Source organism: Roseomonas sp. AR75, assembly GCF_005222815.1.
In the GTDB taxonomy this organism is placed as follows: domain Bacteria; phylum Pseudomonadota; class Alphaproteobacteria; order Acetobacterales; family Acetobacteraceae; genus Falsiroseomonas.
Map to the genome: position 1 here is coordinate 606,977 of NZ_STGB01000002.1, position 114,329 is coordinate 721,305.

A 114,329-nucleotide genomic window follows, 5' to 3' on the forward strand; every position below is an offset into this window, starting at 1 on the left:
GCGATGGCCGCGCGCTCGCCGCGACCTTCGTCATTCCCGCCATCGTTGCGCCGGTCATCGTGCCGATGGCGGCGCTGCTGCCGGAATACGGCCGCTTCGTCGCCCCGATCGGGCTGCCACTGATCCTGGGCGCCATGATCTTCGGCATCGGCATGCAGATCGCCAATGGCTGCGGCTCCGGTGTGCTGGTCGCGGCCGGCCAGGGCTCGCGTCGGATGTGGGTGGCGCTGCCCTTCTTCTGCCTCGGCGGCGTGATCGGCAGCCTGCTGCTGCCGATGGGCCTCGCCTTGCCCGATCTCGGCACGGTGGATCTGGTCGAGGAGTTCGGCCCCTGGCGTGCGCTGCTGCTGACCGAGGCGCTGCTCGCCGCCGGCGCGCTGCTGATCCTGCGCGGCGCGCGGCCGGAGATGCAACGGCTTCGCGCTGCCGCAGCGATCGGGTTTCTGGCGGCGCTGCTGTTCCTCGCCTCTGGCCTGCCCTGGGGCATCACCACGGGACTGACGCTCTGGGGCGCCAAGACCGTGCAGGCGGTCGGGATCGATCTCACCCGCTTCGCCTTCTGGGCGGAGGGCTGGAGCCGCGCGGCGCTGCACGGGCCGGCGCTCGCCTCGCATTCCTCGCTGGCCGATCTCGGCCTGCTGCTGGGCGCGCTTGTCGCGGCGGCGGCGGCGGGCGGGCTGCGGCATGGCGTGCCGCTCGGCCGGCGCGGCACGGCGGGTGCGGTGCTGGGCGGGTTGCTGATGGGGATCGGCGCGCGGCTGTCCTTCGGCTGCAATGTCGGCGCCTTCATCGGCGGCGCCGGCTCGGCCAGCCTGCACGGCTTCGTATGGCTGCTGGCGGTGCTGCCGGGCTGCTGGATCGGCATCCGTCTGCGTCCGTTGTTCGGCCTCCCCCGCCGCTGAGTCTTGCCAGCCGCGCCGCGTGGCGCGAGACCTTCAGGGGTGATCGAGTCCATCGCCGGCTATGCCTTGCCCGCCATCCTCGCGCTTGGCGCTGCCGGGGCGGCAATCGGCGCCGTCGGCGGATTGCTCGGCATCGGCGGCGGCGTCATCGCGGTACCGGTGCTGCTGGATGTCTTCGCCGCGATCGGGGTGCCGCCGATGACGCGCCTGCCCGTCTCGGTCGGCACCGCTCACCTTGTGGTCGCACTCGCCGCGGCGCCCGCGGTTTGGGGGCATGCGCGCGCGGGCACGCTGGACAGGACGATCCTGCGCGCCTGGACGCCCGCGCTGGCGGTCGGCGGCCTGCTCGGTCTCGGCGCCGCACATGTCGTGCCGCAGGCACTTGCGCTGATCACGTTCGCGGCGCTGATGCTGCTGCTGTCGGCGCAGATGCTCGCAGGGCGCCGCCTGCGTGTGAGCAGCGACCTGCCGCGAGGCGCGGCGGGTCTGCTGGCACCGGGGCTGGTGGGGTTCCTGGCGGCGGGGCTCGGCATCGGCGCGGGCACGCTCAGCGGGCCGGTGCTGGGGCTGTTCGGCGTGCCGCTGTTGCGGGCCGTGGGCGCCGGCGCCAGCTTCAACCTGGTGATCGCCCTGCCCTCCGCGCTGCTCTTCGCGCTGGAGAAGGCACCGCCCGGTGCACCGGGCGATGCGATCGGGCAGGTGGCGTTGGCCGCGGCGGCACTGCTCGCCCTGCCGGCCATGCTCGTCGCGCCAAGCGCCGCGCGGCTGTCGCGGCGCATGCCCGACCGCGCCTTGCGCGCGCTGTTCATCGCCACGCTCCTGCTGATCGCCACCCGGGTGCTGTCCAACCTGGGCGGCTGAGCCGTTTCCACACTGTCTTGAATTGGATGATTTGTTGCGCCGCCGATGTGGCCCGCCGTGCCCGTCGCGGTTGCGGAGGGTGTGGCTGGACGTTGCGTCTGCACATCGTACGGCTTTCCCGCAAGGCGCGGAAAACTGCGGCGGTTACGCGAGGAGGTCCTGCCCGCTGCGCCAGAAAGCCCAGGCAGAAGCGCAGAAAACCGCATTGTAGGGTTGTCACCCTGGTGGTGTGCAGACCCGCGTTGGCGCAATTGCCGGTTGCTGGCCGTTTCCGCGTCATGCGGTGAATAGAACGTCCGCCCGGCGATCCAACGCCGCGGCCAGGGACGATGATCATGGCGATCGAGCAGATCTGGTTTGGCATCCGCGCAGTGCGGTTCGAGAGCGCCGGCACCTCCGGCCCGCAGTTCGAGCTGCTGGAATCCGCAACGGATTTCGCCATCCGCGACTTCGGCACCAAGGTGGTGGACTACACCGGCAGCGAGTGGCAGCAGCTTCTCGCCTTCACCGGCAGCGCGGCGGCGCAGCAGGCGCTGGGCATCGACCTGTCGGACGGCGTGAACGTCGCCGCTTCGGGCCAGGTCTCCAGCAGCGGCGACCTGCGCGTCGGCCAGGGTGTGACCGCGCAGAACATCGCCGACGTCGCCGGCGGTGGTCGCGTCTTCGACGTGACAGGAACGCTCGACGAGAGCGACGACGCGGTGGCGATCACAGGGCTCGGCAAGGCCAATGCCGGGCGCCTGTCCGGCGCGAGTCTGGAAGGCAGCGAGACCGGCAACCGCGTGATGTTCTCCAACGACACCGGCTTCGGCTTCCTCAACGGCAGCGGCTTCGACCCGAATGGCGGCGCGACGCGGCTGAACGAAGGCGACGCGATCAACTTCGAGATCAAGCAGGGCAAGGTGCTGGTCGCCGCCAGCTTCACCGTGCGCGTCGCCAATGGCGGCAGCGCCGGCGTGGTGATCGACAGCGACGGCAAGACCATCGCCGACACCAATGGCGACAAGCAGGGCGGCTGGATCCAGGACGCCTCGGCCGGCGAGCTGATGCTCGGCATGCTGACCGATGGCGCCAAGGTGAAGATCGACTATGTCGGGCGCAGCATCAGCATCGACGACGTCGCCTTCGCCGGCGACGCCGCGGCCTTCTTCGATGCCTTCAGCGATGGTGGCGCGAAGGACCTGACCCTCGGCTCGCTGGTGAGCGGCGCGATCGGCTGGTCGGCCGACGACCTGGTGCTCTCCACCGACGACCCCGCCGAGGCGAATGCCGTGCCGCTCGCCGAAGGCTTCACCGGCGGCGTCGGCGAGGAGGATAGCGGCATCGCTGGCGCCGTGCAGGCGAGCGACGGCGACGGCGACCTGCTGAGCTTCAGCGTCGAGGCCGGCGACGGCCCTGCGCATGGCAGCGTCGAGATCGAGGCCGGCACGGGCGCCTTCCTCTACACCCCCGACCCGGATTTCCACGGCGCCGACAGCTTCACGGTGACGATCAGAGACGGTCGCGGCGGCACCGCGCTGCAGCTTGTCGAGATCGCCGTCGCCGCGGTGAACGACGCGCCGGAGGCTGCGGCGGAGATCGCGATCGGCACGAACGAGGACGCGGCGGTCTCCTTCGACATCGCCGCCTCCGACCCCGATGGCGATCCGCTGACCTTTACCATCGCGGTCGGCGATGGCCCCGCGCATGGCGTGGTGGACCTGGATGCGGGCAGCGGCGCGGTGACCTACACCCCCGATGCCGATTTCTCCGGCGCCGACGGCTTCACCGTCACGATCAGCGACGGGCAGGGCGGCGTCACCGCGCAATTCGTCGGCATCACCGTCGCGCCGATGAACGACGCGCCGGTGGCGCAGGGCTTCACCGGCGGCACGGGGGCGGAGGACGCGCCGATCCTCGGCAGCGTCCAGGCCTCCGACCCCGATGCCGACGACCTGGTCTTCACTGTCGAGGCGGGTGACGGTCCCTTCAACGGCGGCGTGCTGCTCGATGGCGACAGCGGCGCCTTCACCTACACGCCCGACCCCGACTTCTTCGGCAGCGACAGCTTCACCGTGACGATCCGCGACGGCCATGGCGGCGTGACGCTGCAGGTGGTGGAGATCGTGGTCGAGCCGACCGGCGATGCGCCGGTGGCGCAGGGCTACACCGGTGGCGTGGGCGAGGAGGACAGCTCCATCGCCGGTGACGTGAACGCCAGCGACGCCGACAACGACGCGCTGACCTACAGCATCCAGGCGGGCGACGAGCCGGCGCATGGCAGCGTGCTGCTGCTCGGCTCCACCGGCGAGTTCTGGTACTCGCCCGACACCAACTTCTCCGGCACCGACAGCTTCACCGTCACGATCAGCGACGGCAAGGGCGGCACCGCGACGCAGCTGGTGGACATCACCGTGGCCCCCGTCGCCGATCCGGCCAGCTTCACCGGCACCACCGGTGGCGATGTGATGGAAGACGGGGCGTTGATGGACGGCGGCACGCTGACCGTGATCGACCCCGATCCCGGCGAGGCCGGCTTCCTGACGCATGGCAGCCTGGCAGGTGCCTATGGCGACTTCACCTTCCTGCTCGCCACGGGGGAATGGACCTATACGCTGCGCAACGCGGATCCCGCGGTGCAGGCGCTGAACACCGGCGACAGCCTGCAGGACAGCCTGCAGGTCACCGCGCTCGACGGCACGACGACCACCATCACGGTGGACATCGCCGGCCGCGACGAGGCGTTCCTGCCGAGCCCCTTCACCGGCGCCGGCGATCCGAACGACAACCCGCCGACGCCACCGGCACCAGGCGGCAGCTATGTGGTCTATGGCGACGGTGCGAACAACATCGCCGGCACGTCGGGCGCCGACCGGATCGATGGCGGCGGCGGCAACGACACCATCACCGGCGGCTCCAATGCCGACGGGCTGGTCGGCGGCAACGGTGACGACAACGTCACCGGAAACACCGGGAATGACTGGATCGATGGCGGGCCGGGCAATGACGTGCTCTCCGGCGGCGGCAACGACGACGTGGTGATCGGCGGTGGCGGCAACGACACGCTGAATGGCGGCGCCGGCGGCTCCACCATGTATGGCGGCGACGACCACGACTCGCTGAACGGCAACCCGCTGCTCTATGGCGGTGCCGGCAACGACACGCTGACCGGCTCCACCAGCCTGGGCGATACGCTGTATGGCGGCTCCGGCAACGACACGATCCGAGGCCGCGGCGGCGACGACACCCTCATCGGCGGCTACGGCGCGGACACGCTGGCCGGTGGCGCGGGCGGCGACCATTTCGTGTTCCTCTCCGTGCACGACACCAACGACGTGATCACCGATTTCGGCAACACGGGCGACCAGCTCGACTTCAGCGCCTTCGGCGGGCTGACGCTCAAGGACGATCCCGGCGCCAGCTTCACGGCGAACAACCAGATCGCCTGGTACCTCTCGGGCAGTGCCACGGTGGTGATCGTCAACACGGACGGCAACGCCGCGAATGCCGAGTTCATGGTGACGCTGAACAACCTGCCCGCGGGCATCACCGCCGCCGACCTGATCCTCTGACGGCCGGCAGGCCGCCGCGGGGCGTAACCTCCGCGGCGGCCGGGCGAAGCAGCTTCGGGCCGCATGGCGCGCGCAGGGTGCGCGCATCCTTCGGCACGAGGAGCACACCCATGAATGCAGGCCTGATGTCCGTCGCGGCGGACGCTGCGTCATCCCCGCGCAAAGCGCCGATCGGCGCGGCGGGCCTGGCCGCGATGCCGCGCGCGGCGCGCATCGCCTCCTGGCTCGCCGCCGGCTGGATCGCCTGGGAGTTCGGCTACTACGAGCAGTACAAGCTGACCGGCAACGAAGGATCGGTGCATCTCTTCACCATCCTGTCGGACTGGCTCGGCACGCCGGGCGGCGAGAAGCCCTTCCGCCTCTTCGTCGCCACGCAGGAGATCATCGCCGCGGTGCTGGTGCTGCTGCCCTGGACGCGCGTGCCCGGCGCGGCGCTGTCCTTCGCGACGATGGCCGGCGCGATCTTCTTCCATGTGGTCAGCCCGCTGGGCATCGACCCGTATGGCGATGGCGGCGTGCTGTTCAAGGAAGCAGTGTTCACGCTGGCGATGGCCGCGCTGATCCTGGTGCTGCACCGGCACGAGATCCCGGGCTGGCTGTGGCGCCTGCCGCTGATCGGCCGGCGCTTCGCCTGAACCGCGGGCCGCGCCCCGGCGCGGCCCTTTCCGTCGCCCAGTCGTCCATGCCGAAAAGCCGCGCTGCCCTCAGGGGTAGCGCGGCTCTCCTGTTTGTCGGCGGAGCCGGCCTGCACCGGCCCCGCCATCCCATGCTCAGCGCTGGCGCGCGCGCGCCTGGCGAAGCTGGTCCATCGTCGCCTGCGGCACGTAGATCGTCGTCTGGTTCTCGCCCTGGCCGACCACCATCGGCACATAGCCGGGCCGCGGCTGCTGCACGAAGACGCTGTCGAGATGCACGATCTCGAAATCCATCCCGTTGGGCTGCGTCACCATCACGCGGCCGCCACCGACCAGTGTGCCCTGGCCCATCGGACCGTAGTCCACCATCAGGTTCTCGCCCTGGCCGACGACGCGCGGATAGCTCTGCGCCATGGCCGGTGTGGCCGCGCAAGCCATGGCGCCACCGGCAAGCGTGGCGGCGACGACGAGGCGGCGGAGTGAGAGAGGCATCGACTTGCTCCTGTTCTTCGATCGTTTGACGTGGCCGGTCCCATCCGCCGTACGCGCCGGCGGCAACGGCCCTCAGGTCGGGCAGGATCGGCGCGATTCTTCTTCCGTTGTCCGCTCGATGCGGCAGCGAAGGACGCGCGCGAGGCCGCGGCGCCGGGCGCGGCGATTCACGGCTCGTGAAGTATCGGGACGCACCGGACGGGCGGCCACGTCTGGGCACGCATCGATTCGATGCGCCCGGCGTATCGAGGCGATCAGCCGGCCTGCCAGGACTCGCGACGCGTCGCCGCGATGAAGCAGCCGAGCGCGGAGGACCACCGCCGGCCCGCGACGGTCACCAGGCAGACGGTGCGCGCCGGCGGCGCATCCTCGATCTGGCGCAGCAGCAGCCCAGGCTGCGCCGCGCTGTATTCCGGCAGGAAGCAGACGCCCATGCCGGCCGCGACCAGGCTCTGGATCCAGTCCTCCCGCTCGCTGCGGCAGGCATGCACCAGCGTCGCGCCCAAGGCGCGCAGCGCGTCGCCCAGCACCTCGCGATGCTCGCAATTGATGCGGGACAGATACACCTGCCCATCCATGTCGCGCATGCGGATCACGGGGCGCGTGGCGAAGGGGTGCGTGGGTGCGCAGGCAACGCGGAAGTTCTCGGTATAGAGCGTCTGCGCACGCAGCCGCTCTGCCTGCCCCGCCGGCAGCGCGGTCAGTGCCGCATCCAGCTCGCCGCGCAGCAGGCGCTCGCATAGCCTCTCCGGCGTGGCGTCCGCCAGCGTGATGGCGATGCCGGGCCGGCGCGCGCGGAAGCGGCTGAGGAAGCTGCCGAAGCGCGCCGGCCCGATCGAGCACATCACGCCGAGCTGCAGATCCGCCTCATCCAGCCGGGCGTGCAAGGTCGCCTGCTCGCGCAGCGCGCGGCTGCGCGCGACGATTTCCTCCAGCCGCGGATGCACCAGGCGCCCGAGTGCGGTGAGATGCGTGTTGCCGCGCTCGCGCGCCAGCAGCGGGCCGCCGAACTCGCGTTCCAGCCGCTGGATCGCGCGCGTCAGCGTCGGCTGCGTGACGCCGCACAGCTCGGCCGCGCGCGTGAAGTTCATGGTGCGCGCCACGGCCAGGAAGTAGTCGATCTCACGCAGATCCATGGGTTGCGTCCCGTTGCGGCGCCGGTAGGCGCCGCTTGCGGATCAGCTTCGCACGGGGCGGGACAAAGGTTTCACGGTCAGTCGAGCCGCGCGCCCGCGGGCACCTGCATGCCGCGCCGGACCGCCGGCCGCGCGCCGATGCTGTTGAACCAGCGGGCGAGCGCGGGATGGTCTTCCAGCCGCTGCTCCGCCCAGCCATGCCGCGCGATCCAGGGGAAGGCGGCGATGTCGGCCAGCCCGTACTCCTCGCCCGCGATGAAGGGCGATGCGGCAAGGCGCTGCTCCAGCACGCCATAGACCCGCGCGACGAGCGCCACCGTATGAAGCCGCGCGACCTCCGGCTTCTCCGGCGCAAGTTCGGTCCAGTGATGCGCCTGGCCGGTGAAGGGGCCGACCGAGGTCAGCACCACCATCAGCCAGGCCAGCGCCGTCGCGCGCTGCGGCCCGGCGGCGGGCAGGAAGCGGCCATGCGTCTCCGCGAGATGCAGCAGGATGGCGCCGCTCTCGAACAGCGGCGGCGCGCCCTCCTCGACCAGGATCGGGATCTTGCCATAGGGGTTGAGCGCCAGGATTTCCGGCGCGAATTGCGCGCGCGCGCGGATATTCACCGGCGTCACAGCATAGTCCAGGCCAAGCTCCTCCAGCAGGATGGATACGCGCTGCGAGTTCGGCGTGGCCCAGCCGTAGAACCGGCGCATGCCGCGCGTCAGGCCGCGCGCGCGCGCAGCCCCGCGCGCATCAGCCAGGGACCGATGAGCGAGGCGATCAGCATCGTCAGCAGGATCGCGATGCCGTGCCACACCAGCACCATCGCCGCCGCATCCAGGTGATGCACCAGGCTGAGGCCCACGCTGGCCAGCGCGGCGGCCGAAAGCCCGCCGAGCATGGCCACCGGCACCGGACGGATCGGTGCCGCATGACGCGTCAGCCAGATCATGCAGAGCGTCAGCGGCACCCCGAAGCCGACGATGAACCGCAGGCAGGGGAAGCTGGTGGTGAGCGTCAACGCTTCCGGCCCCATCCGGAACAGGTCGGCGACGCAGCCCCACCCCATCGTCGCCAACCAGCCCAGCGCCGCGGGCACCGGCAGCAGTGCCCAGCGCCGGTCGCGATCAGGCAGCGCGAGCTGGAAGGCGGCGAAGCCTGCCAGCACGCCGGTGAGGCCCGACAGGGCGAGCTGCGGCATGTCGAAGCCGCCGGCCAGCCGCTGCGCCAGGTCGTGGCGGAAGCCGAAGATCGCCACGGCGCCAGCGATCACCGCCACCGCGAAACCGAGCCATGCGGCCGCCGCCACGGCCGGGTTCCAGACGCGCCTGACCGGCTTCAGGCCGGTCGCAAGCTGGTCGATGAGGTCCTCGGTCCGCATGGCCACGCTATTCCTCCACGCCAAACCGTCGCCGTAGCGACCGGAGCGCGCGGTGCGTCGCCACCTTCAGGGCGCCGACGCTCATGCCCGACCGGCCGCTGGCCTCCGCCAGGGACAGGTCCTCGATCTTGGTCAGCCCGAGCGCCGTGCGCTGCGCCTGCGGCAATTCGCCCACGGCCTGGCGCAGCGCCACCGCCTCCATGCGCAACGCGAGCTCGGCTTCTGCGTCGCGACCGGGGGCGGCGACGTCGTTGGCCGCCTCGATATCCACCTCCCGCGCGCTGGACCGGCCCCGGCTGCGGCCGCGATCCAGCGCCCGGCGCTCGGCGATGGCAGCCAGCCAGGGTCGGAAGGGCCGCGACGGGTCGTAGGTGTTGCGCACGCGATGGATAGTCAGCAGCGCATCCTGCACCGCATCCTCCACATCCGCCGCATTCCGCAGCCGGGCGCGGCAGATGGCGCGCAGCAACGGCAGGCATTCGCGCAGCAACGCGTCATAGGCGCGGCTGTCGCCCGCCTGGGCAGCCGCCATCAGCCCGGACCAGCGCGCATCGCGCGCGTCGCGGTCGGCGGCATCGGCGGGGCGCCCCGCCCTCATGAGCAGGACGCCGGCCGCATGGGTGCAGAACACGGCATCGGACATGCTGACACTACTCCGATCTCCGGCCGCCGCGCGAGACGGCCCCGCGACGCCCGGTCATCGCCTTCACTTCGCTGCCCTGCGCAGGAAGGTTACACTGGCGCGAGGAACGGCATGCCGCCGCTGCTTTTCCTGGCCTCTCGCATGCGCGGAAGAGTAGGCTTGCCCAATGTTCGCGCCCCCTGCCCCCCGCCGGGCGGAACCCGCCCCCAGAAGCCGCAGCCTTCCCGTGCGGCCGGTGCACGATGTGCATGAGCACACTGCCCACCGCGCGGCCGCACAGGCGCTGTCCGGGCCTGGGCTCGCGGATGCGGCTTTCTGGCCGGTCGGTGACGGCCCTCGGCTGCTCGGCGGGGCGCTGGGCAGCGCCGGCCAGGCGCTTCCCGCCCCGACGCGCAGCTATTTCGAACGCCGGCTCGGCCGCGATTTCGGCGGGGTGCGGGTGCATACGGGCGCGTTGGCCGGGGCGACGGCGCGGGCGATGCATGCCTCGGCCTACACACTCGGCAGCGACATCGCCTTCGCCTCCGGCCGCTATGCGCCGGAGAGCGAGGCCGGTCGCCGCCTGCTGGGGCATGAACTGGCGCATGTCGCGCAGCAGGCCGGCGGCTCCCCTGCGGCGGGGCTCGGTGCCGCGCCGCTCGGCGTGCAGCGGGCGGTGGAGACGCTCGGAGGAAACTGGGACACGGGGACCTACCGTCTCGTCTATGGCGCGGACGGGTCGCATCATGGCTGCGAGATCGACCGGCTGGTGTTCACGCCAAACGAGCAGGTGGACGCGACCAAGATCGGCCTGACGCAATCCCTCGTCGCGATGGATGAGGGCGCGCCCAACCCGGTGAATGCCACCGCCGCGGCCCGCACGGTGCCGATCGACCAGCCCGGCGGCGGCACCTACATCGACCGGCTGGCCGAGCGGCGGAACCCGATCTACGGCATGGACGACCCGACCGGCACGGATCAGTCGCTCGGCGGCTCGGCGGCCGCGGGCAATGCGCAATGGGGCTATCGCTACAGCCCGAGCTTCCTGGGCTTCGGCCTCGGCGTGACCATCCAGCAGGACGCCTCGCTGTACGACCGGCCGCGGCGGCCGGGGCATGGCGCCAATGCGCGGCAGGTGTTCGAGACGACCGCCCTGGCGGTGGAGGGCGCGCAGGCCGGCACCTTCTACGGCTCGGTGCGCTGGGGCTGGGAATCGGACGCATCCAACACGCCCACCCTGGTGCCGCTCGGCGTCGTTGCCGTCGGCGTGCCGAGTGCCAGCTTCCGCCTCGCCTCCGATCTGTGGAATCGGAACCCGACCTCGACCGGCGCCGACACCATCGACCTGCCCATCGCCGCCGGCACCGCCGGCGCGAAGATGCCAAGCGAGATGACGACGGGCGAGATCATGAACCGGCTTGAGCAGATCCGCACCGAGCGGCAGCAGGCGGTCATCGGCAACGTCCTCGCCCCCTTCGGCCTCGGCGAGACGCGCACGACGGAATCGCTGGATTTCGAGGAAGCCGCGCTGCGGCGGGAACTCACCAGTCGCGCCGGCGACTTCCCGATGCCCACGGGCGACACGCGCTACGCATGAGGCGGCCATCATGGAGCGTTTGGCGGAGCGGCTGATCAGGCTGGGCTACAGCGGCCTTTTCCTGAGACCGCCGCCGGCGGTGCGTGCGCTCTGGCAGGAGAAGGGCATGCCGGAGGCGCTGGCGGCGCTGGCCGCCGATGCCGCGCAGCCCGCCGCGGGGCGCTTCCTGGCGGCAGAGGCGGTGGCGGACCGCAGCGGCGCGCTGCCGGCCGTGCCGCCGGCAGACCTTGCCGAAGCCTATGCGACGGTGCTGCACCAATCGGTGGTGGCGGACATGTGGGGCCTGCCGGGCGCGCCGCATACGCCGCCGGCGCGGCATCTGCTGGCACTCGGCGAGGCCGCCGCGGCGGCGATGCGGCCGTTGCTGCAGGACGATTCCGCCATCGACTATGGCGGCAGCGAGGAGGCGACGCTGGCCTACCAGGCGCGCTGGCGGGTGAAGGACCTCGCGGCGTCCTTCCTGGCCGCGATCCGCGGCGAGGCCTTCGATGCGGGCGCGCCGGCGCCGGCGCGCGACACGGCAATCGCGCGGATGATCGCGGCGCCGTGATCGCGCGGCGCGTCGCGCGCCGCTGAATCCAGGCTTTCTCCAGGACTCCTCAAGGGTGCCTCCAAGCGGGCGGATGCGCGCATCGCCAGGATGCCGCCACGTCCCGCCCGGGGCCGGTGCGCGGCACCGGATGACGCGGCGGGGCGCAGCAACGCGCAACCCGAGGAGACCCGTCATGTCCGCCACCGCCGAAGCCGTCGCCCCCGCCCCAACCAAGGCCCCGCCGCCGCCGAGCCACGGCGTGAACACCCCCGCCCTGTTCGCCACGATCAACGTGGTGAAGGGCCAGCCCGAGCTGGCGAAATTCCAGTTCCGCGCGAAGAGCGCCTGGCTCGCCGGCACGCACATGCAGACGACGATGGAGAGCTTCTCCGGCGCCGGCGGCGAGCACGTGCACAAGGCACCCACCGTCGCCAACAGCGACCATCCTGCGGTGCTCTGCGGCGAGGATTGCGGGCCGACGCCGGTGGAGTGGCTGCTGCATGCGCTGGCCGGCTGCCTGACCGCCGGCATCGCCAACATCGCCGCCGCGCGCGGCGTGACGCTGACCAGGGCGGATGCGGAGATCGAGGGCGACATCGACCTGCGCGGCATCCTCGGCCTGTCCGACGAGGTGCGGAACGGCTTCAAGGAGATCCGCGTCCGCTTCGACATCGCCGGCGACGCGCCGCCGGCCAAGCTGCAGGAGATCGTGCGCCAGTCCGTCGCGCGCTCCGCCCTGTTCGACATGCTCACCAACGGCCTGCCGGTCTCCGTCTCCGTCAAGGCCTGAGTGCGTCGCGCCGGCCGCCCCGCGCGGCCGGCGCCTTCCCTTCCAAGGACAGATCCCATGCGCAGCACCGACGCCATCGTCATCGGCGCCGGCCAGGCCGGCCTGGCCATCAGCCATGAGCTCACCCGCTTCGGCATCGCGCATGTCGTGCTGGAGCGCGGCCGCATCGGCGAGCGCTGGCGCAGCGAGCGCTGGGACAACCTGCGGCTGCTCACGCCGAACTGGATGACGCGCCTGCCGGGCAAGGCGTATGACGGCGACGATCCCGACGGCTTCATGCCGGCGCGCGCCGTGACCGACATCCTCGACGGCTACGCCGCCGGCTTCGCCGTGCCGGTCGAGACGGACTGCACGGTGCGCGCCCTGCGCCCGCTCGGCAGCGGCTGGATGCTGGAAACGAGCCGCGGCACCTGGCGCACGCGCGTGGTGGTGGTGGCGACGGGACAGTGCGGCATGCCCTCCGTCCCGCGCTTCGCGCCGGGCGTGACGCCGCGCGTGCGGCAGGTCACGACCTCGGACTACCGCAACCCGGCGCAACTGCCGGCGGGCGGCGTGCTGGTGGTGGGCGCCGGCGCCTCCGCCGTGCAGATCGCGGAAGAGCTGGCGCTCGCCGGCCGCGCGGTGACGCTCGCCGCCGGCCGCCACACCCGCGCGCTGCGCCGCTATCGCGGCCGCGACATCTGGTGGTGGATGGATCGCGCGGGGATGCTGGAGGATGCGGCCGAGGCGCAAGCCGACCTGGCGCGTGCGCGGACACAACCCTCGCCGCAGCTCGTCGGCGGCACGCCAGCGCGGGATCTCGATCTCGGCACGCTGCGCGCGCTCGGCGTGCGCATCCTCGGCCGGATGCGCGGCGCCGCGGGGCGGCTGGCGCAATTCGCGGAAGATCTGCCGGAGCAGGTGGCCGGCGCGCAGAAGCCGCTGGAAAGCATGCTCGCACGCATCGACGCCGTGGCCGACCGCGTGGGCGCGCCACGCGAGGCGTGGCCCGCGCTGCTGCAGGGCTTCGAACCCGGCCCCGCGCGGCTCGACCTGGTCGCGGAGGGCATCGGCAGCATCGTCTGGGCGACCGGCCATTGCCGCGACAACACCTGGCTGCGCGTGCCGGGCCTGCTGGATGCGGCCGGCGAGATCCGCCACCGCGGCGGCGTGACGCCGGCGCCGGGGCTCTACGTGCTGGGCCTGCGCTTCCTGCGCCGGCGCAGCTCCTCCTTCATCGGCGGCGTCGGCGCGGATGCGACGGCGATCGCCTTCGAGGCAGCCGGGCACCTCGCCCAATCGACCTTCCGCGACGCGGCCTGACCCAGGGAGATCCGCGATGACCACACGCTACGACGCCCTCGTCGTCGGTGCGCGCTGCGCCGGCGCCGCCACCGCCATGCTGATGGCGCGCAAGGGCATGCGCGTGCTGCTGCTGGACCGCGGCGCCTATGGCACCGACACGCTCTCCACCCACGCGCTGATGCGCGGCGGCGTGCTGCAGCTCGCGCGCTGGGGCGTGCTGCCGCGCATCGTCGCGGCCGGCACGCCCGCGGTGCGGCGCACCAGCTTCCATTACGGCGCGGAGGAGATCGCGATCGACCTGCGCGCGGCCGATGGCGTGGAGGCACTCTACGCGCCGCGACGGTCGCTGCTGGATGCCGTGCTGGTGGATGCGGCGGTGGAGGCCGGCGTCGAGGTACGCCACGGCGAGATCGTCTTCGCGCTGGAACGCAGCGACGGCCGCGTGATCGGCGCCGCCACGCTGGACGCCACCGGCAAGCGGCAGGAGATCGCCGCGGACCTCGTCATCGGCGCCGACGGCGTCGGCTCCGCCGTCGCGCGCCTTGTCGAGGCGCCGATGCTGCGGGAAGCGCGGCATGCCAGCGCGACCGTGTTCGGCTACTGGTCCGGCATCGGCACCGAGGGCTACCACTGGCACTACGTGCCGGGTGCGAGCACCGGCGCGATCCCGACCAATGCCGGGCTGCACTGCGTCTTCGTCTCGGTGCCGCCATCAACCTATCGCGCCCGCTTCCGCGGCGCGCCGGGCCCGGCCTTCGAGGCGACCCTGCGCGAGGTCTCGCCTGCGCTGGCCGCGCGCGTCGAGGGCGGCGTGCGCGCCGGCGCGCCCGCGGTCTTCGCTGGGCGGCGCGGCTTCTTCCGCCAGGCCTTCGGGCCGGGCTGGGCGCTGGTCGGCGATGCCGGCTACTTCAAGGACCCGATCACCGCCCATGGCATCACCGACGCGCTGCGCGACGCCGAGGCGGTGGCCGAGGCGGCCGCGCAGGGCACGCCAGCGGCCTTCGCGGCGTATGCGGAGACGCGCGACGCACTCTCCCTGCCGCTGTTCGAGGCGACGGACGCGATCGCCGCCTTCGACTGGGACCTGCCGCGCGTGCAGGCGCTGCACAAGGCGCTGAACCAGGCGATGAAGCAGGAGGTCGCGCACATGCTCGCCGCGCAGCGCGGCGTCCTGCCGGAGGCCGCGTGATGACCGGCGACCCCTGGGCGCTGACGCTCGCCGGGCGGCCACATCCCGGGCAGCGCGCGACGCGGCGCCGCACCACCTCGGCGCGCGACGTTGAGCTGTTCGCGGCAATGACCGGCGATCGGAATCCGCTGCACTTCGATGCGGCGCTTGCCGCACGCGCGCCCTTCGGCGGGCTGATCGTGCAGGGCGGCGTCACCTCCGGCCTGCTGAATGCCGTCGTCGCGGAAGACCTGCCCGGTCCCGGCAGCGTCTTCCTCGGCACCGAATGGCGCTTCGCGAAGGCGGTGCGGATCGGCGAGACGATCGAGGCCGAGGTGGAGGTGATCGCGCTGCGCGAGGACAAGCCGATCTGCACGCTGCGCACCATCGTGCGCAATGCCGCCGGCGAGGCTTGCCTGACCGGCACTGCCGTCACCTGGACCGCGCCGCTGCGCGATCTCCAGGAAGACTCAAGGACTCCACAGGGTGGTGTCCAAGCGCCGCGGCAGCGCGACGCCTAGGCTTCGTCGCGCCGGCCGATCATGGCCGGTGGAACAGGAGAGCAGATCATGTTCGTCCCCCATCCTCCGATCATCCTGCGGCATCGGCACGGCGCCGAATGGATGCGCCATGTCGCCGGCCATGCGCTGCACCGGCAGCGGGCGGCCGAAGCGCGCGCGGCGCAGGACGCCGCCTGGCGCCTGCTCGAAGCCTTCCTGCCCTGCGGATGAGGCGCTATGCGGCGGGCGCGGTCTCTCGCAGCCCGGCCCGCCGCAAGCCCTCCGCGAACAGCTCGACCTTCGCCAGGTCGCGCCAGAAGAAGAAATCGGCGCGGGCGAGCGCGATGGAATAGGTGGGATGGCGCACCAGCAGCGCCTCCACCGCGCGCCGCGCCTCCGCCTCCCTCCCCAGCAGCCCCAGCGCGGCGGCCTGCAGCGCATAGGGCCATTGCTTCGGATTCGGCGCGCGCATCGCCTGGCGCGTCAGCGCCACCGCGGCGTCGAGGTCGCCCAGGAAGAAATGCGCCAGCGCCCGCGTGGAGTGGAAGCTGGCGAGATGCGGATCGCGCGGGCTGAGTTCCGTTGCCCGCTCGATGCAGGCGATCGCTTCTTCCTCACGCCCGCATACGGTGAAGGTGAAGCCCAGCGCATACCAGGCCTGGGCGAAGCTCGGGTTCAGTTCCACGGCTTCCTCGAGCCTGGCGATGCCTTCCTCGTAGTCGCGCTGGAACGTGTGCGCGCGGCCGAGGACGCAGAGATTCATGCAATCCTGGTCGTCCAGCGCGACCGCGGCGCGCGCTTCTTCCATCGCCGCCGCGATCAGCGCGGGCCGATCTTCCGGCGGGCGCAGCACCGCGCTTTGCAGATGCACATAGGCCAGCGCGCCATGCGCACGGGCGAAGCCGGGATCGATCGCGATGGCACGGCGGAACATCGCCTCCGCCTCCTCCATTCCCGGAACGGTGAAGCCCCACAGGTGCCACAGGCCGCGCTGGTAGCAATCCCAGGCGTCGACGCTGCGCGGCGGGCGGCGCACCGCGGCCTCCCGCTCGATACGGCCGAGTTCCGGCTCGATCGTCGCGGCGATCTGCTCCGCCATGCTCTTCTGGATGTCCAGCAGGTGGTCCAGCGTGAAGGCATGCGCATCGGACCAGAGCTGGCGCCCGGTCTCCGCGCAGACCAGGTCGGCGGTGATGCGAACGCGCTCGCCCCGCCGCAGCACGCTGCCCTGCACGAGATAGCGCACGCCGAGCGCCGCGCCGATCTCCCGCGCATCGACCTCCCTGCCCTTGTAGGGCGCGCCGGAATGGCGGCTGAGCACGTCCAGCCAGTGATGCCTGGCGAGCAGGCGGATGATGTCCTCGGTCAGGCCGTAGCTGAAATACTCGGTGTCCGGCTCCGCGCTGAGATTGGCGAAGGGCAGCACGACGATGGAGGGCCGGCGCGACACCTGCGCCGGCGTTCCCACGGCGGGCGGCGGCTCTGGCGAGGGCTCGGCCGGTGGCGCCGGTTCATCGTCGAGCGCGCGCACCTCGGCGACGAAGCGGAAGCCGCGCTTGTGCACGGTGCGGATCACGTCCTGCCGGTCGCCATCGTCGCCCACTGCCTTGCGCGCGGCGTTGATGCGGCTGCTCAGCGCGGCTTCGGAGACGATGCGGCCCTGCCAGATCGTGTCGAACAGCTCGTCCTTGCTGACCACGCGGTCGCGGTTGCGCAGCAGATGCACCAGCAGGTCGAAGACCTGCGGCTCTACATGCACGACATCATCGCCGCGGCGCAGTTCCTGCCGCCGCAGATCCACCTCGTACTGGCCGAAGCCGAGCCTCATCGGCCTGCCTCTCCCCATCCCGCGTGTCGTATGTGCCGCGATAACGCAACGCGACACACGGCGTCCACCGTGAGGCGTACAAGTTAGGCAAGCCGCCGTCGCATTTCCACGCAATCTCAAGCCTGCCGTCAGGCCCTCGCCAAGCGCGCGCATCCCGGCGTGTGCACAAGGGAGACACACCGCGACCGACGGTGGGAATCCTTGATCGAAGGACACTGACGATGAAGCGCACGAGCATCCGCACTGTAGGAAGGCGCGTCCGCCATGTGATCGCGCTGTGGCAGGCGCGCATCGATGAGCGCCACTGTCTGGCGCAGATGGGCCATCGCGATCTGCGCGATATCGGCCTCAGCCCCGGCGAAGCCTTCGCCGAGGCGCGCAAGCCCTTCTGGATCGCGTGACATCGCCGCCCGACGGAAGCCCGGCCGGCAGGAGAAACCCCACATGTCCGCTTGTATCGCGACCCGCGCGCTGGCGCCTGCGTGGCGCCTTCGGCTTTCTGGCGCGCATCTGGCTGGATTGCTGGCCGGACTCTGCGCCGCAACGATTTGGGGCGGCGCGCTCGCCATGACGCGGCACGGCGTCGCCGCAGGCAGCGGCACGCTCGCGCCCGATGACATCGTGCTGCTGCGTTTCCTGGCGCCGGCGGCGCTGCTTCTGCCGATCGCGCTGCGCCGCCTCGCACGGTTGCGGCGCGATGAGTGGCGGCAGCTTGCGGTGCTGTTCGCCGGCGGCGGCGCGCCCTTCGTGCTGCTGGCCGGCGCCGGGCTGCGGCAGGCCGAGGCGGCCGATGCGGGCGCGCTGCTGCCAGGCACGATGCCGCTATGGGTTGCCGTCACGGCACTGCTCAGCGGTCGGGCGCAACAGGGCTTCGCGGCACAGCAGCGAGTGGGCCTCGCGCTCATGGCGCTGGCGGTTGCGCTGGTCGCCGGTCCGCCGTTGATGTCGGCCGAAGGACCGGAAGGACCGTTGATGCTGCTCGGCGCATCCTGGTTGTCCGCTGCCTACACGCTCGCGCTGAAGCGCAGTCCATTCAAGGCGATCGAGGCAACGGCGCTGGTGAGCCTCGGCTCCGTCGCGACCATCCTGCCGATCTGGCTGTTGACCGCCGATCCTGCGCTGGCATCGGCCGGGTGGAAGGAGATCGCGACCCAGGCGGCCTGGCAGGGCGGGATGTCCGGGCTGATCGCTCCCGTGGCCTTCGCCTACGCCGTCAGTCGGTTGGGGGCTGCGCGCGCGGCATCCCTGGGCGCGCTGAGCCCGGCAAGCGCCGCATTGTTCGGCCTGCTCCTGCTGGGAGAGTCGCCCGATCCGCATGTCGCGCTCGGGCTCGTTGCGGCAGCGCTCGGCGTCGGCCTCGCGGCGCTGCGCCGCCCGGGATGAGGGCGGCTACTCCGCCGCAGGCCGCGCGGATGCGTCGCGCGCCGTGCCATCGGCAGCAGCCGCGGCTTCCTGTTCGAGCGATTGCGCGAGTTCGCTCAGCCGTCGCTTGTCCTCGCCCGGCACGAGAAGCGTTGCGAGGGAACGCGCGCGCCTAGCCTGCGCGCGCAATTCAGACGCCTGACGCCTTGTTTCCTCAACCATACCGGCCCCGAAACCGATCCGCTGGCGCAGCCTAATGTGCAGCAGCGCGAGCTTGCAAGGCCGGAAATTGCGCGCACGGACAGTATACAGCAGGCGAATCTCCCGCGCTTCAAATATTGCGCGATGCGATCCGCGCACCTTCGACAAGTGACCGGAGCTTCGCCCAGGCGATGTCGCCATGTACGGCGCCATAGCCGGCGAAGGTGCCGAATCCGCAGTCGGTGCCGGCCATCACTCGATCTGGCCCGACAAGCCGCGCAAAGGTGGCGATACGTTGCGCCACCAGCTCCGGGTGCTCGACGAAATTGGTGGTGCTGTCGAGGCATCCGGGAATCAGCACCCAGTCCTGCGGTAGCTTGACCCCCTGCCACGCCGTCCATTCATGGGCGTGCCGCGGGTTGGACGCTTCGAACAGCACGGCACCGACCCGCAGGCGGAGCAGTTCCGGAAGCAGGCGCGCGAGCGCGATGTCACGCGTATGCGGGCCTTCGTAGTTGCCCCAGCAGACATGCAGGCGCACGCAAGTCGCGGATATGCCGCGCAGCGCATGATTGATCAAATCAACGTGAATCGCGGCACGGCGGAGAAAGGCGTCTTCGTCGAGGTCGGGGTACATCATGTGCCGCCCGAGGCCGAGATCGGGCGCATCGATCTGGAGCGTGAGACCCGCGTCGACGATCGCCTGATATTCGTGGCGCATGCCTTCGGCCAGGTCTTCCATGTAGGCATCCGCATCGGCATGGATGTCCGAGGGCTGGAACAGCGCGATCACGCCCGGCGAGGCACTGTTCATGAAGCCGTGCCGGTAGCCGGCCTCGGCCATCGCCACCTGCATCACCGCGAGGTCGCGGTGCAGCGGCGCCATGGATTTGACGGCAATCGGCCCGGTGCAGCGTGGGCGGCGGTAGGTCGGCGTGCCGCCGGACCGGCCGATGCGCTCGGCATAGGCGGGATAGTCCATCAGGTCCGCCGGGACGCGGCGCGGGCTGTCGCCGGAGAAGCCGGTAAGCCGGTCCTTGATGTAGGTGGCGTAGGAGATCTTCGACGTCTCCCCATCCGAGGGGACATCGATGCCGATCTCCGCCTGCCGGCGCAGCACTTCGCGCGTCGCCTGCTCCATCGCAGCATCGTACGCGGCGGGGTCGACCGGCTCCTCCCGCTCCTTCGCGAACAGCAGGTCCGCGACGATCTGGCTGCGCGGCAGGGACCCGACATGGGTGGTGCGGATGTTCGTCATGCCAGGAACCTCGGCGCCGCCGGGCTGTCGCCGCCGCGCACCACATAGGCCGCGACGCCGTTGGAGGAACAGGCGCGGAAAGCGCGCGACATGCCCTTCGGCGTGGTGAAGGTGTCGCCGGGGCCGAGGATCACCTCGCCCTCCGGCGTGGTCACCTGGAGCACGCCGCGATGGACGAAGATCACCTCCGCTTCGTCGCGCATGTGCGCCGGCACGGTCGCGCCGGACTCCAGCCGCAGGCAGCGCAGGTTGAATCCATGCGGCCACCAGCCGCTGATCGGGCCGGGTGCGAAGCCGTCGCCGGTCGCCTTCGGCGTGATGATCGCCGCCTCCTCCACGCCGGGCCGCACGAGCGGCGACGCCGCATTCACCGCGAACTGCCTCGGCTTCAGCACGCAGCCGGCCAGCGTTTCGCGCGGCGGCGTGGCGCGTTGCGCGATCTCCGCGGCGCTCGGCGGACGCTGCCGCGTCGCTCCTGCCGGCACCGTCTCGCCGAGCGTCGTGTCCACCAGGCGCCCGCCTTCGAGCAGCACCAGGCCGTAGCGGTCCGCGAGATCGAAGACGCGCGGCGACCAGGTCACCTTGCCGGGATCGTCGCCACCCAGCACGGCAAAGAGGAAGCCGGTCTCCTCGCCGATGTTCTCGAAGCCGCGGAACATGTGGATCGGGATGGAGATGACATCCCCTTCCTCCATCGTCACGTCGCCCTCGTCGGCGTTGACGCCGAAGATCATGCGCCAGCGGCCCTTGTGGACGACGAAGACCTCCGCAGTCTCGTGGCTGTGCTGGCTGTTGAGGCAGCGCGGCGGCTGGCGCGCGCCGCCGATGTTGAAGCCGTGCGGCTCCGGGATGTGGACATGCTGGTTCGGATTCTCGCTGACGCCGGGCCCGATCAGCGTGAAGTTCTCCTTCTGGTCAGAACCCGGAGAGCGACTGTCCACGAAGGCGTTCTTGCAGGGGATCAGGTCCGCATAGCGGATCAGGCGGGATGCGAGCATGGCACTCATTCCGGGTTGAGACGCCGGGTGGTGTCGGCGTCGAAGAGATGCAGGCGGGTGGTGTCGAGCTTCAGGCCGATGGGCGTGCCGGGCTCGGCGCGCCAGGCGCGGTCGGCCTTGGCGATCAGCCTTGCGTCACCGGCCTGGGCGGTGACGAGGACGGAATCGCCGGTCAGCTCCACCGCATAGACGCTGGCGTCGAGATCGCCGGCACCGGCGGGCGTGACCGTGACATCCTCCGGCCGGATGCCGAGCACGGCGGCGCCGTGATGGCCCGCGACCCGTGTCAGGGCACGAACCCCGCCGGCGGCACTGAAGACACCGCCGGCATGCTCGCCACGCACGAGATTCATCGGCGGCGAGCCGATGAAGCCGGCAACGAAGAGATCGGCGGGCCGGTCGTAGATCGCCTCGGGCGTGTCGAGTTGGCGGATCTCGCCCTGGCTCATCACCGCGACGCGGTGCGCGAGCGTCATCGCCTCGATCTGGTCGTGCGTGACGTAGATGGTTGTCACGCCGAGCTCGTACTGCAGGTGCTTGATCTCGGCACGGGTGGAGACGCGGAGCTTGGCGTCGAGGTTCGACAGCGGCTCGTCCATCAGGAAGACCTGCGGACGTCGGACGATGGCGCGGGCGAGTGCGACGCGCTGGCGCTGGCCGCCCGAGAGCTCCCGCGGCTTGCGGTGCAGAAGATCGCCGAGTTCCACCTTGTCCGCGGCGGCGTTCACCTGCCGCGCGCGCTCCGCGCCGCGGATGCCGCGCAGCTTCAGGGGATAGCCGATGTTGTCGGCCACCGACATGTGCGGATAGAGGCCGTAGGACTGGAACACCATCGCCACGTCGCGCTCGCGCGGCGGCAGGTCGTTGACGCGGTTCGGGCCGATCAGGATGTCGCCGCTGGTCGGCTCCTCCAGCCCCGCGACCATGCGCATCGTCGTGGTCTTGCCGCAGCCCGAAGGCCCGAGCAGCACCATGAACTCGCCATCCTTCACGGTCAGCGACTGGTCGCGCACGGCGACGAAGCCGCCCCAGCGCTTCGTCACATTGCGCAGGATCACCTCGGCCAAGCGCGCCTCACTTCACCGCGCCGCCGGTCATGCCGCGCACGAAGTGGCGCTGGATGACCGAGGCGAGCAGGAACATCGGGATGGAGATCAGGATGCCGGCGGCGGCGATCAGCTCCCACAGATCGCCCCGCTCGGTGCGGAAGCGGGTGATGCCGACGGGCAGCGTCACCGCGTCGTCGCGCGTCAGGATCAGCGCGAAGAGGAACTCGTTCCAGGTCAGGATGAAACAGAAGACGGCAGTGACGACCACGCCCGGCCAGATCATCGGCACGACCACGTCCAGGATCACGCGCAGCCGCGTGGCGCCATCCACCAGCGCCGCTTCCTCGGATTCAGTGGGCACCGCATCCAGGAATCCCTTCAGCATCCAGGTGGCGAAGGGCGTGACGATGGCGAGGTTGACGATGATCAGCGCATAGACCGTGTCCAGCAGGCCAAGGTCGCGGAACAGCAGGTAGAAGGGCAGCACCACGACGACCGCCGGGATGAACTGCGTCGCGAGGATGGTGAAGAACAGCGCGCCCTTGAACGGCATCTCGAATCGGCTGAAGGCATAGGCCGCGAGCGTCGAGGCCGGCACCGAGATCGCCACCGTTGCGGCGGCGACGATGAAGCTGTTGAGCAGCGTGTGCCCGATGTTCCAGGGATGGGCGAAGATCGCGCGGAAATTGTCGAGCGTCGGCGTGAACAGGAAGGTCAGGCCGAACAGGTCCACCGGCCGCTTGAACGCCGTCAGCGCCATCCACAGGATCGGGAACAGGATCAGGAACAGCGCGCCCAGCAGGACCGCCGACTCCACCCCCTGCCACAGCAGCCTGCGCCGTCGCGCGGGGCTCATGTCTGCCCCGGCTTGCGCAGGATCAGCTTCATGTACCAGATCGCCAGGAAGACCAGGATCGCGGTGAGGATCCAGGCGACCGCGCTGGCATAGCCCATGTCGTACCAGCGGAAGGCGATGGAGTAGACGAGATAGGCGAGCGTGGTCGTCGCAGCACCCGGCCCGCCGCCGGTCAGCGTCACTACCTGGTCGAACATCTTGAGCGCGAAGACGGTCTTGAGGATGGCGACCACCGCCAGCACCGGCAGCAGCGCCGGGATCGTCACGTCGCGCAGCACCTGCCATTCGGTGGCGCCGTCGATCCGCGCGGCTTCCTCCGGCTCCCTCGGCAGCGCGGCCAGGCCGCCCAGCACCACCAACGTCATGTAGGGGACCCAGCGCCACGCATCGGAGAACACCAGCACCAGCAGCGCCGCCCATTCGTCGGCGAGCCAGACGAAGCCCTGCAGCGGCGGCGCCAGCACGCCGGCGAGCCAGGTGAACACACCCATCTCCGCGTTGAACATGAAGCGGAAGGAGATGCCGACCAGCGCGGGCGAGACGGCGAAGGGAAGGATCAGCACGGCGCGCGTCACGCTCTGCAGCACACCCGCACGGCGAAGCAGCAGCGCGAGGCCGAGCGCGGAGACAACGGTCAGCGTCACGTCGATCAGGACGAACAGCCCGGTCACCATCGCGGCGTTCGCGAAATCCGGATCGTCGGTGAAGGCGATCAGGTAGTGCTCGGTCCCGATGAACGGACCCGGCGTCAGCGAGCGCGTCAGCCGCCAGTCGCGGAAGCTGGTGACCAGCGAGACGCCGAGTGGCCAGATCGTGGTGCCGAGCACGATCAGCGCCGCCGGCAGGATCAGCAGGTATTTGAGCGTGCGGTCACGCATCGGGCTTAGCCCTCCCCCGCGCGCGGGGGAGGGTTGGGTGGGGGCAGCGCGCTCTTCGGCAAGCCGCGCTCACCCGCGGCGCGCGATGCGCCGCACCTGCGCGGCGGCGGCGTTGAAGGCGTCGGGCACGGTCTTCGTGCCGCTCGCCGCCTCGCTCATCGCCGTCTCGAGCGCCTCGCTGATCTGCGGCCATTCGGGGCCGAAGGTGATGGATTGCGTGTCGCGCAGCCCTTCCGCCGCCAGGCGATGCATGCCACCGAACCGCGCATTCACCGCATCGTCCATCAGGTTCGGCCACATCACCGCGACCACGTCGTTCTCCTTCGGGTCGAGCAGGATGTCGCGCTCGAGCGCAGGGTTCGCGATCCAGGTCAGCAGTTCCATCGCCGCATCCTTGCGGCGGGAGCGCTGGCTGATGCCCCAGACCCAGGTGTTGGTGAAGGTGGTGCGGGGCTTGCCAGCGTAGCTCGGCATCGGCGCGAAGCCGATCTGCGCCGCCGTCAGGCGGCTGGCCTGCGGGTTCACCAGGGTGGAGCGCACCCACCACCAGACCGGCAGCATGGCGGAATTGCCCTGGCCCATGCTGTTCACTGCGTCCTGCTCGGTGAAGGAGACGGCACCGGCCGGCGTGATGCGATGTCGGCGCAGCAGGTCCACGTAATCCTGCACGGCGGCAAGGCCGGCCTGGCTGTTGAAGGCGGGCTGGCCGCGCTCGTCGAACAGCGCGCCGCCGCGGCCCCAGAGGAAGTTGTACCACACCATCAGGTTCTGCCCGTTGCTACGGCCATACGGCACCGCGACACCGGAGATGCCGCTCTCCTTCTCCTGGATCGCCTTGCCGGCCTCGACGAGGGCCTCCCAGGTGGCGGGCGGCGTCAGGTTGTGCTTTTCGAACAGGTCCTTGCGATAGAACAGCAACTGCACATGGCCGCGGCTGGGCAGGCCGAGCAGGCGGCCATTCACCGTGCCCTGGCGCAGATGCGCGGCCGGCCAGCGATCCAGCGGGATGCCCTTGTCGCGCACGCGCGCATCGATCGGGTCGAACAGGTTGTTCAGCGACGCCACCCACTGGTCCATCGCGATCGCCAGATCGTAGTCGCCGCCGCCGCCGACCATCTCGGCCGTCAGCGCCTCGCGCATGCTGGCAAAGGGGACGAAGGTGTATTTCGCCGTGATGCCGGTCTGCTCGGTGAAGGCAGCGAGTCGCGCCTCATGCGCGCGGAACTGGCTGGCGACGACGCAGAGCACCTTGAGCTCGGTGCCGGCAAAGGGCTTGCCGGGGCGGATGTTCGGCGCGGGGCCGAGTTGCGCCTGTGCACCGGTTGCGGCGAAGGCCGCGGCGCCGGCGGCGCCGGCCAGGATGTCTCGACGACGCAGCGCCATGGCGCCTTCTCCTCCCAAAGCCTGGCCTATCCGGCCGGTTCTTGCATGCGCATGCAAGCCTATCGGCAGGCCTGCCCCCCTGGCAAGCCCCATCGCCGCCCCGCAGGTCTCGCCGCCGAATGATTCAGCGCCGCGCCCTGCATGCGTGCCCGCTCCGGTGGCTTCTCAGGCGGCCTGATCCCGCACCGGACGCCAGACCAGCGCATCGGCACGGCTGACGCAGCCTTCCGGCGGCATCCGCGCGGAGCCGCGCACCATGAGCTCGCCCGGGATCACCTGGTGCCGCGTGGGCGCGGCGGGGTTCTCGATCATCTCGCACACCATCGCCACGGCCGCATCCACCATCGGGCGCAGCGGCTGCGCGAAGCTGGTGAGCGAGAAGGACGGCCAGCGCGCCGGACCGGTGTCATCGAAGCCGACCAGGGAGAGGTCGCGCGGGATGCGCAGGCCGAATTCGTGTCGCGCGACTTCCGCCACCGCGGTCGCCATGTGGTCGTTGGCGGCGAAGATCGCGTCCGGCCGATCGGGGCGCGACAGCAGCCGTCGCGCGGCGGCGGAGGCGGATTCGAAATCGTAGAGGCCAACATCGCGCAGCGGCGGCGCATGCCCGTGCTCTGCCAGCCAGCCGGTGAAGCCCGCCTCCCGGTCGCGGCTGGTGGAGGAATTCTCGATCCCCGCGATGAAGGCGAGGCGCTGGTGGCCGCCGGCGACGAGGAACTCCGCGATCAATCGCCCGCCCCGAAGATTCTCGCCGGTGACGGAGGAGACATCGGCGTGGCGGCTGGTGCGGTTGAACAGCAGCACGGGAATCCCGGCCGCGCGACACTGCCCCGCGAGCGCCGAGGACAGCGTGGTGGAGGCGAGGATCAGCGCATCCACCTGCCAGGCCAGCACTTCCTGCAGCAGCGGATCGGCATCGCGCGCAGCATCCGGCGTGAACAGCAGCAGGTGATAGCCGCGCGCCTGCAGGCCCTTCGACAGCGCCTCCAGCACATCCGGGTAGAAGTGGTTCTGCAGATAGGCCGCGGCGACGCCGATGATGCGGCTGCGTCGCGTGGTCAGGCTGCGCGCGATGGCGTTGGGCCGGTAGCCGAGTGCGCGCGCCGCATCCTCCACCCGCGCGCGCGTCTCCCGCGCGATGGAGGCGCCGGGCGTGAAGGCACGGCTCACCGCGGATTGCGAGACGCCGGCCAGCCGCGCCACATCGCTCGCCGTGGCGTGCCGATGCGCGCGGGCGGGCCGGACCTCGCTCATTCCGCCGTCCAGCCGCCATCCACCAGCAGCGAGGAGCCGGTCATCAGCGACGCTGCATCGGAGCAGAGGAAGACGATGGCGCCCATCAGGTCTTCCACCTGGCCGAGGCGGCCGAGCTTGATCTTCTGGATCACGCCGGCCTTGAACGCCGCGTCCGCCAGGAAGGGCTGCGTCATCGGCGTCTCGATGAAGGTGGGGCACAGCGTGTTCACGCGGATGCCGTGCGGCGCGAGGTCCAGCGCCATGGCGCGCGCGATGCCCTCGATCGCCCATTTGGAGGCGCAGTAGACGCTGCGCTTCGCGCCGCCGACATGTCCCATCTGCGAGGAGACATGCACGATGGCGCCCGGCTTGCCGGCGGCGATCATGCCGCGCGCGACCGCCTGCGCGGCGAAGAAGGCGGCGCGGACGTTGAGGTTCATCACTGCGTCGAAATCCTCGACGCACACGTCCTGGAAGGATGCGGGGCGGTTGGTGCCGGCGTTGTTCACCAGCGCGTCGAACGGACCGGCGGCGTCGATCTTCGCCGCCGTCGCCGCGATGTCCGCCACATCCATCGGCAGCGCCTCGGCCGAGCCGCCGGCGGCGCGGATAGCGGCCGCTGCTTCCTCGATCTCGTCCGCCGAGCGCGCGGCGAGCACGACATGCGCGCCGGCCTCGGCCAACGCCGCCGCGGCGCCGAGGCCGATGCCGCGGCCCGCACCCGTGACCAGCGCGCGCTTGTCGTCCAGCCGCAGCGAGGGCGTCTTCGGCAGCTGCATCTGCGTGGGCATCCGATTCACGCCTCCGGTGCTCGGCTCCGCCTCCGCCCTCCGGCGAAAGGATGCCATCATTCGGCCGCCTGGCCGTACGGCACGTTGCGCCCGCCATAGCGGCGGAGCCGGATATTCGCCTGCTCGGCGTGGCCGACGAAGCCCTCCAGCATGCAGAGGCGCGAGCAATAGGCGCCGATCATCGCGCTCGCCTCGTCGGTCAGCACGCGCTGGTAGGTGACGGTCTTGAGGAATTTGCCCACCCACAGCCCGCCCGTGTAGCGCGCCGCGCCCAGCGTCGGCAGGGTGTGGTTGGTGCCGATCACCTTGTCGCCGTAGCTGACATTGGTGCGCGGCCCCAGGAACAGCGCGCCGTAGTTGGTCATGTTCTTCAGGAAAAAATCGTCGTCCGCGGTCATCACCTGCACGTGCTCGGACGCGATTCGGTCGGCCTCCCGCAGCATCTCGGCCTTGTCGTCGCAGACGATCACCTCGCCGTAATCCTCCCACGCCTTCCGCGCGATGGCCGCGGTTGGCAGGATGGTCAGCAGGCGCTCGACCTGCGCCATCGTGTCGCGCGCCAGCTTTTCGGAATCCGTCAGCAGGATGGCGGGGCTGGTGGGTCCATGCTCGGCCTGGCCGAGCAGGTCGGTGGCGCAGAGCTCGCCATCCACCGTCTCGTCGGCGATCACCAAGGTCTCGGTCGGGCCGGCGAAGAGGTCGATGCCGACGCGGCCGAAGAGCTGGCGCTTGGCCTCCGCGACAAATGCATTGCCGGGGCCGACCAGCATGTCCACCGGCGCGATGCTCTCGGTGCCCAGTGCCATCGCGCCCACCGCCTGCACGCCGCCGAGCACGCGGATCTCGTCGGCGCCGGCCAGGTGCTGCGCCGCGACGATCGCCGGCGCGGGCCTGCCCTGATAGGGCGGCGCGCAGGTTATGATGCGCGGCACGCCCGCCACCTTCGCCGTCACCACGGACATGTGCGCCGAGGCCAGAAGCGGATACTTGCCGCCGGGCACGTAGCAGCCCACCGAGTTCACGGGGATGTTCTTGTGGCCCAGCACGATGCCGGGCAACGTCTCGACCTCGATGTCTCTCATGGACTCGCGCTGATGCTGCGCGAAGTTGCGCACCTGCTCCTGCGCGAAGCGGATGTCGTCCAGCGCCTTCTTCGGCAACTCGTTCAGGCAGGCGCGGATCTCGGCATCCGTCAGGCGGAAATCGGCGCGGTCCCAGCCATCGAACTTCGCGGAGAGCTCGCGCACCGCCTGATCGCCGCGCTGCGCGATGTCGGCGAGCAGCCTTTCGACCGTCGCCCGCACCTCGGCCTGCGCGGCTTCCTTGTCGGCCGCGCCGATGGAACGCTTGAGCAACCGCGCCATGTCGTCTTCCCGCCTGCAAACCGTGTGAGCGACCGAAAAACTTGCATGCGCATGCAAACTCCGCAAGGGTTGCGGCTGCCGTCAGGGTGACCCGCGCGCCGAAGCGGCGTTAGATGCGGCATGGGGAAGGAAACGTCACTGCGCATGACAGCGATGCCGAAGGGCTCGCGGAAACCGCGCACGGGTCCACGCGGCCGCGTCGCGACGCCCGAGGCAATGGCCGAGGTGGAGGCTGCGATCGCCGGCCTGGACCTGCGGCGCGACCTGCTGATCGAGCATCTGCATGCCCTGCAGGACCGCCATGGCGCCTTGCGCGCCGCGCATCTCGTCGCGCTGGCGGCGCTGCACCGCGTCGCGCCGGTCGAGGTGTTCGAGACGGCAAGCTTCTACGCGCATTTCGACCTGATCGAGGACGGCGCCGCACCGCCGCCACCGGTCACGCTGCGCGTCTGCGATGGCCTGCCCTGCGCGATGGCAGGCGCGGAGGCCTTGCATGCAAGTCTGCGGGCGGCCGTGCCGGATGGCGTGCGCGTGCTGCACGCGCCCTGCATGGGCGCCTGCCACCGCGCGCCCGCCTGCGCCGTCGGACATCACCTGGTGGAACACGCCACGGCAGAGACCGTGCTGTCTGCCGCGCGCCACGCGCCGACGGGCTGCGACGCTGCTTCGCGCCTTCCGGCTGCCTTGGAGGCCGGCGCTCATGCGCTGCTTCGCGCGCTGCGCGACGGTCGCCTGGATTCGGCCGCGCTGCTCGATCGGCTGGAGGCTGCCGCGCTGCGCGGCCTCGGCGGTGCCGGCTTTCCCGCCGCGCGCAAGTGGCGCCTGGTCATGGCGCAGCCCGGGCCGCGCCATCTCGTGGTGAATGCCGACGAGGGCGAGCCCGGCACCTTCAAGGACCGCCACTGCCTGGAAGCCGACCCGCACCGCGTGCTGGAAGGCATGCTGCTGGCCGCCGTAGCCATCGGCGCAGAAGCCTGCTGGTTCTACCTGCGCGACGAATACGCGCATCTGCACCAGGTGATGACGACGGAGATCGCAGCACTCGGCGCGGCCGGGCTGCTGCCGATGCCCGTGCATCTGCGCCGCGGCGCCGGTGCCTATATCTGCGGCGAGGAAACCGCGCTGCTGGAAAGCCTGGAAGGCCGCCGCGGCTACCCACGGCACAAACCCCCCTTCCCCGGCCAGCGCGGCCTGTTCGGCCAACCGACGCTGATCCACAATGTCGAGACGCTCTGGTGGCTGCCGGAGATCCTTGCGTCCTCCGAAGCCGCTGTGCGCTTCGCTGCCGCCGGCCGCCGCGGGCGGTCCGGCCAGCGGCTGTTCTCCGTCTCGGGTCGCGTTCGCGATCCCGGCGTGAAGGCCGCGCCGGCGGGCATCACCGCGCGCGAGCTCATCGAGGAATTCTGTGGCGGCATCGCGCCAGGCCACCGCTTTGCTGCCTATCTGCCTGGCGGTGCTTCCGGCGGCATCCTGCCGGCGAGCATGGCCGACCTGCCGCTGGATTTCGGCACGCTGGAGCAGTTCGGCTGCTTCGTCGGCTCCGGCGCCGTAATCGTGCTCTCCGATCGTGACGATTTGCCGGAGGCCGCACGCAACCTGGTGCGGTTCTTCCGCGACGAGAGCTGCGGGCAATGCACGCCCTGCCGCGTCGGCACCGCGAAAGCCGCAAGGCTGCTGGAAGCACCGCGCTGGGACGCACCGCTGCTCGAGGAACTCGCCGCCGCGATGGCGGACGGCTCGATCTGCGGCCTCGGCCAGGCCGCGATGAACCCGGTGCGCAGCCTGCTGCACTTCTTCCCGGAGGCGACGCCATGACGGGAATCACCTTCACGCTCGACGGGCGCGCGGTCACCGCCACGCCGGACGAGACGATCTGGTCCGTGGCGAACCGGCTCGGCACCGAGATCCCGCATCTCTGCCACCGCCCGCGCCCCGGCTATCGTCCCGACGGCAATTGCCGCGCCTGCCTGGTCGAGATCGAGGGCGAGCGCGTGCTCGCCGCATCCTGCATCCGCATGCCGGCGCCGGGCATGGTGGTGCGCAGCGCGAGCGACCGCGCGGCTGCCGCGCGGCGCATTGTCTTCGAGCTGCTGCTGGCCGACCAGCCCTCGGCCGAGGCGCGCGACGCGACCAGCGGCTTCGCGCGTTGGACGCGGCGCCTCGGCGTCACGGCATCACGCTTCGCGCCGGAAGCTTCGCGGCCCGCGCCGGACATGACGCATCCCGCCATGGCCGTGCAGCTCGACGCGTGCATCGCCTGCGGGTTGTGCGAGCGCGCCTGCCGCGAGGTGCAGCACAACGACGTGATCGGCTTCGCTGGGCGCGGCATGGGCGTGACGGTCGCCTTCGACCTGCTCGACCCCATGGGCACCTCCTCCTGCGTCGGCTGCGGCGAATGCGTGCAGGCCTGCCCAACAGGCGCGCTGCTGCCCGTGTCGGTCCTGGATGCGGAGGGCAAGCGCGGCGCGCCGCCGCAGGAAGAGGTGGCGAGCGTCTGCCCCTATTGCGGCGTCGGCTGCCAGGTGGGCTTCCGCACCCGCGACGGCGTGATCGAGGAGGTGGTGGGGCGCGACGGCCCGGCCAATCTTGACCGGCTCTGCGTGAAGGGCCGCTTCGGCTTCGACTATCTGCGCCACCCCGATCGCCTGACGCGCCCGCTGATCCGCATCGAGGGCGCGGCCAAGGATCCGGCCGACTGCCTCGATCCGAAGCGCGCACGCCAGAAATTCCGAGAGGCGAGCTGGAAGGAGGCGCTGGCGCAGGCCGCCGGCGGGCTCGCGCGCATCCGCGACGGCGTCGGCCCGCAGGCCCTGGCCGGCTTCGGCAGCGCCAAGGGCTCCAACGAAGAAGCCTATCTGTTCCAGAAGCTGGTGCGCACCGGCTTCGGCACGAACAACGTCGATCACTGCACGCGGCTCTGCCATGCCGCGAGCGTCGCCGCGCTGTTCGAGACCGTGGGCAGCGGCGCCGTCACCGCCCCCTTCACGGCCGCGCCGGAGGCCGACCTGCTGCTGGTGATCGGCGCGCAGCCCACGCAGAACCATCCCGTTGCCGCTACCTTCCTGAAGGACGCGGCGACGCGCGGCGCCAAGCTGATCGTGATGGACCCCCGCGGCACGGGGCTGGATCGCTTCGCGACGGAAGTCGTGCGCTTCCGGCCGGGCCAGGATGTGGCGCTGTTGAACGCCATACTGCACGTCATCCTGGCGGAAGAACTGCACGACGCCGACTTCATCGCGGCGCGGGTGGACGGGCTGGACGCGCTGCGCACGCATCTCGCTGCCTACGCGCCCGAGGCCGTCGAGGCGCAATGCGGCGTGCCCGCCGATCAGATCCGCTGCGTCGCGCGGCTCTTCGCCACCGCGCGCGCCGCGCTGACGCTCTGGGGCATGGGGATCAGCCAATCCGTGCACGGCACCGAGAATGCGCGCGCACTGATCGCGCTGTCGCTGCTCTGCGGCCATGTCGGACGCCCCGGCACCGGCCTGCATCCGCTGCGCGGCCAGAACAACGTGCAGGGCGCTTCCGACGCCGGGCTGATCCCGATGATGCTGCCGGATTATCACCTCACAGGTGATCCGACCTATCGCGCCATCCTCGAGGAGCTGTGGGGCACGGCGCTGGATGCGAAGCCCGGCCTGACCGTGGTGGAGATCCTGCACGCCGCCGAGCGCCGCGAGATCCGCGGCATGTACATCATGGGCGAGAACCCCGCGATGTCAGACCCCGACCTTGCCCATGCGCGCGCCGGCCTCGCGAACCTCGATCACCTCGTCGTGCAGGACCTGTTCCTGACGGAGACGGCCGCGCTGGCCGACGTGATCCTGCCGGCCAGCGCCTGGCCCGAGAAGGACGGCACCGTCACCAACACGAACCGCCAGGTGCAGATGGGCCGCCGCGCCGTGCCGCCGCCGGGCGCGGCGCGGCAGGACCTCGACATCATCGTGGCGATGGCACGGCGGCTCGGCCTGGACTGGCGCCACGGCCATGCGCGCGAGGTCTTCGCGGAGATGGCGCAGGCCATGCCCTCGCTCGCGAACATCACCTGGGAAAGGCTGGAGCGCGAGGGCAGCGTCACCTATCCCTGCCCTGCTCCCGGCGCGCCTGGCGAGGAGATCGTCTTTCACGACCACTTCCCGCTGCCAGGCGGTCGCGCGCATCTGGTGCCGGCGGGGCCGGGCGACCCCGGCGAATTGCCGGACTGCGACTTCCCCTTCGTGCTGACCACCGGCCGCGAGCTGGAGCACTGGCACACCGGCGCGATGACGCGCCGTGCGCGCGTACTGGATGCGCTGCAGCCCGCGCCCACCGTCTCGCTCTCGCCCGCGGCGCTGCGCGGGCTCGGCGTCGCGCCCGGGGCACGACTGCGCGTGGTCACCCGGCGCGGTGCGGTGGAACTGGTGGCGCGCGAGGATCCCGCGCTGCCCGAAGGCATCGCCTTCATCCCCTTCGCCTATGCCGAGGCCGCGGCGAACCTGCTGACGCGCTCGGCGCTCGACCCCTTCGGCAAGATCCCCGACTTCAAGCGCAGCGCCGCGCGCATCGAGCCCGCGGAGGCTCAGGCGCCAGCGACCACCACCTCCGTGCCCGCCTGACGCAGCGCCGCAGCGTGGCTGCGCGGCACCTTGCGATCCGTCACCAGCGTCGCGACGGCTGACAGCGGCGCGACGACGCAGGCCGCGGTCTTCAGGAATTTCGTGTGGTCAGCGACCAGCATCGTCGCACCGGCATGCGCCATCATCGCGCGCGCAACCGCCACCTCGTCCTCGTGGTAGTCCAGCAGCCAGCCATCGGGCGTGATCGCGCCGATGCCCTTGATCAGCAGGTCGCAGCGCCAGCGTGAGGCGGCCTCCGCCGCGAAGGCGCCGACCAGGCCACCATTGGATGCGCGGAACGTGCCGCCGATCACATGCACGGAAATGCCCGGCGACGCGCCCAGGATGCGCGCCGCGGCGGTGCTGTTCGTGATCACGCGCAACTCCCGCCGCGCGGTCAGCGCCGCAGCCACCGCCTCCACCGTCGTGCCGAGCGTGAGGAAGACCGAGGAGCCCTCCGTCACGCGCGCGGCCGCGGCCTCGGCGATGCGCGCCTTAGCGCCGGCATTCTCCACATGCCGCAGCGCGTAGTCGGTGTTGGCGATGGAAGACGGCAGGCTGGCGCCGCCATGGTGCCGCCGCAGCATGCCCTCGCCCGCCAGGTCCTGGAGGTCCCGGCGGATCGTCTGCGGCGTGACGGAAAGGGCCACCGCCAGCTCGTCGATCGCCGCATAGCCGCGCTGGCGCAGCATTTCCAGGATGCGGCCATGCCGCGTCTCCGCCGACATCTCCCCCTCTTTCGCAAGCGCGAAAACGAAAATGGGCTTGCGAAAACGAACATATCCTGGCTTGCTGGTGTCGCATAATGAAAATCGCGGCCTGCGCGCCGCTACCCCGAGGAAGCACCAGGATGGCCGCAGGCAGCGCCGCGCCGGATTTCACCGTGGCCGGGAAGGTCGTGCTGATCAGCGGCGGCACGGGCGGCATCGGCATGGCCTTCGCCAACGCCTTCGCCGCCTGCGGCGCCACGCCGATCCTCACCGACCTCAAGCCTCCTGCCGAGGGCACACCCTACCGCTACGAGCCGCTCGACGTGCGCGACGATGCCGCGGTGCGCGCGCTGGCGGCGAAGATCGAGCGGCTGGACGTGCTGATCCATTGCGCCGGACGGCTTGTGCGGCACGAGGAGCATCAGCCGGAGGTGTTCGCGGACGTCGTGGACATCCACCTGACCGGCAATCTGCGGCTCGCCACCGCCTTCCGCCCGCATCTGGCAAAGACGAAGGGCTGCCTGATCAATATCGGCTCGATGTATTCCTATTTCGGCGCGGCGATGATCCCAGCCTATGCCGCGGCGAAGACCGCGATCATCGGCCTGACGAAGTCGCTGGCCGTCGCCTATGCCGAGGACGGCATCCGCGTGAACGCCATCGCGCCTGGCTGGATCCGCACGGAGATCAGCCGTCGTGGGCGGGAAGAGCCCGCCTTCAACGAGAAGGTCATGGCGCGCCTGCCGACCAAACGCTGGTCTGAGCCGGAGGAGCTGGCGGGAACGGCAGTGTTCCTCGCCTCGCCGGCGGCGCAACTCGTCAACGGCGTGACCATCCCCGTGGATGGCGGCTACGTCGCAAGCTGAGGGAAAGGGAGGAGCAGGGATGCTGAGAAGGACACTTGCGGCGCTCGCCGCGACCGCGATGCTGGCGATGCCGGCGGCTGCACAGGATTTCAACTGGCGCGCCCAGGAAGGCCGCACCGTCACGCTGCTGCTGAACAACCACCCGTGGTCGCAGGCCATGCGGGAGCTGTCGACGGAGTTCACCGCGCGCACCGGCATCCGCGTGCGCATGGAAATCTTCAACGAGGAGCAGTTCCGCGCGCGGCTGACCACGCTGATGCAGGGCCGCAGCGCCGATGTGGACGTGTTCATGTCGCTGCCCTCGCGTGAGGGCGCGGTGTTCAAGCGCGCCGGCTGGTACACCGACCTCGCGCCGCTGATCGCCGACCGCGCGCGCACCGCGCCCGACTTCAACTACGAGGATTTCGGCGCCGGCATGCGCCAGCAGGCGACGCTGGACGGGCTGGTGGCGACGCTGCCCATCAACCAGGAAGGCCCGCTCTTCTACTGGCGCCGCGACATCTTCCAGCGCTGCGGAATCCCCGAGCCGCGCTTCGTGGAGGACATCCCGGAAGCCGCCGCGAAGCTGCGCGCCTGCGATGCGAACCAGGGCGTCTGGGCGGCGCGCGGCCTGCGTGGCGCGATCCCCTATGCGCTCACCGGCTTCATCAACAATCTCGGCGGCAGCTACGCGACGCCGGACGGCAAGCCCGGCCTCTGCCAGCCGGCGAGCGTCCGCGGCATCGAGATGTACGCGAACCTGCTGAAGGACTACGGCCCGCCCGGCGCGCTGAACCACACCTTCACGCAGGTGATCGAACTGCTTGGCCAGGGCCGCGTCGCGATGGTGCATGAGAGCAGCAACGAATTCGCCAACATCGTGCGCTTCCCCGGCCGTGCGCAGGATATCGGCGTGCGCGTGCTGCCGCCGGGCCGCGAGACCGGCATCTCCCGCCCCGTCGTCATCGGCTGGGGGCTGGCGATCTCCGCGCATTCGCGCCAGCGCGACGCGGCCTGGCTGTTCCTGCAATGGGCAACCAGCACGGAGGTGCAGACGCGCCTGGTGCAGAACGGCGTGGCGCCGCCCCGCGCCAGTGTCTTCCAGGGCCCGGCCTTCACCAACTGGACGAACGAGTTGCCGATCCGCCGCGCCTGGGCCGATGCGCTGGTGGAGATCGGCCGCACCGGCACGGGCGTGTATCAGACGCCGACTGACCGCATCCCGGAAGCGCGCGACATCATCGGCAACGCCGTGCAGCAGGTGGTGCTCGGCCGCGCCTCGGCGCGCGACGCCGCCTGCGCCGCAGACGCGGACCTGGCGCGGCTGCAGTGAGCACGACGGTCGCCGCCGACGCCCCCATGCGCTCCGCGCGGGCGCGTCGGCGGCCGACCGCCTCCTTCAAGTGGATGGTCATCCCGGCGCTGCTCTTCGCCGCGGGGATGATCGTGCTGCCCTTCTTCTGGGCCATCTGGCTTTCGGCCCAGGAGACGATGATCGGCGGCGAGCCGCGCTTCATCGGCCTCGGCAACTATCAGCGACTGCTGGCCGATGAGGAGTTCTGGAACGGCTTCCGCCTGACCATGCTGCTGTGGCTGCTGTCGCTGGCGCTGCAGCTTGTCGCGGGCACCTGGCTCGGCCTCCTGCTGGCGCGCTCCAACGCGGCGCGTGGGCTGGTGCGCACGGTGCTGGTCTCGCCCTTCATGCTGCCGCCGGTGGTGATCGGCATGATGGCGATCGTCATCCTCGATCCCGGCCTCGGCGTGGCGAACTGGCTGCTGGCGCGGATCGGGCTCGGCCCACTGCTGTTCCTGGCCGACCCCGGCACCGTGATGCTGACCGTCGCGCTGATCGACACCTGGCAGTGGACGCCCTTCGTCGCGCTGATCGTGCTGGGCGGCTACCTCTCCCTGCCGCGTGACGTGTTCGAGGCGGCGGAGATCGACGGCGCCGATGCCTGGCAACGCTTCCGCCGCGTCACGCTGCCGCTGCTCGCGCCCACGCTGGTGACGGCGGCGGTGCTGCGCAGCGTGGATCTGCTGCGCTTCTTCGACGTGATCTACATCACCACCCAGGGCGGGCCCGGCCAGTCGAGCACCACGCTCAACATCCTCGCCTATCGCCGAGGCTTTGAGTTCTTCGAATTCGGCTACGCCGCGGCGCTGATGGTGACGCTCTCCGCCATCGTCTTCGGCTCCGTCCTCGCCTTCGCGCGCATCCGGCGATCCGTCGCGTGGTAGTGGGCAAGCGTCGCCGCGCCGGCATCCTGGACGGCATCCAGCTCGCCCTCGTGCTCCTGGTGCTAGTGGCGCCGGTGGCCTGGATGGTGCTGTCCGCCTTCAAGCCGCGGACGGAAGTTGCGGCGCTGCCGCCGCGCATCATCTTCACGCCGACGCTGGAGAATTTCGTCGAGCTCTTCGCCCGCACGGACTTCCTCGAGAACACGCTGAACAGCCTGATCGTCGCGGGCGGGTCCACCATTCTCGGCCTCGTCCTCGCCTTCCCCGCGGCCTTCGCGATGTCCTGGCACCGCATGACCTGGCCCGCGACCGCGACGCTGTTCGCGCGCATGGCGCCGGGCACGCTGTTCCTCCTGCCCTGGCTGATGATGTTCACCTTCCTCGGCCTGGTGGGCAGCCATCTCGTGCTGATCCTGACGCATGCCGTCATCACTCTGCCCGTGGCGATCTGGGTGCTGCTGCCCTATTTCGATGCGCTGCCGCGCGAGGTGATCGAGAGCGCGGAGATCGATGGCTGCCGCCAGCACCAGACCCTGCTGCGCGTGGCGCTGCCGATGGTGGCGCCCGGCGTGGTGGTCGCGGCGATCCTGTGCTTCGTCTTCTCCTGGAACTACTTCCTCTTTGCGCTGGTGCTCTCCGGCTTCGATTCCAAGACCGCCATCGTCGCCAGCTTCAACTTCATCGGCGAGGGCGTGACGAACTGGGGTGCGCTGATGGCGGCGGCCACGGTGATCGCGCTGCCGCCGCTGATCCTCACGCTGCTGATCCAGCGCCACCTGGTCGGCGGCCTTGCCTCGGGAGCCGTGAAGGGATGAAGGGCGCGCGATTCGTCGGCGAAGGCCGCATTGCCATCGAACGGGTCGCGCCGCCGCAACCCGGCAAGGGCGAGGTGCTGCTGCGCGTGACGAACTGCGCGCTCTGCGGCAGCGACTTGCGGCCGCTGCGCAGCGGCTGGCCGGTCACACCGGGCCACGAGATCCTTGGTCGCGTGGACCAGCCGGGCCATGCATGGCATGGGCGCCGTGCCCTGGTCTACATCCCCGTCTTCTGCGGCCATTGCGAGGATTGCCGCGCCGGTAACACCCATGTCTGCCGCAACGCCACGGACCTGATGGGCTGGCAGCGCGACGGCGGCTATGCCGAGGCGCTTGCCGTGCCGGAGCAATGCCTGCTGCCGGTGCCCGACGACATACCCGACCGGCTGGCGCCTCTGCTGCTCGACACCATCGGCACCACCGCGCACGGCCTGCGCCTGGCGCAGAAGGTCGTGCCGCGGGGCGAGGCGCTGGTGCTCGGTGCAGGACCGATCGGGCTCGGTGCGCTGCTGGTGCTGCGCGGCCTGGGCTACGCGCCCATCTTCGTGGTGGAGCCCGGCGACTACCGCGCACGCTTCGCCGAATCGCTCGGCGCCACGCGCCTGAAGCCGGCGAACGCCGCAGCACGCCGCTTCCCGCTTGTGGTCGAAGCCAGCGGCAAGGACCCCGCACGACAGATGGCCTTCGAGGTCGTCGCGCCCAACGGCGCCATCGTGCAGTTCGGCGAGAGCGATGCCTGGACCATCACCGAGAACAAGGCCATCCGCCGCAAGGACTTTTCTATCCTTCGCTCCTTCTATTTTCCCATCGGCGACCACGCGGCCAACATCGACCTGCTGCGCGCGCACCGAGCCGAGTACGAACGGCTGGTGGACGACCAGGCCGGCTTCGACGGCTTGCAGGATCTGTTCGATGCGTTCAAACGCGGCGAGAAACTGAAGCCGTTGTTCGTCCCATGACCCAGAAAGTGGTGTGCTCCGGCATCGCGGTGCTGGATCGCGTCTATTCCTTCGATCGCCTGCCGCTGACGCCCGGCAAGCATCTGGCCCGCGGTTACCGTGAGAATGGCGGCGGCATGGCGGCCACGGCGGCCGTGTCCATCGTCGCGCTCGGCGGCCGGGCGTCCTGGTTCGGCCGGCTGGGCGCCGACGCTACGGGAGAGACGCTGCTCGGCATGTTGCGTCGGCTCGGCGTTCAGGTGGATGGCGCCACGATCGTGCCCGGCGGCCAGTCGCCCTCCGCCGGCGTCACGCTGGATGCGGAAGGGGAGCGTGTGCTGTGCGTCTACCCCGGATCGAACCTGCCGGAGGAGGCGCCGATCCCGGCCGAGGCGCTGGACGACGCGGGTGCGGTGCTCGCTGACCCGCGCTGGGTGAACGGCGCGGAGCAGGTCTTCGCCATGGCGCGCGCGCGCGGCCTGCCAAGCGTGCTGGACGCGGAACTCGGCCCCTCGCATATCCTGCAGCGCCTGGCGCCGCAGGCGGGGCATGCCATCTTTTCCGAACGCGGGCTGGTGGACTTCACCGGCATCGCGGATCCTGAGGCGGGGCTGGCGCAGGCCGCCGCCACGCTCCCCGGCATCGTCGCCGTCACGCTGGGCGCGCGCGGCAGCCTGTGGTGGCACGGGCAGACGATCGTCGCGATGCCCGCGCCGCGCATCATCGCGCGCGACACCACCGGCTGCGGCGACGTGTTCCACGGCGCCTATGCACTTGCGCTGGCCGAAGGCGCGGACACGCTGCCGGCGGCACGCTTCGCCACCGCGGCGGCCGCGCTGAAGGCCGTGAATGGAAACGGATGGGAGGGCATGCCGGATCGCGCGGCGGTCCTGGCCCTGCTCAAGGAGGCATGGTGATGAGGATCTCGCCCGGCAAGCTGTGGGGCATGCGGCGCCTGGCCGATGTCGGCGGGCTCTGGAAGATGCTGGCCATCGACCAGCGCACGCCACTCTTCGCGCCGATCGCGCAGGCGCGCGGCACGAAGGACGCCGGCTTCGACGACGTTGCGCGCGTGAAGCAGTTGCTCGCGCGGCATCTCTCGCCGCTTGCCTCCGCGGTGCTGACGGATCCGATGCACGGCTATTCGCGCCCGATCGCGGAGATCCCGCCGCAGAAGGGGCTGATCCTCTCCTACGAGCACCACGTGACGGAGAACACGCCTGGCGGCCGCAAATCCGTGCCGATCCCGCATTGGGGCGTCGGCGCGATCCGCCGCATCGGCGGTGACGCCGTGAAGGTCCTGGTGTGGCACAGGCATGACGCGGCGCCGGAGGTGCGTGCGCATCAGGAAGCCTTCGTGCGCGCCGCCGGCGAAGCCTGCCGCGCGCATGACGTCACGCATCTGCTGGAAGTGCTTGTGTATCCCCTGCCGGGCGAAGACCCCGCCGCCTTCGAGGCGCGCCGCACGGATCTGGTGATCGAGGCGATCCGCCCCTTCACCGCGCCCGAATACGGCGTGGACATCTTCAAGCTGGAACCGCCCGGCGCCATCAAGGGCGTGCCCGATCCGGACGGACCGCAGGCCGCCGCGCAGCAATCCGCCTATGACCGCATGGCGGCGATGCTGCCGCGGCCCTGGGTGATGCTCTCGGCCGGCGCGGGCATGACGGATTTCGTGCGCAGCATGCGCTACGCCTGCCGCGCCGGCGCCTCGGGCTATCTCGCGGGGCGCGCGATCTGGGCCGACGCCTTCACGGCCTTCCCCGATTTCGACGCGATGGACCGCGCGCTGGCCAGCGAGGCGCGCCGCAACCTGGAGACGTTGAACGAACTGACCGACAGCGCCGCGACACCCTGGCACAAGCACCCCGCCTTCGGCGGCAGCATCGAGCCGGACATCGAGGAAGGCCGCTTTCCCGAAGGCTACGCCGAGGGCTGAGCGCGCCATCCCAGCGCGGCGGAGATCCCGGCGGCGGCGTGACGCACCAGCCTCACCGCCGCCGGGACGCGGGAGACCGGCAATTCACGGGACGGCGCGCTGACGCTGATCGCGGCGAAGACGCGCCCGGTCACGTCGCGGATCGGCGCGCCGACGCAGCGCAGCCCCGGCTGGTGTTCGCCCTCGTCCAGCGACCAGCCACGCTCGCGCGTCTCCGCCAGATGCACGGACAGCACCACGGGATCGGTGAGGGTCGCGTCGGTGTAGCGCACCAGCGCACCGAGCGCAGCGAGGCGTCGCAGCGTCTCCTCCGGCTGGAAGGCCAGGATCGCCTTGCCGACGCTGGTGCAGTGCGCCGGCGCGGATTCGATGAAGGCGACCGGACTGCCCTCGGGGTGCGGGTCCGCGCGATGAATCACCACCGCCTGCCGCCCGTCGAACACCGCGAGATGCACCGAATGGCCGGAGATGCGCGTGAGTTGCTCCACGAAGGGCCGCGCCTCCCGGTGCAGGTCGAGATTGGCCAGCACGATGTTGCCGAGCTCGAACAGCTTGAGGCCGAGGCGATACCCCTCGCGCCCGCGATCCTGCTCGAGCATCCCGACCTCGCGCAGCGAGGCCACCAGCCGATGCGCGGTCGCCTTCGGCAGCCCGGTGCGCTGGCTGATTTCGCCGAGCGTCAGGCTCCGGTCACGCGTGGAGAAGCAATCGAGCACGCGCATCACCTTGGCCAGCGATTTCAGTCCGTCTTCGGTGCGCGTGCCCGCCATGCCGCCCTCCCTGCCGCGCCACAGGCTTACCGGAGAGCCAGGCTGTCCCGCAATCCGGAATAGCGGTCCACATAACGGGTTGACAGCAGAGCCCCCGCGCCGCCCAATCGGGCGCCGGCAACGTACCGGGAAGGAGGAAGCGCTGATGTCTCCAGGCATCGTCGAACGCGGCGCGGCGCGCGCCGAACCCGCAGCCTCGACCGAGGCGCATATGCGCCTCACCGGGATCCTGCCGCCGGTCGCGATGCCCTTCGACGAGCACGGCGAGATCGCCTACTCCGCCATCGCCGAGCAGATCGACTTCATGGTCGAGAGCGGCGTGCGCGGCGTGGTCGCCGGCGGCAGCACCGGCGAGGGACACACGCTCGACAGCGACGAATTCGTCAAGGCGATGCAGACCGCGCATGACGCAGCGCGCGGCCGCGTGCCCTTCCTCGCGGGCCTCATCGTCAATTCGACGCGCGAGGCGATCCGGCGCATCCGCATGCTGCGCGGGCTGGACATCGCGGCGCTGCAGATCACGCCGGTGCACTACCTGTTCAAGCCGACGCCCGACGCCACGGTGGCGCATTTCAGGGCCATCGCGCAGGAGACCGATGCCCCCATCCTGATCTACAACGTGATCCCCTGGAACTACCTCTCCGTCGATCTGATGCTGCGCATCATGGAGGAGGTGCCTTCGGTCGTCGGCATGAAGCAGTCATCCGGCGACCTGAAGTCGCTGTCGGACCTGACGGCCGCGGTGAAGCCGCGCAACCTGGTGCTGTCGGGCATCGACGCGCTTCTCTACCCCGCCTTCGCGCTCGGCGCGCATGGCGCGATCAGCGCGCTCACCACCGCCGTTCCCGGCACCTGCGTGAAACTGCACCAGGCCGTGGCCGCCGGCGACCATGCCACGGCGCTCGACCTGCATCGCCGCCTGGGAGCGTTGTGGAACGCAATGACCCATGACAACCTGCCGGCCTGCGTGAAGTATGTGCAGCACCGCCAGGGCCTCGGCATGTTCCATCCGCGGGCGCCGATGGACCGGGTGGATGAGGCGCAGAAGGCAAGGATCGACGTCGCGCTGGCCGCGCTGAAGGCCTGAGCGGCGCAAGGGAGGACGAAACGAGATGACCACCACAGCAACCCGCCGTGGCCTGCTGGCTGGCGCCGCGCTTGCAGCGGTCGCGCGGCCCGCCCTCGCCCAAAACTGGCCGACCCGCCCGGTCACCATGATCGTGCCCTGGGCAGCCGGCGGCGGCACGGACGCCACCGGGCGCATCGTCGCAACCCTGCTGGAGCGCGAGATCGGCCGGCCCGTGAACGTGGTGAACCGCACTGGCGGCGGCGGCCTTGTCGGCCATACCGAGATCGCCAATGCGCGCGCGGATGGCTACACGATCGGCGTCATCACGACGGAGCTCTCGCTGTATCGCACCACCGGCGCCGGGCAGATCGACTGGAAGAACTACACCCCCATAGCGCTCTACAACACCGATCCGCAGGGCGTGCATGTGCGCGCCGACGGGCCGCGCGACCTGGCCACGCTCATCGCGCAGATCAGGGAACGGCCCGGCGCGAACAAGGCCAGCGGCGCCAATCTCGGCGGCGCCGCGCATCTCGGCCTCGTTGGCATGCTGAATGCGCTCGGCCTGCCGCCGACCGCGGCGCCCTGGGTGCCGACGGATGGCGCCGCGCCCTCGCTGCAGCAGCTTGCCGCCGGCGCGATCCAGCTCGTCACCACGACGATGCCGGAAGCGAAGACCATGGTCGATGCCGGCCAGGTGCGCACCATCGCCATCATGCGGCCGACGCGCGACCCTGCCTATCCGAACGTGCCCACGGTGAAGGAGGCGGTCGGCGTGGACTGGTCGCTCGGCGCCTGGCGCGGCATCGCCGGCCCGCGCAACCTGCCGGAGGCGATCACCACGCGGCTGCGCACGGCGATGGGCAAGGTCGTGGCCGATCCGGAATTCATCCGGCTGATGGGCGCCCGCTCCTTCGGCATCGAATACGTGGACGGTCCGGCCTTCGGCGCCTGGCTGGAAACCGCGGACAAGCGCTTCGGCGACGCCGCGCGCGCCGCGGGCCTCGCGCGTTGAACACCGCCGCTGGCCGGCGCGACCTTCTGGTCGGCGCGCTGGCCATCGGCGGCGGCCTGATCGTGGTCTGGCTTGCCGCGCAGATCCGCGGCATGCCCGGCCAGCCCTTCAGTCCCGGCTTCGCGCCCTCCATCACCGGCGGCCTTGCCGCGCTGGTGGGCGCGGCGCTGGTGCTGCGCGCCGCCTTCGGCCATGCGCCCGCGCTCGGCGAGGAGGATGAGGCAGGCGGCCCGCCCTTCCGGCTCGCAGCGCTGTGGGTGGGCGGCGGCATCATCGCCATAGCCGTGCTGCTCGAAAGCCTGGGATTCGTGCCGCTGCTGGTCGTCTGGCTCACCGGCTTCCTGCTGCTGACCGGCGTGCGCCTGTTGCCCGCCCTGGCCTTCGCGATGCCGATGGTGCTGGGCATGGACCTGGCCTTTACGAAGCTGCTCGGCGTGCCGCTGCCGCCCGGCGACTGGCTGATCGATCTCGGGCTGCTGGGCTGACATGGAGCAGGTCTTAGCCGCAGCCGGCATGTTGGCCGATCCGCAGCTGATCCTGGTGATCGCGGTCGCCTGTGTCTTTGGCCTCTTCGTCGGCGCCGTGCCGGGGCTGACGGCGACAATGGCCACCGCGCTGATGGTGCCCTTCACTTTCTTCATGGAGCCGCTGGCTGCCGTCTCCGCCATCGTCGCCTGCACCGCCATGGCGATCACCGCCGGCGACATCCCCGGCTGCCTGATCCGCGTGCCCGGCACCCCCGCTTCCGCCGCCTATACCGACGAGACCTATGCGATGACTCGCAAGGGCCTGGCGGCGCAGGCGCTGGGTTCCTCGTTGGTGTCCTCGGTCATCGGCGGGCTGTTCGGCGCGGTGGTGCTGATGGTCGCGGCGCCGCTACTGGCGCGCATCGCGCTGAACTTCTCGGCCTTCGAGTATTTCTGGCTGGCAATGATCGGCCTGTCCTGCGCGGCCTTCGTCGCCTCCGCCGATCCGCTGCGCGGCATCCTCGCGCTGCTGATCGGGCTGTTCGTCTCGACGATCGGGATGGACGCTGTCAGCGGCGCGCAGCGCTTCACCTTCGGCAGCACGGCGCTGACCGGCGGGCTCTCCTTCATTCCCGCCATGATCGGCCTGTTCGCGGTGGCGGAGATCCTGCGCGCCCTGCTCTCCGGTGAAGCGCGCAAGCCCTTCGCGCAGCCGCAGCAGGTGCAGGGCGTGTTCCACGGCATCGGCGGGCTGATGCGGCGCTACTGGAAGAACAACCTGCGCGGCTCGATCCTCGGCACGGCGATCGGCGCGCTGCCTGGCGCCGGTGGCGACATCGCGGCCTGGATGTCCTACGCCACCGCGCGGAAATTCTCGAAGACGCCGGAGAAGTTCGGAACCGGCCATCCGGAGGGCGTGATCGAGGCAGGTGCGTCGAACAATGCAGGCCTCTCCGGCGCCTGGATCCCGGCGCTGGTCTTCGGCATTCCCGGCGACGCCGTCACCGCGATCGCGGTCGGCGTGCTGATCATGCAGGGGCTGAATCCCGGCCCGCAGCTGTTCACGCAACAGGCCGAGACGCTCTACGCCATCTACATGGTGTTCATCCTGGCGAACCTGCTTCTACTGCCGCTGGGCTGGCTCGCGATCCGACTCGCGCGCCCGATCCTCTCGGTGCCGCGGACGCAGCTGATGGCGGCGATCCTGCTGTTCTGCGTGGTCGGCGCCTTCGCCATCAACAACAGCATGCTGGACATCGCGGTGATGCTCGGCTTCGGCGTGCTCGGCCTGCTGCTGGGCAAGGTCGGCGTTCCGGTGGCACCGGTGATCCTCGGCATGGTGCTCGGCCCGCTCGTCGAACAGAATTTTCTGGCCGCCATGGTGATTGCCGATGGGCGGTTCATGGGCTTCTTCGAACGGCCGATCGCGGCGGCGCTCGGCGTCGCCGCGATCCTGGTCTGGACCTTGCCGCTGATCTTCGCGCTGCGCCGGCGCGGCGCGCTCAGAACGTCCGCCGCATCAGGCTGAAGCTCTGCCCGGTCGGTCCGGGCGCAGGGCAGGTGGCGAGGAACATCGCCAGCGGCACCACATCCTCCGGCCGCTTCAGCCACTCGATCGGGTTCGACACCACCGATCCCGTGCGCTGCGGCACGGCGGTCATGCTGGTCTGCACCGGCCCCGGGACGAGTTCGTTCACGCTGATGCCGTCGTTGCGCAGCTCATCGGCCAGGATGCGCGTCAGCATCCACAGCGCCGCCTTGGAGCAGGAATAGCCGGCATGGCCATGCGCGCTGGAATGCCCCATGCCGGAGCCGAGCATCACCATCCGCCCACCGCCGCGCGCGCGCATGTGCGGGATGGCCAGGCGCGCGCAGTGATAGGCACCGGTCAGGTTCACCGCGATGGTGCGCTCGAACGCCGCGGGATCGCTCGTCTCGACGGGGCGCTGATCCATGCTCACCCCGGCATTGACCAGCAGCATGTCGAGCCCGCCGGCTTGGGCGACGGCGCGGTCGTACAGCGCACCAACCCCCGCCGCGTCGGTCACGTCCACCGTCACTGCAAAGGCATTGCCGCCGGCGTCTGCGATACGCGCCGCGGTCGCCTCGATCTCGGCCTGGCTCCGCGCGGCGCACACCACCGTGGCGCCCGCCTGCGCATAGGCTTCCGCGATCGCCGCGCCGATGCCGCGCCCCGCACCCGTCACCACCGCCACCTTGCCGGTCAGCGCACCCATGCGCGTTCCTCCGCTTTCCGGTGGCGAGCCTATACGGTGCTCCGCCGCGGCGCGACTGCCTTGACGCGATGTCGCACGCGCCAGTACCGTCCATGTGGAAGACGCCGCGCGACGCCATCCGGCGGATGACGCGTGCGCAATGGGAGGACACCATGGCTCAGCCACGCAGCGGTCGCCGTCACCTGTTGCTGGGCGCCGGCGCACTCGGCCTCGGCGCCCTCGCCGCGCCGCCGGTGCTCGGCCAAGCCAAGCCCTTCGCGGGCCAGACGCTGAACGGCGCCGCCTTCCAGAGCACCTTCTTCGAATACCTCCGCGCCTTCTTCCCGGAGTTCGAGGAACGCACCGGCGCGAAGCTCAACTTCAACACCCAGGCCTTCCCGGTCTACAATCAGCGCACCGATCTCGAGCTCTCCACGCGTGGCAGCGCGCTCGACGTCATCAACGTGACCTTCATCTATTCCGGCCGCTGGATCGGCGCGGGCTGGCTGACAAACCTCAGCGAGTTCGTCAACGACCGCAACAAGACGGACCCCGCCTGGGACGCCGCCGACTTCGTCTCCGGCGCGCAATCCGCCATGCAGGACGCGCAGGGCAACACCTTCGGCTTCGCCTGGGAAGCCGGCGCGATGCTGATGGCGGCGAGCCGCGCGGACCTGATCGACCAGGCCGGCAAGGCGCTGCCCAAGACCTTCGACGAGCTGATCGCCGTGTGCGACGCGGTGCAGGGCAAGGAGAACATGTCGGCCTTCGTCGCCGACCAGCTGCATCACTGGAACTGGATCCCCTATCTGATGGGGTATGGCGGCAAGGTGTTCCGCGACCCGCCCGCGAACCTCACGCCGCTGCTGGGCACGCCGGAAGCCGTGCGCGCCGCCGGCTGGTACGCGAACCTGCTGTCGAAATACGGCCCCTCTGGCGTGCTCTCCTTCAGCGACGACCAGGCGATGCGCACGCAGATTGCGGGGCGAGCCAACATCCGCACCCAGGCCATCACCTGGCTGGTGCCGCTGGCCAAGCACGCCGACAGCACCGTGAAGAACACCGTGCGCTACGCGCTTATGCCGGAAGGCCCGGCGGGCAACTTCCCGGGCTCGAACAGCCACGGCCTTGGCATTCCCATCGGCTCCCGCAAGAAGGAGCTGGCCTGGGAGTTCATCAAGTGGGCGCTGTCGAAGGAGATGCTGAACCGCATCGTCGAGACGCGCGGCTATCCCAGCGTCTGCCGCCGCAGCGTCATCACCGGCCAGGCCTTCAAGGAGGCGCTGACGCTGAACGGCCAGGACGTCGCATCGCTCTACCTCCAGGTGCTCGAGCTCGGCGGCAAGTCCGGCTACATGAAGTATCGCACCGTGCCGGTCTTCCCGCAGGTGGGCGACACGATCAACCGCGGCATCGCGCGCATCGCCACGCGCCAGCAGGACGCGGAGGCCTCCATGCGTCAGGCGCAGCAGGACGCGATCCAGGTCCTGCAGCGCGCCGGCGTCACGCTGGACGCGAACTGAGGCGGTGTCCGGCGCCGCACAGGCCCTGGCGGCGCCGCGGGAACGCGCGCAGGCGCACGGCGGCGCGACGCGCGCGCGCAACCGCTTCTACGCGCTCTGCGTCGCGCCGTCCTTGGCGGTGCTGGCGGTCATCACCCTGGCGCCGGCACTATACCTGCTCGTCACCAGCTTCACGCCGCTCGACCTGACGCGGCCCGACACTGCCTGGAACTTCGCGAAGCCTTTCGAGAACTACCGCCAGATGCCCGCGGATTCCCGCCTGGTGAACTCGCTCTGGGTGCAGGCGAAGCTCTCCTTCTGGACAGTCGCGCTGCAACTGGTGATCGGCTTCGGCTTCGCGCTGCTGCTGAACATGCGGTCGCGCTTCCTGGAGGCGCTGCGCACCGTCTTCCTGATTCCGATGGTGCTGCCGCCCATCGTCGTCGCGATCATCTGGAAGGTGCTCTACACGCCGGACATCAGCCCGCTGCACTGGGGCACCACGCTGCTCGGCTTCACCGTGCCGGCGCTGATCACCGATCCCGACTGGGCGCTGACGGCGATCATCATCGCCGACACCTGGCAGTGGTTTCCCTTCACGATGCTGATGACGCTCGCCGCCCTGCAGATGATGCCGCAGGAGATGGTGGACGCGGCGAAGGTGGATGGCGCCAGCGCCTGGCAGATGACCTGGCACGTGACGCTGCCCTTCCTGAAGGGCGTGCTGCTGGTGGCCGGCCTGTTCCGCCTGATCGACAGCATCAAGGCCTTCCCGCTGATCTTCATCCTGACCGAGGGCGGGCCCGGCAGCGTGACGGAGGTGACGAACTACTATTCCTTCCTGCAGGCCTTCAACTTCAGCTTCCTGGGCTATTCCAGCGCCATCACCGTGGTGCTGCTGAGCGTGACGGTGCTGCTGAGCTGGGCCGTGATCCGCGCGGTGGGATGGGGCGAGCATGGCGAGTAGCGCGTTGGCGCGGGAGCGCCGCTTCATCCATGTGCTCGCCGTGGTGCTGGCGCTGCTGACGATGGCGCCTTTCCTGTGGCTGCTGCAGATGTCCTTCAAGACCAACGCCCAGGTCTTCCAGTTCCCGCCGCCGCTGATCTTCACGCCGACGCTTGAGAACTACGAGGCGCTGTGGACCAGCGGCTTCCGGCAGAGCTTCCTCAACAGCCTGGTGGTGGCGGCCGGCGCGACCATCGCACCGATGCTGCTCGGCGTGCCCGCGGCCTATGCGCTGTCGCGCTGGCAGGCGCGCATCGCCGGCACATTCAGCCTGTGGATCCTGGCATCGCGCATGGCGCCGCCCATCGCCTTCACCATCCCTTATTTCCTCGCCTACCGGCACCTGGAACTGCTGGATACGCGCACCGGCCTCGTCATCATCTACATGACTTTCAACCTGTCCCTGGTGATCTGGATGATGCGCCCCTTCTTCGACCAGTTGCCGCGCGCGCTGGAGGAAGCCGCCTGGATCGACGGCGCCACCACAGGGCAAGCCTTCCTGCGCATCATCCTGCCGCTTTCGGCGCCCGGGCTCGCGGCCACCGCGATCCTCTGTTTCCTCTTCGCCTGGAATGATTTCTTCTTCGCGCTGATCCTGACGCGCACGGAAGCGATGACGGCGCCGGTCGCGGTGGTGAACTTCATGAACTACGAAGGCTGGGAATGGGGCCGCATCGCCGCCGGCGGCACGATGGTGATGCTGCCGGTGCTGCTGTTCTCGCTGCTCGTGCGCAAATACCTGGTGCACGGGCTGACCGGCGGCGCCGTGAAGGGCTGACGATGGATCCGATTACCCGCCGCCGCATCGGACGTACCGCGCTGGAGGTCACGGCGCTCGGCTTCGGCGCCGCGCCGATCGGCGGTTTTCGGGCAATGATCCCGGATCGCGACGCCATCGCCATCATCGACACCGCCTGGGATGCGGGCGTCCGCTTCTTCGACACATCGCCCTTTTACGGCTACGGCCGCAGCGAGCTGCGGATGGGCACCGCGCTCCGTGACCATCCACGCGGTGATTTCGTGCTCTCCACCAAGGTCGGCCGCACGATGCATGTGCGCCGCCCGGGCGAGGCCGATCCGCCGCGCCTGCGCCAGGGCGGCCTTTCGGATTTCCTGCCGGTCTTCGACTACACCTATGACGGCGTCATGCGTTCCATCGAGCAGTCGCATCTGCGCCTTGGCCTTGCACGCATCGACATCCTGCTGATCCACGACCTCGACCTGCGCAATGCAGGCGACGCCTTCGAGGAACGCTTCCGCACGGTGATGGAGGGCGGCTACCGCGCGCTCGACGAGCTGCGCCGCGCCGGCATCATCGGCGCCATCGGCTGCGGCCTGAACGAGACGGAGGCCACGCTGCGCTTCGTGCGTGCCGGCGACTTCGACTGCATGCTGCTGGCGGGCCGCTACACGCTGCTGGAACAGGGCGCACTGTCCGAGCTGCTGCCGGAATGCGAACGGCGCCACTGCTCCATCATCCTGGGCGGCCCCTACAATTCCGGGCTGCTCGCCGGCCCGTTGCAGGAAGGCGCACCCTATGACTACGCGCCCGCGCCGCCCGAGATCCTTGCGCGCGCACGCCATCTGGAAGCGGTCTGTGCGCGCCACAGCGTGCCGCTGCCGGCCGCCGCGCTGCAATTCCCGCTCGCCCATCCCGCCGTTGCCAGCGTCATCCCCGGCGCGCTCTCCGTGCAGGAAGTGGCACAGAACGCAGCGTATCTGCGCTTCCCGATCCCGCCCGCGCTCTGGGCGGAACTGCGTCACGAAGGATTGCTGGATCCCGCCGCGCCCATTCCGGGCTGAAGGAGCCGAGGCCATGCGCAACAGCCGCATCGAGGTTGCCCCGATCGCCGGCGCGCTGGGCGCCGAGATCCTGGGCGTGGATCTCTCCCGACCGCTGGACGACGCCACCTTCGCCGATATCCGCCAGGCCTTCGGCGAGCACAGCGTCATCTTCTTCCGCGACCAGCAGATCACGCCGGAGCAGCATATCGCCTTCGCGCGCCGCTTCGGCCCGATCAACGTCAACCGCTTCTTCACGCCGGTTGCCGGACATCCCGAAGTCGCCGAGGTGCGCAAGGAACCCGACCAGAAGAAGAACATCGGCGAGACCTGGCACACCGACCACAGCTACGACGAGATCCCCGCGCTCGGTTCCATGCTGATCGCGCGCGAGGTGCCGGACCATGGCGGCGACACCATGTTCGCCTCGATGTACGCCGCCTATGACGCGCTGTCCGACGGCATGAAGCACACGCTCGCGCCGCTGCGCGCCCTGCATTCCAGCCGCCACATCTTCGGCCACGGCGCCGGCTACCACCACAACGACCTCAAGGGCCGCCTGCACAACCCCGATGCAGCAACGCAGGACGCGGTGCATCCCGTGGTGATCACGCATCCCGATACGGGGCGGAAGGCGCTCTACGTCAACTCCAACTTCACGGTCGGCATCGAGGGCTGGACCAGGGAGGAGAGCGAGGCGCTGCTCGGCTTCCTCTACCGTCACGGCGCGCGACCGGAATTCACCTGCCGCTTCCGCTGGCGCAACGGCTCCATGGCGCTGTGGGACAACCGCAGCACCTGGCATTGCGCAGTCAACGACTATCACGGCCAGCGCCGCCTGATGCACCGCATCACCATCGAGGGTTCCGCGCTGCATTGAACCCGCTCTGCGTCCACCCGCTGGTCTTCATCCCGCGCTGGACGCGCGACGCCGGCCCGCGCGCGATCGAGCGCGCCGCGGTCGCCGGCTTCGACATGATGATCGTGCCGGGCCGCGATCCCAGCGAGGTGGACGTGCGGGACATCGTCCGGCGGGCAGAAGCCGCGGGTCTCCTCCTGATCTGCAACACCAACCATCCGCCGGAGAGCGATCCCGCCAGCGACGATCCCGCCATCGCCATGCGCGGCGCCGCGCGTCTGCTCGATGCGGTGCGCCTGGCGCGCGACCTTGGCGCGCGGCAACTCGGTGGCCTGCCGCATGCCGCCTGGGGCAAGGCCGCAGGCCCCGTCACGCCGCGCGGTCGTGCTCACGCTGTGGCGGCGCTGGCCCGCGCCGCAGACCTCGCCGCGGCCAGCGGCCTGCGCATCACGCTGGAATGCGTCAACCGGTTCGAGAACGCGCTGGTCAACACCGCCGCGGATGGGTTGGCGCTGATCGCGGAGGTCGGCGCGCCGAACATCCTGCTGCATCTCGACACGCATCACATGCTGATCGAGGAAGCGGACCCGCCACGCGTCGTCGCGGAGGCGGTGCCGCAACTCGGCTTCCTGGAATTCTCCGAAAGCCATCGCGGGCCCCTCGGCGCGGGCAACGTGGACCTCTCCGCCATCATCGCGGCCGCGCAGGGCTATGACGGGCCGATCGGCTTCGAGGCCTTCTCCGCCGCCATCCTCGATCCCGCCCTCGCCGCGCATCTCTGCGTCTGGCGCAACACCTACACCGACGCCGACGCCGTGGCGCGCGATGCCGCGCGCCGCCTCCGCGCCGCCCTTCAGGAGCGCTGACCATGCGCGGACCCGCCGTGATGCTGAGCCAGTTCATGGGCGACGCACCGCCCTTCGACAGCCTTGACGGTGTCGTGCGCTGGCTCGCCGCCTTCGGCTATGTCGGCGTGCAGGTGCCGATCCACGATGGCCGCCTGATCGACCTGGAACGCGCCGCCACCGACGATGCCTATTGTCGCGACTACCGCGCGCGCCTGGCCGATCTCGGCGTGGAGATCACGGAGTTGGCCGCGCATCGCGCCGGCCAGCTTTCCGCCGTGAACCCCGCCTTCTCCGAATTGAACGACGCCTTCGCCCCGCTTGCGCTGCGCGGCGATTCCGCCGCGCGCCAGGAATGGGCGACACGGCAGCTTCGCCTGGCGATCGAGGCCGCCGCGCGGCTCGGCCTGCAGCGCGTCGCAACCTTCTCCGGGGCTTTCGTCTGGCCCTACTTCTACCCCTGGCCGCCCGCCCCGCCCGCGCTGATCGACACCGCCTTCGCCGAACTCGCGCGCCGCTGGCGCCCGCTGCTCGATTACGCGGAGGCGCATGGCGTGGACCTCTGCTTCGAACTGCATCCCGGCGAGGACCTGCATGACGGCGTCACCTTCGACCGGTTCCTCGCATTGGTGGATCATCACCCGCGCGCGAAGATCCTGTTCGATCCCAGCCATATGCTGCTACAGCACATGGACTATCTCGGCTTCATCGACCTCTACGCCGATCGCATTGCCGCCTTCCATGTGAAGGACGCGGAGTTCGTCCGCAGCGCGCGCAGCGGCGTCTATGGCGGCTTCCAGGACTGGGCGCAGCGCCCCGCGCGCTTCCGGTCGCTCGGCGATGGCCAGGTGGATTTTCGCGGCGTGTTCTCCCGCCTGGCCGCCGCGCGCTACGCGGGCTGGTGCGTGCTGGAATGGGAATGCTGCCTCAAGCGTAAGGAGGATGGTGCCGCGGAAGGCGCGCCCTTCATCCGCCGCCACATGATCGAGACAACGCCGCAGCCCTTCGATGCCGCGCTGCGCCGCCCGGTGGACCAGGCGGCGGCGCGTCGCATCCTCGGCATCGCGCCATGAGCGCCTTCGACGCCCTCGGCCGGCCGCTGCGGCTTGCCTTCATCGGCGGCGCCGCGCCCTCCATGATCGGTCAGGTGCATCTGCGCGCCGCGCTGATGGATCGCCGCTTTGCCGTGGTCGCCGGCGCGCTCTCCCGCGACGCCACGCGCGGCGAGGCCTCGGCCGCCGAATACGGCATCGCGCCAGAACGCAGTTACCCCGATGTGGCAACCATGCTGGACGCCGAGGCGCGGCGCTCGGACGGCATAGAGGCCGTCGCCATCGTCACGCCGAACGACACGCATCACCGCTTCGCCCTCGCCGCCATCACCGCCGACCTCGACGTGATGCTGGACAAGCCGATGACCAACAGCGTCGCGGAAGCCGTGGATGTCGCTCGAGCCGCGTCCGGCCGTGGCGTCGCACTGGTGCTCACCCACGGCTATTCCGGCTACCCGATGATCCGCGAGGCGCGCGCATTGGTCGCCGCGGGGCGCATCGGCGACGTGCGCTCCGTGCAGGTGGAGTATCTCGGCTCCGGCCTCGCCGCACGGGTGGAAGACGCGCCGGACGCCGCGAAGCGCTGGCGGCTCGATCCCGCACGCTCCGGCCCCTCGCTCGTGCTCGGCGACATCGGCACGCATGCGCATCACCTCGCCACCTATGTCTGCGGCGAGGACATCGCGACGCTGAGCGCGGAGGTCGGCGCGCTGATGCCGGGGCGGCGTGTACACGACTACGCGCAGCTTCGCTTCCGCCTCGCCTCCGGAGCGCGCGGCGCGATGACGCTGTGCCAGGGTGCGGCCGGCGTGGAGAACCACATCCTCCTGCGCGTGATCGGCAGCGAGGGCCATCTGGAATGGCGCCACCCCGCGCATAACGAGCTGCGCCTCTGTCCCATCGACGGCCCGCCCGTGGTGCTCTCGCGCGGCCAGCCCTGGCTTTCCGCCGCCGCAACCCACGCAACGCGATTCCGCCGCACCGGCCATCCCGAAGGGCTGCACGAGGCCTTCGCGAATCTCTACAGCGACTTCGCCGAGCTTGCCGCCGCGCGCCGGCTCGGCATCGCGCCCGACCCACTGGCCACCACCGCACCCGGCGCCGAAGCCGGCCTGGCGGGGCTTCGCTTCGTCGCCGCGTGCCTCGCTTCCGATACCGCCGGCGGCGCCTGGACGGAACTGGAGAGATGAGCGCGATGGCGCCCGAATTCCTTGGCTACCCACGCCCCGACGGCAGCGCCGGCACGCGCAACCGGCTGCTGGTCATCTCCATCCTCGGCCTCACCGGCGGCCCCGCGCGGCGCATCGCGAAGCAGGTGCCGGGCGCGCTGCTGATCGAGCTGCCCTATGGCCGTGGCCAGTTCGGCGAGGATCGCGCGATGACGCGCCGCATGATCGCCGGCCTCGGGCGCAATCCGAACGCGGGCGGCGTGCTGCTGGTCGGTGCCGATCGCCTGCGACTGGACGCTGCGGCCGAGTCCATCGCGCCATCCGGCAAGCCGCTGGAAGCCATCGCGCTGGACGACGTGCACGAGGATTCGCTCGCGCTCTCCGATCGCGGGCTGCGGCTGGCCGCGGCGATGACGCGCGACATCTCCCGCGCACGCCGCGTGCCTTTGCCCGCCTCCATGCTGCGCCTCGGCATCGAATGCGGCCATTCGGACGCGACCAGCGGCCTCGGCGCCAACCCGCTCGCCGGCATGGTCGCCGACCGCGTGGTGGATGCCGGCGGCGCTTCGGTATTCGGCGAGACGATGGAATGGCTCGGCGCCGAGCATGTCCTCGCCGCGCGCGCTGCCACGCCGGAGATCGGCCGAGCCATCGTGGACGCGGTCGCGCAGCGCGAGCGCTGGGCCGCAGCCAGCGGCGAGGACCTCACCGGCAACAATCCGGGGCAGGAGAACATCCGCGGCGGGCTTTCCAGCATCGAGGAGAAATCGCTCGGCGCCATCGCCAAGGGTGGCTCCCGCCCGGTGCAGGGCGTGGTGCCGCATGCCGCGCCGTTACCCGGCCCGGGGCTGTGGGTGATGGAAGGACCGGCCTTCTCGCCGCCCTCCATCACTGGCTTCGTCGCCGCCGGCTGCACCATGCTGATCTTCACGACGGGGCCCGGCAATTCCTACTGCGACACGTTGGCGCCGACGGTGAAGGTCACCGTCAACCCGAAGACCGCGCAGCGCCTGGCGCATCAGATCGACTTCGACGGCTCCGGCCTGATGCTCGGCACGCGGGAACCTGCTGAGGCCGCAGACGCGCTCTTCGCGCAGCTGCTCGATCACGCCAGCGGCACGCGCTGCTGGGGCGAGGTGCTGGACGAGGGTGGCTACGCCTTCGCGCGGCTGGGAGTGGATTTCTGATGAGCACGCGCTGGGATCTGCTGGCCATCAAGGCGGATGATGATGTCGGCGTCGCGCTGCGCGACCTGTCTGAAGGCGTCGCGCAGCTGCGCGCTGGCGACACGATCCTGCCGATCTCCCTGCGCGGCCCCGTGCCGCTCGGCCACAAGGTCGCGCGACGCGACCTGCCGCGCGGCACGCATGTCCGGAAGTACGGCGCGGTGATCGGCGAGGCGATCGCCGACATCGCGGCCGGCGAACACGTCCATGTCCACAACATGCGGAGCCTGAGGGCCCGAAGAAGGGAGGAAGCATGAATACGCATCGCCGCACGCTGCTGGCGGCCACCGCGTTGCTTGCGGTGCCGCGGCTGGCGCTTGCCTATCCCGACCGCTCGATCCGCCTGATCGTGCCTTTCGCACCGGGCGGCGGCACCGACACCACCGCGCGCATCGTCGCGCAGGCGCTGGGCGAGCGGCTCGGCCAGTCCGTCGTCGTGGAGAACAAGCCTGGCGCCGGCGGCGCCATCGGCATGGCTGCGGCGGCGCAGGCGCCGGCGGATGGCTATACGCTGGTGATGGGCCATGTCGCGACCCACGTCGTCAACATGGCGGTGCACCGCAATCCCGGCTACGACACCGCGCGCGACTTCGTCGCACTCGGCATCACCTCGACGGCGGCGAACATCGCCGTCGTCAATCCGCGGCGCCAGCCCGGCATCGCCTCGGCGCAGGAGTTGGTGGCGGCCTGCCGCGCGAAGCCCGGCGAGCTTTCCTACGGCAGCGCCGGCGTCGGGTCGCCCGCGCACATCACGACCGCACTGTTCCTGCGCACGGCCGGTGTGGAGGCGCAGCACGTCCCCTATCGCGGCGGTGCACCGGCCACCACGGATCTCGTCGCCGGCAATCTGGACTTCATGTTCTCCGGCGCGTCCGACTGCATCCCGCATATCCGCGCGGGACGCCTGCGCGGCGTCGCCGCCGCCAGCGCGAAGCGCCTCTCCGGCGCACCGGAGATTCCGACCATCGCCGAGAGCGGCTGGCCGGATTTCTCCTTCGAGATCTGGCACGTCATTTCCGCCCGCACCGGCACGCCCGCGCCGGTGCTGGAGAAGCTGCGCACGGAGACGGAAGCGGCGCTGACGAGCCCCACCGTCATCGAGCGCATCACCGCGATGGGCGTGGACGCGACGCCCACCACCGGCGCTGCCGCGCAAGCCCGGGTGGATCGCGAGCTTGCGCTCTGGGTGCCGATGATCCGCGCCGCCGGCATCACCGCGGAATAGGCTTGCGGAGGGCGGGGAGACGCCTCCCTGCCGTCCGCCGCGGCACCGCAGCGCGGCTACTGGATGATGATGTTGTCGCCCAGCCCGCCATCGAGCACATCGAGCCCGAAGCCGCCGATCAGGACGTCGTCGCCCCCGCCGCCGAACAGTACGTCGTTGCCGTCGCTGCCGATCAGCACGTCGTCGTCCGCACCACCATCGGCGGTCAGGAACATCGCCGTCATCAGCCCCGATGCCTCCACCACGTCGTCGCCACCAAGCGCATTGATCACCAGGCGATCGGTGGCCTCGAAGCCGGTGATCTCGATCGCCGCGGCAAGGCCGAGCACATGCACGACACTGCCGTCGAACACCAGCAGGATGACGTCGTCACCACCCGTGCCGTCGACCACGATCGTGTCGACCTGACCGTCGCCCCCGCCGCCGCTCGCCGCCAGGTTCACCCGGATGGTTGTCACATCGGTGCCGGACATGTCGCCGATGGTGATGTTGTCCGCGCCGCCGAGGGCGTTGAACTCGATCTTCTCGACGTCGTTCAGGTCCATCACGACGTTGGCGACATTGCGCGCGAAGACCGCACGCCCGCCACTGGCCGCGATGTTGATGACCTCGCTGACATTCGCGCCGTTGAACAGCAGCGTGTCGAAGCCGGCCTGCCCCTCGACGATGTCGTTGTCGTCCCCGGGGTTCCACACAAAGGTGTCGTCGCCCGCACCCATCAGCGCCAGGTCGGCGCCGTCGCCGCCGATCACCACGTCGCCGCCCTTCGAGCCGAGCAGCACATCCGCGCCGAGACCGCCATTCATGGTGAGCTGGATCAGGCCGGCGCCAAGGCCTGACGCATCGATCACGTCATCGCTGCCCTGCGCGTTCAGGGTGAGCCGGTCCAACACGGCATCGGCCTTCTCGATACGCACCTCCGCCCCGAGGCCGAAGGTCTTCACGACGCCCGTAGCAACGCTGCCCGTTACGCCGAACACGTCGGCGCCCTGGGTGGCGCTGACCGTCACGCTGTCCTGCTGGCCATCGGGCATACCGCCCGCGCCAGCCAGGTTCAGCAGCACCTGCGTCACGCCCGTGCCGGCCAGGTCGCCGACCGTGACGTTGTCGCTGCCAGCCAGCGCGTTGAAGCGGATCTTCTCGACTCTTTTCAGATCCATGGTGATGTTCGCGACATCGCGGGTGAACAGCACGCGCCCGCCATTGGGGAAGAGGTTCACGTTCTCCGAAGCGTTGCTGCCGTTGAACAGCAGCGTGTCCGCGCCGTCCTGACCTTCGACGATGTCGCTGCCGTCGCCGGGGTCCCACTGGAAGCTGTCGTTCCCAGCGCCGAGGAAGGCGACGTCGTTGCCCTGCTGGCCATCGATGCTGTCATTGCCGTCGCCGCCCAGCAGGACATCGGCGCCCTGGCTGCCGAGGATCGTGTCCGCACCGGTGCCGCCATCCAGCGTCAGCTTGAGGATGCCGGCGGCCAGGGTGCCCGCGTTGATAGCGTCGTTGCCGCCAAGGCCGTTGAGCACGAGGCTGTCATTGGCGCCCTCCAGGCCGCTCACGCCGACGAGCGCCGAGAGGCCGACGACCGCAGCCGAGTTGCCGGCGCCGACGATCTCAATGCTGTTGCCGATGCTCGTGCCGTTTACGACAACCGTATCCGCCGCCCCGTCGCCGACCCCGCCGGGCGCTTCGAGCGCAACGAACACCTCCTGCACGTCGCTGAGCGACTGGGTATTGACGACGAGGATATCGGCGCCGCCGAGCATCCGCACGTCCACCGCCTCGACATCATTGATGTCCATGACGATGTTGCCGAGATTGCGCGTGAAGCGTGCGCGTCCGCCATTGGCCGAGAGTTCCATGATCTCGTTGCCGGCGCTGCCGTTGAACAGCATGGCGTCGAGCCCGGCCTGACCCTCAACCACGTCGTTGCCGTCGCCAGGGTCCCACTGGAATACGTCGTCGCCGGCGCCCAGCAGCGCGACGTCGCTTCCCTGCTGACCGTCCACGAAGTCGTTGCCTTCACCGCCGATCAGCAGATCCGCGCCGTTGGACCCGCTGATCGTGTCGTTGCCGGCGCCACCATCCACCGTGATGGCAACAAGCGCGGCGAGGTTGCCCGTGGCGGTAAAGCGGTCATCGCCGCCGTTCATGTTGACGACGAACCGCTCGACGGTGCCGGCGTCAATCGCGAAGGGCGCGGGGTCGATGCGATCGAAGCGCACGCGCGTGCCGTTCGCGGTGATGGTGAAGATCTCGGCGCCGCCGCCGCCATTCACCTCGGCGGTATCCAAGCCATCGCCGCCCTCGAACAGATCGGTGTCGTCGCCCGGGTTCCAGATCAGCCGGTCGTTGCCGCCCTCCCCAAACATCTGGTCGTCGGCGTCGCCGCCGGTCAGCGTGTCGTTGCCGCTACCGCCGAACAGGAAGTCGCTGCCGCCCTTGCCGAGCAGCACGTCGTTCCCGTCCTGGCCGAACAGCAGGTCGTTGCCGGAACCGCCCGTCACCGTGTCGCGCCCCGTGCCGGCGAACAGGCTGGCGCGCGGCAAGGCGCCGTTCGACTCATCCAGCGTGATCGCGTCGTTGCCGCTCAAGCCGAATGCCTGGATCTGGTTCGTGTTGGCAATCGTCGCGGTGCCGCCAAGAATCGGCACCGTGCCGCCATTAACGCGGAGATTGCCCGCAGCATCACGGCTGACGAACACCGTGTTATCGTCGGCGTCGCCGAAGATGCTGAGGATGCCCGTGCTGGGCACGAAGCTGGAAAAGACCGCCATGGCACTTTCGCTCCGGTGCTGGTGAAGCACTGGATGCTAGTTTCGCAGCGTTTCCGAGCGATGTCGCGGAAAGCCTCGCGCATGACGACGAATGCAATCAGCGGGCGCGGACGGCGCCCGACGCCAACATGCCGTTTCGCCTGTTTCGCCGCTGCTTCGCGCAGGTCGCCACTTCAGGTTGCGCTACGCCGCCACGCTGTCACCTGCTGCGCGGAGGCGTGCACATGCACCACCGCCGGCACGCGCCGATGCGCAAGCGCGGCGTCCAGCACGGGTGCAATCTCCTCCTCCGCGCGGATCACATAGCCCTCCGCGCCAAAGGCACGCGCCCAGGCGGCGAAGTCAGGGTTCACCAGGTCGGCCGCCGCGGCCACGGGACGCCCGGGATAGCGGTTGCCGTGATGCATCCTGATCGAGCCATAGGTGCGGTTGTCAGCGATCAGGATGACCGGCGCGGCGCCGTGGCGCATCGCGGTCGCGATCTCGTTCCCGGTCATCAGCGCGCCGCCATCGCCCACCACCGCGATGGCCTGCCGTCCCGGATGGCGCAGCGCCGCCGCGACCGCCATCGGCACGGCAGCACCCATGCCGCCCACCGCGGAGCCCAGGAAGATGCGCCGCGGACCGAAGGGTACGTAGCGATGCACGAAGGAGGTGAAGTTGCCGGCATCCGTCGTCAGCATCGCATCCGGCGCCATCCGCTGCGCCAGCGCGATGCAGACCGCGGCGAAGTTCACGCCGTCCGGCGCCGGCTCGTGCCGTGGTGCCGTCAGCTCCCGATGAAGGCCGTTCAGCCTTGCGATCCACGCCTCGCGACTGGGCGGGAAGGCCGGGCTGCGCGACAGGAGCGCGGCGACCACGGCATGCGGATCGGCGACGATCGGCAGGTCCGCGCGGAACACGCGGTTGATCTCCAGCGGATCGGGCCAGATGTGCACGAAGGGAAGCTGCGGATCGGGCGCGGCGGGCCAGGTGTAGGACTGGCTGACCACATCCGTCATGCGCTCGCCGAGTGCGATCAGCAGGTCGGCCTGCTTCATCGCGTCCATCAGCTTCGCCTGCACGCGGTTTCCGACATAGCCCGCATAGTGCGAGTGCGTGCTGTCGAACAGGTGCGGCCAGCGATGCGTCGGCGCCACCGGCAGCATCCAGCGCTCCGCAAGCGCCGTGATCGCCGCCAACTGCCCGGGCGTGCCGTCCGCGAGGCTTCCCACATGCACCAGCGGACGCTCCGCCGTCGCAAGCCGCGCGCAGAGGTCATCGAGCTGTGCCGCGGAAGGCTGTGGCGCCGTAGCAGGCCGGCGCGCCGTCACCGGCACGTGGTCCGCGGGATCGTCCAGCAGATCCTCCGGCAGGATCACCGCCACCGGCCCTGGCGTGCCGGATTCCGCGATGTGATAGGCGCGCGCGATCGCCTCGGACGCCTGCGCAGCCTGCGACACCTCGATCACCGCCTTCGTCGTATCGGCCAGCAGGCGCGAATAGTTCTGCTCCTGCAGCGCGCCGCGTCCCATGTCGCGGCGTTCGATCTGCCCGACCAGCAGCAGCATCGGCACGGCGTCGTGGAAGGCCGTGTGCAGCCCGATCATCGCATTCGCCACGCCAGGACCGCGCGAGACCAGGCACAGCCCCGCGCGCCCGCCGCGCATCCGCCCGTCCGCGACCGCCATGTAGGAGGCGCCGCCCTCGTGCCGGCAGACCACCAGCTTCAGCGAAGGCAGGTCCGTGATCGCATCCGTCAGCCCGAGGAAGCTCTCGCCCGGCACACAGAACAGCAGGTCCGCGCCATGCGCGACCAGGCTTTCCGCCACCAGCGTTCCGACGCTGCGCGCCATCGCTATTCCGCCGCCGACGCGCGCGTCGCGGTGCCATAGACCGGCGTCAGCCAGTGCCGATACTTCGGTTGCGCGCCGGAAACCACGTCGAAATAGAGCTTCTGGATGCGGCGGGTCAGCGGGCCGGGCTTCCCCTCGCCCACATCGTAGCGATCCACCGAGTTGATCGGCGTCACCTCATGCCCGCTGCCGCAGAAGAAGGCCTCGTCGCAGATGTAGAGTTCGGTGCGGTCGATGTCGCGCTCGATCACCTCCACGCCGAGCTCCGCGCGGATCAGTTCGATCAGCGTCTCGCGCGTGATGCTCTCCAGGATGTCGGCGGTCACCGGCGGCGTGATGACCGTGCCGTTGCGCACCATCATGAAACACGCGCCCGGCCCTTCCGCCACCTTCCCCGCCGCATTCAGCAGGATCGGGATCTGGAAGCCGCTGAGCCGCGCGTCGATATAGGCCAGGCGTGAATTGTGGTAGTTGGACCCGGCCTTGATGCGTGACGGCGAGGCCAGATCTGAATTGCGCCGCCAGGTCGACACGCAGGAGGTCACGCCCTCATGCACCGATTTCGTCGTGGGCCGGCTGAAGGCGAGGATGAACATGCCCGTGCGGATCTCCTCCGGCTTGTAGTCCGTCAGCTCGCCCTCCGCGAAATAGGCGACGGGTCGGAAATGCACGCCGCCGCGGTATTCGCAGGCGCGGATCAGCGCGATGCAGGCCTCCTCGATCTGCGCGTCGCTGTAGGGGATGGTCATGCGCATGATCTTCGCGCCCTGCCGCAGCCGCGCGATGTGCTCGGCGTGGCGGAACAGGAACAGCTCCTGCTCGGTATCGCTCCAATACGCACGCTCGCCCTCGAACACGTTCTCGCCGCGCAGCACGCATTCGGTGGCGACATGCATCGTCGCCTGCTCCCAGGGCACCAGCTTGCCGTCCAGCCAGACGAAGGGCGCGCTTTTCGCCATGTGTCTCAACTCCCCTGGTCGATCTCGATGACGAGGTTGCCCTGCGCATCCAGCGCGAAGCGGGCATCCGGGCCGATTACCGTGGTGGATTCGCGTTCCTCCACCACCGCCGGCCCGCGCAGCATCGCGCCGGGCGAAAGGCGATAGCGGTCATACACCGCGCAGGGCGCCAGGCCAGTCTGCGGAAACCACACATCCCGCGTTCCCTTGCGCGCATCACCGCCGATGCTTTGGCCAAGCGCGCCGGGCACCTGGGGCCGGCTGGCAGTGGCGTGCAGGCGCCAGCTCAGCACCTCCATCGGCAGGCCCTCGATGCGGCGGTCGAACAGGCGCTCATAGGCATCGAGGAAGGCGCACTCGGTGCCCGCTTCGTCCAGCGATTCCGGCAGCGGCACCGGAATGTCGAAGCCCTGGCCGACATAGCGCATGTCCGCGCTGCGGCGGAACGTCACATCACCCGGCGCGGCACCGGCTTCCACCAGCAGGCTGCGCGCCTCCTCTTCCATCTCCGCATACAGCGCCGCCACGCCCGCCCAATCCACGGCCGAAAGCCGACGCACGCCGCTGCGCACCAGGTCGATCGCCGGCGCCGCGACAAGGAAGCCGAGCGCCGAGGCCACGCCCGCGCCCGCCGGCACGACGATGCGCGAAAGCTTCAGCAGCTTCGCGAGCCCATAGGCATGCACCGGCCCCGCGCCGCCGAAGGCCATCAGCGCATAGCGCCGGGGATCGCGCCCCTTCTCCGCGATGTACATGCGCGTCGCCGAGGCCATGTTCTCGTTCACCACCGCGTGGATCCCGGCCGCGACGTCGAGCACGGACATGCCGAGCGGCATCGCCAGTTCCTCCTGCATCGCGCGCTCCACGGCCGCACGATCCAGCCCCATCTCGCCGCCCAGGAAATACTCGGGCGAGAGGTAGCCGAGCAGCAGGTCGGCATCCGTCACCGTCGGCCGCCGCCCGCCGCGCCCGTAGCACACCGGGCCGGGCACGCTGCCGGCGCTTTCCGGTCCCACCGTCAGTAGGCCCATGGCGCTGACCGCGGCGATGGAGCCGCCGCCGGCACCGATCTCGATAAGGTCGATGACCGGCACCTTCAGCGGCAGGCCGGATCCCTTGCGGAAGCGCCTGACGCGCGCGGCTTCGAAGGTGGAGGAATGCTCGGCCTCGCCGCCTTCGATCAGGCACATCTTTGCGGTCGTGCCACCCATGTCGAAGCTGATCATGTCGGAAAGGCCGCAGGCCTGCCCCACATGCATCGCCGCCATCGCGCCCGCGGCGGGGCCGCTTTCGATGAGCTGCACGGGGTTCGCCCGCGCATGCCGCACCGTCGCGATGCCGCCGGCTGACAGCATCAGGTGCAGCGGCCCGTCCAGACCGCGCCGCCGCAACTCCGCCTCAAGCCGCGCGAGGTAGCGGTCCATCAGCGGCATGACATAGGCGTTCACGCAGGCAGTGTTGGCGCGCTCGTATTCGCGGATCTCCGGCGCCACCTCGCAGGAGAGCGTGACGGGCACGCCCGGCAATTCCTCACGCAGGATTCGTCCGAGTTGTCGCTCATGCGTGGTGTCGAGGTAGCTGTGCAGCAGGCAGACCGCGACGGCCTCCACCTCCTGCGCCCGCAGCGCGCGCGCGACCTCGCGGGCCTCCGCCTCGTCCAACGCCTTCAGCACGCGGCCGTGCGCGTCCAGCCGCTCCGTCACCACATGCCGGCGCGGCCGCGGCGCCAGCGGCTCCGGCTTTTCCAGCGCCAGATCGTAAAGATCGTAGCGCATCTCCCGCCCCATCTCGAGGCTGTCGCGGAAGCCGCGCGTGGTGACCAGCCCGATGCGCGCGCCCTTGCGCTCGATCACGGTGTTGGTGACCAGCGTGGTGCCGTGCACGACCTGCTTCACCTGGCCGATGCCTGCGCTCGCCTCGTCCAGCAGCCGCGCGATCCCGTCGAGGATCGCGCGGCCGGGATCATCCGGTGTGGTCAGCCGCTTGCCGGTCATCACGCGGCCGGCGGCCTCATCCACCAGGACGAAATCGGTGAAGGTGCCGCCGACATCCACGCCGATACGAAGGGACGCTGCGCTCATTCGGGCCTTATGCCTGCTGCCTGGACCACGTCCTGCCAACGCGCGGTCTCGCGCGCCAGGAACTCCTTGAACTCGGCGGGGCCGAGATTCATCCGCTCGACCCCCAGATCCGCCAGACGCGCGGCAACCGGCGCCGATCCCATCGCCGCCTGCAGCGCGCGATGCATCTCCTGCGCCATCGCACCCGGGATGCCGAGGGGACCAAGCACGCCCCACCAGAACGACGCCAGCAAATCCACGCCCTGCTCGCGCAGGGTGGGCACGTCCGGCAGCGCGGCCATGCGCCGGTCGGCAGCGACGCCAATGGCGCGCATCTGGCCCTGCGCGATCAGCGGGCCACCCGTCGCCATCGCCTGGATCATCGCCTGCACCTGGCCGCTCAGCAGGTCCGGCGTTGCCGCGCCGGTGCCGCGATAGGGCACATGGGTCAGTTGCACGCCCGCTTTCAGCCGCAGCATCTCGATCATCAGATGCGTGCTGGTCGCGACGCCGCCGGATGCGACGTTGAGTTGCCCCGGCCTTTCCCGCGCCGCGGCGAGGAACTGGCGCAGGTCGCGCCAGGGCGTCGCCGCGCCGACCACCACCAGCGCCGGCGCGGCGGCGATGGCGGAGATCGGCGTGAAGTCCCGCGCGGCCTCGAAGGGAGCGGTGCGGCCCGCGGCCACCTGCAGGGCCGGGATCGTGGCCAGGGGCGTGTCGCCGAACAGCAGCGTCGTGCCATCCGGCGGGCTGCGCATCACCATCTCCGCGCCGATCTGGCTGCCCGCGCCGGCGCGGTTCTCGACGACCACGGTCGCGCCCATCTCGCGCCCGAATTCCGGAGCCAGCAGCCGCGCCAGCGTGTCCGATCCGCCACCCGGCGCGAAGGGAACGATCAGGCGGATGGGGCGCTGTTGCGCGATGGCCGCGGCCGGCAGGGCGCAGGCAGCCGCGATCAGCGCGCGGCGAAGCAGCTTCGGCATCTGGTCATTCCTCCCGGTGGTATTGCCGCGCGCCCTCCGGCGTCACGTAGCCATCCGCAAGGTCGCGCTGCAACGCAGCGGGATCGCGGTGCCGGGGATCACCATAGCCGCCACCGCCACCGTAATGCATCACAAGCCGGTCGCCCGGCTGCAGCATGGAGCGGCCCTTCGGGTGCGGCTTCGCGCCGTCCTGCTTCGCCACCAGAGCCGGCGCCCCCGCGCCACCGCCAACGAGGCCATCGGCCGGATGCTTCATCCGGTCGGCGATGAGGGAGAGCCGCACGGGCTCGTCCGACATCACCTCCAGCTCCACCTCCTGCCCGAGCCCGCCGCGCCATTGTCCCGCGCCGCCGCTGTCGGGCAGCAGGTCCTTGCGCCAGATCAGCACGGGGCAACTCGCCTCATAGGCTTCCACCGAGCCCGAGCCGGAATTGGTCGGAAAGGCCGTGGCGTTGAGCCCGTCGCGCCCTTCGCCCGCGCCCATGCCGCCGCTGCCGAACAGCACCTGGGAGAAGCGGTCGCCGCGCCGGTCGCGCCCCGTCACCACCGGCCGCGGCGAGGGCGAGGCGCTGTCCGCGATCACCTTGCCCGGCACCACCTGCGCCAGCGCGCCATAGATCGCCCCCGAGAGGAAAAGACCCGTCAGGTGCCGCGCATTCACCGCCGCGGGATAGCGCGGGTTCAGGATCGAGCCTTCCGGCGCCTTCACCGTCACCGCGCGATAGCTGCCCTCGTTGCGCGGCGTGTCGGGATCCAGCGCGCATTTCAGCGGATAGACCGTGTAGGCGTAGGTGTAGTTCATCACGCTGTTCAGCCCGCGCGCGACCTGCGGCGAGGTGCCATCGTAGTCCACGGTCAGCGTGTCGCCTGCGACCGTCACGGCACATTCGATGCGCGTTTCCGCATCCTCGTAGCCGTCGGCGTGGATCACGTGCCGCCATGTGCCGTCCGGCAGCGCGGCGATCGCCTTGCGCATCGCGGCATCCGCCCGCGCCTGCAACTCCGCCGAGAGCGCGGTGAGGTCCTCCAGCCCCGTGTCGTCCAGGAATTCCAGGAGGCGCCGCGCGCAGACGCTCTGCGCCGTCACCTGCGCGGCGACGTCGCCCATCACCTGGTCGGCCACGCGGACATTGGCGCGGATCATCTTCACCAGTTCGCGATTCTCCCGCCCCTCGCTCATCAGCTTGGTGGGCAGGATGCGGATGCCTTCCTCGTACACCTCCTGGCAGTCGGCCGACCACAGCACGCCGCCGATATCCGGCATGTGGGATGTGGCGCCGGCGAAGGCGATCAGCTTCCCGTTTCGGAACACAGGGGAGACGGTGGTGATGTCCAGCAGGTGTCCCGTCGCCATCCAGGGATCATTGGTGATCAGCACGTCGCCGGGCCGCAGCTCCTCCACGGGGATTTCGGCCAGCATGTGCTTCAGCGTGCGCGGCAGCAGGCCGACGAAGCTCGGGATGCCAGTGGAATTCTCGGCTAAGCTCGCGCCTTCCGCATCCATCAGCACCGTCGCGTAGTCGTTCGATTCGCGCACGATGGTGGAGAAGGAGGTGCGCAGCAGCGCCGCTGCCGCTTCGTCGGCAATGGAGATCAGGCGGCTCCAGAGGATCTGGAGCGTCACGGGATCGAAGCCGGTTTCGCGCATGCACTCTCCCTTGGGTGGCGGCCTAGAGCGACCGTCCGATCTCATGGCCCTCGAAGATCGCTTCCAGCGCCGAACGCGGCGCGGCGCAATCCCCTGCCAGGTGCAACGACAATTCCGGCATCGCGGCGCGCAGCTCCGCGGCCAGCGAGTCACGTGGCAGGCCATGCGCGGGCGCGACGATGGCGTCGAAATCGTCGCAGGCGCGGACCTCGCCGGTCGAAAGGTCCGTCAGCGTGGCGTGCCCTGGTCCTTCCCAGGCCTGCACCGCCTGCAGCGCCAGGATCCGCGCGCCCGCCGCGCGAAGGCGCTGGCGCCAGGCGAAGGACGAATAGATATTCACCTGCCAGCCCGGCGTGCCTGTCGGCGCGATCACCGTCACGCGCCGCCCCGTGCCGGCAAGCCATTCTACGAAGCCCGCGACGGCGAAGCTGCCAAGGACGTCCTGCACCGCGACGCGATCGGGCAGGGCATCCGGCGCGGCCAGCGCCTGCTCCATCGTCATCCCGCGGCCGCCGCCAGGGAAGGCGGCGGCGGCTGGCTCCGCGCCAAGGGCGAGCACCACCGCATCAGGCCCGGCCGCCCGCACCGCCGCCGTATCCGCATGCCGACCGAGGCGCAGGCGCACGCCCGCTCGCGCGAGCGCGCCGCGCTGCCAGTCCAGCAGCTTCGCCATCTCCCCGCGCAGCGCGGGGCGGCGCTCGGTCCAGGCCAGCGCCCCGCCGAGTTCCTCTCGCGCCTCCCACAGCTCCACCTCATGCCCGCGACGTGCCGCCTGGATTGCCGCTTCCATCCCGGCAGGGCCGCCGCCCAGCACCAGTATGCGCTTCCGCTGCGCCGCGGGCTGCGGCGGCTCCGGCCACTCCGCCTCGCGACCCGCGCGGGGATTCGCCAGGCAGGTGATCGCCAGCGACTGCGCCAGGAAGCCGGCGCAACCCTGGTTGCAGGAGAGGCACGGGCGCCCCTCCTCCTCGCGCCCCTCCGCCGCGCGCCGCACCAGCGCGGGTTCCGCGATGTGCGCGCGCGCCATGCCGACCATCGCGATCGCACCATCCGCCAGCATCGCCTCCGCCTCCGCCACGCTGCGGAAGCGGCAGACGGCGAAGACCGGCACGTCCCGTCCCGCATCGCGCAGCGCGGCCGCGATGCCGCGCGGCAGGTGATGGAAGGCATCCGCCGCGAAGCCCATATCGGCCATCTGCGTCGAGATCGTGTAGCTGCCGTGATAGGCGCTGTGGCTGACATTCACGAAGTCCACCGCCACCTCGGCGCAGAGCCGCGCGACGATGCGCTGCATGTCCGGCAGCGTCAGCCCGCCTTCGAGGAATTCGTCCGCCGAGACGCGAAGCCCCACCGCCGCGCGGCCACCCACCGCGCCCCGCACGCGGCGCAGGCATTCCAGCGCCAGGCGCATGCGGTTCTCTTCCGAACCGCCCCAGGCATCGCTGCGCCGGTTCACCGCCGGGGAGAGGAATTGCTGCAGCAGATGACCATGCGCCATCGTCAGCTCGATGCCGTCAAGCCCGGCCTCGACCAGGTTCGCCGCGACCTCGCCATGCGCGGCGATCACCTGCTCGATCTCCGCCTCCGTCATCGGATGCGGCGGCGGCGCTGTGGGCGACCAGGGCACGGCGGAGGCCGACCAGGAGGGCATGCGCGCGAAATTGCCGTCGATGTGGCGGCCGAGATGGATCACCTGGCCGAACAGTTTCGCGCCCTCGGCCTGCACCGCTTGCGCGATGCGCGCGAAGCGAGGGATCGCCGCGCGGTCGTATCCGTTCACGCCCTGCCGCCGGCCGAGCGAGGAACGGTGCACCCTGATGCCTTCGAAGATGATCAGCGCCGCCCCGCCCGCGGCCCGTTCGCGGTGATAGGCAAGGTGGCGGTCGGAGGGCAAGTTGTCCTCGCCGTAGTTCGTCGTGTGCGCAGGAACCAGGATGCGGTTGCGCAGCGCGACGCCGCCGACGCGGAGCGGACGGAACACCGCCGGATATCGTTCCATCCCCGCAGCCAGCCCGTCCGGCATCCGTCACCTCCGGCCGCAGTCTTGACGCGGCGGCGCATGAAGGCAACCGTAGATGTCCGGACAATCGCGCGCAGCGCGGGCCGCAAGCGGGAGACGGGAACGATGAAGCGCAGGGACGTCTTGCTCGCCGGCGCCGGGGCCTTCGCCCTGCCGGCCTATCTGGAGCTGACCAGCGAAGGCGCGCTGGCCCAGGGTGCTGGCCGCACGCTGCTGATCGCCGCCCCCGGCACGCCGGAGGGCTTCGATGGCGACGCGCTGCGCCCCGGCACGCAGGAAGTCGTGGTGCAGGTCTACGAAGGCCTGACGCGCTACGGCCGCGTGCAGCGCGGCGACCGCACCTATCTCGACCCGTCCGAGATCGAGGGCCACCTGGCCGAGAAATGGACCGTGTCCGATGACGGCCTGCGCTACGTCTTCACGCTGCGCGAAGGCGTGAAGAGCCCGCATGGCAACGAGCTCACCGCCGCCGATGTCGAATGGTCCTGGGCCAAGAGCTTCGCGCAGCGCCGCACCGGCGCCTTCATCGCGAACGTCTCCAACGTGGCGGCGGTCAAGGCGCTGTCGCGGCGGGAAGTGGAGTTCACCCTCAGGGCGCCTTCCTCCATCTTCCTGGCGGCGCTGACCCTCTACGTGCCCGGCATCTACGACAGCACGGAGGTGAAGAAGCACGCGACGGCCGAGGACCCCTGGGGCCTGCGCTGGATGGAATCCAACACCGCGGGCTTCGGCGCCTATCACCTGCGCAGCGTCCGTCCGGGCGAGCAGGCGGAGTTCGTCGCCAACCCGAACTACTTCCGCGACAAGCCGCATTTCGAGCGCGTGATCTACCGCGCCGTGCCCTCCGGCGCGTCGCGCACCACGCTGCTGCGCAGCGGCCAGGTGCAGTGGATCGACCGCCCGACCGTGCAGCAGGTGCTGGACATGCAGCGCGACCGCCGCGTGAAGGTGCAGGACCAGGCCGGCCGCGCCATGGCCAGCGTGCGCATGAACTGCGCGATGAAGCCCTTCGACGACGTTCGCGTGCGCCGCGCGATGAACTTCGCGGTCAACAAGGAGGCGATCAAGCAGGGCGTGATGCTCGGCACCGGTGAGGTCGCGCGAAGCATCGTGCCGCCCATCGTGCGCGACTACGATCCCTCCTTCTTCGCCTATGACCACAACCCGGAGCGCGCCCGCGCCCTGCTCGCCGAAGCCGGGCACCCCAACGGCTTCGAGGTGGAGCTGCTCTTCTCCAACATCTGGTGGTGGGAGGAGCCGATGGCGGTGCAGATCGCCGATCAGCTCAAGGCCGTCGGCATCACCTGCAAGCCGCAGCGCATCACCGGGTCCGACCTGCGCGCCCGCGGCGCCCCGGCGCGGCAGGACATGGCGCTCTTCACCTTCGAGGACGGGCCGATCGTGCTCGATCCGGTCTATGCCCTCGCGCTGATGGCAAGCTCCACCGGCGTGTCGAACCGCGCGAAGTATTCCAATCCGGCCTTCGACGCGCTGGTGCAGCGCGCCGCCACGAGCCCGGATCGCGCGGTGCAGACCCAGGCGGTGAAGGACGCGCAGAAGATCTGGATGGAGGACGCGCCCTGGATCCTCACCGTCTATCCGCAGACCTTCGAGGCGATGGCGCCCAACATCTCCGGCTGGGTCCCGCACCCGGACGAGCATGAGCGCTGGGTGGACCTGAAGGTCGGCTGATCCGATGGGCGCGGCGGCGATCGGGCGCTTCCTCGCGCGCCGCGCGCTGCTGCTCGCGCCGCTGCTGGTCGTCGTCTCCTTCCTCTGCTTCATGCTGGTGCGGCTGGGCGGGCAGGACCCGGTGGCGATGCTCGCCGGCCCCACCGCCACCGCCGCCGAGATCGAGATGGTCCGCACCACGCTCGCGCTGGACCAGCCGCTCTGGGCGCAGTTCGCCGTCTGGCTCGGCAATGTGCTGCAGGGCGACCTTGGCCGATCCTGGATCAGCAACCGCCCGGTGCTGACCGAGCTGCTGGACCGCATGCCGGCAACGCTGGAGCTTCTGCTCTACGGAGTCGGCATCGGCGCGCTCGTCGGCATCCCTGTCGGGCTCAAGGCCGCACAGAGGCCCGACGGCGCCTTCGACCAGGTGAGCCGCTTCCTCTCGCTGCTCGGCTTCTCCACGCCGACCTACTGGCTCGCGCTGATGGCGCTGTTCGTATTCTTCTACCTGCTGGACTGGGCGCCACCCGGCATGGGCCGCATCAGCCTGATGGTGGACCCGCCGGAGCGCATCACCGGCAGCTACATGTGGGATGCGCTGCTGCAGGGCAGGATGGAGGCCGCGCGCTCCGCCGCGGCGCAACTCGTCCTGCCGGTGGCCTGCATCGCCATCATCTCCGCCGCGCCGATCATCAAGCAGACCCGCGCCATCGCGCTCGAGGTGCTGTCCAGCGACTATGTCCGCTATGCGCGCGCGCAGGGCCTTCCGGCGCAGGACATGCGGCGGATGGTGCTGCGCAACAGCATGGTGCCGGTGGTCACCTTCGTCGGCACCGAGCTCGCCGGGCTGATCGGCACCACGGCGCTGATCGAATACGTCTTCGCCTGGGGCGGCGTCGGGCAGTTCGGGCTGACCGCGATCATCCAGGGCGATTTCGCGGTGGTGCAGGGCTATGTGCTGATGCTCGCCCTCTTCTCGGTGCTGGTCTTCCTGGTGGTGGACCTCGCCGTGATGCTGCTGGAGCCGCGGGCGGCGGCGCGCGCATGAGCGACGTTGCGCTTGCCCCGCCCGCAGCACCGTCGCTGCCCGCGCGCATCGCCGCGCGGCTCGCCGGCATCGCGCGCCGCTCCCCCACGCTCGCGATCGGCGCGGCGATCATCCTGGCCTTCGCCATCATGGCGGTCTTCGCGCCGTGGATCTCGCCGCAGGACCCGGTCGCCGCCAATTCCGCGCGCGTGCTGCAGCCACCGCAGGCCGGCGCGTGGTTCGGCACGGACGGCAACGGCATGGACGTGCTGAGCCGCGTGATCCACGGCTCGCTCTACGCCTTCGGCATCGCGATCCCGGTAGTCATCGTGGGGCTGCTGGTCGGGGTGCCCGTGGGCCTCTGGACCGGCTGGCGCGGTGGCTGGGCGGATGAGATCGTGATGCGCGGCTTCGATGCGCTGCGCGTCTTTCCCTCCATCATCCTGGCGCTGGCGGTCGTCGCCGCGGCGGGGCCATCGCTGCTGAACGTCGTGCTGGTGCTGGGGCTGCTGGACAGCCCGGTCTATGCGCGACTGGTGCGCGCGGAAGTGCTGGCGCTGCGCGGCGGCACCTTCGTGGAATCGGCCGTGGCGGCCGGCAACCCGACGCACCGGATCCTGTTCCGGCACATCCTGCCGAACGCCCTGCGCGGCGCGATGGCGCAGACGGCGGTGCGCGCCGCCTGGGCGGTGCGGATCAGCGCCACCCTCGCCTTCCTCGGCGTCGGCATCCAGCCGCCCACGCCGGAATGGGGCGCGATGATCCGCCAGGGCGCCGAATACATGGTGACCGGCGAGTGGTGGGTCGCGGTGTTCCCCGGCACGGCGCTGATCGTCATGGTGCTCGGCCTCAACATGCTGGGCGACGGGCTCTCCGACCTGCTGGATCCGCGCCGGAAGGCAGCCGCACGGTGACACCGCTGCTGGAGGTGCGTGACCTCCACACCCACTTCATCGCGCGGGACCTGGACAATCGCGTGCGCGTCGCGCGCGCGCTGAACGGCGTCTCCTTCAGCCTCGCGCCGGGCCGCATCCTCGGCCTCGTCGGCGAGACCGGCGCGGGCAAGTCGCTCACCGCGCTCTCCGTCCTTGGCCTGCTGAAGCCGCCCGCGCGCGTCGTCGCCGGCCAGGCGCTCTTCGAGGGCCGCGACCTGCTCGCCTTGCCACAGGCGGAGCTGAACGCGCTGCGCGGCGCGCGCATCGGCTTGGTCGTGCAGTCTCCCAAGACCTCGCTCGATCCGCTCGCGCGCATCGGCGCGCAGCTTGCCCGCGTGCAGCGCGCGCACCGTCCCGGCCTGTCCGAAAGCGCGGCGCAGTCGCGCGCGGCGGAGATGCTGGCTGCGGTGGGCATCCCGGATCCCGGGCGCCGCCTGCGCGCCTGGCCGCACGAACTCTCGGGAGGCATGGCGCAGCGCGTGCTGATCGCCATGGCGCTGGTGAACGAGCCCACGCTGCTGGTCGCGGACGAGCCGACCACCGGCCTCGATGTGACCGTGCAGGCGCAGATCCTGGACTTGCTGCGGGAACTCGCGCGCGCGCGCGGCATCGGCGCCGTGATCATCACCCACGACCTCGGCGTGGTCGCGCATTACTGCGACGAGGCGGCGGTGATGTTCGCCGGCCAGGTGGTGGAGCAGGGCGCGGTCGGCGCGCTGTTTGCCGCGCCTGCGCATCCCTACACCCAGGCACTGATCGCCGCGACGCCGGAGCGGCTGCAGTTGCGGGCGCGGCGCCCCGCCGGCGCACCGCCCAATCTCTACGCATTGCCGGAAGGCTGCCTCTATCGGGATCGCTGCCCACGCGCCGAAGCACGCTGCGCGACGCCGCCGCCCGATGTCGCGCTGCAGGGCGGCCATGCCGCGCGCTGCCACTTCGCCGGGACGATCGCGGCATGACCGCGTTGGTGCTGGAGGTGCGCAACCTCTCCAAGCGCTTTCCCGTGCCCGGCGGCGTGCTGACCGCCGTGAACGATGTCTCCTTCTCCCTCGCTGCCGGCGAGACGCTCGGCCTGGTGGGCGAGAGCGGTTCCGGCAAGTCCACCCTCGGCCGATGCGTGCTGCGCCTCATTGCGCCGAGCGCGGGCCGCGTGGTGTTCGACGGCCACGACATCACCGGCTGGTCCGAGGCGCGGTGTCGCAAGCTGCGCGCCGGCATGCAGATGGTCTTCCAGGACCCCTGGAGCGCGCTCAACCCGCGCATGACCGCGCGCAACCTGATCGAGGAGCTGCTGCTGCTCCATACGCCGCTCTCCGCGGCCGAGCGCCGCGAGGAAGCCGAACGGCTGGGCCGGCGGGTGCGCCTGCCATCCGCGATGCTCGACCGCTATCCGGGCGAGCTGTCGGGCGGCCAGCAGCAGCGCGTCTGCATCGCGCGCGCCATCGCGACGCGGCCGAAGCTGATCGTGCTGGACGAGCCGACCTCCTCGCTCGATCTCTCCGTGCGCGCCGGAATCCTGGACCTGCTGGCGGAGCTGAAGGAGGAGACGGGTGCCGCGATGCTGTTCATCACGCACGACCTCGGCACGCTGCGGCTGATGGCGGACCGCGTGATGGTGATGTACCTCGGCCGCGTGGTGGAGGAAGCGCCGGCGGCGGAGATCTTCGAGCGCCCCGCGCATCCCTACACCCAGGCGCTGATGAGCGCGCATCTGCCTGCCGATCCCACGGCGCACCTCGCCCGCCACGTGCTGACCGGCGAGATCCCGAGCCCGATCAACCTGCCAGCCGGTTGCTTCTTTTCCAGCCGCTGCCCGGTGGCGCTGCCGCGCTGCCGCGAGGCAGCGCCGCCGCTCCAAGCCGTGCCGGGCGCGGAGGCAACCCACCGCGCCGCGTGCCTTCGCATGGCCGATGGCGGCAACCGCATTCCCACCTGAAGGAGCGTACCGCGCCATGCCGATGACACCCGAAGGCGAGGCGGAACTCGCCAAGATCCGCGCGGTCCGCGGCTACACCCTGCCGCTGCACGAGATGCTGGCGGAGTGCAATCCGGAATTCCTGCGCCGCTATGGCGATCTCGCCAGCCACGTCATCTTCGGCCCCGCGGAAGGCCGCGCGCTGGACCTCAAGACGCGCTTCCTGGTGATGGTCGGCATCACCACAGCCGTGAAGGGCGACCGCGAGGGCATCGAATGGGCCTCGAAGCGCGCGATGCAGTATGGCGCGAGTTTCGAGGAGGTGGTGGAGGCCGCATTCCTCGCCGGCCTGCCCGCCGGCATGCCCGCCTTCGAAGGCTTTTGTCGCGCCATGCAGGAGATGCGCGAGGGCAAGGGCTGGGTGCCGCAGGGCGAAACTGCCGCGGAGAAGTAGGGCTACTGGAAGCCGCCATCCACGCCGATGAACTGGCCGGTGATGGACCGCGCGGCGTCGGAGGCGAGGAACAGCACTGTTCCCGCGATCTCCTCCGGCTCCACGAAGCGGCCGGTCGCCTGGCGCGATAGGTAGCGCGCCTCGGCCTCCTCCGGCGCCAGCGCGTTCGCCTCGGCATAGGCGGACAGCACGCGTGCGATGCGCTCGCCGCGCACCGATCCCGGCAGGATCGCATTCACGCGGATGCCCTGCGCGCCGACCTCGCGCGCCAGCGTCGCCGTGAAGCCGAGCAGGCCCCATTTCGACGTGACATAGGGGCTGCGCCCGGGATGCCCGATGCGCGCGGCGACGGACGCCATGTTGACGATCACGCCCTCGCCGCGCGCCGCCATGCGCGGCAGGATCGCGCGCGAGAGCAGGAAGGGCGCGGTGAGGTTCACCGCCATCACCTCCGCCCAGTCCTCCGGCGGCATGTCCGTCACGTTCAGCGTCGGGCCGGCGATGCCGCCGTTGTTGACCAGCAGGAACACGTCGCCCGCCGCGTCGCCCAGCGCGGCGATCTGCACCGGATCGCGCAGGTCGCAGGGCACCCAGTCCGCGCCGCATTCCGCCGCGCGCGCCGCGCCCTCGCTGCCCGGCAGGTCGGAGAGCACCACCGCCCATCCCGCCTCGCGCAATGCACGCACCACCGCCAGGCCGATCCCGGACGCGGCGGCGGTGACCAGCGCCCGGCGCATCAGCCCGCCATCAGCTTCGGCAGGAACAGCACAAGCCCCGGCAGTGCGATGATCAGCAGCACCCGGGCGATGTCGGCGACGACGAAGGGCACGATGCCGCGATAGATGGTGCCCAGCTTCACGTCGCGGATCACGCCCTGAATGACAAAAAGATTCAGCCCCAGCGGCGGCGTGATCAGGCTGAGCTCGGTCGCCATGACCACGAAGATGCCGAACCAAACCGGATCGAAGCCGAGTGCGCTCACCACCGGGAACAGCACCGGCACGGTCAGCAGGATCATGGAAAGGCTCTCCATGAAGCAGCCCAGCACCAGGTAGATGCCGAAGATCACCAGGATCACCGCCAGTGGCGAGAGCCCCGCGCCGGTGACCAATTCCTCCAGCGCGCGCGGCAGGCCGATCAGGTTCATGAAGTTGGAGAAGACCAGCGCGCCGATCAGCACGACGAACAGGCTCGCCGTGGTGCGCACCGTCTCCAGCAGGCAGGAGAGGAACAGCCGCGGCGTCAGGCTTCGCCGCAGCAGCGCGAAGAGCAGCGCGCCCGCGGCGCCGACGCCCGCCGCCTCGGTCGGCGTGAAGATGCCGGCATAGATGCCGCCGATGATCAGCACGAACAGCGCCAGCACTGGTCCGATGGTCAGCAGCCGCGCGAAGCGCTCCCGCAGCGGGACGGGATCGGCCGCGGGTCCCGCCGCCGGATTGCGCCGCACCACGAAGGCGACGGCGAGCAGGTAGAACAGGATCGCCACAACGCCCGGCGCGATGCCCGCGATGAAGAGCTGGCCGATATCCGTGCCGGTCGCGATCCCGTACAGCACCATGATGACGGAGGGCGGGATCAGGATGCCGAGCGTCCCGCCCGCCGCGATGGAGGAGGCCGCCAGGCCGTCGCTGTAGCGGTAGCGCCGCATCTCCGGCATCGCGACCTTCGCCATCGTCGCCGCCGTGGCGATGGAGGAACCCGAGACCGCCGCGAAGCCGCCGCAGGCCGCGACGGTCGCCATCGCCAGCCCACCGCGCCGATGGCCGAGGAAGCCGTGGCAGAGGCGATACAGATCCTCCGACATGCCCGCCCGCGTCACGAAGGCGCCCATCAGCAGGAACATCGGCACGACCGAGAGTTCGTACGACATCGTCGCGGTGAACGGGATCTGCCCGATGATGCCGAAGGCGGCGCGCTCGCCCACGCTCAACCACAGCCCCGCGCCGCCCACCGCCAGCATCGCGAAGGCGATGGGCAGGCCCAGCATCATCAGGCCGAACAGCGCCGCGAAGGCGAGGCCCGCGCTCTCCCAGACTTCCATCAGCCGCCCGCCGTCGCGCCGGGCCGGCCGCGCAGCGCCGCGAGACCGTCCAGCACGAAGGCCGCCGCCGCCACCCACAGCAGCCACGACATCGCCGTGGCGACGCCGCCACGGGGAATGCCGAGTTCCAGCGTCACCTCGCCCACACGCAGCAACCGTTCGCCGTACAGACCAAGCCGCCAGGCGAGCAGCCCGCACACGGCGGCGCAGACCAGGCCGAAGACCAGCCCGGCCGCGCGCTTCACCCGTTCGGGCAGCAGGTGGTCGAACAGGGTCACCGTGATGTGCTCGCGCCGCCGCGTGGCCAGCGGCAGCGCGAGGAAGACGATCAGCCCCATCATCACCTCGGTCGCCTCGAAGGCGCCGTGCAGCGGCCGGTTGAAGAAGTACCGGCCGCCGACATCCACCGTGGTCACCACCATCATCGCCGCCGCCAGCACGCCGGCGAGAAGCGCAAGCAGCGCGAAGAGGCGGTCCGCCCAGATCAACGCACGTTCACCCGCCGCTCCGCGGTGTAGAGCCGCGCCATGGTGCGGGCGTAGTCCAGGATCTCCTGGCCCGGCAGGTTGCGCTTCTGCGCCTCCGCCAGCCACTCGGTCTCCAGCACCTTCAGCCGTTCCTTCGCCTTGTTCACCTCGGCTTCCGCCAGCGTGTTGAAGGCGACGTTGCGCGCCTCCAGCCCCTGCTGCCCGACGCGGTCGCCCATCGTCCAGGCCCAGCCGGATTGCAGCGCGATGGCGATGCCGGAGTGCTTGTTCACCGCGGCGCGCTGCGCATCCGTCAGCCCCTGCCAGGTGCGTTCGTTGAAGGCAATCCAGAAGGTGTCGGTGTAGAGCCCGCCCGGGATCAGCGTGGTGGAGCGGATCACCGGCGTGATGTTGAAGAAGGCGATGGATTCGATCGGGAAGGTGATGCCGTCCGCCACGCCGCGCGCCATCGCCTGCTGCGCCTCGGTCGGCGGCAGCTGCACCGGCGTGCCGCCCAGCGCGGTGATGATGCGCCCCGTGACGTTGCCGCCCACGCGCACGCGGCGGCCCTGCATGTCCTCGAGCTTCGTGACCGGCTCGCCGCGCCAGTGCAGCGCCGGCACGGAATGCACGAAGAGGCCGGCGACATGCGCGCCGCGATGCTCGTTGTAGCGACCGCCGTAGCGCTGGTAGGTCAGCCAGGAGGCCGCGGCGCCCGCCCAGGGGTCGGGCGACATGAAGGGCAGGTCCATCACCTGCGTCATGGTGAAGCGGCCAGGGTTGTGGCCGGAGACGCCGTAGCCCACGTCGAAGGCGCCATCGAGCAGCAGGTCGAAGGTCTGCGGCGGCGGGCCGAGCGCGCTCGGCATGATCTCGAACTTCAGCGAGCCGTTGCTCTCCGCCTCGATGGCGCGGGCCCAGGGCTCGATGATGCCGCGCGGGATCAGGTGGTGCGCCGGCAGCCAGTTGCCGACGCGGATGGTGCGCGTCTGCGCCGCGGCGCGGCCGACCAGCGCGGGGGTGGCGAGCACCGCCGCCGTCCCCGCCATCAGCATCCGTCGTGTGGTCATGCTTGCTCTCTCCCTGCCTGTGGTTCCGTCAGCGCGAAGATGCGCAGCGCGTCGGCTTCGGCGCCCTCGCGCGCGATCAATGTCCGAAAGATCTCGGCGGCGAGGCCGGCGATGGGCAGCGGGCTGCCCTTCTGCACCGCCAGCGCGCGCGCCGTGTCGAGATCCTTGAGCATGGTGTAGGCGTGGCCGAGCGGCGGGTCGTAGGTGCCCGCCACCATCCGCGGCACGCAGATCTGCATCGGCTTGGAATCCGCCCAGCCGCCGGCCAGCGCCTCCGGCAGGCGCGCGGCCTCGATGCCGGCATTCGTCGCCAGCCGCGTCGCTTCCGCCAGCACGCACATCAGGCTGCCGACGATCACCTGGTTGCAGAGCTTCGTCGTCTGCCCCGCGCCGGAAGGCCCCATCAGCGTGAAGCGCTGAGCCATCGCGCGCACGAAGGGCTCCGCGCGCGCGAAGGCCGCGGCGTCGCCGCCCGCCATCACCGCCAGCGTGCCCGCCTCCGCGCCGGGCACGCCGCCGGAAACCGGCGCATCCAGCCAATGCGCGCCGCGCTCCGCCAGCAGGCGGGACGCGAAGGCGCGCGTCGCTTCCGGCGCCATGGAGGAGAAATCCACCAGCACCGCGTCACGCGCGATGCCGTCCGCGATGCCGCCCGCCCCGAACACGGCGGCCTCCACCGCCTTCGTGTCCGTCAGGCACATGAACACCACCGGCGCGTCGCGCGCGCAGTCGGCCGCGCTCGCCGCCAGCACCGCCCCCGCCTCCACCGCCGGCGCGCATTTCGCCGCGGTGCGGTTCCACACCGTCACGCGATGCCCGGCGCCGAGCAGGCGCTTCGCCATGGGCAGGCCCATCAGCCCCATGCCGACGAAGCCGAGCATGTCGCTCATCGCGCGCCGCGCCCGTCCGGGAAGCGGCCGCCGCCCTGATGCGTCACCGCGCCCTCATTCGCCTGGCCGACGAGTTTCGCGTATTTTGCCAGCGCGCCCGAGACATGCGGCGTGGCGCGCGGCTGCCAGGCGGCGCGGCGCGCTTCCAGTTCAGCCGCATCCACCGCCAGCGCGATGCTGCCTGCTACGCCGTCGATGCGGATCACGTCGCCGTCGCGCACCAGCGCGAGCGGCCCGCCCACCGCCGCTTCCGGCGCGGCATAGCCGATGCACATGCCGCGCGTCGCGCCGGAGAAGCGTCCGTCGGTGAGCAGCGCCACCTGCTCGCCCATGCCCTGGCCGTAGATCAGCGCGGTCAGGCCCAGCATCTCCTGCATGCCCGGCCCGCCGACCGGGCCTTCGTAGCGCACGATCAGCACCTCGCCGGGCTTGTAGGCGCGCGCCGCGACGCAGGCCACGGCCTCGCCCTCGCTGTCGAAGCAACGCGCGGGCCCTTCGAAGACCGGGTTCTTCAGCCCCGCCACCTTCAGCAGCGCACCATCCGGGCAGAGATTGCCCTTCAGCACCACGACGCCGCCGGTCGGCAGGATGGCGCGCGCGACCGGGCGGATCACCTCGCCATCCGGCGCGGGCGCGTCGGCATAGGTTTCGGCCAGGGTGCGACCGGTCACGGTCAGGATGTCGCCATGCAGATGGCCGCTTTCGATCAGCGCACGGATCACCACGGCGGCGCCGCCGACTTCGTGCAGTTCCGCCGCGTGATAGGCTCCGCCGGGGCGCAGGTTGCCGATCAGCGGCGTGCGCTGCATCACCACCGCCGCGTCATCCATGGTGAAGCGGATGCCGGCCTCGTTCGCGATGGCGCAGAGATGCATCGCCGCATTGGTGGACCCACCCGTCGCCGCGACGATGGCGCAGCCATTCTCGATCGCCTTGCGCGTCACGATCTGCCGCGGCGTGGGTCCATCGCCGGCGATCATCGCCATCACCAGCGCGCCGGCGCGGCGGCTGAGCGCGGCGCGTTCGCTGAACACGGCTGGCATGGTGGCGCTGCCCGGCAGGCCCATGCCGATCGCCTCCGCCACCATTGCCATCGTGTTCGCCGTGAACTGCCCGGCGCAGGCGCCGACGGTCGGCTTGCAGGCCATCTCCAGCCCGCGCAGTTCTTCCTGGGTCATCGTGCCGGCCATCACCGCGCCGACGCCTTCATAGGCATCCAGCACGGAAACCTGCTTCCCCCGCCAGGTGCCCGGCAGCGCGCTGCCGCCATAGACGAAGACCGAGGGCACGTCGCAGCGCACCATCGCCATCAGCACGCCCGGCAGCGTCTTGTCGCAGCCGCCGAAGCCGACCAGCCCGTCATAGGCGTGGTTGTGCACCACGACTTCGATGGAATCCGCGATCACTTCCCGCGACACGAGGGAAAACTTCATCCCCTCATGCGCCATGCCGAGCCCGTCGGAGGCGGAGATGGTGGTGAATTCGCGCGGCGTGCCACCAGCCTCCGCGATGCCCTGCCTCGCGGCCTCGGCCTGCCAGCCATGGCTCATGTTGCAGGGCGTGGTCTCGCCCTTCATGGAGACCACCCCGACCATGGGCTTCGCGATGGCCGCGTCATCGAGGCCCATGGCGCGCAGGAAGGCGCGATGCGGCGTGCGGTCCAGCCCGTCCGTCGTGATGCGCGACCGCAACGGCCTGCCCTGCCCCGCCACTCGACTGCCTCCCCCGGAATGCCCGATCCTGGCGGAGACTAGATCACTTCGCGCGGCGGCAAAATCGCCCCCGGGGCGGGATTCCGCCGCGCATCAGCCCCGGGAACGCCGATGCGGATCGCCGCCAACATTTCTCTTCTGTTCGCCGACCTGCCGTTGCCGGCGCGCTTCGCCGCGGCGGCCGGGATGGGGTTCGAGGGGGTGGAGATCCAGTTCCCCTACGACCACGACGCGGCCACCCTAGCCGAATCGGCGAAGGCGGCCGGCATGCCGGTCGTGCTGATCAACATCCCGGCCGGCGACATCGCGGGCGGGGATGTCGGGCTCGGCGCCCTGCCCGACCGTTGCGCGGAATTCCGGGCCGCCGTGCAACGCTGCATTCCGTATGCGACGGCGCTCGGCGCGAAGCGAGTGAACATCCTTTCGGGCCGACCCAGGCCAGGTGCAGACCGTGCCGCCTGCCATGCGACGCTGGTCGGGAACCTGCGCCATGCCGCCGAGGCCTTCGCGCCCTTCGGCGTCCGGGTGCTGGTGGAGCCGGTGAATCCCTTCGACGTGCCGGGCTTCTTCCTGGACAGCCTCGACACCGCGCTGCGCGTGCTGGACGACGCGGCGCATCCGAATGCCGGCCTGCAGTTCGACCTGTACCACATGGCGCGCACCGAGCCCGACCTACCGGCGGCCATCGCGCGGGCCGGCGCGCGCATCGCGCATGTGCAGTTCGCGGATACGCTGGGCCGGCATGAGCCGTTCAGCGGCGCAATCGACTTCGCCGCGGCCTTCGCGGCGCTGCGCAAGGCCGGCTACGACGACTGGATCGCCGCGGAGTATCGGCCGCGCGGGGCGACGGTGGATGGCATGGGTTGGCTGGGGCCGTTCCGAGGCTTGGTTGCCCCCCTCACCCAACCCTCTCCCCCCTGAGGGGAGAGGGCTTTTGGGCGATCCTACGCCTTCGCGCCCTGGATCGCCGCCCACACCCGCTCCGGCGTCGCCGGCATGTCGATATGCGTCACGCCGAGCGGCTTCAGCGCATCCACCACCGCGTTCATCACCGCCGGCAGCGAGCCCGCGCAACCCGCCTCGCCGCAGCCCTTCGCGCCGAGCGGATTGGTCTTGCAGGGAATGGAGTGGCTTTCCGTCGTTATGGAAGGCAGGTCGCCCGCGCGCGGCAGCGCGTAGTCCATGTAGCTGCCGGAGACGAGCTGCCCGTCCTCGCTGAACACCACGTGCTCCAGCAGCGCCTGGCCGACACCCTGCGCGATGCCGCCATGCGCCTGCCCCGCCACCAGCAGCGGGTTCACCTGCACGCCGAAATCGTTCACCGCGAGATAGCGGTCGATCCGCACCACGCCCGTCTCGGGGTCCACCTCGACCTCGCAGACATGGCACCCGTTCGGATAGGCCATCGGCGCCTGGTCGAAGACATGCGTCACGTCCAGGTTTTCGGGCACGCCCTCCGGCTTCTGCGGCGTGGCGCGCAGCTTTGCGGCGAGTTCCATGATGCCGATGGCGCGGTCGGTGCCGGCGATGGTGAAGCGCCCGCTGGCCTCAGGCCCGGCATGCGCCTCGAACTCGATGTCGGACACGGCGGCTTCCAGCGCCCAGGCGGCGGCGGCCTTGCCCTTCTCGATCACCTTCTCGCTGGCTTCGGCGATCGCGGCGCCGGAGGCCATGATGGATTTCGACCCGCCGGTGCCGCCGCCGGCGATCAGCTCGTCCGAATCGCCCTGCAGCAGCCGCACCTGCGCGAAGGGCACGCCGAGCGACTGGTGCAGCACCTGCGCGAAGGCGCTCCAATGGCCCTGCCCGTAGTCGAGCGTGCCGGTGATGATGGTGACGGTGCCGTCCATCTCGAAGCGGATGCCGCCCTGCTCCTTGGTGGGCGGCGCGGTGCATTCGAGGAAGTTGCCGATCCCACGCCCGCGCAGCAGCCCCTGCGCCTTGCTCGCCGCCAGCCGCGCCGGATAGCCGGCCGCGTCCGAAGCCTTCAGCGTCTCATCCAGCAATTCGGAGAAGGCGCCGCCATCGTAGACCGAGCCGGAGGCGGCGGAATACGGGAACTGGTCCGGCTTGATGTGGTTGCGCTTACGCAGCGCGACGGGGTCCTTGCCCATCTCCAGCGCGGCCTGCTCGATCAGCCGCTCCATGAAGTAGTTGCCCTCGGGGCGGCCGGCGCCGCGATAGGCGCTGATCGGGGTCGTGTTGGTCAGCACGCATTTCGTGCGCACCTCGATCGCCGGCGTCGCATAGTTGGACTGCACGTTCTTGAAGAAATTGCCCGTGCCCATCAGCGGCGACACCGCGCTAAGCCAGGCGCCCATGTTGGCGTAGCTGGTGAGGCGCACCGCGAGGAACTTCCCGTCCGCATCGAGGGCGAGTTCCGCCTCCACCTCGTGGTCGCGGCCATGTGCGTCGGACAGGAACGACCCGGTGCGCTCATCCGTCCACTTCACCGGGCGGCCGAGCTGCTTCGCGGCATGCAGCAGGCAGGGATACTCGGGATAGAGGCCCGCCTTCATGCCGAAGCTGCCGCCGACATTGCCGGTGAGCACGCGCATCTGCTTCGTGTCCACGCCCATCTGCCCGGCAAGCTGCGCGCGCAGCCCGAACACGCCCTGGGAGCCGACGCGCAGCACGTAGCGTCCATCCTCGACCGTGCCGATGGCGCTGCGCGGCTCCATGGCCGCCACCACGATCCGGTTGTTGCGGATGGAGAGCTTCGTGACATGGGCGGCCTTGCCGAAGGCCTCCGCCACCTTCGCCGGATCGCCGCCGACGAAGTCCAGCACCACGTTGTTCGGATGATCGTCGTAAAGCTGCGGCGCGCCGGGCGCGGCGGCGGCGGACGCCTCGGTGACGGCGTCGAGCGGCTCGATGTCGAGTTCCACCGCCTCGGCCGCGTCCTTCGCCTGCGCCTTGGTCTCGGCGACGACGAAGGCCACGGGATCGCCGACATGGCGCACCTTGTCGGTGGCCAGGGGCTGGCGCTTGGTGGAGTTCAGCGGCGAGCCATCCGCGTTCTTGAGCGGCATGGCGCAGACCATCGGGCCGAATTGCGGCAGGTCCGCCCCGGTCCAGACGCCAAGCACGCCCGGCATCGCCTTCGCGGCTTCGGTGCCGATGCCACGGATCACGCCGTGGCCATAAGGGCTGCGCACCATCACGCACCACACCTGTCCGGGCAGCGCGATGTCGTCGGTGTAGCGTCCGCGGCCGGTCAGCAGCGTCGGATCCTCGGCGCGGGGCACCGGCTGGCCGATGCCGAATTTCAGGCGCGAGGGATCGAAGGCGAGGGTGTCGGGCATTCTTCTCTCCCCCTCCCCCATTCGAGAGGGAGGGCCGGGATGGGGGCGGAGACCCCTCGGGAAGGGGCTGGGATCGCCCCTAGCGTAATCCCTCATCCCCGTTTGCCAACCACCCCGCATAGTCGGCCATGGCCGCCTCGGGCGCATGGCGTGGCCGCCAGCCGAAATCGGCCGCCCGCGCAATCCGCATCACGCCGCGCGGCCGGCTTTCGTTCCAGGCGATGGTCGGGGCCTCGCCGGGCTGCGCGTGGCGCCAGCGGAAGCCGGGGAAGCGCCGCGCCAGCACATCGAGGCAGGCGGCGTAGTGCGGCGCCCAGTCGAGGCCAGAGGCCAGGTTCACCACCCGGTACGGCGGCGCCGGCGCATCCAGCAGGGCGAGCAGGCCCTCGGCCAGGTCGCGCACATAGATCCAGTCATAGGCCGGCAGCGGCGCCGGCGGCAGCACCACCGCCTCGCCGCGCCGCGCTGCCTGCGCGATCGCCAGGTGCAGGCTCAGCGTGTCGCGCAGTCCGGTGTCGCGCTCCCACGGGCCGAAGGTGGCGCCGATGCGCGCGGCCACGGCATCCAGGCCCCAGAGCGAGGCCAGCCGGAGACCGGCGCGCTCCACGGCGTATTTCGTCACGCCATACAGGCTGATCGGCACAGGCGGCGTGGCGGCCTCGTCCAGCTCGGCGAAGGCGTAGGCGCTTTCGCCATAGACCGCGGCGGAGGATGGCAGCACCACGCGGCGCACCGTGCCCGCATCGCGCGCGGCCTGCAGCGTGGCGACCATGCCCTTCAGGTTCACGTCGAGCACGAATTGCGGGTCCGCCGCTTCCCGCTGCGGGCCGGCGGTAACGGCGGCGAAGGGCAGCACCGCGCCGATGCGCCGGCCGGCGAAGACCGCGGCCAGCGCGTCCGCGTCGCGCACATCGCCCTGCAGCACCTCCAGCCGGCCGGGAAGCTTCGCGAAGATGGCAGGCGCGGGATCGGGCAGCACGGCTTCCTGGCCGAAGACCACGACATGCGCGCCTCGGGCGAGCAGCGCCTGCGTGACGTTCAGGCCGACGAAGCCGGCGCCGCCGGTGACGAGGATCGCATCCATGCCGTCTGGATATCGCGGCCCGGCGGGCGCAGAAAGCCGCCCATGTCGCGCATCGCCATCATCGGCGCCGGCCCCGCGGGGCTGATCGCCGCCGAGATCCTGGGGCGTGCCGGCCACGCCGTCACCGTCTTCGATTCGATGCCATCGGTCGGCCGGAAATTCCTGATGGCGGGGCGGGGCGGGCTGAACCTGACGCATTCCGAGCCGTTGGACGCCGTCCTCGCGCGCTACCGGCCCGCCGCGCCGCTGCTGCTGGAGGCGGTGCGCGCCTTCCCGCCCGCCGCGCTGATCGCCTGGTGCGAGGGGCTGGGTATCGAGACCTTCGTCGGGTCCTCGGGGCGGGTCTTCCCAAAGAGCCTGAAGGCCTCGCCGCTGTTGCGCGCCTGGCTGGCGCGGCTGGGCGCGCTCGGCGTGACGATCCGCACGCGGCATCGGCTGGTGGCGCTCTCATCCCCCTCCCCCGTTCACGGGGGAGGGTCGGGGTGGGGGCCGCGCGCCCTCACCTTCGCAACACCCGACAAACAGGTGACGCACGAAGCCGACGCCGTGCTGCTCGCCTGCGGCGGCGCCTCCTGGCCGCGCCTCGGATCGGATGGCGGCTGGACCGCGCTGCTGCCGGATGTCGCAATCACGCCCTTCGCGCCATCCAATGCCGGCATCGTGATCCCATGGTCGCCGAAGCTCGCGCCGCTGTTCGGCACGCCGCTGAAGCGCATCGCGATCACCCACGCGGGCACGACCGTGCGCGGCGAGGCGATGCTCACCGCGGGCGGCCTGGAAGGCGGCGCGGTCTATGCACTCTCGGCGCCGATCCGCGAGGCGATCGCGCGCGACGGCGCGGCGCATCTGACGCTCGACCTGCGCCCCGACATGGCGCCGGACCAGGTGCGCGCGAAACTCGCGCAGCGCGGGCGCGGCGAGACGGTGAGCACCGCGCTGCGCAAGGCGCTGACGCTGGCGCCCGTCGCCATCGCGCTGGTGCAGGAGGCTCGCCATGCCGGCGCGGGCGGGGACCTGGCCACGCTGGTAAAGGCGCTGCCGCTGACCACACGCGGCATGGCGGGGCTCGGGCGCGCGATCTCCTCGGCCGGCGGGATCGCGTGGCCCGAGCTGGACGAGCGCTTCATGCTGCGCCGCCACCCCGGCCTCTTCGCCGCCGGCGAGATGCTGGACTGGGAAGCGCCGACCGGCGGCTATCTGCTGCAGGCCTGCTTCGCCACCGGCATCGCGGCGGCGAAAGGCATGCTGGACGGCCTGCGCGCCTGAGCGCGCTGCCATCGCCTCATCCGATTGCGCGGATCGCCTCGCGCAGCGCCGCAACGTAGCGGTTCTGGTTGCGCATCAGCTGCGTCTTCGTGAAGCCGAGCATCGGGCCCGTGGCGCGCGGCAACTCCGCCGCGACCGCGAGGCCCGGGAGCGGCGGCGCGGTGAAGGCGGGATCGTGGGCGAAGCGCGGCGTGCGGGTGAAGTTGATCGGCACGAGGATGCGCGCCAAGCGCTTCGAGACATCATTGGCCTGCGCCGCGGGAAGACTGCCGAGCTTCGCCACCGCGGCGCGGAACGCCGTGGTGGCCTGCTTCGCCGGGGACAGGTCCGCATGGTCGCCGGCCGCTGCCGCATAGCGCTCCACGGTCGCGGCGAATTCGTCGGCGGTCGCCACCCAGTCGAAGGGCAGCCTGTCCGCATTCGCCACCCGCAGCACCGAGAGCATGTAGATGCGGATGTCGCGCAGCAGGTTGTCCTTGTCCGCGATCTCCAGCTGGTCGTTCTCGGTATGCCAGGCGATGTTCCCGCCGCAGCCGGAGACGTCGTAGTAGTTCTTCTCCTTGCGCAGGTCGTCGGCCATGGTCGAGCTCAGCATGTAGAAGCTGGTGATGCCGATGTTGTTGAAGCTGTAGTCGCCGGCCTGGTTGGGGCGCTTGGTCTTGAATACGGCGTCCGGCACGATGTCCTTGATCGCGCCTTCCACCAGCTTCGCCGTCTCGCTCATCGTCGTGGTGGCGTGGAAGCTGTTGGCCCAGCGGCAGCCGGGGCTGTCGCAGTTCACGGAGAGCACGCAGTTCTCGTCCAGGTCGAGTGCGAAGGCATCGGCGAACCAGGTGCTGCCGGCATAGCGGCCGGTGGAATGGCCGGGCCACCAGGCGATGCGCACGCCGCGCTTGAGCCTGTCGCGCTGCGCCCACAGCACGCGCGCGATCTCCAGCATGGTCGCGTCGCCGGTGGCATTGTCGCCGACGCCGACATCCCAGGAATCGTAGTGGCCGTGCAGCAGCACGAACTCCTTCTCCGCGCCGGGAATGTCCACCACGGGGATCTTCTGCGGGAAGAAGCCTTCCAGCATCTCCGTGCGGATCGTGGCGCTGCCGCCCTGCTGCGCCAGCGCCATCAGCGCCTCGCCGGTCTGCTTGTTGACGGCGATGACAGGGATCTTCGGCTTGCGGCCGATATCGTCGAGGTCCGGCGTGCCCCAGATGGTGGTGCAGGTGCCCCAGTGGATGTCCACGCCGGGATTGCAGGCGATCAGCCCGACCGCGCCCCATTCCTCGACAAGTGACGTCAGCGCCGGATTGCCGAAGCCCTCCGTGATGAAGATCTTCCCTGCGACGAGCTTGCGGATCTCCTCCTCCGAGGCGATGCGGCCGCCGAACAGCTCCTGCACGTCGCGCGAATAGGAGCGCAGCGCCTTCAGGTTCGCGGGCACATAGACCAGCGGCGCGGTCCGGCCGGCGGGGATGGAGACGGACATCGAGGGCGGCTTGGCGCGATGCGTCTGCCCGCCCGCCTCGACCGAGGCGGAGAGCGGGATGGACAGGTAGATCTCGGGCTCGTGCATCGTGACCGGCACGCCGTGGCGCTGCAGCCGCTCGGCGATGGCGTCGGCGCCCTTGTTCACGTCCTCCGGCCGCCAGCGCGGCATGCGGGAGAACTGCTCGACGAGGTCCCAGGGCGCATCGAGCGTCGCGGCATCGAGGAAGCGGCGTTCGGCATCGGTGATCACGGCAGGGTCTCCCACGGGACGGTGGCGGCGCCGCTACGCTGTCACTCGACCGTCGGTACGAAAAGAGGGGGAATCGCGTCGGCGGGCGAAGACATGCGGTTGCATTTGTCGAAAGCTGCGCCAAACTGCCCCGCAGGGAGAGCGATCGGCCGAGGCCGGCGCGGCGCAGCACTGGCCATGCGATCGGGAGCGAGGAGCAGGACGATGCATCGTCGTGACGTGTTGAAGGCTGGCGTTGCGTCGCTGGCACTGGCCGGCGGCGTCGGACCAGGCACCGCCTGGGGACAGCAGGCGGGGGATGCGATCCGCAAGCTGGTGATCCTCAGCCGGCCGCAGTCGAACAACCCGCAGGCCTACCAGGCCGCCGAGATCATCGCGCAGGAATGGCGCAAGCTGGGGCTGGAGGTGGAGATCCGTCCCCTGCCACGTCAGCAGCAGTCGGAGGTGGTGTGGAACCGCCGCCAGGAATGGGACATGACCATGTGGCAGATGGTCGGCCGTCCCGAGCGCAGCGATCCGGATGAGCTGGTCTACAACCTGTTCCATTCTTCCACCGCGCCGACCGGCTTCAACTTCGTCGGCTGGGTCGATTCGGACTATGACCGCTTGGCCGAGGCGCAGCGCGTGGAGACGAATCCCGACCGTCGCCGCGAGATCATTCGCGCCGCGCAGGAACGGGTGAATGGCGCGCAGCCCTACCTGTTCCTGGTCCATCCGAAGCAGGTGCACGCCTTCAACCGCGCCCAGCTGCGCGAAGGCACGCTGGTGAATCAGGCGGGACTGGGCCTGCGCAACTTCTGGACCTATGTCGGCGTGGAGCCGCTCGGCAACCGCCGCGACATGGTGCTGAACGCATCGGAGCCGGTGCAGGCGATCCATCCGCTGTGGATCAGCGGCGCCACGGATTCCTGGGTGACAGAGCTGGTGTGGGACCGGATCATGCGCATCGGGCCGGACGGCCTGCCGCGCCCCTGGGCGGCCGAGACGGTGACGCAGGTGGATCCCACCACCATCGATATCACCATCCGCCAGGGCATGAAGTTCCACGACGGCAGCCCGGTCACGGTGGACGACTGCATGTTCAGTTTCGAGGCCCCGGCGATCGGCAACGAGGTGCCGATGTACCGCCCCTTCGTGCTGAACATCGCCAAGATCGACAAGACCGGCGAGCGTAGCTTCCGCATCACGCTGAAGCAGGCGGATGCGGGTTTCTTCACCTCCTCCCTGGCCAAGCTGAACATCATCCGCAAGGCGGAGTGGGAGCCGGTGCTGCGCGACTACCAGAACCGGCCGGAGAACATCGAGCGCTTCGTCGTGGAGCGCCCTGTCGGCTCCGGCCCCTTCAAGGTCTCGCGCGCACGCCTGTCCGAGGAGATCGTGCTGGAGCGCAACGCGGACCACTGGGCCGCGCCGAAGATCGAGCGCTGGATCCTGCGCATCGTGCAGAACGTCGAAGCCACGCTCGGCATGATGAACCGCGGCGAGCTGAACTTCCTGGCCGATTACACCGGCGACCCCGACCTCGTGAAGCAGCTGGTTTCGCGCAACCGCAACATCGTCATGACGGAGGCGGTCGATGTCGGATTCCAGTTCCTGGGCTGGAACCATCGCCGGCCGCCCTTCAACGATCCCGCCTTCCGCCGCGCGTTGTCGGCCGCGGTGAACCGGGAACTGATGGCGGAAGCCGCCTGGAACGGCTTCGCGGAGCCGGCCAATAGCCATGTCTCGCCCGCCCTGCCCTTCTGGCACCGCGAGGGTATCGTGGACATGCTGCCCAGCGGCATCGACAAGGCAAAGGAGATGCTGCAGCAGGCCGGCTATCGCGTGGTGAATGGCCGGCTGCACTATCCCGCCGGCGTGCGCGAGCAGACGACGCCGAACTGAGCCGGAGCGGATTGCGCGCGTGGGGTATGTCGGGCAACGCCTGATCCAGGCCGTCTTCGTCCTGTGGGTCGTGGCGACGCTGTGCTTCTTGATGTTCCGCCTGATGCCGGGCGACCCCACGCTGAACTACATCGACACCTCCATGACGGAGGAGCAGCGGCAGGGCATGCTGGTCGCCTTCGGGCTCGACCAGCCGCTCCATGTGCAATACCTGATCTACCTGAAGAACCTGCTTCGCGGCGAGCTCGGCAACAGCTTCCTGCAGGGACGCCCGGTGGTGGAGCTGGTGATGGAGGCGCTGCCGCTGACGCTGGCGCTGACGCTCTCCGCCCTCGTCGTCGCCTATATCTTCGGCGTCATCGCCGGCGCCTTCCTCGCGTGGAAGCGCGGCAGCGTGGCGGAGGGCTTCGCCATCCCGCTGGTATTGGCGACGCGCGCGGCACCGGAATTCTGGCTCGGCATGATCCTGCTGGCGATCTTTGCCTTCGGCTATGGCTGGTTCCCCTCCGGCGGTGCCGCGAGCGCGGGCGCGGAATACGGCAGTCAGCTCGAACGCCTGGTCAGCCTCGATTTCCTGTATCACCTGTTCCTGCCGGCTCTGGCGCTGGCGGTCTACCTGCAGGGCCTGCCGCTGCTGCTGATGCGCAGCACCATGCTGGAAGTGATGCAGGACGAGTTCGTCACCATGGCCCGGATGAAGGGCCTGTCCGAATGGACCATCGTGATCCGCCACGCGGCGCGCAACGCGCTGCTGCCGGTGGCGACCGCCTTCGCGCTGGGCGTCGGCGGCTCCGTCGGCGGCAATGTGGTGATCGAGACGGTGTTCTCCTGGCCCGGCCTCGGCCGGATGCTCGTCACCGCCGTGCAGGGCAGCGACTATCCGCTGGCGCAGGGCGCCTTCCTGATCATCGCCGCGGTGCTGGTGACAATGAACCTGGTCGCCGACCTTCTGTATGGCTGGCTCGATCCGCGGGTGTCGCATGGACGCAAGGGCTGACAGCGTGATCGCCGCGCCGCCGCGGCAGCCCGCCTGGCGCGCGGCGCTGCGCCCGGTGGGGCGCGTGCTGCGCATCGCGTCGCGCGACTGGTTCGCGTTGGTCGGCACGCTGATCTACCTGGCGCTGATCCTGGTCGCGATCTTCGCCGACCGGATCGCGACGCATGACCCGTCCGAGATCCTCTACAGCGGCCGCTACCGGATCGCGCGCAACCTGCCGATGTCGTGGGGCCATCTGCTCGGCACCACGCATGGCGGGCGCGACATCTTCTCCCAGCTCGTCTACGGCACGCGCAGCGCCGTGGTGATCGGGCTGACGGCGGCGTTCTGCGTGGCCGCCATCGGCACGCTGCTCGGCCTCGTTTCCGGCTTCTTCCGCGGCTGGGTGGACACGGTGGTGATGCGCCTGGCCGACGTGGTGCTCGGCCTGCCCTTCCTGCCCTTCGTCATCGTGCTGGCGGCGCTGACGCGGCCTGGCACGGCCATCATCGTCTTCGGCGTTGCCGTGCTGCTGTGGCCCAACACGGCGCGCGTGATCCGCAGCCAGGTGCTGACGGTGCGGGAACGCGCCTTCGTGGAAGCCGCGCGCGTCACCGGCTGTTCCACCTGGCGCATCCTGTTCGTGCATGTCGCGCCCTCCATCCTGCCCCTGTCGTTCCTCTACGGCTCGATCGCGGTGGGCTGGGCGATCCTGACGGAAGCTTCGGCGAGCTTCCTCGGCTTCGGCGATCCCACGGTGATCTCCTGGGGCGGCATGCTGCAGGATGCCTATGCAAACCAGGCGCTGGGGCGTGGCGCCTACAACTGGTTCGTGCCGCCGGGCCTCTGCATCGTGCTCGTCGTGCTCGCCGGCTTCTTCATCAGCCGCGGCTATGAGGAGATCCTGTTCCCGAAGCTGAGGTCGTGATGGAGGAACTGCTTTCCATCCGCGATCTTACCGTGCGCTATCGCACGCCGCAGGGGCCGGTGCATGCGGTGGATGGCGCGAGCTTCGCCGTGCCGCGCGGCGAGGTGGTGGGCCTGGTCGGCGAATCCGGCTGCGGCAAGACCACGGTGGCGCGGGCGGTGATGGGCGTGGTGCCGCGCAACGCCGACATACTGGGCGGCCCGGTGCTGTTCGAGGGCCGCGACCTCATCCGCCTGCCGGAGCGCGAGCGACGCGCGCTGCGCTGGAGGGAGATGGCCTTCATCCCGCAGACCGCGATGAACGCGCTCGACCCCGTCTATCGCGTCGGGCGCCAGATCGAGGAGGTGCTGGTCGAGCGCGGCGGTCGTTCCCGCGCACAGGCGCGCGCGCGGGCGGAGGAGCTGTTCGCCCTGGTGGGCATCGATTCGCGTCGTCTCGACGATTATCCGCACCAGTTCTCGGGCGGCATGAAGCAGCGCGCCTCCATCGCGATGGCGCTCGCGCTGGAGCCGAAGCTGGTGCTGGCGGATGAGCCGGTGACGGCGCTGGACGTGATCGTGCAGCGCCAGGTGCTGGACGTGCTGAAGGCGCTGCAGGCGCGGCTGCACCTCTCCGTGGTGCTGGTCACCCATGACATCAGCGTCGTCGCCTATGCCTGCGACCGCGTGGTGGTGATGTATGCGGGTCGCGTGGTGGAATCCGGCCGTGTCGGCGACGTGCTGGAGCGCCCGCGCCACCCCTACACGATGGGGTTGAACAACGCCTTCCCCGACCTCGAGCGCGCGGCGGGCGAGCTCGTCCCGATCGAGGGCAGCCCGCCCAACCTGCTCCATCCGCCGAAGGGCTGCCGCTTCGCGCCGCGCTGCCCCTTCGCGCAGCCGCGCTGCGTCGCGGAGGAGCCGGTGCTGCGCACGGAAACGGATGGCCACGGCGCGGCCTGCTGGCGGTCCGACGAGGCGCCGGCGCTGCGGCAACTCGCCGGGGAGGCCGCGACATGGCGGCGCTGATCGAGGCCACCGACCTCGCGATGCATTTCCCCGCACCGCGCAGCTTCAGCGACATGATGGCCGGGCGGCGGCCGACGGTGCGCGCCGTGGACGGCATCTCGCTGCGGCTCGCGCCCGGGGAGACGGCGGCGATCGTCGGCGAATCCGGCTGCGGCAAGACCACGACGGCGCGGCTGCTGCTGCGCCTGCTGGAGCCGACGGCAGGCAGTATCACCTTCCGCGGAACGGATCTGTCGAAGCTGGACAAGGAAGGGATGCGCGGCTTCCGGCGGCAGGCGCAGCTCGTCTTCCAGAACCCCTTCGACGCGCTGAACCCGCGCCTGACCATCCGCGACAGCCTGGTGGAGCCGCTGCGCAACATGCGCATCCCCCGGCCGGAATGGGATGACCGCATCGCGCTGGCGATGCGTCGCGTGCGGCTGCCGGACGCCGAGCGCTACCTGCCAAGCTTTCCGCACGAACTCTCCGGCGGGCAGTTGCAGCGCGTGGTGCTCGCGCGCGCGCTGATCCTGGAGCCCGCCTTCCTGGTGGCGGACGAGCCGGTCTCGATGCTGGATGTCTCCGTCCGTGCCGGCATCCTGAACCTGATGCGGGAAGCGCGGGAGACGCTGGGCGTCGCCGCGCTCTACATCAGCCATGACCTGGCGCTGGTCCGCTATGTCTGCGACCGGACGCTGGTGATGTATCTCGGCCGCGTGGTGGAGGAAGGCCCGACCGAGGTGGTGGTGCATCGCCCGCGCCACCCCTACACGCGCGCGCTGGTCCAGGCGGTGCCCCTGCCGCGCGTTGACCAGTCCCGCGATCCGCTGCCGATCAAGGGCAATGTGCCGGATGCGCGAACGCCACCTTCCGGCTGCCGTTTCCGAGACCGCTGCCCGATCGCCGCGCCGCGCTGCGCGGAGGAGGATCCGCCGCTGCGCGCCACCGGCGACGGGGTCCTGACAGCCTGCCACTTCGCCTGATCGGCCGCGCAGCCCGGCAGCAGGGGCGCTGCACCGCCTTGGAGCAACTGGTCGGGTTCTCCGTCACGGTGGTGCTGTACGCAGCCACGATCCTCGGCGGTGCGTAACTGGTCTTGCGCAGCTTCGGCTCGGTATGGACCCGTCAAGCCGCCCAGCATGCAACGCGATGCGCGTCGCTGCCCGCCAGGGCGGGATCGTCGCGCGAGCATCGATCCATCCGCAGCGGACAGCGCGGCGCGAAGCGGCAGCCGGCCGGGATATCCGCGGCGTTCGGCACGTCGCCCGCCAGCGGCGCTTCCGGTAGGCCCGAGGGGCGGGGTGGCAGCACGGAGGCGATCAGCGCGCGGGTATAGGGATGGCGCGGCGCACGGAACATCGCCTCGACCGGGCCCTCCTCCACGATGCGGCCGAGATACATCACCGCGACCCGATCGCAGACCTGCCGCACCACCGCCAGGTTGTGGCTGATGAAGAGGTAGGCGAGGCCGAGGCGGCCACGCAGGTCCTGCAGGAAGTCCAGGATCTGCGCCTGCACCGAGACATCCAGCGCGCTGGTCGGCTCGTCCAGCACCAGAAGCTTCGGCGCGAGCGCGAGCGCCCGCGCGATGCAGACACGCTGCTTCTGGCCGCCGGAGAGCTCATGCGGGAAGCGCCACAGGAAGCTCTCGGGCAGGCCGACCTCGCGCAGCAGATCTGTCACGCGCGCCTGGGTGGAGGCCGCGTCCGCGATGCCCTGCACCACCAGCGGCTCCGCCACGGAAGCGAAGACGGTGCGGCGCGGGTTCAGCGCGGAATGCGGGTTCTGGAAGACGATCTGCATGTCGCGGCGCAGCGGGCGCAGCGCGTCCTCCTTCAGTGGGGCGATGTCGCGGCCGTCGAAGCGGATGGCGCCGGCGCTGGGCGGGATCAGGCGCAGCACCAGCCGCGCGACGGTGGATTTCCCGCAGCCGGACTCGCCGACCAGCCCGAGCGATTCGCCGGCGTGCAGCGAGAGATCCACGCCATCCACGGCGCGCAGCGACCGCCCGCCCTTCAGCGCATAGTGCTTCGAAAGCCCCACCACCTGCAGCAGCGGCGCCGTCATGCCGCGACCTCCTCGGCGCGGTGGCAGGCGACGCGGCGGCCATCCACCTCGCGCAGCAGCGGCTTCTCCACGGCGCAGCGCGCGATGGCGAGCGGGCAGCGCGGATGGAAGCGGCAGCCCGGCGGCGGATCGAGCAGGTTCGGGATGTGGCCGGGAATCGCCAGCGCCCGATGCCCGGGCCGCGCGAGATCCGGCACCGCGGCGAGCAGGCCGCGCGTGTAGGGGTGGCGCGGCGCGCCGAACAGGGTCTCCGCCGTCGCATCCTCCACGATCGTTCCGGCGTACATCACCACCACGCGCCGGCAGAGCGCGCCGATCACGCCGAGGTCGTGGCTGATCAGCATCAGCGTGAGCCCGCGCGCCGCGACGAGTTCCGCGATCAGCCGCAGCACCTGCGCCTGGATCGTCACATCCAGCGCCGTCGTCGGCTCATCCGCCACCAGCAGGCGCGGCGTGCCGGTCAGCGCCATGGCGATCAGAACGCGCTGCCGCATGCCGCCGGAGAGTTCATGCGGGTAGCGGTCCAGCAGGCGCCCCGGATCGGGCAGGCGAACGGCGCCGAGGAGCTCGGCGGCCGCGGCGCGCGCCGCGGCGCGCGAGCGCCTCGCCTTGCCCTCGGCGCGATCATGCGCGCGGATGACATCCACCATCTGCGCGCCGATCGAGAAGACCGGGTTCAGGTAGGTCATCGGGTCCTGGAAGATCATCGCGACGCCATGGCCGCGCAGCCGCGCCAGCGCACGCTGGTCCATCGCGAAGACATCCTGCCCGGCGAAGCGGATGCCGCCGCCCAGCACGCGGCCCGGCGGCATCTCGACCAGACGCGCGACGGAGCGCGCCAGCACCGACTTGCCGCAGCCGGTCTCGCCGACGATGCCGACGGTCTCGCCCTCCTCCACGGTCAGGTCGATGCCGTCCAGCACATGCGCCCTGCCCTCGAAGCCGTCGAAGGCAAGGCGATAGCCGCCGATCTCCAGCAGCGCGTTCAACCGCGGTTGCTCTTGGGGTCGAGGATGTCGCGCAGCCCGTCGCCGAACAGGTTGAAGCCCAGCACGGTCAGGTAGATCGCGAAGCCGGGGAACACGGCATACCACCACCAGTTCGGCATGTAGGTGCGCGCGACGGAAATCATCGCGCCCCATTCCGGTGCCGGCGGCTTGGCGCCGAGGCCGACGAAGCCGAGCGAGGCCGCGGCCAGGATCGCCAGCCCCATGTCCATCGACGCCTTGACGATGATGGGCGAGGTGCAGTTCGGCAGGATGTGAACCGCCAGGATGCGCAGGTCGCTCGCACCCACCGCGCGCGCCGCTTCCACGAAGGGCTCGTTGCGCAGCGCCAGCGCCTTCGCTTCCACCAGCCGCACATAGCCAGGCCACCAGACGATGGAGAGCGCGACGATGCCGTTGAGGATGCCGGGGCCGAGCGCCGCGACGATGGCCAGCGCCAGCACCAGGCCGGGGACGGAGAGGAACACGTCGGTGACGCGCATGATCACCGCGCGCGCCGTGCCGCCGAAATAGCCCGCGGCGATGCCGAGAGGCACGCCGACCGCCCCCGCGATCCCCACGATGGTCAGCCCGACCCACAGCGAGGTGCGAGTCGCCAGCACCACGCGCGAGAACAGGTCGTTACCCATCTCGTCCGTGCCGAACCAGTGTTCGGCCGAGGGCGGCTTCAGCCGGTTGGCGAGGTTCATCGCGCCTTCCGCGTCGAGCGGATAGGGCGCGATCCAGGGCCCGAAGGCGGCGACCAGCAGGAAGGCCGACACGATCGCAAGCCCCAGCATGGAGGACGGGCTGCGGCCGAAGCTCCAGGCGAAGAAGCGCCACTGCCGCAGGCTGGCGGCGTGGCGTTGCGCGAAGGAGGCGCGCGGCAGGGCGAGGCTCATGCGCCCGCCCTCAGCCGCGGGTCCAGCACGCCGTAGAGCAGGTCCACGATGAGGTTCACGATCATGAAGTTCACGCCGATCAGCAGCGTCACGCCCATCACCGGCTTGAAGTCGCCCGCGATGGCGGAGGAGACGGCGTAGAGGCCGATGCCCGGCCAGTCGAACACCGTCTCCACCAGCACCGTGGAGCCCAGCATCCAGCCCCAGCGCAGGCCGATGATGGCCAGCGTCGGCAGCATGGCGTTGCGCAGCGCCAGCACGCACACCACCCGCAGGCGCGAGATGCCATGCGCGCGCGCCGCGGTGACGTAGTCCGAGGACAGCACCTCGATCATCTCCGCGCGGTTCACGCGCAGGATGGAGGCGAGGCAGGGGAAGGAGAGCACGAGGGCCGGCAGCACGGCGTGGCGCAGCGCATCCCCGAAGGTCTCCCACTCGCCGGCCAGCAGGCTGTCCACCAGCAGCATGCCCGTGACGAAGGGCGGCGGCGGGGAGGCGATGTCGAGCCGCCCGGAGGTCGGCAGCCATTCCAGCTGCACGGAGAAGAACAGTTGCAGCAGGATGCCAAACCAGAAGGCCGGCAGCGCCACCAGGGAGACGGCGATGAAGCGCGTCGCATGGTCCGGCGCGCGGTTCTTCAGCACCGCCGACATCATGCCGAGCGGCACCCCCAGCAGCACGCCGAAGCCCATCGCCAGGATCACCAGTTCCAGCGTCGCCGGGAAGTAGCGCGCGAGATCCTGCGTGACGCTCCGGGTGGTGACGATGGAGCGCCCGAGATCGCCGGTGAGGATCCCCCCGACATAGCGCACGAACTGCTCTGGCAGCGGCCTGTCGAGGCCGTATTCCCGTCGGATCGTCTCCACCATGTCGCGCGTGGCGTCCGGCCCCGCGGCAAGCGCCGCGGGGTCGGAGGGTGCGACGTTCGACACCACGAAGGTGATGACGACGAGGCCGAACAGCATCAGCCCCGTCAGCATCAGCCTGCGCAGGACGAACAGCGCCATGTCAGCGCGCGTCGATCCACATGGGATGCAGGTCCACCTCGCCGGTCAGGCGCAGCGGGCAATAGCTGAAGCCCTTCACCCAGTCGCGCATCAGCCAGCGGCGGTTCGCCAGCATGCCGAAGATCTCCGGCTGCAGTTCCACGACGCGCTTCTGGATCTCGGCGTAGAGTGCGTTGCGCTTCGTCTCGTCCGCCTCCACCCGCGCGGCGTCCACCCACTGGCTGATCTGCGGGTCCGTCAGGTGGTGCATGCCCCAGAAATTGCCCTGCGCGCGGGTGTGGTATTTGCCCGCGATCACATCCGGGTCGGCGGCGACCGGCGTGACATAGACGCTGACCATGTCCGGCGCCGTCTCGGCCTTCGCGCCGCGCGCCACCATCGTCGGCCAGGGCTGTGCGACGATGTTGACCTTGATGTTCAGCGCCTGCAGCGAGTTCAGCAGCACCAGGCCGATGCGCCGCGGATCCTCCAGGCCCTGGACGTGCACGTATTCCAGTTCGAAGCCGCCCTGGGGATGCGCGCTCTTCGCCAGGAACTCGCGCGCCTTGTCCAGGTTGCGGCGCGGCATGTCCGGCACCGCGACGTAGCCCGGGATGACTTCCGGGAAGGGGCTGGTCATCAGCGTGGCGGCGCCGTTGTGGATCTGGATCAGCGCGTCGTAGTCGAAGGCATGCGCGATCGCCTTGCGCACGTTGAGGTCGGCCGTCGGGCCCTTCGTGGTGTTCATGGTGATGGCGAAGGTGGTCAGGCCCTTGTGGTCCTCCGGCCTGATGCCGCGCATGCCCTTGAGCTGCTCGAAATCGTCGGCGGGGATCTCCGTGATGATGTCGGCCTCACCGCGCTGCAGCAGGGCGCGGCGCGCGGCCGGTTCGCGCACGATGCGGTAGATCACGCCGGAGAGGCGGTTCTGCTCACCCTGTGGCCAGCCCTTCCAGTACTCCGGCACGCTGTCCAGGTGGATGACCGATTGCGGCTCCAGCCGACGCACGCGGAACGGGCCGGAGCCGGCGGGGTTGCCGGTCAGCCACGCCTCGCCCCAATCGTTGTTGACGACATGCGCCTGCACCTGCTTCGGGTTCACGATGAACCACAGCGGGATGAAGGTCAGGAAGCTCGGCATGGGTCGGCTGAGGGTGAAGCGTACCGTGCGCGGATCCACCGCAACGATGTTCTCTGGCGGCAGGACGTCCTTCAGCATCCAGGCGACGCCCTTGTTCATCCGCAGCCCGCGTTCGAAGGAATAGCGCACGGCCTCCGCATCCACCGGATCGCCGTTGTGGAACTTCGCGTTCGCGACGAGGTGGAAGGTCCAGACCGTCTGGTCCGCACTGGTCTCCCATCGCTCGGCGAGCCAGGGCACGATCTGCGGCGGGTTGTTCACGTATTTCGCCAGCGCGTCGTAGATCGATTGCTGGATCATGCGCGTGGACCAGTCGTAGCGCGAATGCGGGTCGATCACCGGCACCGGCTGGCCGCCGGCGAAGACCAGGATCTTGCGGTTGCCGTCGCGTTCGAAGGCGCCCGCGCTGCCGCCGGCAGCCACGCCGGCCGCGGCGCCCAGGCCGGCCGCGATCGCGCCACGCCGGCCGATGGTGAAGCCTTGCATCATCCTGTCTCCTTGTCCCTGTTTCAGTCCGCTGCGGCGCGGGTTGTCTCCCGCTGGCGCCGACTGGCCTCCTCGTCCAGGCTGCCGTCGGCCTTCAGAACCACACCGTAGTCGCGCACCGCGGCCTCCGCCGTGATGTAGCCATCGGCCAGGTCCTCGGCGATGCGGGACAGCGGGCGCTCGCGTGCATCGCCATAGCCGGCCCCGCCGCAGAGCAGCACCTCCGCGATCTCGTCGGTGCGCGTCAGCGTGACGAGCTCGCCGGTGCCGGTATCCTTCAGCAGCGCGCCTTCGGCATCGCGCACGCCACCCCAGGCCAGGCCGCCCGCCCCGCCGCCGAACAGGCCGGGCGTGCGCACCCGCACGCCTTCGGGATAGAGCGAGGCGAGCGTGGGCAGCCCATCCTCCTCCAGCTTGCGCACGCGCACCACCTGGCCGAGCCCGCCGCGATTTCGGCCGGGCCCGCCGCTGTCGGCGACATAGGTCTTCTCCACCACAAGCACCGGCACGCGCTGTTCCATGAGCTCGATGGAGGTGTTCGCCGCGGAAGTCGGCCAGAGCAGCGAGGAATTGCCGTCGCGCTGCGCCGAGGCGCCCTGCCCGCCGCCCATGAACAGGTGGTCGGAATAGAGCCGCTTCCGCGCGTCCCAGCCATACATGCTGACGGACACGGGAAGCCCCGTCATCGCCTGCACCTGGTTCGGCGCCGCGGGCGCCAGCGCGCGGAACAGGTTCGGCGCGATGTACCAGCCCGTGCGCGTGCGCAGATACACCGAGGCCGGCTTGGTGCAGTTCAGCATCGAGCCTTCCGGCGCCTTCACCGTGAAGGGCCGGTAGCAGCCGGCATTGCCGCGCACATTCGGCGACAGCATGCACTTCAGCGGATAGGTCGCATGCGCCTCGGTGTAGTTCAGCGTGCAGTTCAGCCCGCCCTGCGGCAGTTGCGCGGGCACGCCCTCGAAATCCAGCTCGATCGAATCGTCATGCACGGTGACCTTCAGCGGATAGGTCAGCTCCGTGCCCAAGGGGTTGTTGCTGATTGTGGAGTGGTAGACGCCGTTGGGGATGGCGCGGATGGCCTCCCGCATCGCCGCTTCGGCGCGGTTCTGCACCACCGCGGCCAGGGCCTGCAGGTCGTGCATGCCGTATTCGTCCATGAAGGCCACCAGGCGTTCCGCGCCCAGCGCGTTCGCCGCCATCATCGAATGGATGTCGCCCAGCACCTGCCAGGGATTGCGGACATTCTCGCCGATCAGCGTGAACAGATCCTCGTTCGGCACGCCTTCCCGCGCCAGCTTCATCGGCGGGATCTGCATCCCTTCCTCGAACACCTCGCGCGCGCGCAGATGGTCCTTGGTGCCGCCGATGTCGGAGACATGGCCGACGCAGGTCATCAGCGCGACCATCCGGCCATCCTTGAAGACCGGCGTCGCGATGGCGAGGTCGTGCAGATGCCCGGCGCAGAGCCAGGGATCGTTGGTGATGAGCACGTCGCCGGGCTTCAGCGTGGCGGGCGGGTATTTCTGCAGCAGCGCCCGCGCCGCGCGCTGCACCGTCAGGTTGAACACTGGCATGGCACGCGGGCTGTGCGCCAGGGTCTCGCCATTCGGATCGAGCAACTCGCAGGCGAAATCCTGCGCCTCGCTGATGATCAGGCTGAAGGCGGTGCGGCAGACCGTGAGCCACATCTCCTCCACCACCGTCACCAGCCGCGACCACATGATCTCCAGCGCGATCGGATCGGCCTCGATGCGCGCCATCGCCTGGTCCAGCGGCATGTCTTTCGTGACGACGGCATCGGGGATCGGCGCGGAGGCGACGGCGATACGCAGGTTGCCGCCCGCGTCCACGGCGAGGGTATCGCCGGGTGGCACGATGGTGGTGGCCTCGCGCTCCTCCACGATGGCCGGGCCGGGCATGGTGTCGCCATCGGTCAGCGCGTAGCGGTCCCACACACCGGCCTCGTGCCAGGCGCCATCGAAGTAGATGCGGCGTGAGCCCTTGCGCTTCGGCCGGCCTTCGGCGTCGGCGCCGGCCTGCTGCAGGGCGAGCGTCGGCTCCTTGCCCACCACGCGCACGCGGAAGGAGATGGCTTCCAGCTTCGCGCCCTGGAACACCGCCGTGTAGCGCGCGGTGTAGACCTTCGCGAAGGCCGCGCTGATCTCCGCAAGCCGCGAATCATCCAGCGCGCCTTCCGGAAGCGGCACGGTGATCTCGTGCACCTGGCCCACCAGGCGCATGTCGGCGGAGCGTTCCAGGCGCATCTCCGCGGCTGGCACGCCGGCTTCCGCCAGCAACTGACGGCCTTCCGCTTCCAGCGCGGAGAGCACGCCGTTGACCAGCGTGGCGTCGAAGCCCGGCTCCAGCAGCACCGGCATGGAGCGCACCTGCTCGAAGGAGAGCGGCGCGACCAGGAAGCCGAGCGCCGAGGCCGCGCCGGAGGCGGGCGGGATGATGACTTCCCGCACGCCGAGCGCGCGCGCGACCATCGCGGCATAGGCCGGCCCCGCGCCGCCAAAGCCCACCATCGCATAGCGCCGGGGGTCCTTGCCCTTCTCCACCAGATGCACCCGCGCGGCGGCCGCCATGCTTTCCGTCACCACCTTCGCGATGCCCCAGGCGGTCTCCAGCGGGCCGAGATGCAACGTCTCGCCCAGCGCGCCCACCGCACGTTCGGCCGCCGCCGCATCCAGGCTCATCCGGCCGCCAAGGAAGAAGCCGGGATCGTACCAGCCGAGCGTCAGGTTGGCGTCCGTGACGGTGGCCTGCGTGCCGCCGCGGCCGTAGCAGGCGGGGCCGGGATCGGCCCCCGCGGAATGAGGGCCGACGCGCAGCAGCCCGACCTCGTCGATGCGCGCGATGGAGCCGCCGCCGGCGCCGATCTCGATCATGTCGATCACGGGCGCCTTGATCGGCAGGCCGGAGCCCTTCTTGAAGCGGTGGACGCGCCCTGCCTCCATCATGGCGGCGATCTCGGCGCGGCCATCCTCGATCAGGCAGGCCTTCGCGGTGGTGCCGCCCATGTCGAAGGAGATCACGTCGCGATGCCCCGCGCGCGTGCCGAACAGCGCGGTAGCCAGCCCGCCGCCGGCCGGGCCGGATTCCAGCAGGCGGATGGGAAAGGCACGCGCCGCGGCCGGGCTGACCAGGCCGCCGGCGGAATGCATCAGCCGCAACGCGCCGCGGAAGCCGCGCGCGCGCAGGGCACGTTCCAGCTTCGTGACATAGCCGTCCATCAGCGGCTGCACATAGGCATTGGCGCAGGTGGTGACGGTGCGCTGGTACTCCCACAGCTCCGCCACGACCTCGGACGAGATCGAGACCGCAAGCCCCGGCGCAGCGCGGCGCACCGCCGCGGCGGCGCGGCGTTCGTGATCGGGGTTGGCGTAGCTGTGCAGGAAGCTGATGGCGACGGCCTGCACGCCCTCTGCGGCCAGCCGGCGCGCGGCGGCCTCGACCGCGGCCTCGTCCAGCGGCGTGACGACGCGCCCCTCGCGGTCCACGCGTTCCGGCACGTCCAGCCGATGGCGCCGCGCGACCAGCGGTTCCGGGTACTGCAGGAACAGGTCGTAGATGTCGTAGCGCTGCTCCGTGCCCATCTCCAGCAGGTCGCGGAAGCCCTGCGTGGTGATCAGGCCGAGCTTCGCGCCGCGTCGCTCGATGATCGCGTTGGTCACCAGCGTCGTGCCGTGCAGGATTTCCGAGACATCCGCCAGCGCTATGCCCGCCGCCGCGGTCACCTCCTCCAGCCCCGCCAGCGCGCCGACCGAAGGATCGGCCGGCGTCGTCAGGCATTTATGCAGGCGGATCGAACCCGCCGCCGCATCCGCCAGGATGAAATCGGTGAAGGTGCCGCCGATGTCGAAGCCGATCCGCCAGCCTGCGCTCATGCCCATGCGATCCCCGGGGCGGTGCCGCCCGTTCCGTCGCGCAGGCTAACGCAGGTTCGCCACGCACAGAAACCCGTCGAGGCGACATAATGCGCGGCTGGCGTCCCGGCCGGCCGGCGCGCATGCTGCCACAATGGGCAGCGGCGGCGCCTTCCTGGCCTTGTGGAACGACCTCGAGCGCGGCCACGAGGCGGAATACGATATCTGGCACACGCGGGAGCATGTGCCGGAGCGCGTGGCCGCGCCGGGCTTCCGCAGCGGCCGCCGCTACGTCGCGCCGGACCATCCCGTGCATCGCTGGTTCACGCTCTACGACGTTGCGGAGCTCGGCTGCTTCGAGACGCCGGAATACCTGGATCTTCTGCACAACCCCACGCCCTGGTCAGCGGGCATGCGCCCGCGCTTCCGGAACTTCCTGCGGGTGCCCTGCAAGGTGACCGGCCTCGCCGGGTTCGGTCTCGGAGCGGCGCTGGCCGTGCTGCGGCTTCCCGACGAGGCCGCCCTGCACGCACTCGAGGAGCTTGTGCGGCAGCCCGGAATCGTCGCGACCCGCTTCGGTCGGCGGAAGGATGCCTCCGCTCCGTCCGGCGGCCTGCGCGCCGGAGCGGAAGGGAGCGGCGTGCCCGACGACTTCACTGCGGTGCTGTTGCTGGAAGCCCTGACACGCGACGCCGCGGCGCGTGCATTCAGCGCGGCAGCGGAGCGCTTCCTTGCGCCGCACCTGGCGGCTGGCTTGGCCGGCGGCGTCTATGATCTCGCCTTCGCCTTCCCGAGCGCCGATCCCGCCGAACGCAACGCCCACCGCCGGCCGCATTGGCCGATACGCTAGGCGCGCCTTGCGGCAGCCTGGCGCATCGGCCAAGCTTCCTGCCTTGCCGCGGTCGCCATGTCCGCGGAGCGGCCGCGCGTGATCAAGGGGCTCACCAGGACATGCGGATCGGCGTCGATGTGGGCGGCACCTTCACCGACATCGTCGCGGTGGAGGCGGGTGGGCGGCTGCACGTCGCCAAGACGCCCTCCACCCCGGAAGACCAATCGGTCGGCGTGGTGCAGGGGCTCGGCCAGCTTGCCGAGGCCTGCGGCCTGTCGCTGCAGGCCCTGCTGCGCGTGACGACGCTGTTCATCCACGGCACGACCGTCGCGACCAATGCGCTGATCGAGCGCAAGGGGGCGCGCGTCGGGCTGATCACCACGGCCGGCTTCCGCGACCTGCTGGAACTGCGCGAAGGCACCAAGGCCGACCGCTACGACCTGCGCGAGCCCTTCCCGCAGCCACTCATCCCCCGCCCGCTGCGCGTGGAAGTGCGCGAGCGCGTGCGCTGGGACGGCAAGGTGGAGCAGCCGCTGGACGAGGCCGATGTGCAGGTCGCGATCGCGGCGCTGCGCGAGCGAGCGGTTGATGCCGTCGTCGTCGGCTTCCTCAACGCGCACCGCAACAATGCGCATGAGCGCCGCGTGCGCGCGATCATCGAAGCCGGCGCGTGGCAGCCCTATGTCTCGCTGTCGCATGAGGTGCTGAACCGGGAAGGCGAGTACGACCGCTTCTCCACGGCCACGGTGAACGCCTATGTGGGACCAGGCCTCGGACGCTACCTCGAACGCCTGCGCAGCCGGCTGGCCGAGGCAGGGCTCGGCGTGCCCGTCATGGTGATGCAGTCCACCGGCGGCGCACTGCCGATCGACCAGGCGGTGCGGCACGGCGTCGGCGCCATCACCAGTGGCCCCGCCGGCGGCAGCATGGCGGGTGCGCTGTTCGCCCGGCTGACGGAGACGCCGCGCCTCGTCACCTGCGACATCGGCGGGACCAGCACGGATATCTGCCTGATCGAGGGCGCGCTGCCGCTGGAACGGCGGCAGACGGAGTTCCGAGACATCAAGGTGGCGATCCCGGCGCTCGACATCACGGCACTTGGCGCCGGCGGCGGGAGCATCGCCAAGATCGACGCATCGGGCATCCTGGAACTCGGCCCGGAAAGCGCCGGCGCCCAGCCGGGCCCAGCCTGCTACGGCCGCGGCGGAACGCTGCCGACGCTGAGCGACGCGAATGTCGTGCTCGGCCTGATCTCGCCCGAGACCTTCCTCGGCGGACGCATGCGGCTTTCACGCGGCCTGGCCACGCAGGCGATCGAGACGCACGTCGCCGCGCCGCTCGGCCTTTCGGTGGAGGAGGCGGCGCTGGCGATCATGACTCTGGCCAATACGCGTATCGCCGAGGGCATCCGCGCCTGCACGGTGCGGCGCGGCTTCGATCCGCGCGATTTCGGCCTGCTGTCCTTCGGCGGCGCCGGCGGCGCGCATGCCGATGCCGTGGCGCGGGAACTGCTGATCCCGAAGGCGATCATCCCGCGCGAGGCGTCGGTTCTCTCCGCGCTCGGCTTCCTATCCAGCGATGTGCGGCACGACTTCGCCTGCACCATCGGCCGCGCCATCCCGGCGCTGCGCCCGGCCGATCTCGCCGATGCCTTCGCCACGCTGGAAGCGCAGGGCCGCGCGCTGCTGCGGGAGGAAGGATTCGCCGAGCAGGATATCCGCGTGACCCGGCTGCTCGATTGCCGCTACCACCGCCAGATCTTTTCCGTCGAGGTGCGTGCGGAGGAAGCGGACCTGGCCGCCGCCTCGCTCGACTGGCTCGGGCGCAAGTTCGAAGCGGCGTATGAGCATCTCTATCACCACGTGCATCGCGCGGTGCCAGGCTTCGTGGACACCTGCCGCGTCGCGGTCTTCGGCAGGCTGCCGCCGCTCGACCTGCCGCGCGCGGCGCGCGGCGACGACGATCCCGCGGCGGCGCATCGCGGCACGCGCCGCATCTATCTCGGCGACTGGATGGAGGCCGACGTGTTCTGGTTCGACGCGCTGCGGCACGGGATGGTGGTGCGCGGACCTGCGCTGATCGATTCCGCCTCGACCTCCGTGCTGGTCAATCCCGGCAGCGTCGGCCGGATCGACGCGCATGGCAGCCTGGTCATCGCGAGGGAGTCCGCGGCATGAGCGCGACGGCGCGAAAGGGCGTGCATCCGCTGACCCTGGCGGTGGTGCGCTACAAGTTCCTCGCCGTGGCGGAGGAGGTCGTGGAGACGATGATCCGCACCTGCTTCTCGCCGCTGCTGAACCAGTCCCGCGACTTCTCCGCCGTGGTGCTGGATTCCGACTGCCGCGTGATCGCGCAGGCCGAGCGCGTGCCGATCCACATGGGCGCCATGCCCTTCGCGATGCGCGCGATGCAGGAAGCCTTCGCTGGCGACATCGCGGAAGGCGACATCCTCATGGCGAACGACCCCTATTGGGGCGGCAGCCACCTGCCGGACATCACCATCGCGACGCCGGTCTTCTTCGAGGGGCGCATCCGACTCTGGGTGGCGAACCGCTCGCACCAGGGCGACATCGGCGGGCTTTCCGCCGGCGGCTACAGCCCCGAGGCGCGGGAGATCTTCCACGAAGGCATCCGCATCCCGCCGACCAAGCTGGCGGAGCGCGGCCGGATGCGCGAGGACGTGCTCCGCCTCGTCTGCCAGAACACGCGCAAGCCCGATGACATGCGCGGCGACATCATGGCGCAGGTCGCCTCCGTGCGGGTCGGCGCCGAGCGCCTGATGGCGCTGTTCGAGCGCTACGGCGCGGAGGAGGTGGAACGCTGCGCCGAGGCCATCCTGGATGGCGGCGAGGCCGCGATGCGCGCGCAGCTCTCGCGCTGGAAGTCCGGCCGCTACACCGGCGTCAGCTATCTCGACGACGACGGCTGCGGCCATGCGCGCGTGCCGATCACGGTGCATGTGGAGCTTGCCGGCGAGGAGGTCACGGTGGATTTTCGCGACTGCCCCGATCAGGTCCGCTCCTTCATGAACAGCCCCTTCGCCAATACCGCGGCCTGCGTGAACGTCGCCTTCATGTATCTCAGCGACGGCCAGCGCGCGCTCAACGATGGCAGCGCGCGCTGCATCCGCATCCTCACGCGCAAGGGCAGCATCGTGGATTCCACACCGCCCGCCCCGGTGACGGGCTGCACCACGCTGACCGGCAGCGTCATCATCGAGGCCGTGCTGCGTGCGATGGAAGGGGCGGCGCCGCGCGCGGCGCTGGCCGGCTTCGCGCGCCGCTTCCGCTTCGTCATTGCCGGCACCGACCGCGACGGCAAGCCCTATATCTGGCACCTCTTCTCCAACCGCGGCGGCGCCGGCGGCAATGCGGCGGAGGATGGCTGGAGCAATCTCGGCGTCATCCACAATCCCGGCGGCTCGCCCTCGCCCAGCATCGAGCGCACGGAAGCCGGCTTTCCCCTCTTCGTGGAGAGCCACGCGCTGCGCCCGGATTCCGGCGGCGCCGGCCGGCAGCGCGGCGGCCTCGGCGGCACCTATGTGCTGCGCTACGAGGGCGCGGCGGAAGGCGTGCTGAACGCGGCGGGCGAGGGCGTGGTCGTCGCGCCCTACGGCATCGGCGGCGGCGCGCCCGGGATCGTGCACGAGTACAACATCGCGCGCGGCGACCGGACGATCCCCATCGGCACCAAGGATAGCGGCGTGCGCCTGCTGCCAGGCGACCGCATCACCTGCCGCTCCGCCGGTGGCGGCGGCTGCGGCGATCCACGGGATCGCGCCCCGGACCTGCTGCGCCGCGACCTCGACTACGGCTATGTCACGCCGGAGGCGGCGCGCCGCTTCTACGGCCATGAGTGACGGCCTGAGCCGCGCGCTCGCCGCGCGACTGGCCGAGACCGGCCCCGCGCAGCTGCCGCCGGAGCTGCTGCATCGCGTGCGCCTGTTCCTGATCGACACCTTCGGCGTGCTCGGCGCGGCCGCACGCGCGCCGGGCGTGGCGGAGGTGACGGCGCTGATGGGCGGGTGGAACCCGGCCCCGGGCGCGGCCACGGCGCTGCTTGGCGGCTGGCGCGGCGCGCCGGATGCCGCGGCGCTGTGCAACGGCATGGCGGCGCATGCGATGGATTTCGACGACCAGCACGACGATGCACGCGTGCATGCCTATTGCGTCGCCCTGCCCGCCGCGCTGGCGGCCGCCGAGGCCCGGGGCGGGCTGGACGGCGCCACCTTCCTCACCGCCGTCGCGCTTGGCGTCGAGCTGCATTGCCGGCTGGGCCTCGCCGCCCACAACAGTCTCGGCAAGGGTTGGCACCCGACGACGGCGCTCGGCCATCTCGCCGGTGCGGCCGCCGCGGGAAAGGCGCTGCTGCTCGATTCCGGCGGTCTGCTCTCCGCGCTCGGCATCGCGCAGGCGCAGCTTGGCGGCAGCGCCCAGGGGCTGTTCGAGCAGGCCCTCACCAAGCGCATGGGGCCGGGCTTCGCGGCACGCTCGGGCGTGCTCTCCGCCGTCCTCGCGCGTGCCGGCATCGCCGGCCCGAAGCAGCCGCTGGAGGGTCGGGCGGGCCTCGCCGCGCTGCATGAGCGCGGCGAGTTCGACGCGGACTCGCTGCTGGCTGGCTGGGGCGAGCGGTGGGAGGCGATGAACGTCTCCATGAAGCCGTTCCCTTGCTGCCGTTGCAGCCATTCCACCATCCAGGTCGCGCTGGCGCTGCGCGCCGAGGGCCTGCGGCCGGAGATGCTGCGCGCGGGCACCATCCGGCTCAGCCGCGTGAACCACGGCGCGGTCGGCTGCCGCTACGATCCCGCCACCGCCGCCAATCCCGTGGTGCACGCGCAGTTCAGCGCGGCCTATGCCTTCGCCGTCGCGCTCGCCACCGGGGAGGCGGGGCTGGAGAGCTTCCGCGCACCCACGCTGCACGATCCCGCGCTGGTCGCGCTGGCGCAGCGCATCGCGGTGGTGGCCGACGACGCGATTTCGCCGACTGCACTCGCGCCGACCATCGTCGCGATCGAGCTCGCCGATGGCAGCCGTATCGTCCGTGCGCGCGAGCGCGTGCTCGGCAGCCCGGAGGAGCCGATGGCGGAAGACGCGATCTTCGCCAAGTTCCGTGGCTGCCTGGCGGACGGTCTTGGCGTTGCGCCGACCGCCGCGGATGCCTTCGCCGAGCGCATCCTGCATCTCGGCGCGGCAGACGACGCGGCAATGCTGCCGCGGGCGTTCCAGGCGATGCGCGAAGCGTCCTCACGACACTGAGGCGGGCCGACGAAAGTATCTTGTCTCTCCTGCGGTCGTCGCGCCATGCTGGTGGCAATCGGCGCATCGGGCACGCGGCACGATCCACGCCCTGCTCCGCCAGCGCCTCGGTTTCCGCATCGGGAAAGACAAGAGGCATGACCAGACGCGCGCTGTGTTCCCTGCTCTTCGTCGCGGGGCTGCTGGCATCGACAGCCGAGGCGTTCGCGCAGGCGAACTGGCCGACGCGCACCATCAACATCGTCTCGCCCTTCGCCGCCGGCGGTCCGGCCGACGGGCTGACGCGCGTCTTCGCCGCGGCGATGGAACGCAACCTCCACCAGACGGTGGTGGTGACCAATGTCGGCGGCGCCGGCGGCATGATCGGCGCACGCCAGGTCGCGGGCGCAGCGCCGGATGGCTACACGCTGTTGATGCACCATATCGGCATGGCGACTGCGCCCGCGCTGTTCCGCGACCTGCAATTCGACCCGATCGGCGGCTTCGCGCCCGTGGGCCTCGCGGGTGAGCAGCCCATGGTGCTGATCGCCGGCAAGCAGTTCCCGGCCCAGAACATCAACGAACTCGTCGCGCTGGTGCGACGTCGCGGGGAAGCTGTGACGATGGCGTCCGCCGGCCTCGGCAGCGGCACGCATCTCTGCGCCACGCTGTTCGAGATCGCCGCGGGGGTGAAGGTGACGATGGTGCAGTACCGCGGCTCCGGCCCTGCCTATGCCGACGTGATCGCCGGGCGCGTTGACCTGATGTGCGACGGCACCGGCGCCGCCGTGCCGCAGACGAAGGCCGGCGCGGTGAACGCCTTCCTCGTCACCGGAGCGCGGCGGATCGAAAGCCTGCCTGACGTGCCATCCTCGACCGAGGCCGGACTCGACCGGCTGGCCGCGATGACGATCTGGTACGGCCTGTTCGCGCCGGCCGGCACCGCGCAGCCGGTGATCGACCGGCTGTCGCAGGCGCTGCAGGCGGCCGGGCGCGATCCCGAGGTGATCGCGCGCATGCGCTCCTGGGACACCGCCATCTTCGAACAGGCGCAGGCCACGCCGGGCGGGCTGCGGCAGTTGCTGGCGAACAGCACCACTCTGTGGCGCGACGCGCTGCGCGCCGCCGGGGTCGAGCCGCAATAGCGTGACGCCAGACCGCTTCGCGGCGCTGCGCAAGCGCATCGCCGCGATCCCGCGCATCCCGCTGGCGCTTCGCCCCACCCCGATGGTGGAGGCGAAGCGGCTGGCGCGGCAGCTCGGCGGTCCGCGCATCTTCGTCAAGCGCGACGACCTCACCGGCATCGCGCTCGGCGGCAACAAGCTGCGCAACCTGGAATTTCGGCTGGCGCACGCGGTGGCGCAGGGCGCGGACACGATCATCGTCGGGCTCGACCTGCAATCCAATTCCGCGCGCCAGACCACGGGTGCTGCGAACAGCCTCGGGCTGCGCACGGTCCTGGTGCTGGAAGGCGCGCCGCCCGCGGCGCTACAGGGCAACCTGCTGCTGGACCATCTGCTCGGCGCCGATGTGCGCCTCGCCCGTGACGCGGCGGAACAGCGCGCCATGCTGGACGCCGCGGCGGACGAGGTGCGCGCGGCGGGCGGACGGCCCTACATGATGAGCGACGATCCGATGTTCGAGATGGGCTCCGCCCTCGCCTATCTCGACGCCACGCTGGAGATGCTGGAGCAGCTTGCACCGCAGGGCGTCGCGCCGCGCGCCTTCTATCTCTCCTCCGGCGGCAAGGGACAGGCCGGCATGGCGCTGGCACGTGCGGCGCTCGGCGCCGATTTCGCCGTGCGCGGCGTCACCGCAAGCCGCCGGCACGACGTGCCGACCCGCACCGCCGCGATCGCCAACCGCACCGCCGAAAAGCTCGGTCTGGATGCGCGCGTTTCACCGGACGACGTGATCAACACGGATGCCTTCGTCGGCCTCGACTACGGCATCCCGACCGAGGCCGGGAACGAGGCGCTGCTGCTGTTCGCGCGACACGAAGGCGTGCTGCTCGATCCCGTCTATACCGGCAAGGCCGCGGCCTGCCTCATCGCAGACATTCGCGCCGGATTGTTCGGCGCGGAAGATGCCGTGGTGTTCGTCCACACCGGCGGCATGCCCGCGATCTTCACCTGGTCCGAGGCGCTGCTGGCCGCCGCTCGCGGTCAGTGATGCGTCACCTCGCCCTCGGCACGCAGCATCCGCAGCGCGCGACGCCACGCTTCCGCCGCGGCCCCGATCTCGGCCGGGCCATGCACCGCCGAGACGATGGCGCCGCGGCTGCCCTTCGGGTCCACGCCGTGCAGCGCCAGCGCGAGATACAGCTTCTGCAACATTGCCTTGCGCGGATCGCCCGCGAAGATTTCGGGCGGCTGCGCGCTGGCGTCGAAATCCTGCGGGTCGAGCTCCATCCCGGTCGGGTTGGTGAAGAAGTGCAGCACGGAGTGGTCGCCATAGACCGACCAGGCGATGCCTTCCTCGGCCAGCACCGTGTTGAAGGCGCGGCGCATATCCTGCGCGGCGGCGTTGGCGCGGCCGCACACGTCGGTATCGCGGATCAGCCGCAGCGCCTCCACGCCGGCGACGGCGGAGCAGGGGTTGGCGTTGTAGGTGCCCTGGTGCTTGATCTTCTCGCGCTTCTTCGCGGCGGAGATGTCGAAGTCCAGCCAGTCGATGATGTCCTTCCTGCCCGCCACCGCGCCGCCGGGCAGGCCGCCGGCCACGATCTTGGCCAGCGTGCAGAGATCGGGCGTCACGCCGAAGGCCTGCTGCGCGCCGCCCGGCGCGATGCGGAAGCCGGTCACCACCTCGTCGAAGATCAGCACGGCGCCGTGGCGCTGCGTCGCCTCGCGCAGGCCGCGCAGGAAGGCGGGATCGAGCGGCTCGGCGCCGGTGGACGCGCCGGTCGGCTCAAGGAACACCGCGGCGATGTCCTTGTCCTGCTCGAAGGCGCGCTCCACCGCGGCAATGTCGCCGGCCTTGAGCAGCACCACCTCGGCGGCAACTTCCGGCAGGACGCCGGGGGTCGGCGTGCCGTCGAAATGCCCGTCGACGCCGAAGGCCATGTGGTCGTGCCAGCCATGGAAGTGGCGGCGGAAGCGCATGATCTTCGACCGGCCGGTGAAGGCGCGGGCCAGCCGCACCGCCATGTGCGTGGCTTCCGTGCCGGAGGAGGTGAAGCGCACGCGCTCCGCGCAGGGCACCATCTGCTGGATCAGCGCGGCCCATTCGATCTCGGCCTCGTGGCAGGCGGCGAAATGCGTGCCGCGATGCAGCTGCGCCATCACCGCTTCTGTGATGGCGGGGTGGCAATGGCCGAGGATCAGCGCGCCGTGGCCGCCGTAGAAATCCACCATCTCGCGCCCGTCCACGTCCCATTTGCGCGGGCCTGCGGCGCGGCGGACATACAGCGGATAGGGCTCGGCGCGGCGGCTGTCATGCACAATGCCGCTCGGCAGCACCTCGGCCGCGCGGCCATGCAGCGCGGCGGAGCCGGGGGTCGCCGCGACATAGGCGGCGACGATCGGGGAATTCGTCGGGGTCAGCGTCGCGGACATCGGGGCTCACTCTTTCCTGTCGGGCGATCGAACCATGTCTGGCCCGGGGCGACCAGCATGCGCCATTTCCGGCCATGCACGGGCCGGTCTAGGCTGCAGGAACGGAGAACCGCCATGCGCCTGCCGGACGCTGCGTGCCGCCGCCCTTCCCCGCGCTGGAGCGGGCGATGATCCGCGCGCCCAGCCTGCGCGCGATGGAACTGTTCGCGGCGCTGATGCGCACGCGCAGCCTGACCGCGGCCGCGCGCCGCATCGGCATCTCCCAGCCCGCGGCGAGCCTGGCGCTGAAGGAGCTGGAGGCGCAGACGGGATTGCAGCTCTTCACGCGGGGACAGCGGCATATCCTGCCGACCGCGGCCGCCGAGGCGCTGCTGCCCGCGGTCGAGCGGCTGCTGGCCGAAGCCGATGCGGTGCGGCTGCAGGTGGCGGCGTTGCAGGCGGGCGAGGCGGAAGTGGCCACGCTGCGCGTCGCCTCCATCCTGTCGATGAGCGGCACGCTGCTGCCGGCGGTGATCTCCGGCTTCCAGCGCAGCAGCCCGCGCGTGGCGATCCGCATCGAGGTGCAGCCCTATGCCGGCGTGCTGGACCTGCTGCGCCAACGGGCGGTGGAGCTCGGCTTCGTCAATCAGCCGGATACCGGCGCGCTGGCCGGGGCCGAGCCGCTGCTGACCACCTGGCTCGCCTGCCTGATGGCGCCGGACCATCCGCTGGCGGGGCGGCGCGC

99 protein-coding genes (2 of these 99 running past the window's edge) are annotated in these 114,329 nt (G+C 70.5%); 57 read left to right on the top strand and 42 right to left on the bottom strand.

The features are described 5' to 3' along the window. The 4 genes from E4T13_RS10855 to E4T13_RS10870 form a co-directional block, all read left to right on the top strand. On the top strand, positions 1–902 hold the 3' portion of the coding sequence (locus E4T13_RS10855) for a YeeE/YedE thiosulfate transporter family protein (protein ID WP_137178276.1). The gene continues 205 nt to the left of window position 1, outside the view; only the last 902 of its 1,107 coding nucleotides appear in the window; the start codon falls outside the window, past its left edge; its stop codon occupies positions 900–902. 39 nt (positions 903–941) lie between these two features. Next, positions 942–1,763, top strand: a complete 822-nt coding sequence (locus tag E4T13_RS10860; protein WP_170984929.1) for a sulfite exporter TauE/SafE family protein — start codon at positions 942–944, stop codon at positions 1,761–1,763. Positions 1,764–2,098: 335 nt separating this feature from the next. Beyond that, positions 2,099–5,314 (top strand): tandem-95 repeat protein, encoded by a 3,216-nt coding sequence (locus tag E4T13_RS10865; RefSeq protein ID WP_170984930.1) that lies wholly within the window; start codon positions 2,099–2,101, stop codon positions 5,312–5,314. A 110-nt stretch (positions 5,315–5,424) separates the two neighbouring features. Further along, entirely contained in the window at positions 5,425–5,949 is a 525-nt protein-coding gene (locus E4T13_RS10870) for a hypothetical protein (protein WP_137178279.1), read from the top strand. Positions 5,950–6,084: 135 nt separating this feature from the next. Here E4T13_RS10870 and E4T13_RS10875 read toward each other — a convergent pair whose 3' ends face one another. The 5 genes from E4T13_RS10875 to E4T13_RS10895 form a co-directional block, all read right to left on the bottom strand. Beyond that, on the bottom strand, positions 6,085–6,441 hold the full coding sequence (locus E4T13_RS10875; protein WP_137178280.1) for a hypothetical protein: 357 nt from the start codon (positions 6,439–6,441) through the stop codon (positions 6,085–6,087). 254 nt (positions 6,442–6,695) lie between these two features. After that, on the bottom strand, positions 6,696–7,577 hold the full coding sequence (locus E4T13_RS10880; RefSeq protein WP_137178281.1) for a LysR family transcriptional regulator: 882 nt from the start codon (positions 7,575–7,577) through the stop codon (positions 6,696–6,698). Between the two features lie 77 nt (positions 7,578–7,654). Further along, positions 7,655–8,275, bottom strand: a complete 621-nt coding sequence (locus E4T13_RS10885; RefSeq protein WP_137178282.1) for a glutathione S-transferase family protein — start codon at positions 8,273–8,275, stop codon at positions 7,655–7,657. Positions 8,276–8,283: 8 nt separating this feature from the next. Continuing rightward, positions 8,284–8,943, bottom strand: a complete 660-nt coding sequence (locus E4T13_RS10890; RefSeq protein WP_137178283.1) for an NrsF family protein — start codon at positions 8,941–8,943, stop codon at positions 8,284–8,286. A 7-nt stretch (positions 8,944–8,950) separates the two neighbouring features. Then, entirely contained in the window at positions 8,951–9,586 is a 636-nt protein-coding gene (locus E4T13_RS10895; RefSeq protein ID WP_240791075.1) for an RNA polymerase sigma factor, read from the bottom strand. A 226-nt stretch (positions 9,587–9,812) separates the two neighbouring features. On the opposite strand from E4T13_RS10895, the gene E4T13_RS10900 reads away from it, so the two are divergent. The 7 genes from E4T13_RS10900 (at position 9,813) to E4T13_RS29860 (ending at position 15,667) form a co-directional block, all read left to right on the top strand. Beyond that, entirely contained in the window at positions 9,813–11,162 is a 1,350-nt protein-coding gene (locus E4T13_RS10900; protein WP_170984931.1) for a DUF4157 domain-containing protein, read from the top strand. 10 nt (positions 11,163–11,172) lie between these two features. Then, the gene (locus E4T13_RS10905) at positions 11,173–11,712 is read left to right on the top strand and encodes a hypothetical protein (protein ID WP_137178285.1); all 540 of its coding nucleotides are present in this window, start codon (positions 11,173–11,175) and stop codon (positions 11,710–11,712) included. A 175-nt stretch (positions 11,713–11,887) separates the two neighbouring features. Next, entirely contained in the window at positions 11,888–12,484 is a 597-nt protein-coding gene (locus E4T13_RS10910; protein ID WP_137178286.1) for an OsmC family protein, read from the top strand. Positions 12,485–12,541: 57 nt separating this feature from the next. Continuing rightward, entirely contained in the window at positions 12,542–13,786 is a 1,245-nt protein-coding gene (locus E4T13_RS10915) for an NAD(P)-binding domain-containing protein (protein WP_137178287.1), read from the top strand. 16 nt (positions 13,787–13,802) lie between these two features. Then, positions 13,803–14,957 carry an NAD(P)/FAD-dependent oxidoreductase gene (locus E4T13_RS10920; protein ID WP_137178288.1) on the top strand — a complete coding sequence of 385 codons (1,155 nt, stop codon included), beginning with the start codon at positions 13,803–13,805 and terminating at the stop codon, positions 14,955–14,957. Beyond that, positions 14,957–15,457, top strand: a complete 501-nt coding sequence (locus E4T13_RS10925; protein ID WP_137178289.1) for a MaoC family dehydratase — start codon at positions 14,957–14,959, stop codon at positions 15,455–15,457. The genes E4T13_RS10920 and E4T13_RS10925 overlap by 1 nt, the downstream gene beginning before the upstream one ends. A 48-nt stretch (positions 15,458–15,505) precedes the next feature. Beyond that, the gene (locus tag E4T13_RS29860) at positions 15,506–15,667 is read left to right on the top strand and encodes a hypothetical protein (RefSeq protein WP_170984932.1); all 162 of its coding nucleotides are present in this window, start codon (positions 15,506–15,508) and stop codon (positions 15,665–15,667) included. Between the two features lie 4 nt (positions 15,668–15,671). Here E4T13_RS29860 and E4T13_RS10930 read toward each other — a convergent pair whose 3' ends face one another. Further along, on the bottom strand, positions 15,672–17,264 hold the full coding sequence (locus E4T13_RS10930; protein ID WP_170984933.1) for a winged helix-turn-helix domain-containing tetratricopeptide repeat protein: 1,593 nt from the start codon (positions 17,262–17,264) through the stop codon (positions 15,672–15,674). Between the two features lie 221 nt (positions 17,265–17,485). Here E4T13_RS10930 and E4T13_RS10935 point away from each other — a divergent pair, with 221 nt between their 5' ends. Together E4T13_RS10935 and E4T13_RS10940 are read left to right on the top strand one after the other, a co-directional pair. After that, the gene (locus E4T13_RS10935; protein ID WP_137178291.1) at positions 17,486–17,665 is read left to right on the top strand and encodes a DUF1127 domain-containing protein; all 180 of its coding nucleotides are present in this window, start codon (positions 17,486–17,488) and stop codon (positions 17,663–17,665) included. Positions 17,666–17,708: 43 nt separating this feature from the next. Continuing rightward, positions 17,709–18,647, top strand: a complete 939-nt coding sequence (locus E4T13_RS10940; protein ID WP_170984934.1) for an EamA family transporter — start codon at positions 17,709–17,711, stop codon at positions 18,645–18,647. Positions 18,648–18,653: 6 nt separating this feature from the next. On the opposite strand, the gene E4T13_RS10945 is transcribed toward E4T13_RS10940, so the two are convergent. The 10 genes from E4T13_RS10945 to hisD form a co-directional block, all read right to left on the bottom strand. After that, on the bottom strand, positions 18,654–18,995 hold the full coding sequence (locus E4T13_RS10945; protein ID WP_137178293.1) for a hypothetical protein: 342 nt from the start codon (positions 18,993–18,995) through the stop codon (positions 18,654–18,656). After that, positions 18,958–20,085, bottom strand: a complete 1,128-nt coding sequence (locus E4T13_RS10950; RefSeq protein WP_137178294.1) for a cobalamin-independent methionine synthase II family protein — start codon at positions 20,083–20,085, stop codon at positions 18,958–18,960. The genes E4T13_RS10945 and E4T13_RS10950 overlap by 38 nt, the downstream gene beginning before the upstream one ends. Further along, positions 20,082–21,083 (bottom strand): cupin domain-containing protein, encoded by a 1,002-nt coding sequence (locus E4T13_RS10955; protein ID WP_206030137.1) that lies wholly within the window; start codon positions 21,081–21,083, stop codon positions 20,082–20,084. Before E4T13_RS10955 ends, E4T13_RS10950 begins: the two co-directional genes overlap by 4 nt. 5 nt (positions 21,084–21,088) lie before the next feature. Continuing rightward, positions 21,089–22,141 (bottom strand): ABC transporter ATP-binding protein, encoded by a 1,053-nt coding sequence (locus E4T13_RS10960; RefSeq protein ID WP_256370448.1) that lies wholly within the window; start codon positions 22,139–22,141, stop codon positions 21,089–21,091. Positions 22,142–22,157: 16 nt separating this feature from the next. Beyond that, positions 22,158–22,988 (bottom strand): carbohydrate ABC transporter permease, encoded by an 831-nt coding sequence (locus E4T13_RS10965; RefSeq protein ID WP_137178297.1) that lies wholly within the window; start codon positions 22,986–22,988, stop codon positions 22,158–22,160. Continuing rightward, positions 22,985–23,866 (bottom strand): carbohydrate ABC transporter permease, encoded by an 882-nt coding sequence (locus E4T13_RS10970; protein ID WP_137178298.1) that lies wholly within the window; start codon positions 23,864–23,866, stop codon positions 22,985–22,987. Before E4T13_RS10970 ends, E4T13_RS10965 begins: the two co-directional genes overlap by 4 nt. A 69-nt stretch (positions 23,867–23,935) precedes the next feature. Continuing rightward, positions 23,936–25,249: a sugar ABC transporter substrate-binding protein gene (locus E4T13_RS10975; protein WP_137178299.1), complete on the bottom strand. Its 1,314-nt coding sequence runs from the start codon at positions 25,247–25,249 to the stop codon at positions 23,936–23,938. Positions 25,250–25,414: 165 nt separating this feature from the next. Continuing rightward, positions 25,415–26,503, bottom strand: a complete 1,089-nt coding sequence (locus E4T13_RS10980) for a LacI family DNA-binding transcriptional regulator (protein WP_137178300.1) — start codon at positions 26,501–26,503, stop codon at positions 25,415–25,417. After that, entirely contained in the window at positions 26,500–27,264 is a 765-nt protein-coding gene (locus E4T13_RS10985; RefSeq protein WP_137178301.1) for an SDR family NAD(P)-dependent oxidoreductase, read from the bottom strand. Before E4T13_RS10985 ends, E4T13_RS10980 begins: the two co-directional genes overlap by 4 nt. 68 nt (positions 27,265–27,332) lie before the next feature. Then, positions 27,333–28,640, bottom strand: coding sequence for a histidinol dehydrogenase (gene hisD / locus E4T13_RS10990; protein ID WP_137178302.1), 1,308 nt, complete (start codon positions 28,638–28,640; stop codon positions 27,333–27,335). Between the two features lie 144 nt (positions 28,641–28,784). Between hisD and E4T13_RS10995 the strand changes: the two genes are divergently transcribed. Both E4T13_RS10995 and fdhF read left to right on the top strand, forming a co-directional pair. After that, positions 28,785–30,455 (top strand): NADH-ubiquinone oxidoreductase-F iron-sulfur binding region domain-containing protein, encoded by a 1,671-nt coding sequence (locus tag E4T13_RS10995; RefSeq protein WP_170984935.1) that lies wholly within the window; start codon positions 28,785–28,787, stop codon positions 30,453–30,455. Further along, entirely contained in the window at positions 30,452–33,235 is a 2,784-nt protein-coding gene (gene fdhF / locus E4T13_RS11000) for a formate dehydrogenase subunit alpha (RefSeq protein WP_137178304.1), read from the top strand. The genes E4T13_RS10995 and fdhF overlap by 4 nt, the downstream gene beginning before the upstream one ends. On the opposite strand, the gene E4T13_RS11005 is transcribed toward fdhF, so the two are convergent. After that, a complete protein-coding gene (locus tag E4T13_RS11005; RefSeq protein ID WP_137178305.1) occupies positions 33,199–33,963 on the bottom strand; it encodes a DeoR/GlpR family DNA-binding transcription regulator in 765 nt (254 codons plus the stop codon). The genes fdhF and E4T13_RS11005 overlap by 37 nt on opposite strands. A 122-nt stretch (positions 33,964–34,085) precedes the next feature. On the opposite strand from E4T13_RS11005, the gene E4T13_RS11010 reads away from it, so the two are divergent. The 7 genes from E4T13_RS11010 to E4T13_RS11040 are packed head-to-tail and all read left to right on the top strand — an operon-like array spanning position 34,086 to position 40,720. After that, the gene (locus E4T13_RS11010; protein ID WP_137178306.1) at positions 34,086–34,811 is read left to right on the top strand and encodes an SDR family NAD(P)-dependent oxidoreductase; all 726 of its coding nucleotides are present in this window, start codon (positions 34,086–34,088) and stop codon (positions 34,809–34,811) included. 19 nt (positions 34,812–34,830) lie between these two features. After that, positions 34,831–36,123, top strand: a complete 1,293-nt coding sequence (locus E4T13_RS11015) for an ABC transporter substrate-binding protein (RefSeq protein WP_137178307.1) — start codon at positions 34,831–34,833, stop codon at positions 36,121–36,123. Beyond that, entirely contained in the window at positions 36,120–37,028 is a 909-nt protein-coding gene (locus E4T13_RS11020) for a carbohydrate ABC transporter permease (protein ID WP_240791076.1), read from the top strand. The genes E4T13_RS11015 and E4T13_RS11020 overlap by 4 nt, the downstream gene beginning before the upstream one ends. After that, positions 37,028–37,843 (top strand): carbohydrate ABC transporter permease, encoded by an 816-nt coding sequence (locus E4T13_RS11025; RefSeq protein ID WP_206030139.1) that lies wholly within the window; start codon positions 37,028–37,030, stop codon positions 37,841–37,843. The genes E4T13_RS11020 and E4T13_RS11025 overlap by 1 nt, the downstream gene beginning before the upstream one ends. Next, complete coding sequence (locus E4T13_RS11030) at positions 37,840–38,802, top strand: alcohol dehydrogenase catalytic domain-containing protein (RefSeq protein ID WP_137178308.1); 963 nt, start codon at positions 37,840–37,842, stop codon at positions 38,800–38,802. The genes E4T13_RS11025 and E4T13_RS11030 overlap by 4 nt, the downstream gene beginning before the upstream one ends. Continuing rightward, positions 38,799–39,698, top strand: a complete 900-nt coding sequence (locus E4T13_RS11035; RefSeq protein ID WP_137178309.1) for a PfkB family carbohydrate kinase — start codon at positions 38,799–38,801, stop codon at positions 39,696–39,698. Before E4T13_RS11030 ends, E4T13_RS11035 begins: the two co-directional genes overlap by 4 nt. After that, positions 39,698–40,720 carry a tagatose 1,6-diphosphate aldolase gene (locus tag E4T13_RS11040; RefSeq protein ID WP_170984936.1) on the top strand — a complete coding sequence of 341 codons (1,023 nt, stop codon included), beginning with the start codon at positions 39,698–39,700 and terminating at the stop codon, positions 40,718–40,720. The genes E4T13_RS11035 and E4T13_RS11040 overlap by 1 nt, the downstream gene beginning before the upstream one ends. Here E4T13_RS11040 and E4T13_RS11045 read toward each other — a convergent pair. Continuing rightward, positions 40,705–41,490 carry an IclR family transcriptional regulator gene (locus E4T13_RS11045; protein WP_137178311.1) on the bottom strand — a complete coding sequence of 262 codons (786 nt, stop codon included), beginning with the start codon at positions 41,488–41,490 and terminating at the stop codon, positions 40,705–40,707. The two genes, E4T13_RS11040 and E4T13_RS11045, sit on opposite strands and share 16 nt — an antisense overlap. Positions 41,491–41,635: 145 nt before the next feature. Here E4T13_RS11045 and E4T13_RS11050 point away from each other — a divergent pair, with 145 nt between their 5' ends. From E4T13_RS11050 to E4T13_RS11065, 4 genes are read left to right on the top strand one after another with little or no spacing between them, the layout of a single operon-like run. Then, positions 41,636–42,577, top strand: a complete 942-nt coding sequence (locus tag E4T13_RS11050; RefSeq protein WP_240791077.1) for a dihydrodipicolinate synthase family protein — start codon at positions 41,636–41,638, stop codon at positions 42,575–42,577. Between the two features lie 25 nt (positions 42,578–42,602). Next, entirely contained in the window at positions 42,603–43,574 is a 972-nt protein-coding gene (locus E4T13_RS11055) for a tripartite tricarboxylate transporter substrate binding protein (RefSeq protein WP_137178312.1), read from the top strand. After that, positions 43,571–44,059 (top strand): tripartite tricarboxylate transporter TctB family protein, encoded by a 489-nt coding sequence (locus E4T13_RS11060; protein ID WP_170984937.1) that lies wholly within the window; start codon positions 43,571–43,573, stop codon positions 44,057–44,059. The genes E4T13_RS11055 and E4T13_RS11060 overlap by 4 nt, the downstream gene beginning before the upstream one ends. Position 44,060: 1 nt before the next feature. Beyond that, positions 44,061–45,569 (top strand): tripartite tricarboxylate transporter permease, encoded by a 1,509-nt coding sequence (locus E4T13_RS11065; protein WP_137178314.1) that lies wholly within the window; start codon positions 44,061–44,063, stop codon positions 45,567–45,569. On the opposite strand, the gene E4T13_RS11070 is transcribed toward E4T13_RS11065, so the two are convergent. Continuing rightward, complete coding sequence (locus tag E4T13_RS11070) at positions 45,544–46,278, bottom strand: SDR family NAD(P)-dependent oxidoreductase (RefSeq protein WP_137178315.1); 735 nt, start codon at positions 46,276–46,278, stop codon at positions 45,544–45,546. The genes E4T13_RS11065 and E4T13_RS11070 overlap by 26 nt on opposite strands. Before the next feature lie 152 nt (positions 46,279–46,430). Between E4T13_RS11070 and E4T13_RS11075 the strand changes: the two genes are divergently transcribed. The 11 genes from E4T13_RS11075 to E4T13_RS11125 are packed head-to-tail and all read left to right on the top strand — an operon-like array spanning position 46,431 to position 56,923. Then, positions 46,431–47,780, top strand: a complete 1,350-nt coding sequence (locus E4T13_RS11075; RefSeq protein ID WP_170984938.1) for an ABC transporter substrate-binding protein — start codon at positions 46,431–46,433, stop codon at positions 47,778–47,780. Positions 47,781–47,784: 4 nt separating this feature from the next. After that, a complete protein-coding gene (locus E4T13_RS11080) occupies positions 47,785–48,726 on the top strand; it encodes a carbohydrate ABC transporter permease (RefSeq protein ID WP_206030140.1) in 942 nt (313 codons plus the stop codon). Then, positions 48,716–49,543: a carbohydrate ABC transporter permease gene (locus tag E4T13_RS11085; RefSeq protein ID WP_137178317.1), complete on the top strand. Its 828-nt coding sequence runs from the start codon at positions 48,716–48,718 to the stop codon at positions 49,541–49,543. Before E4T13_RS11080 ends, E4T13_RS11085 begins: the two co-directional genes overlap by 11 nt. Positions 49,544–49,545: 2 nt before the next feature. Next, positions 49,546–50,568 carry an aldo/keto reductase gene (locus E4T13_RS11090; RefSeq protein ID WP_137178318.1) on the top strand — a complete coding sequence of 341 codons (1,023 nt, stop codon included), beginning with the start codon at positions 49,546–49,548 and terminating at the stop codon, positions 50,566–50,568. A gap of 13 nt (positions 50,569–50,581) precedes the next feature. Continuing rightward, complete coding sequence (locus tag E4T13_RS11095; RefSeq protein ID WP_137178319.1) at positions 50,582–51,427, top strand: TauD/TfdA family dioxygenase; 846 nt, start codon at positions 50,582–50,584, stop codon at positions 51,425–51,427. After that, on the top strand, positions 51,424–52,272 hold the full coding sequence (locus E4T13_RS11100) for a sugar phosphate isomerase/epimerase (protein WP_137178320.1): 849 nt from the start codon (positions 51,424–51,426) through the stop codon (positions 52,270–52,272). The genes E4T13_RS11095 and E4T13_RS11100 overlap by 4 nt, the downstream gene beginning before the upstream one ends. 2 nt (positions 52,273–52,274) lie before the next feature. Next, positions 52,275–53,324, top strand: coding sequence for a sugar phosphate isomerase/epimerase (locus tag E4T13_RS11105; protein WP_137178321.1), 1,050 nt, complete (start codon positions 52,275–52,277; stop codon positions 53,322–53,324). Then, positions 53,321–54,493: a Gfo/Idh/MocA family protein gene (locus E4T13_RS11110; protein WP_137178322.1), complete on the top strand. Its 1,173-nt coding sequence runs from the start codon at positions 53,321–53,323 to the stop codon at positions 54,491–54,493. The genes E4T13_RS11105 and E4T13_RS11110 overlap by 4 nt, the downstream gene beginning before the upstream one ends. Then, on the top strand, positions 54,490–55,659 hold the full coding sequence (locus tag E4T13_RS11115; RefSeq protein ID WP_137178323.1) for a UxaA family hydrolase: 1,170 nt from the start codon (positions 54,490–54,492) through the stop codon (positions 55,657–55,659). The genes E4T13_RS11110 and E4T13_RS11115 overlap by 4 nt, the downstream gene beginning before the upstream one ends. Then, the gene (locus tag E4T13_RS11120; RefSeq protein ID WP_137178324.1) at positions 55,659–55,955 is read left to right on the top strand and encodes a UxaA family hydrolase; all 297 of its coding nucleotides are present in this window, start codon (positions 55,659–55,661) and stop codon (positions 55,953–55,955) included. Before E4T13_RS11115 ends, E4T13_RS11120 begins: the two co-directional genes overlap by 1 nt. Next, positions 55,952–56,923, top strand: coding sequence for a tripartite tricarboxylate transporter substrate binding protein (locus E4T13_RS11125; RefSeq protein WP_137178325.1), 972 nt, complete (start codon positions 55,952–55,954; stop codon positions 56,921–56,923). The genes E4T13_RS11120 and E4T13_RS11125 overlap by 4 nt, the downstream gene beginning before the upstream one ends. 56 nt (positions 56,924–56,979) lie before the next feature. On the opposite strand, the gene E4T13_RS11130 is transcribed toward E4T13_RS11125, so the two are convergent. The 7 genes from E4T13_RS11130 to E4T13_RS11160 all read right to left on the bottom strand — a co-directional run bounded on the left by E4T13_RS11130 (position 56,980) and on the right by E4T13_RS11160 (position 69,202). Then, on the bottom strand, positions 56,980–59,694 hold the full coding sequence (locus E4T13_RS11130) for a calcium-binding protein (protein WP_137178326.1): 2,715 nt from the start codon (positions 59,692–59,694) through the stop codon (positions 56,980–56,982). Between the two features lie 173 nt (positions 59,695–59,867). Then, positions 59,868–61,529, bottom strand: a complete 1,662-nt coding sequence (locus tag E4T13_RS11135; RefSeq protein ID WP_137178327.1) for a thiamine pyrophosphate-dependent enzyme — start codon at positions 61,527–61,529, stop codon at positions 59,868–59,870. Between the two features lie 2 nt (positions 61,530–61,531). After that, positions 61,532–62,488, bottom strand: a complete 957-nt coding sequence (locus E4T13_RS11140; protein WP_137178328.1) for a branched-chain amino acid transaminase — start codon at positions 62,486–62,488, stop codon at positions 61,532–61,534. Positions 62,489–62,493: 5 nt separating this feature from the next. Next, positions 62,494–64,569, bottom strand: coding sequence for a hydantoinase/oxoprolinase family protein (locus E4T13_RS11145; protein WP_137178329.1), 2,076 nt, complete (start codon positions 64,567–64,569; stop codon positions 62,494–62,496). Beyond that, complete coding sequence (locus E4T13_RS11150; RefSeq protein WP_137178330.1) at positions 64,566–65,531, bottom strand: tripartite tricarboxylate transporter substrate binding protein; 966 nt, start codon at positions 65,529–65,531, stop codon at positions 64,566–64,568. Before E4T13_RS11150 ends, E4T13_RS11145 begins: the two co-directional genes overlap by 4 nt. 4 nt (positions 65,532–65,535) lie before the next feature. After that, positions 65,536–67,179, bottom strand: coding sequence for a hydantoinase B/oxoprolinase family protein (locus tag E4T13_RS11155; RefSeq protein WP_137178331.1), 1,644 nt, complete (start codon positions 67,177–67,179; stop codon positions 65,536–65,538). A 22-nt stretch (positions 67,180–67,201) separates the two neighbouring features. Continuing rightward, entirely contained in the window at positions 67,202–69,202 is a 2,001-nt protein-coding gene (locus E4T13_RS11160) for an FAD-dependent oxidoreductase (RefSeq protein WP_206030141.1), read from the bottom strand. Between the two features lie 102 nt (positions 69,203–69,304). On the opposite strand from E4T13_RS11160, the gene E4T13_RS11165 reads away from it, so the two are divergent. The 6 genes from E4T13_RS11165 to E4T13_RS11190 are packed head-to-tail and all read left to right on the top strand — an operon-like array spanning position 69,305 to position 75,204. Continuing rightward, the gene (locus tag E4T13_RS11165) at positions 69,305–70,891 is read left to right on the top strand and encodes an ABC transporter substrate-binding protein (RefSeq protein WP_170984939.1); all 1,587 of its coding nucleotides are present in this window, start codon (positions 69,305–69,307) and stop codon (positions 70,889–70,891) included. Between the two features lie 4 nt (positions 70,892–70,895). Then, entirely contained in the window at positions 70,896–71,921 is a 1,026-nt protein-coding gene (locus E4T13_RS11170) for an ABC transporter permease (protein WP_137178333.1), read from the top strand. Next, a complete protein-coding gene (locus tag E4T13_RS11175) occupies positions 71,918–72,814 on the top strand; it encodes an ABC transporter permease (protein WP_137178334.1) in 897 nt (298 codons plus the stop codon). Before E4T13_RS11170 ends, E4T13_RS11175 begins: the two co-directional genes overlap by 4 nt. After that, positions 72,811–73,794, top strand: a complete 984-nt coding sequence (locus E4T13_RS11180; protein ID WP_137178335.1) for an ABC transporter ATP-binding protein — start codon at positions 72,811–72,813, stop codon at positions 73,792–73,794. The genes E4T13_RS11175 and E4T13_RS11180 overlap by 4 nt, the downstream gene beginning before the upstream one ends. Next, positions 73,791–74,771, top strand: a complete 981-nt coding sequence (locus E4T13_RS11185) for an ABC transporter ATP-binding protein (protein ID WP_137178336.1) — start codon at positions 73,791–73,793, stop codon at positions 74,769–74,771. Before E4T13_RS11180 ends, E4T13_RS11185 begins: the two co-directional genes overlap by 4 nt. Before the next feature lie 16 nt (positions 74,772–74,787). After that, a complete protein-coding gene (locus tag E4T13_RS11190; protein ID WP_170984940.1) occupies positions 74,788–75,204 on the top strand; it encodes a carboxymuconolactone decarboxylase family protein in 417 nt (138 codons plus the stop codon). A gap of 2 nt (positions 75,205–75,206) precedes the next feature. Here the strand turns inward: E4T13_RS11190 and E4T13_RS11195 are convergent, their stop codons facing one another. The 6 genes from E4T13_RS11195 to ilvD are packed head-to-tail and all read right to left on the bottom strand — an operon-like array spanning position 75,207 to position 81,363. Then, positions 75,207–75,941, bottom strand: a complete 735-nt coding sequence (locus E4T13_RS11195) for an SDR family NAD(P)-dependent oxidoreductase (RefSeq protein WP_137178338.1) — start codon at positions 75,939–75,941, stop codon at positions 75,207–75,209. Continuing rightward, entirely contained in the window at positions 75,941–77,245 is a 1,305-nt protein-coding gene (locus E4T13_RS11200; protein WP_137178339.1) for a TRAP transporter large permease, read from the bottom strand. The genes E4T13_RS11195 and E4T13_RS11200 overlap by 1 nt, the downstream gene beginning before the upstream one ends. Further along, positions 77,245–77,733 (bottom strand): TRAP transporter small permease, encoded by a 489-nt coding sequence (locus E4T13_RS11205; RefSeq protein WP_137178340.1) that lies wholly within the window; start codon positions 77,731–77,733, stop codon positions 77,245–77,247. The genes E4T13_RS11200 and E4T13_RS11205 overlap by 1 nt, the downstream gene beginning before the upstream one ends. Further along, complete coding sequence (locus tag E4T13_RS11210) at positions 77,730–78,782, bottom strand: TRAP transporter substrate-binding protein (protein WP_137178341.1); 1,053 nt, start codon at positions 78,780–78,782, stop codon at positions 77,730–77,732. The genes E4T13_RS11205 and E4T13_RS11210 overlap by 4 nt, the downstream gene beginning before the upstream one ends. Then, entirely contained in the window at positions 78,779–79,672 is an 894-nt protein-coding gene (locus tag E4T13_RS11215; RefSeq protein WP_137178342.1) for an NAD(P)-dependent oxidoreductase, read from the bottom strand. Before E4T13_RS11215 ends, E4T13_RS11210 begins: the two co-directional genes overlap by 4 nt. After that, positions 79,669–81,363: a dihydroxy-acid dehydratase gene (ilvD, locus tag E4T13_RS11220; protein WP_137178343.1), complete on the bottom strand. Its 1,695-nt coding sequence runs from the start codon at positions 81,361–81,363 to the stop codon at positions 79,669–79,671. The genes E4T13_RS11215 and ilvD overlap by 4 nt, the downstream gene beginning before the upstream one ends. Before the next feature lie 132 nt (positions 81,364–81,495). On the opposite strand from ilvD, the gene E4T13_RS11225 reads away from it, so the two are divergent. Then, the gene (locus tag E4T13_RS11225; RefSeq protein ID WP_137178344.1) at positions 81,496–82,305 is read left to right on the top strand and encodes a hydroxypyruvate isomerase family protein; all 810 of its coding nucleotides are present in this window, start codon (positions 81,496–81,498) and stop codon (positions 82,303–82,305) included. Positions 82,306–82,328: 23 nt separating this feature from the next. Here E4T13_RS11225 and E4T13_RS11230 read toward each other — a convergent pair whose 3' ends face one another. Further along, the gene (locus tag E4T13_RS11230) at positions 82,329–84,689 is read right to left on the bottom strand and encodes a xanthine dehydrogenase family protein molybdopterin-binding subunit (protein WP_137178345.1); all 2,361 of its coding nucleotides are present in this window, start codon (positions 84,687–84,689) and stop codon (positions 82,329–82,331) included. A 79-nt stretch (positions 84,690–84,768) separates the two neighbouring features. Further along, a complete protein-coding gene (locus E4T13_RS11235; protein ID WP_137178346.1) occupies positions 84,769–85,773 on the bottom strand; it encodes an NAD(P)-dependent oxidoreductase in 1,005 nt (334 codons plus the stop codon). A gap of 42 nt (positions 85,774–85,815) precedes the next feature. Here E4T13_RS11235 and E4T13_RS11240 point away from each other — a divergent pair, with 42 nt between their 5' ends. After that, positions 85,816–87,039 (top strand): TIGR03862 family flavoprotein, encoded by a 1,224-nt coding sequence (locus E4T13_RS11240; RefSeq protein ID WP_137178347.1) that lies wholly within the window; start codon positions 85,816–85,818, stop codon positions 87,037–87,039. 16 nt (positions 87,040–87,055) lie between these two features. Here E4T13_RS11240 and E4T13_RS11245 read toward each other — a convergent pair whose 3' ends face one another. Further along, positions 87,056–88,771 carry a M28 family metallopeptidase gene (locus tag E4T13_RS11245; protein ID WP_206030143.1) on the bottom strand — a complete coding sequence of 572 codons (1,716 nt, stop codon included), beginning with the start codon at positions 88,769–88,771 and terminating at the stop codon, positions 87,056–87,058. A 204-nt stretch (positions 88,772–88,975) separates the two neighbouring features. On the opposite strand from E4T13_RS11245, the gene E4T13_RS11250 reads away from it, so the two are divergent. From E4T13_RS11250 to E4T13_RS11270, 5 genes are read left to right on the top strand one after another with little or no spacing between them, the layout of a single operon-like run. Next, positions 88,976–90,655 (top strand): ABC transporter substrate-binding protein, encoded by a 1,680-nt coding sequence (locus E4T13_RS11250; RefSeq protein ID WP_206030144.1) that lies wholly within the window; start codon positions 88,976–88,978, stop codon positions 90,653–90,655. 19 nt (positions 90,656–90,674) lie between these two features. Continuing rightward, positions 90,675–91,652: an ABC transporter permease gene (locus tag E4T13_RS11255; RefSeq protein ID WP_137178349.1), complete on the top strand. Its 978-nt coding sequence runs from the start codon at positions 90,675–90,677 to the stop codon at positions 91,650–91,652. Next, positions 91,636–92,559: an ABC transporter permease gene (locus E4T13_RS11260; RefSeq protein WP_137178350.1), complete on the top strand. Its 924-nt coding sequence runs from the start codon at positions 91,636–91,638 to the stop codon at positions 92,557–92,559. Before E4T13_RS11255 ends, E4T13_RS11260 begins: the two co-directional genes overlap by 17 nt. Further along, positions 92,559–93,566 carry an ABC transporter ATP-binding protein gene (locus E4T13_RS11265; RefSeq protein WP_137178351.1) on the top strand — a complete coding sequence of 336 codons (1,008 nt, stop codon included), beginning with the start codon at positions 92,559–92,561 and terminating at the stop codon, positions 93,564–93,566. Before E4T13_RS11260 ends, E4T13_RS11265 begins: the two co-directional genes overlap by 1 nt. Continuing rightward, positions 93,554–94,528 (top strand): ABC transporter ATP-binding protein, encoded by a 975-nt coding sequence (locus tag E4T13_RS11270; protein ID WP_137178352.1) that lies wholly within the window; start codon positions 93,554–93,556, stop codon positions 94,526–94,528. The genes E4T13_RS11265 and E4T13_RS11270 overlap by 13 nt, the downstream gene beginning before the upstream one ends. A 142-nt stretch (positions 94,529–94,670) precedes the next feature. Here E4T13_RS11270 and E4T13_RS11275 read toward each other — a convergent pair whose 3' ends face one another. From E4T13_RS11275 to E4T13_RS11300, 6 genes are read right to left on the bottom strand one after another with little or no spacing between them, the layout of a single operon-like run. Next, the gene (locus tag E4T13_RS11275) at positions 94,671–95,612 is read right to left on the bottom strand and encodes an ABC transporter ATP-binding protein (RefSeq protein WP_137178353.1); all 942 of its coding nucleotides are present in this window, start codon (positions 95,610–95,612) and stop codon (positions 94,671–94,673) included. After that, a complete protein-coding gene (locus E4T13_RS11280; protein ID WP_137178354.1) occupies positions 95,609–96,601 on the bottom strand; it encodes an ABC transporter ATP-binding protein in 993 nt (330 codons plus the stop codon). Before E4T13_RS11280 ends, E4T13_RS11275 begins: the two co-directional genes overlap by 4 nt. Then, on the bottom strand, positions 96,598–97,500 hold the full coding sequence (locus tag E4T13_RS11285) for an ABC transporter permease (protein ID WP_137178355.1): 903 nt from the start codon (positions 97,498–97,500) through the stop codon (positions 96,598–96,600). Before E4T13_RS11285 ends, E4T13_RS11280 begins: the two co-directional genes overlap by 4 nt. Next, a complete protein-coding gene (locus tag E4T13_RS11290) occupies positions 97,497–98,507 on the bottom strand; it encodes an ABC transporter permease (protein WP_137178356.1) in 1,011 nt (336 codons plus the stop codon). The genes E4T13_RS11285 and E4T13_RS11290 overlap by 4 nt, the downstream gene beginning before the upstream one ends. A 1-nt stretch (position 98,508) precedes the next feature. Further along, positions 98,509–100,113 carry an ABC transporter substrate-binding protein gene (locus E4T13_RS11295; RefSeq protein ID WP_137178357.1) on the bottom strand — a complete coding sequence of 535 codons (1,605 nt, stop codon included), beginning with the start codon at positions 100,111–100,113 and terminating at the stop codon, positions 98,509–98,511. 23 nt (positions 100,114–100,136) lie between these two features. Next, the gene (locus tag E4T13_RS11300; protein WP_240791078.1) at positions 100,137–104,003 is read right to left on the bottom strand and encodes a hydantoinase B/oxoprolinase family protein; all 3,867 of its coding nucleotides are present in this window, start codon (positions 104,001–104,003) and stop codon (positions 100,137–100,139) included. A gap of 133 nt (positions 104,004–104,136) precedes the next feature. On the opposite strand from E4T13_RS11300, the gene E4T13_RS11305 reads away from it, so the two are divergent. The 6 genes from E4T13_RS11305 to E4T13_RS11330 all read left to right on the top strand — a co-directional run bounded on the left by E4T13_RS11305 (position 104,137) and on the right by E4T13_RS11330 (position 112,220). Then, positions 104,137–104,832: a hypothetical protein gene (locus E4T13_RS11305; RefSeq protein ID WP_137178359.1), complete on the top strand. Its 696-nt coding sequence runs from the start codon at positions 104,137–104,139 to the stop codon at positions 104,830–104,832. A 101-nt stretch (positions 104,833–104,933) separates the two neighbouring features. Then, positions 104,934–106,991, top strand: a complete 2,058-nt coding sequence (locus tag E4T13_RS11310; RefSeq protein WP_137178360.1) for a hydantoinase/oxoprolinase family protein — start codon at positions 104,934–104,936, stop codon at positions 106,989–106,991. Further along, a complete protein-coding gene (locus E4T13_RS11315) occupies positions 106,988–108,673 on the top strand; it encodes a hydantoinase B/oxoprolinase family protein (RefSeq protein WP_137178361.1) in 1,686 nt (561 codons plus the stop codon). Before E4T13_RS11310 ends, E4T13_RS11315 begins: the two co-directional genes overlap by 4 nt. Beyond that, positions 108,666–110,069, top strand: coding sequence for an MmgE/PrpD family protein (locus E4T13_RS11320; protein ID WP_170984941.1), 1,404 nt, complete (start codon positions 108,666–108,668; stop codon positions 110,067–110,069). The genes E4T13_RS11315 and E4T13_RS11320 overlap by 8 nt, the downstream gene beginning before the upstream one ends. 137 nt (positions 110,070–110,206) lie before the next feature. Beyond that, positions 110,207–111,193: a tripartite tricarboxylate transporter substrate binding protein gene (locus tag E4T13_RS11325; protein ID WP_137178363.1), complete on the top strand. Its 987-nt coding sequence runs from the start codon at positions 110,207–110,209 to the stop codon at positions 111,191–111,193. 1 nt (position 111,194) lies between these two features. Then, positions 111,195–112,220 (top strand): pyridoxal-phosphate dependent enzyme, encoded by a 1,026-nt coding sequence (locus E4T13_RS11330; protein WP_206030145.1) that lies wholly within the window; start codon positions 111,195–111,197, stop codon positions 112,218–112,220. On the opposite strand, the gene E4T13_RS11335 is transcribed toward E4T13_RS11330, so the two are convergent. Next, on the bottom strand, positions 112,214–113,605 hold the full coding sequence (locus E4T13_RS11335) for an aspartate aminotransferase family protein (RefSeq protein WP_137178364.1): 1,392 nt from the start codon (positions 113,603–113,605) through the stop codon (positions 112,214–112,216). The two genes, E4T13_RS11330 and E4T13_RS11335, sit on opposite strands and share 7 nt — an antisense overlap. 167 nt (positions 113,606–113,772) lie before the next feature. Between E4T13_RS11335 and E4T13_RS11340 the strand changes: the two genes are divergently transcribed. Beyond that, on the top strand, positions 113,773–114,329 hold the 5' portion of the coding sequence (locus E4T13_RS11340) for a LysR family transcriptional regulator (protein WP_137178365.1). Its footprint extends 379 nt past the window's final position; only the first 557 of its 936 coding nucleotides appear in the window; its start codon is at positions 113,773–113,775; its stop codon lies beyond the right edge, outside the window.

Coding starts and splice junctions, on each gene's coding strand:
- E4T13_RS10865 (WP_170984930.1), top strand. CDS start 2,099: ATGGCGATCGAGCAGATCTGGTTTGGCATCCGCGCAGTGCGGTTCGAG.
- E4T13_RS10870 (WP_137178279.1), top strand. CDS start 5,425: ATGAATGCAGGCCTGATGTCCGTCGCGGCGGACGCTGCGTCATCCCCG.
- E4T13_RS10875 (WP_137178280.1), bottom strand. CDS start 6,441: ATGCCTCTCTCACTCCGCCGCCTCGTCGTCGCCGCCACGCTTGCCGGT.
- E4T13_RS10880 (WP_137178281.1), bottom strand. CDS start 7,577: ATGGATCTGCGTGAGATCGACTACTTCCTGGCCGTGGCGCGCACCATG.
- E4T13_RS10885 (WP_137178282.1), bottom strand. CDS start 8,275: ATGCGCCGGTTCTACGGCTGGGCCACGCCGAACTCGCAGCGCGTATCC.
- E4T13_RS10890 (WP_137178283.1), bottom strand. CDS start 8,943: ATGCGGACCGAGGACCTCATCGACCAGCTTGCGACCGGCCTGAAGCCG.
- E4T13_RS10895 (WP_240791075.1), bottom strand. CDS start 9,586: ATGTCCGATGCCGTGTTCTGCACCCATGCGGCCGGCGTCCTGCTCATG.
- E4T13_RS10905 (WP_137178285.1), top strand. CDS start 11,173: ATGGAGCGTTTGGCGGAGCGGCTGATCAGGCTGGGCTACAGCGGCCTT.
- E4T13_RS10910 (WP_137178286.1), top strand. CDS start 11,888: ATGTCCGCCACCGCCGAAGCCGTCGCCCCCGCCCCAACCAAGGCCCCG.
- E4T13_RS10915 (WP_137178287.1), top strand. CDS start 12,542: ATGCGCAGCACCGACGCCATCGTCATCGGCGCCGGCCAGGCCGGCCTG.
- E4T13_RS10920 (WP_137178288.1), top strand. CDS start 13,803: ATGACCACACGCTACGACGCCCTCGTCGTCGGTGCGCGCTGCGCCGGC.
- E4T13_RS10925 (WP_137178289.1), top strand. CDS start 14,957: ATGACCGGCGACCCCTGGGCGCTGACGCTCGCCGGGCGGCCACATCCC.
- E4T13_RS29860 (WP_170984932.1), top strand. CDS start 15,506: ATGTTCGTCCCCCATCCTCCGATCATCCTGCGGCATCGGCACGGCGCC.
- E4T13_RS10930 (WP_170984933.1), bottom strand. CDS start 17,264: ATGAGGCTCGGCTTCGGCCAGTACGAGGTGGATCTGCGGCGGCAGGAA.
- E4T13_RS10935 (WP_137178291.1), top strand. CDS start 17,486: ATGAAGCGCACGAGCATCCGCACTGTAGGAAGGCGCGTCCGCCATGTG.
- E4T13_RS10940 (WP_170984934.1), top strand. CDS start 17,709: ATGTCCGCTTGTATCGCGACCCGCGCGCTGGCGCCTGCGTGGCGCCTT.
- E4T13_RS10950 (WP_137178294.1), bottom strand. CDS start 20,085: ATGACGAACATCCGCACCACCCATGTCGGGTCCCTGCCGCGCAGCCAG.
- E4T13_RS10955 (WP_206030137.1), bottom strand. CDS start 21,083: ATGCTCGCATCCCGCCTGATCCGCTATGCGGACCTGATCCCCTGCAAG.
- E4T13_RS10965 (WP_137178297.1), bottom strand. CDS start 22,988: ATGAGCCCCGCGCGACGGCGCAGGCTGCTGTGGCAGGGGGTGGAGTCG.
- E4T13_RS10970 (WP_137178298.1), bottom strand. CDS start 23,866: ATGCGTGACCGCACGCTCAAATACCTGCTGATCCTGCCGGCGGCGCTG.
- E4T13_RS10975 (WP_137178299.1), bottom strand. CDS start 25,249: ATGGCGCTGCGTCGTCGAGACATCCTGGCCGGCGCCGCCGGCGCCGCG.
- E4T13_RS10980 (WP_137178300.1), bottom strand. CDS start 26,503: ATGAGCGAGGTCCGGCCCGCCCGCGCGCATCGGCACGCCACGGCGAGC.
- E4T13_RS10985 (WP_137178301.1), bottom strand. CDS start 27,264: ATGCAGCTGCCGAAGACGCCCTCGCTGCGGCTGGACGACAAGCGCGCG.
- hisD (WP_137178302.1), bottom strand. CDS start 28,640: ATGGCGCGGTTGCTCAAGCGTTCCATCGGCGCGGCCGACAAGGAAGCC.
- E4T13_RS10995 (WP_170984935.1), top strand. CDS start 28,785: ATGACAGCGATGCCGAAGGGCTCGCGGAAACCGCGCACGGGTCCACGC.
- fdhF (WP_137178304.1), top strand. CDS start 30,452: ATGACGGGAATCACCTTCACGCTCGACGGGCGCGCGGTCACCGCCACG.
- E4T13_RS11005 (WP_137178305.1), bottom strand. CDS start 33,963: ATGTCGGCGGAGACGCGGCATGGCCGCATCCTGGAAATGCTGCGCCAG.
- E4T13_RS11010 (WP_137178306.1), top strand. CDS start 34,086: ATGGCCGCAGGCAGCGCCGCGCCGGATTTCACCGTGGCCGGGAAGGTC.
- E4T13_RS11015 (WP_137178307.1), top strand. CDS start 34,831: ATGCTGAGAAGGACACTTGCGGCGCTCGCCGCGACCGCGATGCTGGCG.
- E4T13_RS11030 (WP_137178308.1), top strand. CDS start 37,840: ATGAAGGGCGCGCGATTCGTCGGCGAAGGCCGCATTGCCATCGAACGG.
- E4T13_RS11035 (WP_137178309.1), top strand. CDS start 38,799: ATGACCCAGAAAGTGGTGTGCTCCGGCATCGCGGTGCTGGATCGCGTC.
- E4T13_RS11040 (WP_170984936.1), top strand. CDS start 39,698: ATGAGGATCTCGCCCGGCAAGCTGTGGGGCATGCGGCGCCTGGCCGAT.
- E4T13_RS11045 (WP_137178311.1), bottom strand. CDS start 41,490: ATGGCGGGCACGCGCACCGAAGACGGACTGAAATCGCTGGCCAAGGTG.
- E4T13_RS11050 (WP_240791077.1), top strand. CDS start 41,636: ATGTCTCCAGGCATCGTCGAACGCGGCGCGGCGCGCGCCGAACCCGCA.
- E4T13_RS11055 (WP_137178312.1), top strand. CDS start 42,603: ATGACCACCACAGCAACCCGCCGTGGCCTGCTGGCTGGCGCCGCGCTT.
- E4T13_RS11065 (WP_137178314.1), top strand. CDS start 44,061: ATGGAGCAGGTCTTAGCCGCAGCCGGCATGTTGGCCGATCCGCAGCTG.
- E4T13_RS11070 (WP_137178315.1), bottom strand. CDS start 46,278: ATGGGTGCGCTGACCGGCAAGGTGGCGGTGGTGACGGGTGCGGGGCGC.
- E4T13_RS11075 (WP_170984938.1), top strand. CDS start 46,431: ATGGCTCAGCCACGCAGCGGTCGCCGTCACCTGTTGCTGGGCGCCGGC.
- E4T13_RS11085 (WP_137178317.1), top strand. CDS start 48,716: ATGGCGAGTAGCGCGTTGGCGCGGGAGCGCCGCTTCATCCATGTGCTC.
- E4T13_RS11090 (WP_137178318.1), top strand. CDS start 49,546: ATGGATCCGATTACCCGCCGCCGCATCGGACGTACCGCGCTGGAGGTC.
- E4T13_RS11095 (WP_137178319.1), top strand. CDS start 50,582: ATGCGCAACAGCCGCATCGAGGTTGCCCCGATCGCCGGCGCGCTGGGC.
- E4T13_RS11105 (WP_137178321.1), top strand. CDS start 52,275: ATGCGCGGACCCGCCGTGATGCTGAGCCAGTTCATGGGCGACGCACCG.
- E4T13_RS11110 (WP_137178322.1), top strand. CDS start 53,321: ATGAGCGCCTTCGACGCCCTCGGCCGGCCGCTGCGGCTTGCCTTCATC.
- E4T13_RS11115 (WP_137178323.1), top strand. CDS start 54,490: ATGAGCGCGATGGCGCCCGAATTCCTTGGCTACCCACGCCCCGACGGC.
- E4T13_RS11120 (WP_137178324.1), top strand. CDS start 55,659: ATGAGCACGCGCTGGGATCTGCTGGCCATCAAGGCGGATGATGATGTC.
- E4T13_RS11125 (WP_137178325.1), top strand. CDS start 55,952: ATGAATACGCATCGCCGCACGCTGCTGGCGGCCACCGCGTTGCTTGCG.
- E4T13_RS11130 (WP_137178326.1), bottom strand. CDS start 59,694: ATGGCGGTCTTTTCCAGCTTCGTGCCCAGCACGGGCATCCTCAGCATC.
- E4T13_RS11135 (WP_137178327.1), bottom strand. CDS start 61,529: ATGGCGCGCAGCGTCGGAACGCTGGTGGCGGAAAGCCTGGTCGCGCAT.
- E4T13_RS11140 (WP_137178328.1), bottom strand. CDS start 62,488: ATGGCGAAAAGCGCGCCCTTCGTCTGGCTGGACGGCAAGCTGGTGCCC.
- E4T13_RS11145 (WP_137178329.1), bottom strand. CDS start 64,569: ATGAGCGCAGCGTCCCTTCGTATCGGCGTGGATGTCGGCGGCACCTTC.
- E4T13_RS11150 (WP_137178330.1), bottom strand. CDS start 65,531: ATGCCGAAGCTGCTTCGCCGCGCGCTGATCGCGGCTGCCTGCGCCCTG.
- E4T13_RS11155 (WP_137178331.1), bottom strand. CDS start 67,179: ATGCGCGAAACCGGCTTCGATCCCGTGACGCTCCAGATCCTCTGGAGC.
- E4T13_RS11160 (WP_206030141.1), bottom strand. CDS start 69,202: ATGCCGGACGGGCTGGCTGCGGGGATGGAACGATATCCGGCGGTGTTC.
- E4T13_RS11165 (WP_170984939.1), top strand. CDS start 69,305: ATGAAGCGCAGGGACGTCTTGCTCGCCGGCGCCGGGGCCTTCGCCCTG.
- E4T13_RS11170 (WP_137178333.1), top strand. CDS start 70,896: ATGGGCGCGGCGGCGATCGGGCGCTTCCTCGCGCGCCGCGCGCTGCTG.
- E4T13_RS11175 (WP_137178334.1), top strand. CDS start 71,918: ATGAGCGACGTTGCGCTTGCCCCGCCCGCAGCACCGTCGCTGCCCGCG.
- E4T13_RS11185 (WP_137178336.1), top strand. CDS start 73,791: ATGACCGCGTTGGTGCTGGAGGTGCGCAACCTCTCCAAGCGCTTTCCC.
- E4T13_RS11190 (WP_170984940.1), top strand. CDS start 74,788: ATGCCGATGACACCCGAAGGCGAGGCGGAACTCGCCAAGATCCGCGCG.
- E4T13_RS11195 (WP_137178338.1), bottom strand. CDS start 75,941: ATGCGCCGGGCGCTGGTCACCGCCGCCGCGTCCGGGATCGGCCTGGCG.
- E4T13_RS11200 (WP_137178339.1), bottom strand. CDS start 77,245: ATGGAAGTCTGGGAGAGCGCGGGCCTCGCCTTCGCGGCGCTGTTCGGC.
- E4T13_RS11210 (WP_137178341.1), bottom strand. CDS start 78,782: ATGACCACACGACGGATGCTGATGGCGGGGACGGCGGCGGTGCTCGCC.
- E4T13_RS11215 (WP_137178342.1), bottom strand. CDS start 79,672: ATGAGCGACATGCTCGGCTTCGTCGGCATGGGGCTGATGGGCCTGCCC.
- E4T13_RS11225 (WP_137178344.1), top strand. CDS start 81,496: ATGCGGATCGCCGCCAACATTTCTCTTCTGTTCGCCGACCTGCCGTTG.
- E4T13_RS11230 (WP_137178345.1), bottom strand. CDS start 84,689: ATGCCCGACACCCTCGCCTTCGATCCCTCGCGCCTGAAATTCGGCATC.
- E4T13_RS11235 (WP_137178346.1), bottom strand. CDS start 85,773: ATGGATGCGATCCTCGTCACCGGCGGCGCCGGCTTCGTCGGCCTGAAC.
- E4T13_RS11240 (WP_137178347.1), top strand. CDS start 85,816: ATGTCGCGCATCGCCATCATCGGCGCCGGCCCCGCGGGGCTGATCGCC.
- E4T13_RS11250 (WP_206030144.1), top strand. CDS start 88,976: ATGCATCGTCGTGACGTGTTGAAGGCTGGCGTTGCGTCGCTGGCACTG.
- E4T13_RS11260 (WP_137178350.1), top strand. CDS start 91,636: ATGGACGCAAGGGCTGACAGCGTGATCGCCGCGCCGCCGCGGCAGCCC.
- E4T13_RS11265 (WP_137178351.1), top strand. CDS start 92,559: ATGGAGGAACTGCTTTCCATCCGCGATCTTACCGTGCGCTATCGCACG.
- E4T13_RS11270 (WP_137178352.1), top strand. CDS start 93,554: ATGGCGGCGCTGATCGAGGCCACCGACCTCGCGATGCATTTCCCCGCA.
- E4T13_RS11275 (WP_137178353.1), bottom strand. CDS start 95,612: ATGACGGCGCCGCTGCTGCAGGTGGTGGGGCTTTCGAAGCACTATGCG.
- E4T13_RS11285 (WP_137178355.1), bottom strand. CDS start 97,500: ATGAGCCTCGCCCTGCCGCGCGCCTCCTTCGCGCAACGCCACGCCGCC.
- E4T13_RS11290 (WP_137178356.1), bottom strand. CDS start 98,507: ATGGCGCTGTTCGTCCTGCGCAGGCTGATGCTGACGGGGCTGATGCTG.
- E4T13_RS11295 (WP_137178357.1), bottom strand. CDS start 100,113: ATGCAAGGCTTCACCATCGGCCGGCGTGGCGCGATCGCGGCCGGCCTG.
- E4T13_RS11300 (WP_240791078.1), bottom strand. CDS start 104,003: ATGAGCGCAGGCTGGCGGATCGGCTTCGACATCGGCGGCACCTTCACC.
- E4T13_RS11305 (WP_137178359.1), top strand. CDS start 104,137: ATGGGCAGCGGCGGCGCCTTCCTGGCCTTGTGGAACGACCTCGAGCGC.
- E4T13_RS11310 (WP_137178360.1), top strand. CDS start 104,934: ATGCGGATCGGCGTCGATGTGGGCGGCACCTTCACCGACATCGTCGCG.
- E4T13_RS11315 (WP_137178361.1), top strand. CDS start 106,988: ATGAGCGCGACGGCGCGAAAGGGCGTGCATCCGCTGACCCTGGCGGTG.
- E4T13_RS11320 (WP_170984941.1), top strand. CDS start 108,666: ATGAGTGACGGCCTGAGCCGCGCGCTCGCCGCGCGACTGGCCGAGACC.
- E4T13_RS11325 (WP_137178363.1), top strand. CDS start 110,207: ATGACCAGACGCGCGCTGTGTTCCCTGCTCTTCGTCGCGGGGCTGCTG.
- E4T13_RS11335 (WP_137178364.1), bottom strand. CDS start 113,605: ATGTCCGCGACGCTGACCCCGACGAATTCCCCGATCGTCGCCGCCTAT.